Below are 94,570 nucleotides of genomic sequence, written 5' to 3'. Positions count from 1 at the left end.
CCTCGCGGATCAGAAACGCCCTGGTGCGCCACCAGCTCAGCGCCGTCCGTGCCTCCTCGACGCGGGGGCCGTCGGTCTCGCCGCGGCTGGCCATTGCGCCGAGCCGGGAGCGCCAGAACTCCACCGAGTGAGTGCGCGGAGGGGTGGCGGTCAGGGGCGGGCTGGTGGCTGTCATGCCCACAGACTAGGCGGCTTGCGTGCAAAGCTGCATATGAAAGTTGTTGCGGCACAATACCTCCCATGTCGGGCAAGTGCTTGCGACGGGCCTACGACGTGGGAATTTGAGGCGGACAGACGACAAACCCCGGCCCGTAGTTGGGCCGGGGGTCGTCGGTGCGCTTGGGCGTGTCGGGGCTAGGCGGGGCCGAACATGGCGCGCAGCTCGGCCCCGGCGCGTTGGTGTTCGGCGTAGGCCGCGTCGGCCTCGGTGTCGGTGGCGTAGGCGTTGCGCCACCGCGCATCCCAGGCGGCGCGGTGCTCTGCGGTGGTCATGGTGGTGCGCATCGTTCGGTTCCTTCCGTGGTGGTGGTGGTGGGTCAGGGCCGGTCGGCCACCTGGCGGTCCATCCTGGTGAAGTGCCAGGCGGTGCCGGGGTAGACGCCGGGCTCGTTGTGAGCGGCCTGGAGGTTGCGCATCCGCGCGGACACCGCCGTGGGCGTGCGCCCGAGGTCGTCGGCGAGCGTCCGCACTTCCTCGTCGTGAGCGGTGAGCTTGCCGTGCTGGCGGTACAGGTCGTCAACGGCGATCACGTCGGCCTCGGTCCAGGGCTCGGCCACCGCCCGTTCGCGGGTGTTGTAGACGGTGGCCCGACTGACGCCGTACTCCCGGGCCAGCGCCGAGGCCGATTCGCCCTCGGCCAGGCGTGTCGCCACCGCCTCGGCCTGCTCGTCGGTCAGCGAGGGCACCCGGCCCTTGTAGACGCCTTTGGACTTGGCGATGGCGATGCCCTCGCGCTGTCGTTCGAGGATCAGCGCACGCTCGAACTCAGCGACGGCACCCATCACCGACAGCATCAGCACCGCGCACGGGTCGGCGTCGTCGCCGAACGTCAGGCCCTCCTTGACGAACTGGACTCGCACGCCATCGGCAACCAGGTCATCGACGGTGCGCCGCAGATCGACCAGCGACCGGGCGAGTCGCGACATTTCATGCACCACCAGGGTGTCGCCTTTGCGGACGTAGCCCAGGCACTCGGTCAGCGCAGGGCGGTTGGTGTCCTTGCCGCTGGCCGTGTCGGTGAAAACCTTGTCCAGCTGTAGCCCGTCTAACTGACGGTCGGTGTTCTGGCCGACGGTGCTAACGCGCACGTAGCCGATGGTCTGTCCGTTGCTCATGTCCGCTCTCCGTAGGTGTTTGTTTGACCTCTTAGAGCCATCCTAGACCATTGTCTAACAATGCGCTATGGACCCTAAATAGGCGGTATTCACCGCTTTGCGGGCCGCCCGGTTAGGGCGTAGGCCAGATAGACAAATCCGCCCTTGTCGGGTTACTGCCCTGTGCCGCAGCGGGTCTCGGGTGCCGAGCGCCGCCAGCGCCGCCGTTTCGGCGGCTGGTTGGGCCGCTGGCTGGCGAACGGCGCGGCGGCGGATAAGTTGCCGGGCGCGCCTGCCAGCGAGGCGCACACCGCCACGAGGCGGGTTATCGCAGGAGACTGCCGCCCGGCGACCAGCCGCGCAATGGGTCGTACTCGTCACGCCGTCCTGGAGGGATGGGCGTCGGCTCCGGCACGGGCTGAGGCTCCGGCTCGGCATCGGCCATGCCGGCGGCCATGGGCTCGGTGGCGTCAGCCACCACGGTATCGCTGGCGGCGCTGTGTGCCTCGCTGGTGGCCGAAACGGCGTCCGGTGAGGCATTGGCCGGGCTGACCGGTTCCCCGGCACGCTGGCGCGCGACGGCCAGCCATTCGGCCAGCTCGTCGGCGGCCACGCCATCAAGGGCCAGCACCTGGCGCGCGATGTCTACCTGGAGCGGCCACAGCGGATCGTCCGGCCCGGCCACGGTGCCGAACAGCGCCCGGCACTCAGCGGCGGCCTGGACCTCCAGGTCGGCCGGGGCCAGCGTGCCGTCGGCCACGTCGCGGGCGACCGAGGCGGCAGCCTTGATCGCGTCCTCGGGGGTCAGGGTGGTCATCGGGTGATCTCCTCAATCTCGGCGTCGATGATGTTCCCGCCGTCCAGGGCGGGCGGTGGTTCGCGGTGGGCGACCAGCGCCAGCAGCTCGGTCTCCAGCCGGTCGATGACCGCAGTTGCCGTTTGGGTGACGGTCACGTCGACCTCGGTGCGCTCGGGCGCGTAGGCACCGGCCAGCTTGGCGCGCTCGGTCACGGTGGACCGCAGCTCTTTCGAGTACCGCAGTGCGGTGTCGTCATCGCCAGCCTGGAGCGCCAGCATGAACCGGGTGAACCCTTGGCGCTGGAGCAGCTGTAGCGCGGCGTCGTGCTTGGCGCGGGCCTGCTCGGTGGTCTCGGGCGGGGTGCGGTCGCGCAGCCGAGACACCGCTTGCTGTGCCGCCTGTCGCGACCGGTAGCCCAGTGCGTCGGCAATCTCCTGCCACGTCGCGCCCGTAGCGGCCAGGCGTGCGGCACGCTCCGCACGGTGCCGGGACTCCAGTCGGTTGGTCACGTCAACATCTTGTCAACGGACGGTGCAGCCGCCGCTGCGCCAGCGCGGGCTCCGACGGGTGTCTCCACCGCTCCCCGTGGCCGCCGTCGCCCTCAGTGACCGGACCGGTGGCGACCGCCCGCCCGCAGCGCCCTGGGCCAGCGCACTGCCCAGATGAGTTAGCTGGACATCGGCCCCAGCCGTAAGGTAAGGGGGTAAGGGTAAGGCGACCCGTTGGCGCACACCCGCGTGTGAAAGCAACCACTCGGACAATCCCGCCATAGTCGGGCAACTCTTCTACCAGTACATATAGAGAAATACATATATTTTCAGACCACGCGGTAAGGTGCATTAGCCCGCGCCTTAGCGCGCCTGGGGGTAAGGCACCTTACCCGCCTTACCCCCTTACCCTGCGCCTTACCTAGTTAGCTATCGCGCACCGTTAGCCAGACGCACACCGGCCCGGCCCCCATCGCGGGTGACCGGGCCGGTGGACCGTGGCGCGGGCCGGGCTACTGGTGCAGCAGCTCAACCCACACGGTCGGGCCTTCGGTGGCCCGGCTGACCTGGCCGGACTCGATCATCCGGTCCAGCTCGGCGGCAGCTTCCTTGTTGCCGTTGAACATCCGGTTGCGCAAGCCCTTCTTGCCCGACCAGCGCACCCGGCCCATGCCGGTCAGCGCGCCGATCAGCTTGGCCCTGGCGCGGCCCTGGGGCGTGGTGCGGGCCTCCACGTCGGCCACGTGCTCGGCGCGCGCCACCGCTCGCTCAGCCCGTGCGGTCTTGGCCCGCCGCGCCCGGCGGCGCGTGGCGGCGTCGGTGGCGATTGCGCACGACACCGCGAACAACTCCTCGGCCAGCTGCCACTCCAGCTCACCCACCGCCAGGTAGGCCGGGTCATCAGGGTCCAGGGAGGCGGTGGGGTCATCGCCCGCGCCCAGGAACACCGCCAGCAGCGCGGCCAGCTTGGCGACCATGGCCGTGCGCTGCGAGTCCAGGCCCGCCAGCGAGTGCTCGTCAGGGTCAGTGCCCGGCCCGGCGTCCTGCGCCAGGAACGTCTCGGTGTTGGTGCGCTTGATCTGCTCGCGCAGCGGTGCGCACAACCGCAGCGGCATGGTCGGCACCTTCACCTCCAGCGGCGCGTACTCACCGGCCACCGCCGCCAGCAGCTCCGCGGTGACGTACGGCCCCGGTTTCGACCACACCATCAGGAACCGCTGCACGGTGCCCTCGTCAATGTTGGTACGGGTCACCAGATCACCCAGGACCGACTGCTGAGTGCCGATCACCACGCCCAGTGAGTACGTGCCGCGCCTGAGCAGCCGGTCGCGGCCACGGTCAGCCAGGCTGGCCCCCACGGTCGAACCCGACCACATTTCGCGCAGGGTTGCCCCCAGACTGGCCTTCTCGTCGTTGATCTGGGTCACCACGGTGCGGCCTTCGTCGTTGGTGGTCAACAGGTTCGACCGCACCACCGAGCGCACTGTTTTCGTCTTCGGCGACCCGTTCTTGTTGGTGCCGATGGTTATCGTTCGCTCGCCGTAGTACGCCTCCACCAGGCCCTCGCCGGTCTTGAGGCTGCCCAGCGCCGGGAACGCGGCGTCGTCGTCGCCGGTTTTCACCGGGCAGGCCATCGGGTCGTCGCCCCACCCAAGCCGGAACACCACCAGCTCCTCGGCCGCATTGGCGGCGGTGGTCTTGCCCGCGCCCGTGGTCGACGTGGCGAACGCGAACATGTTCAACGGCAGACTGAACCGCACCCCGGTGCTGACCCGCACATCCGGCGGCGTGTGCGCGGCCAGCCGCACCAGCGCGAAGCCCAGTGCTGCGTCGGGCGCGGTGGTGTGGCTCAGGCACATGTCGTGGAACAGCTGGAGCCGGGGGTGACGGCTCCAAAACTCGCGGGACAGCGTGAGAGTCGGCGCTTCGTCGTCATCGTCGGCGTCGTCAGTGTCGATTTCATCCACCTCGGGCGGCACATCCTTGCGGTAGCTGTCGAGGAACACCACGTCGTCATCGGTCAGCGCCAGGCCGTCGTAGGCATCGTTCAGTGCGTCCATGGCGGCCTCCAGGTCGTTGTCGTAGTGGGTCGCCGCCACCGCGCGCAGGCGGGTCACGTAGCTGCCGTGCTTGGCCACCACCGGCCCGAACGGCTCGATGTCGTGGTCGGTCCAGATGTTCAGGCCGGGGTCGGGCGTGTCCATCCGGCCGCACCCCGGCTCGTGAGCGGTGGCGCTCTTGGCGCTGGCGTGCGCACCCGGCGCGGTCCACGTCTCGCAGCCGCAGCCGTCGACCTTGCCGGTGGGACTCCAGCCAGTCGGGGCCAGAATCTCTGCCCAGGTGGCCGACGCGCCCCACCGCTCCACCGTGTTGCCGCTGGTCACCGCCCGGCCGCGCTCAGCACGCTCGACCCGTGCCCGGCCATGATCGGTGATGGCCTCGGCCAGCCAGGGCGGCAGCTCGCGCACCTCACCAGCGGTGGCGTAGCTGCCCTCCTCGCGCACGCTCGGCGGCACCAGCACGTAGCGGCGGTCCCACAGCACCGCGAAGCCGTCGTCACCGTCGGTCAGGGCACCACATCCGGGACCGGCGGGTAGCCGCACGCCGTCCGGCACGGTGAACCACCAATGCCCGCCGTCGCTGTGCACCCGCGTCACCCCGTCAGGCCCCAGCTGGCCGGGGCTGATCACCGTGGGCAAGGTGCCGGGGGCGATGTCCTCGGTGGCGATGTCGCGCCACCGCTGCATCTGCACGGCGGTGTCGCAGTCGACCACCACCAGCTCCGACCCGCCGACCTCCACCGCCAGGCTCACCGGCACGCCTTCGGGGTACCGGTCGGCGAACGTCTTCACGTACCGGTCCAGGTAGCCGTCCAGCACGTCGGTGTCGGTGGTGGCCAGCGCCAGCCCGGCCGGTGACTTGACCGTGTCCCAGCCCCGGCGGCCCGCCACCTTGGCAGCCGCGCGGGCTGCCTTGTCGTCGGCGCTCCTGCGCTGCGGGCTGCGCATATCAGCGGGCACCTTGGAGCCCGGCCACACGAACAGCACCGCCAGTCCAGCCTCGGCCAGGCGGTGAACGTACTTACGCACCGCCTCATGGCCGGTGGCGTCGTCGGGTGCATCGGCCAGCAGCGCGGTCAGGAGGCGGGCACGGTCGGCCTCAGCGGCGTTGCCGCCCTTGGGGTTACTCTGGGTCACGTTGATCCTTTCATCGGGGTCGGCACGCCGGATCCTTCGTTGGGTTCACACGGTTGGTTGGCGGGGGTGCCGTCCGGCACATGCGAGTCGAGGCCAAAACGCTCGCGCCGGGCGGCATCGCTGTTTTCGGGGTCAGCCCCGTTGCGGCGCAACGGGCACCAGCAGCGCGTCGACATCGCCGACCTTGACCCGCAGCGCACCGTTCGGGCCGGTTCGATAGCCCGGCAGCACGCCGTCGCGGACCCGGCGGTGCATCGTCCAGTACGACAGCCCGACCCGCCGCCCAGCCGCACGCAGGCTGATGAACCGGTTGCCCTCCGTCGGGGCGGTGGTGGTTTCGGCCACAGGTGACCTCCTCTCGATATGAGCAACTAGAGCAGACGACCGTGCAAACCACCTGTAGCACAGGGTGTTTCGCTCACTTGTCGGGGAACTCAGATGCGCCGCAGGGGCGAACCGCAGTGGGGGCATCTGCCGTCAGCTGTAGGTCCGTCCACGGCCCTGTTCGCCGCCCACAACCGGCGATTGCACCGGGTGCTGGGGCAATGCGGGAACCGCGGCCACGGGGGCAGTTCGGGCTCGATGTCAGAAGCCCATGTGATCGCCAGGCTGCGGGTGCTCACCGGGGCACCTCCACGTCAAGCGTGTTGTCGACCTCGATGCGCAGGTAGATGGTCGTTAGGCCGGTGAAACCGGTGAGTTCACTGACCGGCAGCACCCGGCCCGTCTCCGTATCGGTCACCAGCGCCTCCCCGGCGTTGAGGTCCCACCCGACCACCGGGTACTTCACGGCGCTGCCGAGCCGCATGGCGGCGTAGCCGTACGGTGCCGGGATGACGGGCGCGGCGGCGGTGCCGGTGTCGAGGTAGAACGTCTCGCCGTCGGCCTCAAACAGACCGGCCCTCCCCACCGCCCACGGCTCGTACTCCGGCCCCCAGGCGGCGACCGGGTAGCGCGAGCCGTCCTCCCGGCTCACGGCCGAGACGTTGGGCACCGTGTTCGGAATGAGGCCCGCGCTCACGCGGCACCGCCTTCGGCCGCCGCGGTGGCGCTGTTGGCCAGTGCCAGCAACAGCTCCCCAGCGCGCCGTAACGCTTCGGCATCGAACTTGGCCACCTGGTCGGCCACCCACGCAGGGTCAACGGCCACAGCGCCACTGGGGGCGGTGTTTGCCGCCACCGCAGGGGCGGGCCGCGGTGCGGCGGCGGTGATCAGGCCACGTTCTGCCATCCAGGCGTGAAGGTCGGCTTCGTTGATGTAGTACCGGCGGTTGAACCGGACGGCGGGCAGACCCTCCTCGCGGATCAGCCGCCACACGGTGGAGGTCTGGGAGTAGCCGAGAACGTCGGCAACGTCGTCGGGGGTCATCCGGCGGGTGACTACCGCCGGGCTCTGGGTGATGGCGGGCATTGTGCGGAACTCCGAGTGCTCGGTGTGGTTCCGCAGGGAGAGCCCGAACCGCGATGCCCTGTGCCTCGCTCTGGGTCCACTGCGTGGTCACCGTTGCCGGTGGCCAATGTGCTGGCGTACCGCCCGCCAGGCCCGTCTGGGGCCGACGTTTTGGTGCCCCCGACTCCTACAGGGCCTACTCACTGCCGGGGGTCAAGGCCAAATATAGCCACACGGCGGCGCACGACGCTAATCTGCGGCGTGTCTACTTACCCGTCAAAGTCGGGTAAGTGCAACGCCTTTCGTGTTCAGGAGCGGCGCGGACGCGGGTCGACCACGATCCCGGTGCGCTTGTCTCCCCAGCGACCTCGCCCGATGGGCCAGACGGTGACGGTGAGCACGGCGCGGATGAAGTCGCGCTTCTCGGCCAGCGCCAGACCCCGCCAGGTGGCCACCGCGTCGCCGTCGGCGGTGACCTTGCGGACTGTCGGGTCGGTGTGCGGAGACACGGCTGCGGCCTCGGCGGCGGCGATCTGCTCGGTGAGGCGAGCGGCGACCCGCGCACCCGTCGCGGTGGGCATCGTCCCGTCGGTGATCTGGTCCTCCACCGCCTCCAGCCGCTCCCGCAGCTCGCCCAGCCGCGCCGCCGCGCCGGGGTCGGAGTCGGGGGCGGCGGTGAGCGCCGAGCGGGCCTCGGGGCTGCTCAGGATGCCCTCGATGACCTTGATAACCGCGCCGTCGACCCGATCCAGGTCGCGGCATACATGCCCGGCACGGCAGATGTAGTTGTTGCGCCCGGCGGTGCCCTTGTTGCGCCACAACCGGTCCTCGCACACCCCGCAGACCGCGATTCCCGACAGGAGATGCCGCACCGGCAGCCCACGCGGCCCGGTCTTGCGGGCGGCGAACAGCGCGGTGATGTCGTTCAGTTCATCGTCGGTCAGTATCGGCTCCCAGGTGCCCGGTCCGGTGATCTTGCCCTTGTGGGTGCGGTGCCCGGCCATCGTCGGATTCGTCAGCACGCGGCGCACCCGGTCGGGGTGCCACCCCACCGACGGGTCACGCGACGCCAGCCACCGGGCGACGGCGGTGAGCGGCTGGCCGTCGAGCACGCGCCGCGCAGCTTCCCGCACCAGCGGTGCGCGGGCCGGGTCTGGTTCGCGGCCCACCGACTTGCCAGTGGCCGGGTCGCGGACGATCCGGTACCCGTACGCGAGCTTGCCGTGGGGCCTCCCCGCCGCCAGGTTGGCGCGGTGGGCGCGCATGATGCGGTCACGTGCCTGCTCGGCTTCCTTCTCGGCCACCAGCGCGTCCAGGCCGGTGGTGAATCGGTCGTCGCCGTCGTTCAGGTCGTAGGTGCGACCGGAGTACGAGAGCAGCACCCCGCGCTCGGTGCACAGTCGCCGCAGGTCCACGTAGTGCTCCAGCGACCGCCCGGCCCGCGACGGCTCCCACACCACCAGCACGTCGCCGGGCTGGAGCACGTCGCGGAGCCGTGCATACTGCGGGCGGTCCTGGGTGGCGTAGCGGGTGGCGCTGCGGTCGTTGTCGGTAAGCACGTCAGCCACCGGCCAGCCCTCACGGTCGCAGACGGCGCGGCACTCGCGCTCTTGCTCTTTGACGCTGCGGCCCTTGGCCTTGTCGCTGCTGACGCGGGTGTAGATGATTGCGCGGACGAGGTCAGGCGCGGCGGTCATCGGTCGGCCTGTCGCTTTCGGCGATCCTCAAACAGTTCGATTGGCGCGTCATCGAGATAGAACGGGTCAAGCACGTACTCGTCCTCGTCGCGACCTTCCGCGATCTGCGCTAGAACGTGTTCGGGGTCTACGTCGCGCAGGATGTAGACCTGGCCCCCGGTTGCGCCGTTTAAATCGGAATAACGGTCGGCGAACCAACGGGCCATGTCGACGGTGCCGGTCCACGACATGCGCCTGACCGCGTGGTCGTCACGCGCACCGCGATACAGGGTGACCGGCTCGTCGGGGATAGACAGATGCTCCCGCGCATCGTGGAACATCGCCACGCACAGGTCGGCGTCGTTGGCAAGGCGGGGCTCGGGGTATTCGGCGGATGACCAGGTGTTCTCAATGGCGAACGCCAGTAGCTGAGTGTCGTAGGTTCCGTCCTCCCACGACCCGAACGCGGGCGAATCGTAGAGATCGACCAGGCAGTCGGGCAGCTCGTTACGATTCGGTGGGTAGCTCCGGCCATACCAGCGAGCAGTCATGTCGGTCCATATGCGGCAGAGGTCGCGTGCGGCGGTGTTCATAACACCTATTAAACGCTCTTTAACTACTTCATCGTGGTGTTCGTCTACGCCGACATCGCCAAGACCTTCGGCCACACCAAGACCGAGGTCGCGTTTCTGACCACCGCCACGCTGGTGATGCGCCCGCTGGGCGCGCTGCTGTTCGGCCTGTGGGCCGACCGGGTCGGCCGGCGAATACCGCTGATGGTCAACGTGATCTTCTATTCCACGGTGGGGTTCTTGTGTGCGTTCGCGCCCACCTTCACTGTGCTGGTGATTCTGCGTCTGCTCTACGGGATCGGGATGGGCGGCGAATGGGGGCTGGGCGCCGCGCTGGCCATGGAGAAGATCCCGCCGGAGCGCCGCGGGTTCTTCTCCGGGCTGCTGCAGGAGGGCTATCTGTTCGGCTACCTGGCCGCCACCCTGGCCTCGCTCCTGGTGAACGACGTGCTGGGGTTGTCCTGGCGCTGGCTGTTCGGGCTCTCGATCCTGCCGGCCATGGTCAGCCTGCTGATCCGCTACCGGGTGACGGAGTCCGAGATTTGGCAGGCTACCCAGGACCGGATGCGGTTGACCCAGACCAAGATTCGTGACGTGTTCACCGACGCCAAGGTGATCCGCCGATTCTGCTACCTGGTGTTGCTGATGACGGCGTTCAACTGGATGAGCCACGGCACGCACGACATCTATCCGACGTTTCTGACCTCCCCCGACGGCGCAGGTCTGTCCCATGTCACGGCCAAGTGGATCGCGGTGATCTACAACATCGGCGGGATCATCGGCGGACTGATCTTCGGCTCGCTGTCACAGCGGTTGGGCCGGCGCTACGCGATCATCTGGGCCGCGACGATGGGCTTACCGATCGTGCCGCTGTTCGCCTTGTCGCACACCGCGGGCATGCTGTGCCTGGGCTCGTTCCTGATCCAGATCTGCGTGCAGGGAGCCTGGGGCGTGATCCCGGCGCATCTGACCGAGATGTCGCCGGACGCGATCCGAGGCTTCTATCCGGGCGTGACCTACCAGCTGGGCAATCTCTTCGCCGCGTTCAACCTGCCGATCCAGGAGCACTTGGCGGCCTCGCACGGCTACCCGTACGCCCTGGTTGTCACGCTGGTGCCCACGCTGATCGCCGTCATCGTGCTGACCGCGATCGGCAAGGACGCCACCGGCCGGCGGTTCGGACTGACCGAGCCGGGACCAACCGCGTCAGAACGTGCAAGTCATGGCACGGATCCCGTGAATGAAGCTGCCCGCTAGATACTCCGGGTCGCCGGCCTCGATACGCGGCAGTTGATGGAGCAACTCGCCGAAGAGTGCCCGCAACTGGGCCCGCGCCACATGGGTCCCCAGGCAGTAGTGCTGCCCGCCGCCGCCGAAACCCAGATGCGGATTCGGGTCGCGGCTCAGATCCAGGCGATCGGGCTGGTCGAACACCTGCGCATCCCAGTTGCCTGACGCATAGAACATGGCCACCTTGTCGCCGGCCCGAATGGTCTGGCCGCCGAGTTCGTAATCGGTTGCGGCGGTCCGGCGGAAGGTCATCACCGGCGTCGCGTAGCGGATGAACTCCTCTACCGCGGTCCCGATACGGCGGTCGAAGTCCTCCAGCAGCCACGCGCGTTGCTCGGGGAAGTCGGTGAGCGCCCGCAGGGCATGGCTGGCGGTCTGGCGGGTGGTGTCGTTGCCCGCCACCGCCAGCAGCACGAAGTAGGCGGACACCTCGGCGTCGGTGAGCCGGTCACCGTCGACCTCGGCGTTGACCAGGCTGCTGAACAGGTCGTCACCGGGAGTCTCACGGCGTTGCGCGGCCAGCGCGCCGGCGACCTGATGCAGATACATGATGTTTTCGCCCATCACCGCCAGCGGGTCGCGCCCGGCGAGGAACACCGGGTCGTTGGTCGATACCAGGGCGTCGGCGGCATGGGCCACCTGCGCACGCTCGGAATCGGGAACGCCGACCATGTCGGCCAGCGTGCGCAGCGGCAGTTCCTTGGCGCAGTACTCGACGAAGTCGACCCCACTGCCGGCGGCCTTGAGTTCGTCGACGATGGCCGTGGCGCTGGCCGTGATCGAGTCCTCGATGCGCCTGATCTGCCGGGGAGTGAACGCAGCGGTGGCCAGTTTGCGCAGTTTCGTGTGCCGGGGCGGATCCATGGCCAGGAAGGACTGGTGGTCTCCAGCATCTCCGCGGGGATGTTCTCGAACTGCACACCCTTGCCGGACAGGAACACCTCGTGGGTGCGGCTCACCTCGACGATGTCGGCGTGGCGGGTGACCGCCCAATAGCCGGGATCGTCGGGATCGTTGAGCATGGCGTCCTGCACCGGCGGGTGCCAGCTCACCGGACGCTCGGCACGCAGCACCGCGAACGAGCGCTCCCGCTCCGCGGCGGTGCTGGACCAGAACGCGCGTGAGGACAGGTCGACCGCGTCGTAGCTGCGCAGCGCGGCGGATGGTGCGGTCACGAGACCTCCTCGGGGTATGGCCCCGGTCACACCGGGCTCGAACCGACAGTAGGTCTAGACAGTCTGTCTAGTCAAGACGTCGGCCTTGCCGTTACGCTGCTCGCTGTGGCTTCTGTGACCCGTAAGCCCGCCGCCGGCCGCCAGGAGCGGCGCGAGGAGATCGAACGGCATCTCCTCGATGCCACCGAGCGACTGATGAGCGCCGGCGCCAGCTTCACCGAACTCAGCGTGGACCGCCTCGCGACTGAGGCCGGCATCTCACGCGCCAGCTTCTACATCTACTTCGAGGACAAGGGTCACCTGTTGCGCCGGCTCGCCGGCCAGGTGTTCGGCGATCTCGCCGCGGGGGCCGAGCGCTGGTGGGGCGTGGCGCAGCGCCGCGATCCCGGCGATGTCCGCGCCGCGATGGCCGCGATCATCGCCAACTACCGGCGGCATCAACCACTGCTGATCGCGCTCAACGAGATGGCCGGCTACGACCCGCTGGTGGGCGCCACCTACCGGGACTTGCTGACCGGCATCTCCGGCCGGGTGGCCCAGGTCGTCGAAGACGGCCAGGCCGACGGCTCCATTCGCCGCGAGTTGCCCGCCACCGCAACCGCCAGCGCCCTCACCTGGATGGTGGAGCGGGTATGTCAGCAGAACCTGCCGGCCCGCGACGCCGACTACGATTCGGAACTCGCCACTGCCCTGACGGAAATCGTTTGGGGCGCACTGTATCTCAAGCCCACCGATCAGTAGCTCCAGGCCGAGCGGTCATAACTGCGCTCGATACGCCGACGCCTCTTGCGCCGGGTGGGACAAAACACGTAGGTGAGGTTGCCGCGGGTGACCCGGATGTTGTCGGGACTGTCCAGGTTGACCCGGAAATAGTTGTTGTGCACGGTCACCAGTCCCAGCAGAGCGTTTCTGACGGCCAACGCGTCGACGTGTGCGGCGGGCAGGTTGGGAAAGTCGGCCATGCCGTCGTATTGGCGGCACAAATCCGTCACCGCGAACCGGGTGTCCGCGGGCACACCGACGCCGCCGTAGTCGGGCAGCTTCATGAACGTGACCAGCTTCGGATCGGCCTGGTAGATGCCATGGAACGGCTGTTCGGGGTTGGCCAGCAGCAGAAACGACACCTTGTCGGTGGGGACCGGCGAGGTCGGCCCCTTCTCGCGCAACCACTTACAGGCGACCTGTGCCCCCATGCTCACGGCGTAGACCAGTACGTCGTCGGCATCGGGTGCGGCGCTGAAGTGAGCGGTCAGCATGTCGTCGAGGGCTTGCGCACCGCGCTGCACCGCTGCGACGGCCGGGACATAGCGCAGGCCCTCGAAGTAGGTGTTGGGGTACTTGACGTTTGTCACGGTCTTGCCCCTGGTGACCGCACCGCGGCACATGAACCGCAGAAACCCACTCCAGCCGGCCCCGTCGATGGTGAATACGGTGCTCATGCAGACGAGTTCCTAAACTGCGACCAGATCGTCGGCATGCACCACCGGCCGGCGCGCGTCCGGTGCCAACTCGGCGGTCGAATGGCCGATCATGTCGTCCAACTCGGCGGCGTCGTAGCCGACCACGCCGCGGGCCACCACGGCTCCGTCCGGGCCACACAGTTCGACCACGTCGCCGCCGTAGAACCTGCCCGCGACCGCGGTGATCCCGGCCGGCAGCAGGGAGCGCCGGCGATCCAGCACCGCCTCGACGGCCCCGGCGTCCAGCGTCAGCACCCCGGCCGCGTCGGCGGCGTGACGCACCCAGAACTTGCGTGCCGACAACCGTTGCGCCCGGGGCGCGAAGACGGTCCCCACCGATGCGTCGGACAGGGCGGCAGCGGCCTCGCCGGCCGCGGCCAGCAACACCGGAACTCCCGCGTCGGCGGCCAGCAGTGCCGACGACAGTTTCGACACCATGCCGCCGGTGCCCAGGTGGCTGCCCTCGCTGGCGACCACATCGGCGAGGTCATCCGGTCCGGCTACCTCGGGGACCAGGCGGGCCGGACCCTTACGAGGATCGGAGTCATAGAGGCCGTCGATGTCGGAGAGCAGCACCAGTGCGTCGGCGCCCACCAGATGCGCCACCAGCGCCGAGAGGCGGTCGTTGTCGCCGAAGCGGATCTCGCTGGTGGCCACGGTGTCGTTCTCATTGACGATCGCCACCGCGTGCAACGCCCGCAGCCGGTCCAGGGTGCGGGCGGCGTTGGTGTGCGACACCCGCATCGACACGTCCTGCGCGGTGAGCAGCACCTGTCCGACGGTGCGGCCGAACCGGCCGAAAGCGGCACTCCACGCATTGACCAGCGCCACCTGGCCCACGCTGGCGGCGGCTTGCTTGGTGGCCAGGTCGGTTGGCCGCTTGGTCAGTCCGAGCGGCTCCAGGCCGGCGGCGATAGCCCCCGAGGACACGATCGTCACATCCGAACCGGCCTTCATCCGGCCTTCGATGGCCTCGGCCAGTCCAGCCAGCCGGGCCGCGTCGAACATGCCCGATTCGGTGGTCAGGGCGGTGGTGCCGATCTTGACCACGACGCTGCGCGCGGTCCGAATCGCTTCGCGCGCAACACCGGTGCCGGTCACGATTCCTCCGTGTGCTCGCGGCGCTGCTTGCGAGCGACCTTTCGTTCGGCGGCACCCACTCGGTCGGTACGCTCCAGCCTGCTGTCGGTGCCCCGACCGGACAACGTGATGTCCACCCCCGCCGGAGTGGTCGGCTCCCAGTCGAAGGTCATGTCTCCGATGGTCACCGCGCAGCCCGGTGTGGCGCCTCGCTTCAGCAGTTCGTCTTCGACCCCGAGCCGGGCCAACCGGTCACCCAGGTAGCCGACCGCTTCGTCGTTGTCGAAGTTGGTCTGGTGCACCCAGCGCTCGGGTTGTGTACCGCGCACAAGGAACCCGCCCTCGCCGTCGGATTCCACGGTGAACCCGGTCTCCCCCGCGCGAACGGGCCGGATCACCGGGCGGCGCGCCACCGGCTCCGGTTGTGCGGCGCGATACGCCGACACCATCTCGGCCAGCGCAAACGTCAACGGCCGCAAGCCGGCACGGCTCACCGTCGAGACCATGAACACCGGCCAGCCGTACTGGGCCGCGATGTCATCGCGGACGAACTCCGCCATCTCCAGCGCCTCGGGCACGTCGATCTTGTTCAGTACCACCGCGCGCGGCCGGTCAACCAGGTCGCCGAGCGTCGAATCCCCTTGCATGGTGGGGGTATAGGCAGCCAGTTCGGCTTCGATCGCCTCGATGTCCGAGAGCGGGTCACGGCCCGGTTCGGCGGTCGCGCAGTCTACGACGTGCACCAGCACAGCGCAGCGTTCGATGTGCCGCAGGAAGTCCAGGCCCAGCCCGCGACCGGTCGAGGCACCGGGGATGAGTCCGGGCACATCGGCTGCGGTGAAGGTGTTCTCTCCGGCCGAGACCACGCCCAGATTGGGCGCCAACGTGGTGAAGGGATAGTCGGCGATCTTCGGCTTGGCCGCCGAGATCACCGACACCAGCGCAGATTTGCCCGCGGACGGAAACCCGATCAGCCCGACGTCGGCGACGGTCTTGAGTTCCAGCGTGAGGTCGCGGGTTTCGCCCTTCTCCCCCAGCAGTGCGAAGCCGGGCGCCTTTCGGGCGCGCGACACCAGCGCCGCATTGCCCAGCCCGCCGCGTCCTCCGGCGGCCGCCTCGAAGCGGGCACCCGTCCCGACCAGGTCGGCCAGCAGCCTCCCGTGCTCGTCGAGCACGACGGTGCCGTCGGGAACTTTGATCTCGAGGTCCGCGCCGGTGGCGCCGTCCTTGTTGTTGCCCTGGCCCTGCTTGCCGGACGCCGCGTTGATGTGCGGACGAAAGTGAAAGTCCAACAGGGTGTGCACCTGCGGGTCGACGACCAGCACGACACTGCCGCCGCGACCACCGTTGCCACCGTCGGGACCACCGAGCGGCTTGAACTTCTCTCGGTGAATCGAGGCGCAGCCGTTGCCCCCGTCGCCGGCGCGCACATGGATGACAACGCGGTCGACGAACCGGGACATGGCGTTACTACCTATCCGGCGCCGAATGGCGCCCAGTTACGCCGGCGACTAGTCGCGGGCGACAGGCACGATGTTGATCAGTTTGCGGCCGCGCTTCACACCGAATTCGACCGCACCGGGTGCCGTGGCGAACAGGGTGTCGTCGCCGCCGCGCCCGACGTTGACGCCGGGGTGGAAGTGGGTGCCGCGCTGCCGCACCAGAATCTCGCCGGCCTTGACGACCTGGCCGCCGAACCGCTTGACGCCGAGTCGCTGGGCGTTTGAGTCGCGCCCGTTACGTGAGCTGGAAGCGCCCTTTTTGTGTGCCATCTCGCTGCCTCCTGCTGCTACTTGATTCCGGTGACCTTGAGCACGGTCAGCTGCTGACGGTGACCCTGCCGCTTGTGGTAGCCGGTCTTGTTCTTGAACTTGTGGATGCGGATCTTCGGACCCTTGGTGTGCTCCAGGATCTCGCCGGTGACCGCGACCTTCGCCAGCTTGGCGGCGTCGGTGGTGACGGTGGCACCGTCCACCACCAGCGCGACCGGCAGCGAGACCGACGATCCCGGCTCGGACTCGATCTTCTCAACCTTGAGCACGTCACCAACGGCAACCTTGTACTGCTTGCCGCCGGTTTTGACGATTGCGTACGTCGCCATCGTTGGTTTCTACCTCTGCTTCTCGGGCGCGCACGCCATCGGGACTTGCGCAGGTGTCTGGGGTTCTGTCCGCCGAGCTGTGGTTATTCCCGCCTGGCGACAACTGGTCAAGGGTACGTGACCAGCGGCTAAGGGGTCAAACCGGCACGATGTCAGATCGGTGGCCCGGCCGGCCGGGCCGCCGCACGTCGACGTCGCGGACGCTCGACCACCGCAACCGCCACCTCGGGTTCGTCCGCGTCCTCGGAGTCCTCGGCATCGTCGGAGTCGTCTTCATCGGAGTCGTCTTGATCTGACTCGTCGGACTCATCGGACTCATCGATGACGTCCAGGTCGTCATCGAAGTCCTCGTCGTCATCGTCGTCGAGATCGACTTCGTCGTCATCGTCGTCGACATCCTCATCGACGTCCTCATCGACGTCCTCATCGACATCTTCGTCGTCGCTGTCCTCATCGACGTCTTCGTCGTCCTCGGCGAGGTCCTCATCGGCCACGTCGGACTCCAGGGCCTCCTGGGCCACCTCGCCGGCGCCCTCGGTCTCCTCGGCGCCTTCGGCGTCCTGGCCGGCCAGGTTCACCACCAGCTCATCGCCCTCGGGCGCAGTCCCGTGCTCGTCGTCCGACTCGTCGTGCCGGTCGCTGGCCGCAGCCATCGCCTTGAACATCGGGTGGTCACCGGGCGTGTGCACCGGAACCTTGACGACCGCCGGTTCGTCGACCTTCGGCTTCTTCGATCGCTTGCTGCGGCGGCTGCTGGTGGTGCCGCCACCGCCCGGTTCGGTCTTGCGTCCCGGCCCGGCAGAGTCCACCGGGTCGGCGTGCAACACGATGCCACGCCCGGCGCAGTGCTGACACGAGGTCGAGAACGCCTCGATCAGCCCGGTGCCCAAGCGTTTGCGGGTCAGCTGAATCAGCCCCAGCGACGTCACCTCCGAAACCTGATGGCGGGTTCGGTCACGGCCCAGCGCCTCGGTCAGCCGACGCAGCACCAGGTCCCGGTTGGACTCCAGCACCATGTCGATGAAGTCGATGACGATGATGCCGCCGATGTCACGCAGGCGAAGCTGTCGCACGATCTCTTCGGCGGCTTCCAAGTTGTTCTTGGTCACCGTCTCTTCGAGGTTGCCGCCGGAGCCGGTGAACTTGCCGGTATTGACGTCGACCACTGTCATCGCCTCAGTGCGGTCGATAACCAGCGTGCCGCCCGAAGGCAGCCAGACTTTGCGGTCCAGCGCCTTCGCCAGCTGCTCGTCAATGCGGTGCACCGCGAACACGTCCGGCCCGGCCTGGCCCTCCGGACCCGTCGGCGCGGTGTAGCGGGTCAACTTCGGCACCAGCTCGGGTGCCACCGAGCCCACGTAGTCGTTGATGGTGGCCCAGGCGTCGTCACCGGAGACCACCAACTCGGAGAAGTCCTCGTTGAACAGGTCTCGGATCACCTTGACCAGCACGTCGGGCTCTTCGTAGAGCGCCACTGCGGCTCCGGCGGCTTTCGCCTTGGTCTCGGCGGCGGTGGCCTCGATCTGGTTCCAGCGTTCCTGGAGGCGTTCGACGTCGGCGCGGATGTCGGATTCCTTGACGCCCTCCGACGCGGTGCGGATGATCACGCCGGCGTCCGCGGGCACCACCTCGCGCAGGATCTCCTTGAGCCGCTGACGTTCGGTGTCGGGCAGCTTGCGGCTGATGCCGGTCGACGATGCGCCCGGCACATAGACCAAGTAGCGACCCGCCAGCGACACCTGCGTGGTCAGCCGGGCGCCCTTGTGTCCGATGGGGTCCTTACTGACCTGCACCACGACGTAGTCGCCGGGTTTGAGCGCCTGTTCGATCTTGCGGTTGGCACCGCCGAGTCCGGCAGCTTCCCAGTTCACCTCACCGGCGTAGAGCACGCCGTTGCGGCCCCGGCCGATGTCGACGAAGGCGGCCTCCATCGACGGCAGCACGTTCTGGACGACGCCCAGGTAGACATTGCCCACCAGGGAGGTCGATGCGGCAGACGTGACGAAGTGCTCGACCATCACGCCGTCTTCCAGCACGGCGATCTGGGTGTAGCGGGCGCCCTGGTGCGGGGGCTCGGTCCGGACCCGGTCACGGACCACCATCCGGCGTTCGACGGCCTCGCGGCGGGCCAGGAACTCGGCCTCGCTCAGGATCGGCGGGCGGCGGCGCCCGGCGTCGCGACCGTCGCGACGGCGCTGCCGTTTGGCCTCCAGCCGTGTCGAGCCGGTGATGCCCTGGATCTCGTCGTCACCGGTGCCGCGGTCGCTCTTGGCGGACCGGTTGGTCTTGGCGCGCGGGGCCCGCTCATGCACGACGGTGTTGGGCGGGTCGTCCGAGGACGCGGTGTCCTCTTCCTCGCCGGTCCCGGCCTTGCGGCGACGGCGACGGCGACGGCGACGGCTGCCCGCGTCGTCGGCCGAACCGCCTTCCTCGTCGGCGGCGTCCTCGGCGTCTCCGGCCTCCTCCGATTCAGCGGCGGAGTCGTCGTCCTCGGTCTCATCGTCGGCGTCCTCGGCTGCCGCACCCTCAGACCCGCGGCCGCGGCCACGGCCGCGGCGTCCACGGCGGCGGCGCCGGTTGGCGGGCCGGTCGCCGTTCTCGTCATCGGTGTCGGCGTCGGCATCGGCGTCGGAGCCGCCGATGTCGTCGTCGCCGTAGTCGTCCGCGTCGTCTGACTCGACTTCGACGTCGCGCGGCACCGCGCGCTCGAAGGCGACCGGCTGCGGCGCCACGAACAACGGCATGTAGTCAGCCCGCACAGCGGCCGGCTCCGGTGCCGTTTCCAGCAGCAACCGGGACTCCGGCTCGTCGGGGACCTCGCCCGTCGCGTCGGCCTCCCCGGCCTCCTGAAACAGTCCGGTGACAGCGGGCGCGACTGCCGAGTCCAGCAGGTCGCGGACCCGCACCGCCTCGACCCGATCCACGCTGGAGTGGGCGCTGCGCGCCCGCCCGTCCAACTCGGTCAGCGCCTCCAGGACCCGCCGGCTGGTGGTGCCCAGAACCCGCGCCAGCGAGTGCACCCGAAGTCGATCGGGCAGCTCCTCATGCTCGCTCGGTGCTGCTGATACCTCTGAATCAGGACCATTAAAAAAAGAGGGGTCTGCCACGTACGTCTCCTCAAGCCCCCGGGCGCGTCGTTGCGACGCGGCCACGCGAGGACTTCTCGTTATAGGCCCGGCTCACTTCCCCGGGCTTGTGGTGGTCTCGCTCCGAGGGGCTCGGGTTGAACCGACTCGGTGCCTGGCTGAATGAAAACCGGCGATCGGCGCCGCATCACATATCGCGACCGTCGCACTCGCCGAAGTCTTCATTCGGGTGTCGGAAACCGGTCCGGTGACGTTCACCCGTTAGTCAGTATCCCACACAATCCACAGGAGCCGAACGAAAGGCACTAACTCCGCGGTCAGGCCAGGGTCATCGGATCCGTCGACACCGACGGCTTCAGGTCGGGGAACCACAGCGCGATCTCACGCTCGGCCGACTCCGGCGAGTCCGAGCCATGCACCAGGTTGAACTGGGTCTCCAGACCGAAATCACCGCGGATGGTGCCCGGGGTGGCCTTGGCCACCGGGTCGGTACCACCGGCGAGCTGCCGGAACGCCTCGATGGCGCGCGGTCCCTCCACCACAGCGGCGACCACGGGACCCGAGGTGATGAAGTCCAGCAACGAAGCGAAGAACGCCTTGCCGTCGTGCTCGGCGTAGTGCTGCCGGGCCACGGCCTGCTGTACCGGCCGCAGTTCCAGGGCCGCCAACGTCAGGCCCTTCTTCTCAATCCGGTTGATGATCTCGCCCACCAGCCGCCGGTTCACGCCGTCCGGCTTGATCAGCACCAAAGTCCGCTCAGTCATGCAGCGCCGCTCCTCATCCATTGCTCCGCCCTGCGTCGTCGCCAGCGGCACGGCGACAGCGTACCGGCCCCGGTCACCGGTTCCGTCACGAGCGTCGCAAGACCACCGCACGGAAATAGGCGATCAGCCCCCACACCACGGTGAACACCAGGCCCATGATGCCCACACCGGGATAGATCACGAAGCCGGCCACCAGTACCGGTTGCAGCGCCAGATTGGCCCAAATGGCCCAGCTGCGGCCCTGGATGCCGGCGAACAACAGCAGCACCAGCGCCAAGCCGAGCAGGTACGCCAACGAGAACGGTGTCAGACCGCCCCCGACGACGCCGACCACCGGCAGAGCCAGCAGCACCGTGATGGCTTCAAGTATCAGCGTCGCGGCCATCACGCCGCGAAAACCCCGCCAGGGGTCAGGAACGTCGGTCGGTTGGGTCATGCCGGGTCCTTCCCGAACAGCGAGCGGGCCGCACCGGCGGTGACCACCGATCCGGTGATCACGATGCCGGCTCCCGAAGCTTGGCCTTCGGAATCGAATTCGTCGACCAGCGCTGTGGCGGTGTCGATCGCATCTTCAAGCGTCTCGGTGGTGACCACCCGGTCGTCACCGAACCACCGCGCTGCCGCAACGGTAAGCGTCTCGACGTCCAGCGCACGCGGTGAACCGTTATGGGTCACCACGATTCGATCAAACGCGGGCTCTAGCGCCGCCAAGATTCCGTCGACGTCCTTGTCAGCGAGCACGCTGAGGACACCGACCAGATACCGGAAGTCGAAATCTTCGGCCAGGGCCTGGGCCAGCACGGCGGCGCCGGCCGGGTTGTGCGCGGCGTCGATGAACACGGTGGGCGAACTGCGCATCCGCTCCAGCCGGCCGGGGCTGCGCACCGCGGCGAAACCCGCCCGGACGGTCTCGACATCAAGCTGCCGATCGGCGCCGGCCCCGAAGAACGCCTCCACCGCCGCCAGCGCCAGCACCGCGTTGTGGGCCTGATGCTCACCGTGCAACGGCAGAAAGATCTCGGAGTACACCCCGCCCAAGCCCTGCAGTTCCAGCACCTGTCCGCCGACCGCGAGTTGACGGCTGCGCACCGCGAACTCGGAGTTCTCCCGTGCCACCGCGGCATCCGCGCGCACCGATTCGGCGAGCAGCACCTCCATCGCCTCGGGCGCCTGACGGGCGATGACCGCCACGGTGTCGGTCAGTTCGTCCGGCGAGCGGTGAATGATGCCGGCCTTCTCCGCGGCGATACCGGCGATGTCGTCGCCGAGGTAGTCGACGTGGTCGATGCCGATCGGGGTGATGACGGCGACCGGAGCGTCCACGACGTTGGTGGCGTCCCAGCGGCCGCCCATGCCGACTTCCACAATGGCGACGTCGACGGGAGCGTCGGCGAAGGCTGCGAACGCCATCCCGGTGAGCACCTCGAACTTGCTCATGGCCGGTCCCCCGTCTGCCTGCGAGGACGCATCGACCATCTGCACGAAGGGCTCGATCTCGGCGTAGGTCTCCACATAGCGCGCCGGGCTGATCGGCTGGCCGTCGATCGCGATGCGCTCGACCGCCGACTGCAGATGCGGGCTGGTGGTGCGCCCGGTCCGGCGGCTGAATGCCGTCAGCAGCGCGTCGATCATCCGCACCACCGAGGTCTTGCCGTTGGTGCCCGCGACGTGGATGGCCGGGTAACCGCGCTGCGGCGATCCGAGCAGTTCCAGCAGGGCGTTGATGCGCGTCAGGCTCGGTTCGATCTTGGTCTCGCCCCACCGCTGATCGAGCAGGTGCTCGACCTGCAGCAGCGCCGCGACCTCGTCCGGGGTGGGCTCAGTGGTGCCGACCGGTTGATCGGTCACGCCAGGCCTGCCAGACGCGCGGTGATCCGCTCCACCTCGTCGCGGGCCAGCTGTTGGCGGGCCCGGATCTTCTCGACCACAGCCTCGGGCGCCTTGCCCAGGAATTCGTCGTTGCCCAGCTTTGCCGAGGTGGCATCGAGGTCCTTGCGCGCGGTGGCCAAGTCCTTTTCCAAGCGGCGGCGTTCCGCGACGACGTCGACGGTGCCCGAGGTGTCCAGTTCGACGACGACGGTGCTCGCCTTGGCACCGGCGCCGAGCCTTACCTCGACGGTGGCCGAGGGCGCGAAGTCCTGTCCCGGCTCGGTCAGCCAGGCCTGGGACGCCACCGCGGCCACCTGGGTGGCCAGGTCGGCATCCTCGATGCCGGTCAGCCGGGCCGGGACCTTCTGCCGGTCACGCAGACCCTGGTCGCTGCGGAACCGGCGCACCTCGGTCACCAGCTTCTGCATGTCGGTGATCCGTTGCGCGGCCACCTGGTCCAAGGCGATGCCCGACGGGGCCGGCCAATCCGCGATCACCAGCGACTCTGCACCGGTGAGCTCCTGCCACAGAGTTTCGGTGACGAAGGGGATCACCGGGTGCAACAGCCGCAACAGGGTGTCGAGCACCGCCGCGAGCACGGCCGTGGTGTGGGTCAGCCCCTGCCCCAGCTGAGTCTTGGCCAATTCGACGTACCAGTCGCAGAACTCGTCCCAGGCGAAGTGATACAGCGCCTCGCACGCCCGTCCGAACTCGTAGCCCTCGAACGCCGAATCTACTTCGGCACGAACCTCTTCCAGGCGCCCCAGGATCCAGCGGTCGGCGTCGGTCAGTTCCTCCACCGGTGGCAGCGGCGCCGGCGAGGCGCCGTTCATCAGGGCGAACCGTGTCGCGTTGAACAGCTTGGTGACGAAGTTCCGCGACGCGCGGGCATGGTCCTCACCGATCGACAGGTCACTGCCGGGGCTCGCCCCGCGGGCCAGGGTGAACCGCAGGGCGTCGGCGCCGAACATCTCCACCCAGTCCAGCGGGTCGATCCCGTTACCGCGGGACTTGCTCATCTTGCGACCGTGCTCGTCACGGATCAGGCCGTGCAGGAACACATTGCGGAACGGAACCTTGCCCTCGGGCAACGCGGCGTCGCCGCCGACAAAGGTGCCGAACATCATCATCCGGGCGACCCAGAAGAACAGGATGTCGTAGCCGGTCACCAAAACGCTTGTCGGATAGAACTTCTCCAGCTCAGGCGTGGCGTCCGGCCAGCCCATCGTGGAGAACGGCCACAACGCCGAGGAGAACCAGGTGTCCAGCACGTCGGGGTCCTGCTCCCAGCCCTCCGGTGGGGTCTCATCCGGTCCGACGCAGACCTTCTCGCCGTTGGGCCCGTGCCAGATCGGGATGCGGTGCCCCCACCACAGCTGCCGGGAAATGCACCAGTCGTGCATGTCGTCAACCCAGCCGAACCAGCGCGGCTCCAGGCTCTTGGGATGGATGACCGTGTCTCCGTTGCGGACCGCGTCACCGGCGGCCTTGGCCAGCGAGGAGACGTCGACCCACCACTGCATGGACAGCCGCGGTTCGATGACCTCGCCGCTGCGCTCGGAATGCCCGACGCTGTGCACGTAGGGACGCTTCTCGGCGACGATGCGGCCTTGCGCGGCCAGCGCTTCACGCACCGCGACCCGGGCCTCGAACCGGTCCATGTTGTCGAACTGTGTTCCGGTGCCGGTGATCCGGGCGCGTTCGTCGAGGATCGTCGGCATCTCCAGCTGGTGACGCAGGCCGATCTCGAAGTCGTTGGGATCGTGGGCGGGGGTGACTTTGACCGCGCCGGTGCCGAATTCGGGGTCGACGTGCGCATCGGCGACCACAGCGATCTGTCGTTCCAGGAACGGGTGCGGCAGGAAGCTGCCCACCAGGTCGCGGTACCGGTCGTCGTCGGGATGCACCGCGATCGCGGTGTCACCGAGCATGGTTTCCAGCCGGGTGGTGGCCACCACGATATGGGGCTCGGCGTCATCGAGTGAGCCGTAGCGGAACGACACCAGCTCGCCCTCGATGTCTTCGTATTTGACCTCGAGATCGCTGATTGCGGTCTGAAGCACGGGCGACCAGTTGACCAGTCGCTCGGCCTGATAGATCAGCCCGGCGTCGTAGAGCCGCTTGAAGATGGTGCGGACCGCCCGCGACAGGCCGTCGTCCATGGTGAAGCGTTCACGGCTCCAGTCCACACCGTCGCCGAGCCGGCGCATCTGGCCGCCGATGGTGCCACCGGACTCCCGCTTCCAGTCCCACACCTTCTCGATGAACAGTTCGCGGCCGAAGTCTTGCTTGCTCTTGCCGTCGGCGGCGAGCTGGCGTTCCACCACGCTCTGGGTGGCGATGCCGGCGTGGTCCATGCCCGGCAGCCACAACACTTCGTAGCCCTGCATCCGCTTACGACGGGTCAGCACGTCCATCAGGGTGTGGTCGAGCGCATGGCCCATGTGCAGGCTGCCGGTGACGTTCGGCGGGGGCAGCACGATCGAATAGCCGGGCTTATCGCTGGTCGGATTCGCGGTGAAGTAGCCGGCATCCACCCAACGCTGGTAGATCGCGTCCTCTACCGCACCCGGCTCCCATGACTTGGGTAGGTGATCGGTGTCGGCGGCGTTGGGAGTGTCAGTCACCGGTCAATTCTAGGAATGCCTGCCGAGCAGTCGCGAAAGCCCCCGAATCCGGCACGATTCGGGGCTTTCACGACTGCTCACGCAGGTGGGCTACTTCTTGCCGCCGAGCAGACCCCCGAGGATGTCGCCGATGGCGCCGCCGGTCTTGCCGCCGATCATGTTGCCCAGGATGCTGCCCATCGACTGGTTCTTGGCGGCACCGCCACCGGCCATACCGCCCAGGATGCTGCCCAGGACGTCACCGAGGCCGCCACCGGAGGCTTGTTCCTGGGCCGGCTCGGCCTTCTGGCCGCTGAGCTGCTTGCCGATGTAGGCGAGCACGATCGGCGCGATGATCGGCAGCAGCTTCTGCAGTAGGTCGTTGTTGCCCGCGCCGGCACCCGAGAGCGCCGACGCGACCTGGCTGGTGTCGTTGCCGCCGAAGATGGTGGAGATCACCTGCTGGCCTTCGGACTGACTGGCGCCCAGCGCGTTGTCCAGCAGTCCCTGCGCCGCGAAGGTCGAGGCGGTGTTGACGATGCTGTTGGCCTGACCCGGGTCTTGGGCGTTCTGACTCAGCCCGCCGACCAGCACCGGCACCAGGGTTCGGATGGTGCTGTCCACTTCACCCGCGTCAGCGCCGAGCTGGTTGGCGATGTCCTGGATGGGGATCTGAGCGAAAAGATCGTCGAGACCGGCCATGAGATTCCACCTTCGTTGCTGGGTGCCGCCAGGGCAGCGGTCGAAAATGACATTAGCGGAAAGATCAGTGGCCGGCACCGAACAATTGAGCGCCGATCAACGCAGCCGGGAGACCTCCAGGGTCACTCCCGCCGCAGGCAGTCTGGCCAGCAGCACATCGCCCATCGCGGCCGCCGGGGTGAGCACACCGTAGTGGTCCGACAGGGCGTCACGGTCCAGCGCCAGCGCCAGCGCGCTCTCGCCCAGCAGCACCGAAGTGGCCTGGTAGCCGGGGTCGCCCTGCTGCGCCATATCCGCGCGGTAGCGGGCTCCGCTGCTGGTGGTCGTATACGTCTCGATGCGGTAGTAACCGTTCTCGCGGCGGCTGCGGCTGGGCCCAGTGCCCGGCTTGGGCAACACCCGCTCCAGCAGTCCGGCCGGAACGAGCCCCAAGAGCTGGCCGCCGGCCCCGAAGGTCACCTTGCCCATCCCGGTCGCCAACCCAGACAGCACCGGTGCCGCGGCCGACGACCCGGCGCTCATGTGCTCGGCGTAGCGGAACCGGCGCCCGTAGGCCCAGTCGAGCAGTCCGTTGCTGCGTCGCACGATCCGGGTGTTGACGGGCGCCATGGCGAAGCCGGCGGTCCAGATTCCGTCCAGTTCCGGTGCGATGTCGCGACCCCGCCGCCACGACAGGTCCGGCTCGGGGCCCAGTCGGGGTTCGGCGGACCGATCGGAGCTGAGCGTGTGGGGATCGTTCAGCAGCCGTCGGGCTTCCGGGTCCTTGGCGGCAGCGCTCAGGACCTCGACCATCGAGGCCAGCGTGCCGCCGGACACCCCGGCGGAGAAACCTCGCACCACGTAGTCGGTGTCGAGCAGGTCGCCCGTGCCGTCGTCGCGGACGGCCCGATACAGGGCATACACGCTCATGTCCGACGGAAGGGAGTCGAAGCCGCAGGCGTGCACGATACGGGCGCCGTTATCGGCGGCCTGCTGGTGGTGCCGATCGATACTCTCCCGCACGAACAGCGCCTCGCCGGTGAGGTCCACGTAGTCGGTGCCCGCCGCGGCGCAGGCCGCGACCAGGGGCATGCCGTAGCGGGTGTAGGGGCCGACGGTGGTGATCACCACCCGGGTGCGGGCCGCCATCGCCTCCAGGGTTGCCGGTTTGCCGGCGTCGGCCACCACGATCGGCCAGTCTTGGGCCGGCGATCCGAGGCCGTCGCGGACTTCACGCAGCCGTTCCGCGGAACGGCCGGCCAGCCCGATCCGGGCGGCGCCGCCGGCGCGGGCCAGGTATTGGGCGGTCAGCTTCCCTGCGAAACCGGTGGCTCCATAGAGGATGATGTCGAGCTCACGAGGCGTTTCAGGCACGTCACCGACGCTACTCGGTCAGGAATGCGGTCCGACGGCGACGGCGCCGGGCTGCTCGCCCGGCGCCGTCGTCGATAGCGCGACAGGGATGGTCAGCCGCGACGGCCGCACACCGGCCAGGCACCGATGCCCTGGCTGCGCAGCACGTTCTCGGCAACCCGGATCTGCTCGGCACGGCTGGCGTTGTGCGGCATGCCGCTGCCACCGTTGGCACGCCAGGTGCCGGCATTGAACTGCAGCCCGCCGTAATAACCGTTGCCGGTGTTGATCGACCAGTTGCCGCCCGACTCGCAGGCCGCGATGGCGTCCCAGTTGACGCTGTCCGCCTTAGCGGTGGCGTCGGACAGGGCGACCGCGCCGGTGATCAGGGCGCCGGCGATCGCGGCCAGCGTGAGGGGCTTGCGGACGTTCTTCAACATCGTTCCTTTCGCAACGCGCGCACCGATGTGCGCCCACTGGGTGGGTTGGCACGCCTGGGTTCCAGGCCGGAGTGGTCTTCGGGACGTGCCGTCTAGGTCAGGCACGACAGCGGGGGCAGTGCGCCCGCCGGGATGACACCCGGCACCGCGGGGGCGTTCGAGGGGCCGCCCGCGGCCCCGCTCACACGCGGTTCCGTCGATTGAATTTGTTTGCCTTGCATTAGGCGAGAGGAAACTTACGAAACGTTCATGCGACAAGTCCAACCGCGTCCCGCGCATATTTCGGACAGATAACGAAACCATCACACTGTGATCGGGAATGGTTATAGCAGGTCAGCGCCGCCTTGAGCAGTTCCGCCGATGCGGCGGCACGCATCCGCGAGCGTGAGTCAGATCACGAGGTTTTTGTGGGCTGGACCACTGGAAATGAGGAGATTTGCGGGCGTCTACATCGACCGCCGCAGGGAGGATCGAATGCTACAGGAGCCTCAGCAACACCAGCTGCCCCACTTGTAGCAGGTCAGCTGACCGGAGCCGGCCGACGCACCCCGAGCAGGCGAAAGGTTCCCGGATACCGCGCTGACATGCGATTGACCAGGCGGCATTCACGCTGCAACTCAGCCCGGCCCGGCATTACTCACCCGCCGAGGCGCCAAGCCAATTGCCTTGCGCTACAAGCGGTTCCGGACCACCAGAACAGAGCGGTCACCTTTCAATGCCGCACTGTGCCAATAATTTTTCCATCTCAATACAGATAATATGACGGCTTATTTCGCTATCCGTCAGTACCGAATCGTGCCGTATTTATGGTTCGAAATCATATTTGCTGATGCGCGACTCAGTGCAGCCCGCTGAGGTCGTCCGGAGAGTTGAGATTGGCCAGCGGAGACGCGTCGGACACGATGATCCGCCGGACCTCGACCACCTCGATCAACGCGCCCACTCGGCGTTCTCCGGCAGCCACCAAGTCGGCGACTGTGTCGGCCAGGGCGGTGCGATACACCGCGGCCAGATAGTGGTCTCGCTCAGCGTGCGGCAATACGACGTCGGCCGCGGAAGAAGTCAGTGCGTCGATCAAATCTGTTGTCAGAAAAGGCATGTCGACCGCGCAGACGAAGGCGCGCTGGGCGCCGGCGCGTGCCGCGGCCCGCAACCCCAGCCCGATTGCGGGCAACGGACCCAGCCCTGGCACTTCGTCGCGCAGTACCTGCGCAGCAAGCTCGGGCAGCAGCTGGCCCTCCGCGGCCACCACGAAGACGGGATCGCAACGCTGCGCCAGCACCGAGACCTGGTGTTGCACCAATGTCAGACCGACGAACCTGCCCGGCACGGTCAGCGTGGCCTTATCGCGGCCCATCCGGCGCGATGCCCCGCCGGCCAGCACGACACCGGCCAACCGACCGGCATTCATGGCGTCAGTCGACAGTCCAGGTGTCGCGACCACGCAGCAGCGCCTGGAGTGCGGCGGTGTCGTGAGCGGTCGACTGCCGGGCCTCGGCGACCTGCGCGCGAGCCAGGTCGTCGTAGGTGGGCTTGCTGACCTTGCGGAAAATGCCCATCGGGAAGTGCGACAGGTCCTGCTCCGAGAGCCGCGACAGCGCGAAGGCGTACGAGGAGTCGGCCTGCGTGGCGTCGTGCACCACGATCTGCTCGGCCGAGACATCGGCGGTCTTGGCGACCTCCAGCCCGAAACCGGACTTGATGACGCAGTACTCCCCCTCGGCGCCGAACACGATGCGCTCGCCGTGCCGGACATTGATGATGCGGCTGTCCGCACCTTCCTTGCGCAGCAGGTCGAAGGAGCCGTCGTTGAACACCGGGCAGTCCTGCAGGATCTCCACCAGCGCCGAGCCGCGGTGCTCCATCGCACCTTGCAGGACCTCGGTGAGGCCCTTGCGGTCGGAGTCCAGGGCACGCCCGACGAAGGTCGCCTCGGCGCCGATGGCCAGCGAGATGGGGTTGAACGGGTTGTCCAGCGACCCGTACGGCGTCGACTTGGTGACCTTGCCGGTCTCCGAGGTCGGCGAGTACTGGCCTTTGGTCAGGCCGTAGATCCGGTTGTTGAACAGCAGGATGGTGATGTTGACGTTGCGTCGCAGCGTGTGGATCAGGTGGTTGCCGCCGATCGACAGCGCGTCACCGTCACCGGTGATCAGGAACACCTTCAGGTCTTCGCGGGCGGTCGCCAGCCCGGTGGCGAACGTCGGGCCACGGCCGTGGATCGAGTGCACGCCGTAGGTGTTCATGTAGTACGGGAAGCGGCTCGAGCAGCCGATCCCGCTGACGAACACCACGTTCTCCCGCCGCACCCCCAGTTCAGGCAGGAAGTTGCGGACGGAGTTGAGGATGGCGTAGTCGCCACAGCCCGGGCACCAGCGCACCTCCTGGTCGGAGGTGAAGTCCTTGGACTTCTGCGGCTCGTCGGTGGTGGGGACCCCGCTCAGCGCGGTCAGTCCCAGATCGGTTCCGACAAGCGAGCCGACAGCTTCGGTGGTGGTCATGAGTTCGCTCCTGCTGTACCCGCAATGGTGACCGCCGCGGCCCTGGCCAGCGACGCCTTCTCGTTCTCCCGGTCGGCCAGCGTGCCGGCCAGCGCGTCGTCGATGATCCCCTCGACCTCATCGGCCAGGAATGCCTGGCCGGTCACCTTGGTCACCGACTGGATATCGACCAGGTAGCGGCCGCGCAGCAGCAGCGCCAACTGCCCCAGGTTCATCTCCGGCAGCACCACCTTGGGGTAGCGCCGCAGCACCTCACCCAGGTTGGCCGGCAGCGGGTTGAGGTTGCGCAGGYGCGCCTGCGCAACCTTGACGCCGCCCCGCCGGACCCGCCGGCAGGCCTCGGCGATCGGGCCGTAGGAACTGCCCCAGCCCAGCATCAGCAGCTCGGCGTCCCCGGACGGGTCGTCGACGACCAAGTCGGGAACCTTGATGCCGTCGATCTTGGCCTGACGCAGCCGAACCATCAGATCGTGGTTGGCCGGCTCGTAGGAGATCGCCCCGGAGCCGTTGGCCTTTTCCAGGCCACCGATCCGGTGCTCCAGGCCCGGGGTGCCGGGGATGGCGAACTGCCGGGCCAGGGTCTCCGGGTCGCGCACGTACGGCGCGAAGTCCTCGCCGGCCTTGGCCAGGTTCTGGTCGATGGGCTCCATCGCGGCAATGTCCGGGATACGCCACGGCTCGGAACCGTTGGCGATCGCGCCGTCGGACAGCAGCACCACCGGGGTGCGGTAGGTCACCGCGATCCGGACCGCCTCGATGGCCGCGTCGAAGCAGTCCGACGGCGTGCACGGCGCCACAACCGCCACCGGCGACTCACCGTTGCGTCCGTAGAGCGCCTGCATCAGGTCGGCCTGCTCGGTCTTGGTGGGCAGGCCGGTGGACGGGCCGCCGCGCTGGACGTTGATCAGCAGCAGCGGCAGCTCGGTCATCACCGCCAGGCCCAGCGCCTCGGCCTTGAGCGCCAAGCCGGGACCGGACGTGCTGGTGACGCCCAGTGCGCCGCCGTACGAGGCGCCGATCGCCGCACCGATGCCGGCGATCTCGTCCTCGGCCTGGAAGGTCAGCACGTTGAAGTTCTTGTACTTCGACAGCTCGTGCAGGATGTCCGAGGCCGGGGTGATCGGGTAGGTCCCCAGCACCACCTGGGTGTCGGCCAGCTGACCGGCGACGATCACGCCGTAGGCCATCGCGGTGTTGCCCGAGATCTGGCGGTACTCGCCTGCCGGCAGCTTGGCCGGGGCGATTTCGTAGGTGGTGCCGAACGCCTCGGTGGTCTCGCCGTAGTTCCAGCCCGCCTTCAGCGCCAGGACGTTGGCGTCGGCCACGTCGGGCTTCTTGGCGAACTTCTCGCGGATGAAGCGCTCGCTGCTCTCCAGCTCCCGGCCGTACATCCAGGACAGCAGGCCCAGGGCGAACATGTTCTTGGCCCGGGCGCCGTCTTTCTTGGTCGCGCCGATGGCCTCGACCGCGCCGAGCGTCAGGGAGGTCATCGCGACCGGGACCACGACGTAGTCGGAGAGTTCTTCGGTCTCCAGCGGGTTGGTCTCGTAGCCGATCTTGGCCAGGTTGCGCTTGGTGAACTCGTCGGAGTTGACGATCACCATGCCGCCGCGCGGCAGGTCCCCGATGTTGGCTTTCAGCGCCGCCGGGTTCATCGCCACCAAGACGTCGGGGCGGTCACCGGCGGTGAGGATGTCGAAGTCGGCAATCTGAATCTGAAACGACGACACACCCGGCAGGGTGCCCTGAGGTGCGCGGATCTCGGCCGGGTAGTTCGGCTGGGTGGCCAGGTCGTTTCCGAACAGAGCCGCCTCAGAGGTGAAGCGATCGCCGGTGAGCTGCATACCGTCGCCGGAGTCACCGGCGAAACGGATGACGACCTTCTCGAGTTTTTGGCGACCGGGTGCCGACCCGACTCCATTACCACTCGGCCCCACGGCCCCGCCTTCCATCACTGTCCACCCGGGCCGTCCAGCACGGCTGGCGCACCCACAAGTTTTTCTGTCACTGGCAGTACCGATTATTGCACCGCTCTTATAGACCATACGACGCCACACCGTGTCGAAATTCGGGTTACTCAGTGTTAAATGTCGATGTCACACCACGGTTCGCGGTCAACTTGAGCCAGAAATGTGGTTTTCATCACGTTCACTCGCACGCCAACTCTAAGAGAAGTCGGGTACTGGCGAGTAACTTTGTGCGGCGACGAGCGCCGCCCCCGGATCAGGCGGTCTTGTCGCGACGCTCGCCGCGGGACGCCTTACGCGGCACGATGGTCGGCAACACGTTGTCCTGCACCGTTTCCTTGGTCACGACGACCTTGGCGACGTCGTTGCGGCTCGGGATGTCGTACATCACCGGTAGCAAGACTTCTTCCATGATCGCCCGCAGTCCGCGCGCGCCGGTGCCGCGGTGAATGGCCTGGTCCGCGATGGCCTCCAGCGCGTCCTGGCTGAACTCCAACTCCACCCCGTCCATCTCGAACAGTCGGGTGTACTGCTTGACGAGCGCGTTCTTGGGCTCGGACAGGATCTTGACCAGCGACTCCATGTCGAGGTTGGTCACCGAGGCCACCACCGGCAACCGGCCGATGAACTCGGGGATCAGACCGAACTTGATCAGGTCCTCGGGCATGACCTCGGCGAAGTGGTCGGTGGTGTCGATCTCGGCTTTGGACCGAACCTCCGCACCAAAGCCCAAGCCTCGCTTACCAACCCGGTCCGAGACGATCTTCTCCAAACCGGCGAACGCACCGGCGACGATGAACAGCACGTTGGTGGTGTCGATCTGGATGAATTCCTGGTGCGGGTGCTTGCGACCGCCCTGCGGCGGAACCGAGGCCTGCGTGCCCTCCAGGATCTTCAGCAGCGCCTGCTGCACGCCCTCGCCGGAGACGTCGCGGGTGATCGACGGGTTTTCGCTCTTGCGGGCGATCTTGTCGACCTCGTCGATGTAGACGATGCCGGTCTCGGCGCGCTTGACGTCATAGTCGGCCGCTTGAATCAGCTTGAGCAGAATGTTCTCGACGTCCTCACCCACGTAACCCGCTTCGGTCAGCGCGGTGGCGTCGGCGATCGCGAACGGCACGTTGAGCATCTTGGCCAAGGTCTGGGCCAGGTAGGTCTTGCCGCAGCCGGTGGGCCCGAGCATCAAGATGTTGGACTTGGTCAGCTCAACCGGCTCACCGGAGCGCGAGTCGCGGCTCTTCTCGCCGGCCTGGATGCGCTTGTAGTGGTTGTAGACGGCCACCGCCAGCGTCCGCTTAGCCGTGTCCTGGCCGATGACGTAGCCCTCCAGGAACTCCCGGATCTCAGCAGGCTTGGGCAGTTCATCGAGCTTCACGTCGTCGGCGTCGGCCAACTCCTCTTCGATGATCTCGTTGCACAGGTCGATGCACTCATCGCAGATGTATACGCCTGGACCTGCGATGAGCTTCTTGACCTGCTTCTGGCTCTTGCCGCAGAACGAACACTTCAGCAGGTCCCCGCCGTCTCCGATGCGCGCCATAGTGCGTTAGGACCTACTTCCTGTTCGCCGTCTGTCGTCGGGGTGCCGGTGTCTGCTCCGACGCTACCCGTTCATTCCGGTGCGAGGCGACCGATAAGGCCGAATCGCGTCGTTGGTATTCATCACGGGCTCCGTCTGCCTGCCCCACGAAGATATAGCCCGAGCGCCAGAGCCGGCGTGTGACGCGCTGGCGTGGCGTGAGCGTTTCGGGGGCGTTACCCGGCTGTGAGACGGGCGGAGCCTTTCCAGCTCTAGAGTGGCAAACGTGGGGTTCGCCGTGCCCGACGATACCGTGCTGGTCGCCGATGGGGGGCTGGCGACGGAACTGGAAGCCCGCGGGGCCGACCTGTCCGACCCACTGTGGTCTGCCCGGTTGCTCGTTGAGGCACCCCGCGACATCGCGTCCGTGCATGCGGCCTTCCTGACCGCCGGCGCACAGATCGCGACGACCGCCAGCTACCAGGCAAGCTTCGAGGGGTTTGCCGCCCGCGGGATCGATCGCCGGGCAGCCGCTGGGCTGTTGCGCCGCAGCGTGGACCTGGCCCGCCAGGCCGGCGGCGAGCGTGCGCACTGGGTTGCGGCGTCGGTCGGCCCGTACGGCGCCGCTCGCGCCGACGGCTCGGAATACCGCGGCCGGTACGGACTTTCGGTCGGCCAACTGTCTGTGTGGCACCGGCCCCGGTTCGAGATCCTGGCCGACGCCGGCGCCGATCTGCTCGCGCTGGAGACCGTGCCGGACCTCGATGAGGCAGCGGCACTGGTGGGTCTGGTCCGGGAGACGGATGTGCCGGCCTGGCTCAGTTACACGATCGATGGCGCGCAAACCCGTGGCGGACAGCCCCTTGCCGAGGCCTTCGCGGTGGCCGCCGGTGTGCCGCAGATCGTCGCGGTGGGGGTCAACTGCTGCGCCCCCGAAGACGTCCTGCCGGCGATCGATATCGCCCACCAGGTCACCGGCAAGCCGGTGATCGTGTACCCCAACAGCGGTGAGCGCTGGGACTCCGGGGAGTGGGTCGGACCGAAGCGGCTCTCGCCGGCGCTGGTGCCGCAATGGGTGGCCGCCGGAGCACGCATCGTGGGCGGTTGCTGCCGGGTCAGTCCGGCCGATATCACCGCGCTGGCGGCCGAAATACGCCGAACGTGCACTCAGCGCGAAAATCCCAACGGAAATTCGCGCTGAATGCACGCTCGGTGTTGAAGAAATAGCTAGGCGGTCTGCGCCGACAGCTTCCGGTACTCCAGCACGGTGTCGATGATCCCGTACTCCTTGGCCTCGACCGCGGTGAGGATCTTGTCGCGGTCGGTGTCCTTGCGGACCTGCTCGGCGTCCTTGCCGGTATGGCGGGCCAGGGTGGACTCCATCAGGGTCCGCATCCGCTCGATCTCGGCGGCCTGGATCTCCAGATCCGAGAACTGGCCCTGGATCACTCCGGACAGCGACGGCTGGTGGATCAGCACCCGGGCGTTGGGCAGCGCCATCCGCTTGCCGGGTGTGCCCGCCGCCAGCAGCACCGCCGCAGCCGACGCGGCCTGACCCAGGCACACGGTCTGGATGTCGGCCCGCACGTACTGCATGGTGTCGTAGATCGCCATCAGCGAGGTGAAGGAACCACCCGGGGAGTTGATGTACATGGTGATGTCGCGGTCGGGGTCCAGCGACTCGAGGACCAGCAACTGGGCCATGATGTCGTTGGCCGAGGCGTCGTCGACCTGGACACCCAGGAAGATGATCCGCTCCTCGAACAGCTTGTTGTACGGGTTCGACTCCTTGACACCCCAGCTGGAGTGCTCCACGAACGACGGCAGGATGTAGCGCGCCTGCGGTGCGATGGCTCGCAAGGTTTCGGGGTTCATGATGCGGCTCCGTTGACGTGGGCGCTGGTGATGATGTGATCGACGAAGCCGTATTCCAGGGCTTCCTGGGCGGTGAACCAGCGGTCGCGGTCGGAGTCGGCCTCGATGCGCTCGATGGACTGCCCGGTGAACTCGGCGTTGAGCCGGAACATCTCCTTCTTGATGACCGCGAACTGCTCGGCCTGGATGGCGATGTCGGCGGCGCTGCCGGTCACCCCGCCCAACGGCTGGTGCATCAGGATCCGGGCGTGCGGCAGGGCGTAACGCTTGCCCTTGGTGCCCGCCGCGAGCAGGAACTCGCCCATCGAGGCGGCCATGCCCATGGCGTAGGTGGCGACGTCACAGGGCGCCAGGACCATGGTGTCGTAGATCGCCATGCCCGCGCTGATCGAACCGCCCGGGGAGTTGATGTAGAGCGAGATGTCCTTGGTCGGATCCTCGGCGGCCAACAGCAGGATCTGGGCGCACAGCCGGTTGGCGATGTCGTCGTCCACCTGCGACCCCAGGAAGATGATGCGTTCTCGCAGTAGCCGCTCGTATACCGAGTCGACGAGATTCAGTCCGGGCTGGCTCACAGTGGGATACCTGCTTTCTCGAGATTCATATGCACCGACCCTAACCAACCGGGACGGCTCAGGGCGGTCCGAACCGGCTTAGTTCGCTTACAGCGTCACTCGTCGGATGCTGCCTCGGCCTCAACGGCCTCAACCGCGTCGTCGCCTTCCTCGGCTTCCTCGGCGGCGGCCAACGCTTCGGCGGCCGCGTCGGCGGCTTCGCCGCCCTCATCCGAGTCGGTTCCGAAGAACTCAGCGGTGTCGATCGCGTTGCCCGCGGTGTCGCTGACCTCAGCCGCACGCACCGCCGCGGCCAGCGCCATGCCGCGGCGCACGTCGGCGAAGACCGCCGGCAGCTGGTTGTTCTGCTGCAGGAACTGCACCAGCTGCTGCGGCGGGATGCCGTACTGACGTGCCATCAGCACCAGGTGCTGGGTGAGGTCGTTCTGGCCTACCTGGATCTCGAGCTTGTCGCCGAGCGCGTCGAGCAGCAGCTGGGTCTTCACCGACTTCTCGGCCTCGCTGCGTGTCTCGGCGTCGAACTCGGCGCGCGAGGAGCCCTTCTCGGCTAGCGACTCGGCGAACTTGTTCTCGTCGTGGTCAAGACCATGCAGGGCGTTGTGCAGGGCGTTGTCAATGTGCGCCTGCACCACAGCCTCGGGCAGCGGCATCTCTACCTGCTCGACCAGAGTCTCCAGCGTCACCTCGCGGACCTTCTCGGCCTGCTGGATGCGCTTGGTCCGGCTCACCTGCTCGATGAGGTTCTCGCGGAGTTCGCCGATGGTGTCGTATTCGCTGGCCAGCTGCGCGAATTCGTCGTCGGCCTCCGGCAGCTCACGCTCCTTGACCGACTGAACCGTGACGGTGACCTCAGCGTCTTTACCGGCCTGCGGGCCGGCCGCGAGCTTGGTGGTGAAGGACTTGCTCTCACCGGCCGACAGCCCCACGATGGCGTCGTCGAGGCCCTCGATGAGCTGGCCCGATCCGACCTCGTGCGACAGCCCCTCGGTGGCAGCGCCTTCAACCGTCTCGCCGTCGACGGTGGCGTCCAGGTCGATCGAGACGAAGTCGCCCTTGGCGGCCGGGCGATCGACACCGGTCAGGGTGCCGAACCGGGCGCGCAGCGAGTCGAGCTCGGCGTCGACCTCGTCATCGTTGACCTCGATGGGGTCCACGGTGATCTTGAGCTGCTCCAGGTCAGGCAGCGTGATCTCCGGACGCACGTCGACCTCGGCGGTGAAGGTGATGTTCTCACCGTCGTCGAGCTTGGTGACCTCGATGTCGGGCTGACCCAGCGGCTTGAGGTCCGAGCTCGTGACCGCCTCGGTGTAGCGACTCGGCAACGCCTCGTTGACCACCTGCTGCAACACGGCGGCACGACCGAAGCGGGCCTCGATGAGCTTGGCCGGAGCCTTGCCCGGCCGGAAGCCCGGCACCCGCACCTGCTGCGCCAACTGCTTGTAGGTCCGCTCGAAGTCCGGCTTAAGCTCGGTGAACGGCACCTCAACGTTGATGCGAACCCGGGTCGGGGTCAGCTGCTCGACGGTGCTCTTCACGGGTGTACTCCTCGATATCGTTGACATGGTCGGTCGTGCCGGTGCGGCGCGCGCTGCTGGTCGGGGTGACAGGATTTGAACCTGCGGCCTTCCGCTCCCAAAGCGGATGCGCTACCAAGCTGCGCTACACCCCGCACTGACCAGGCGATCCTACGGCCCGGCATAACGGTAATCACAATGACCTGCTGCCAACGCCCCACGAAGCCACCGCGACGGGGCAATTGGATTTCGGGTCCGCCACGCCGGTACAGTCTCGCTCTAGCTGTTCATGCGGGCGTAGCTCAATGGTAGAGCCCTAGTCTTCCAAACTAGCTACGCGGGTTCGATTCCCGTCGCCCGCTCTGCGAGAACCAGCGTGGAGTCCGTCGACCTGCGATTCGACGGACTCCCGCGGGGGTTCCCCCTCGTGACCAGCAACAGGTCAGAGGCGTATGCGAACCGGGGTCGGGGGCTGCTGTACTCCCCCGTCACGGCGGACTTATCCTTCGAAGCGAGCTACGCGGGTCCGAGCGCCCCGTCGCCCCCGCGGAAGGGGATTCTCCCTAGCAGGAAGGCACGCCATGGGCGGCACACGGCACGTCCAAATCCATGGGACGTGCTCCCCGCGCTTTGCGCAGGTGCGGTCCGAGTTCGAGCGCAACTTCACCGAGCGCGACGAACTCGGCGCGGCCGTAGCGGCCTACGTCGACGGCGAACTCGTGGTCAATCTGTGGGCCGGCTCCGCCGACGTCGAGGGCCAGCAGCCCTGGCAGGAAGACACGCTGAGCACCGTGCTGTCGGGCAGCAAGGGCCTGACCAGCACCTGCGTGCACCGGCTCGCCGATGCCGGGGAACTGGACCTGCGGGTCCCGGTGGCCCATTACTGGCCGCAGTTCGGCCAGGCCGGCAAGGGCGACATCTCCCTGGCGATGGTGCTGGCGCACCGCTCCGGGGCGATCGGGCCGCGGGAACCGATGCACTGGCGCGACGTCACCGACTGGGATCTGGTCTGCGAGCGCCTTGCCGCCGCCGAACCGTGGTGGCGTCCCGGGACCGCGCAGGGCTACCACATGACCAGCTACGGCTTCATCATCGGCGAGGTCGTCCGGCGGGTGACCGGATTGACGGTGAGCCAGTACCTGCGCACCGAGGTCGCCGGACCGCTGGGCGCCGAGGTGCACATCGGCGTGCCTGCCGAGCAGCAGGCCTACCGATGTGCCGACCCGGTGGGCAAGCCGACGATCCGGGAGATGCTGTCTTCGGCCGGCGCGCCGAAACGGCCGACGTCATTGGACGACCACCCCAAGGCCGGACTGGCGGTCGCGATGGGCTTCGCCCCCGACGACGAGATCGCCACCAACGACCTGACGCTGTGGCGCCAGTTGGAGTTCCCCGGCACCAACGCCCAGGTCTCCGCCCTGGGCATGGCCACGTTCTACAACGGCCTGGTGCAGGAGAAGGTGCTCAGCCGGGCCGCCATGGACCGCCTGCGGGTACTGCAGGGCGGCACCGAAACCGACCTGGTGCTCGGGCCCCGAGTGGCCGAGCACGGCTGGGGCATGGGCTACATGCTCAACGCCCAGGGGGTCAACGGGCCCAACCGGCGGATCTTCGGTCACGGTGGCCTCGGCGGGTCGTTCGCGTTCGCCGATCTGGAGCACCGGATCGGCTACGGCTACGTGATGAACCGGTTCGACCACACCCAGGCCAATGCCGACCCTCGCAGCGTGGTGTTGTCCAACGAGATCTACCGGGCACTCGGGGTGGCGCTTCGGCCCCGGCGCGAGACGGTGTACGACGACTGAGCTACCGCCCGCGGCCGCAGCTCAGCGGGGGCCGGATCCCGGCTGACCGGGGTTACCCGGGTGGTCGTAGCCGCCGGGTTGTTGGGGTCCGCCCGGCCCCTGTGGTCCCTGGGAACCTTGCCGGTTCTGGGGTGCTTGGGGATGCGGCTCTTGCGGCCCGTCTTGATCGATACCACCGGGCCCACCCTGATCGTCGCGGAAGTCGCGACTGTGGTCATTGCCGTCGCGATCACGGTGGTGATCGTCGTGGCATTCGTTCTTCTCCCAGTTCATGCCCCACGCTGGATCCCAGGCCTGGCCGGGACACCAGTGGTAGACCGGCGCCGGCGCCGGCAGCGCGCGAGCGTGGGCAGCGACGCCGAGTCCGATCAGCCCCGTGCCTGCAGCGATGGCAAACGTGGCAGCGGAGATTCTGCTGAGCCATTCCATACGATCGGTTATAGCCACGCCACCTACCGCCAAAACACCCAAAACGCCTGCAAATCATGGGCTTTCGCGGGCAGTTAGCTGGCCGACCCGGAGATCAGGACTGGCACGATGGACACCAGAACACATTGCGGCCCTCAAGTTCAGCGGTCCGCACGGCAGTCCCGCACACCCGGCACGGGTCGCCGGCGCGGCGGTAGACGTAGGTGCGAGGCTTGCCGGCCGCGTACGCCGGTGCGCCGTGGTCATCCTCGGGCCGGACGACGACGATGCTGCCGCGACGCAGCCCGACCTTCATCAGCGCCACCAAGTCGGCCCAGATCTCGGCGTAGTCCGCTTCGCCGATCTGCACACCGGGCCGGTAGGGGTCGATCCGGTGCCGGAACAGCACCTCGCTGCGGTAGACGTTGCCGACCCCGGCCAGCACCGACTGGTCCATCAGCAACGCAGCAATAGTCTTGCGGGACTTGGTAATTCGCTTGAAAGCAAGCGACGGATCGGCGTCACCGCGCAGCGGGTCGGGTCCCAGCCGCGCGATCACGTCGGCGACTTGGGCCTCGTCGACCACCTCGCATGCGGCCGGACCACGCAGATCGGTGCCGTAATCGGCGCCCACCATCCGCATCCGCACCTGGCCGACCGGTTCGGGCAGGCCGCCTTCAGAAAGGTCGAACTCGGTGAAGTGGCCGTAGATCCCCAGGTGCACATGCACGATCGGCCCGCGCCCGTAGTGGTGGAACAGGTGCTTGCCCCACGCCTCGGCACGCAGCAGGGGCTGCCCGTCGACTACGGCGGCGCCGGATTCGAAGCGACCCTGCGGGCTGGACACCGCGACCGGCGCCCCGGCGAAGCGGCGCTGATGGAGCCGGGCCAGCCGGTGCAGGATGTGCCCCTCCGGCATGTCAGACCAGTCTGTGCCGACGTCAGGCGGGCGCGCCGGGCACCGGTGGTGCCTCGTGGGTGCGCTCGTAGGCAGCCAGGATGTCGATGCGCCGCTGGTGGCGTTCGGCCTCCGACCACGGGGTGCTCAAGAACGCGTCGACGATGGCGAGCGCTTCAGCGGTGGTGTGCATCCGGCCGCCGATGCCGATCAGCTGGGCGTTGTTGTGTTCCCGGGCCAGCTGCGCGGTTTCGGTGCTCCAGGCCAGGGCACACCGCGCCCCCGGCACCTTGTTGGCGGCGATCTGTTCGCCGTTGCCAGACCCGCCGATCACGATGCCGAGGCTCTCGGGGTCGGCCACCGTGCGGGCCGCCGCCGCGATGCAGAACGCTGGGTAGTCGTCCTCGGCGTCGTAGCTGAAGGCCCCGCAGTCGACCGGCTCATGACCGGCCTTCTTCAGGTGCTCGACGATCGTTTCTTTGAGTTCGTAGCCGGCGTGGTCGCAGCCGAGGTAGACGCGCATGGCGTCATTGTCTCAGACCCGGTCTGCTCCCCCGCCAGCCGTCAGTCGAACTCCGGTGCCTCGCCGCGGGTGCGCTTGAGCTCCCAGAAGTGCGGGTAGGACGCGAAGGTCACCGACGCGTCCCACAGCTCGCCCGCCTGCTCGCCGCGGGGAATGCGGGACAGCACCGGCCCGAAGAACGCCACTCCGTTGACGTGGATGGTCGGAGTCCCGACGTCCTTGCCGACGGCGTCCATCCCGGCGTGATGGCTCGCGCGCAGCGCCTCGTCGTAGGCGTCGCTGGTGGCGGCGTCGGCCAGCTCGGCCGGCAGGCCCACCTCGGCCAGCGCACCGGCGATGACGTCCGGGAAGTCCTTGTTGTTCTGATTGTGGATCCGGGTTCCCAGCGCGGTGTACAGCGGCCGCAGGATCTCGTTACCGCGCAACTGCTCCGCGGCGATCGCCACCCGCACCGGGCCCCACGCGTGCTTGAGGCCCTCACGGTACTGCTCGGGAAGGTCGTCGCGCCCCTCGTTGAGGACGGCCAAACTCATCACGTGGAAGCTGACGTCGATGTCGCGGACCTTCTCGACCTCCAGGATCCACCGGGAGGTGATCCAGCACCACGGGCACAACGGGTCGAACCAGAGCTCGGCGTGCGATCTTTGAGCGGGCATGGCAGGGTCCTCTCGATTACGGACGGTCACTGTCGAAACACAACCATGCCGGGCGGACTGATGTTCCCATTCGGCGGACCGCGCCTGGCCGCGAATCCCTGGTGGCGCGGGTCGAAATACCAGGGAAATCCCTTATAGCGCCCCTTGTAGCCGGCGGCTTAGCGTCACAGGTGACCAGCTCAGCGACGGAGGCAAGCGATGAAAATCACTCGAACCCTGCCGATAGTGTGCGCCGCATTCGGTGCAGCCGGACTGTTCCTGACCGCGAGCGCTCAGGCCGATCCGGGACCCGACGGCACCTATCGTGTCGCATGGCCCACCGAAAACCGTTTCGACACCTGGACGTTCACCTCCACCTGCGCCACGGAGGGCTGCACTGCGACCCGCAACGACGGCGCCGTGTTCACCTTGACCAACGGCAGGTGGGTTCATCCCAGCAGCGGTCACGGAGCCTGCGGCGACGCGGTTCGCAGCGAGTACTCCATTGACGCAGGATTCAACCTGGGCACGATGAAGGTGTTCTGGGAAGGCCAATGCGGCAACCACGACGTGGACACCTACCCGTTCGCTCTGACCCGCGCCTGACCGCTGCTCGATGCCGCAGAGCGCCACGGGGACAACTATGCCCACCGCGCGTTTACAGGCTCAGGGCCAGCAGCACGACCGCAACCGCCGGGAACGCACCCTGAATGACGGCGGCGCGGGCCTTGTCGGGCGACGACGCCACCAGAACCAGCGCCGCGGCCAGCATGGACCCCACGCCGGCGAAGATCAGCGCATGCCCAACGGTGATGTGGTCCAACGAGAACGCGGCGATGCCGACCACCGTGACGATGGCCAGGAACAGGTTGTAGAAACCTTGGTTGAAGGCCAGCGTCTTGGTGGTTTCGGCTTCGGCGACGGTGGTGCCGAAGAGGGCCCGAGTGCGCGGTGAGGTCCAACTCAGCGACTCGAGCGCGAAGATGTAGACGTGCAACACCGCGGCCAGCGCGGCGAAGGTCAGACTGGCCATGTGCATGGCCTCATTAAACTCGGTCCGGAGCCCGCCCGCACGGTCCTGCGGCTACTGTTGGCGGGCGTGGCACTTCCTAACCTCACCCGCGACCAAGCCGCCGAACGGGCCGCTTCGGTCACCGTCGTCAACTACCGGATCGCCCTGGACCTGACCGATGGCAGCGGCAACCCGGGCGAGCGCACATTCCGCTCCACCACCGTCGTCACCTTCGACGCGCTGGCCGGCAGCGACACCGTCATCGACATCGCCGCCGAGACGATCCACAGCGCCACCCTCAACGGCCACCCGCTCGATGTCTCGGCCTACGACGAGTCGGTCGGCATCGCGCTGAGCGGCCTGGCCAAGCACAACACCGTCGAGATCGACGCGCAGTGCTACTACTCCAACACCGGGGAGGGCCTGCATCGCTTCGTCGACCCGGTCGACGACGAGGTGTACCTGTACTCGCAGTTCGAAACCGCCGACGCCAAGCGGATGTTCGCCTGCTTCGACCAGCCCGACCTCAAGGCCAGCTTCGACATCACCGTCACCGCGCCGTCGCACTGGCAGGTGATCTCCAACGGCGCCACGAGTTCCGTGCGCGACGGCGTGCACACCTTCAAGACCACACCCAAGATGAGTACCTATCTGGTTGCGCTGATCGCCGGGCCCTATGCGCGTTGGGACGACGTCTATCGCGACGAGCACGGCGAGATTCCGCTGGGCCTATTCTGCCGGGCATCGCTGGCCCAGCACATGGACGCCGAGCGGCTCTTCACCGAGACCAAGCAAGGATTCGGCTTCTACCACAACAACTTCGGCGTGCCCTATGCCTTCGGCAAGTACGACCAGCTGTTCGTGCCGGAGTTCAACGCCGGCGCCATGGAGAACGCCGGAGCGGTGACGTTCCTGGAGGACTACGTCTTTCGCAGCAAGGTGACCCGGGCGTCTTATGAGCGGCGCGCCGAGACCGTGCTGCACGAGATGGCACACATGTGGTTCGGCGACCTGGTCACCATGCGCTGGTGGGACGACCTGTGGCTTAACGAGTCATTCGCGACGTTCGCCTCGGTGCTGTGCCAAAGCGAGGCAACCGAATACACCAGCGCCTGGACCACCTTCGCGAACGCGGAGAAGTCCTGGGCTTATCGCCAAGACCAGCTGCCGTCGACGCACCCGATAGCCGCCGACATCCCTGACCTGGCCGCCGTGGAGGTCAACTTCGACGGGATCACCTACGCCAAAGGCGCTTCGGTGCTCAAGCAGTTGGTGGCCTATGTCGGTCTGGAGCACTTCCTGGCGGGCCTGCGCGACTACTTCGCCGCGCACGCCTTCGACAACGCCACCTTTGACGACCTGCTCGCGGCGCTGGAGAAGGCATCCGGCCGGGATCTGTCCGACTGGGGCCGGCAGTGGCTGAAGACCACCGGACTGAACACCCTGCGGGCGGACTTCGATACTGAAGACAATGGCGGCGGAACCGTTTTCACCCGATTCGCGGTGACGCAGGGCGGCGCTGCCCCGGGTGCCGGTGAGACGCGGGTGCACCGGTTGGCCATCGGCATCTACGACGACGACCCGGCCGGTTCCGGCCGGTTGGTGCGGGTGCACCGCGAGGAGCTGGACATCGAGGGGCCCAGCACGGAAGTGCCCGGCTTGGTCGGAGTTTCGCGCGGCAAGCTGATCCTGGTCAATGACGACGACCTGACCTACTGCGCGCTGCGGCTGGACCCGGAGTCACTGGCCGCCGCGACGGAGCGCATCGCCGATATCGCCGAGCCGTTGCCGCGGACCCTGGTGTGGTCGGCGGCCTGGGAGATGACGCGCGAGGCTGAGATGCGCGCCCGGGACTTCGTGGCACTGGTGCAGCGCGGCATCGGCGCCGAGACCGAGGTCGGCGTCGCTTCGCGGCTGCTGCTGCAGGCGCAGACCGCGCTGGGGTTCTACGCCGAGCCGGGCTGGGCCGCAGAGCAGGGTTGGCCGGCTTTCGCCGACCGGCTGCTGGAGCTGGCCCGCGAGGCCGATCCCGGCTCCGATCACCAGCTGGCGTATCTCAACGCGCTGTGCACCTCGGTGCTCGCCGAACGGCACATCACGGTGCTGGCCGCGCTGCTGGACGCCGACCCGGCCGTCCAGGGGCTGGCCGGGTTGGCCGTCGACACCGACCTGCGCTGGCGGATCGTGGTGGCGCTGGCCCGCGGCGGTGCGCTGGACGCTGCGGCGATCGACGCGGAGATCCGGCGCGACCCCACCGCGGCCGGCCAACGCCAAGGCGCTCAGGCGTCGGCGGCCCGACCGCAGCCCGCCGTCAAGGAAGCGGCCTGGCAGCAGGTGATCGAGGACGACACGTTGGCCAACATCACCGGTCGCGCGATCATCGGCGGGATCGTGCAGCCCGGCCAGGGTGAGCTGTTGGCGCCGTTCACCGCGCGCTACTTTCAGGCGATCTCCGGGGTGTGGGAGCGGCGTTCCAGCGAGGTGGCGCAGACCGTGGTGATCGGCCTGTACCCCGGGTGGGATGTCAGCCAGGCCGGGTTGGACGCCGCCGACGCGTTCCTGGCCGACCCTTCGGTCCCGCCGGCGCTGCGGCGGTTGGTCACCGAGGGCCGGGCCGGGGTGGAGCGGTCGCTGCGGGCGCGCACCTTTGATACCGCTTGATCAGCGGTATCCTCCGTCGCTGAGTCCGGCGTCCTTCTCGAAACTGTTGACACCGCCGAAGATTCGCGCCCTCGCCTCCTCGGCGAGGTAACGCGCGGGCAACCGCACCGGTCCCAGCGCAGCCCACTGCTGGGCGTGGATCTCCTCGTGGTGGAGCAGCGCGTCCAGGCTCGGTCCACCAGGGCCGAGCCGCCCTGATTCGACGATCTCGCGCAGCCGCCCGGCGGGATCGAAGACTTGCTCGGTGTTGACCAGGAACAGATCACCCCACATGGTGCCACCGCGGTGGCTGAACGAACCGTGAATGCGGTTGCCGCCCACCACCATCAGCACGCCGTTGGGGGTGGCGGCCACGCAGCCGCCGGTGTTGCAGATGCCTCGGACCACCGCATAGCTCCAGCGGTTCGCCCGCTGACGGTCAATGATCCGCCGCAGCTCGGCGGCACCGTACGGCGTCTCGGAAAAGTCACTGCGCGCACCGCCCCGGCCGTAACCGGTGCCCGCATTGAGCAGGTAGGTCAGCAGCACCGCGCGCCGCACGGCATCGCCGCCGGCTGTCCGGGGAATGATAAAGAAGCTCTTACCATCCGGGTCGGTGATCTGCTCCATCACGTCCAGAGCCCGGAAGCTGTCCCGCGTAAGGCCCTGCTCGCGCACGATTTCGGTCACCGCCCGCGGTCCGACAGCGCGCCGGTCGAGGTTCGCCAGCCACGCCCGGTGCGCTGGAGAGGGTGCAGCCAGAGCCTGGGCGGAAACGACCTCCGGTCCTGCGTGTGGACCGGGGAGGTTCACGCTTGCGACCAAGGGATCGTCCGGTGGTACAGCCAGCGACTAGGCCGGCGAGACGCCGGCGCTGATCACCTGCACCGCGCTGACCAGACCGTCGATCAGGTTGCCGTCGCGGAACGCCGCAGCCGCCGCGGCCACACCCTGCGGTGCGGCAACCGGGGCGATCCGGCCGGCCACGCCCGCGCCGTAGACCACCTCGATGGCCTTCTGGTCCGGCGAGACCGCGATCAAGACGGCGTCGTTGGGGGTGGGCACCTTCGCCAAGATCTCGCGGGCCCGCGCGGCGGTGTCAGCACCCAGGTCGCCGATGTAGGTGGCGAACCGGGACTGGGTGGCGCGCGACGCGTAGGTCAGGGCGTCATCGAGAGCCACCAGTTCCTTGACCGGGAACGGGTAGTGCAACGACGCCTCGCCGGGTTCGGTAACCCCGGAAACCCGGCCGCTGTTGGTGACCACAAAGCCGTACGGCAGGTCAGCCGGATCGATCGTTACGACTTCACCAGTTGCCACTGGCTCCACCCCCCACGCTGAACTCGGAATTGCCGTGGCCGTGTCCACCAACGGCCTCGTCGGTCGCCGCCCAGAGGATCGGCGGGTGTGTCCACCGCTCCGACATCTGATAGATGGCCGCGCGCGGCCCCTTCTGCGTCAGGGTCCGGGCGGCCAGCAGCGCGAACATTGCCGCCGGGATGCCAATGAAGATGCCGAGGGTTTCCAACATGCTCACGCCGTAGACGGTATCCCACCGCTCATCCAGCGGTGCGGGAACCCGGCCCGACGGTGCGCCGCGCCGGGGCGGACACCCGAACGTCGGCCCGCCGGGACTGGCTAGCACCTGCTGAACGGGCACCGATTATGGTGGCGCCATACCCTGCCGCAGACGTTGCTCGAGGTCCAGGGGCTGCGCCGTCGTTCCGGAAAGGCGATAGTCATGGTTCTTGCTGCCGCGGTCCAATTGGAGGCGGTACTCGGCGACGTTCCGGCCAACCTCGCCGCCTGTGAACGGCTGGCCGACGAGGCGGGCCGCGCCGGCGCCAGAATCATCGCCCTGCCGGAGTTCTTCACCACCGGTATCGGATTCGAGCCGGCGCTGGCTTCGGCGGCCTTACCGCCCGGCGGCGCGGCCACCGAACTGCTCACCGCGCTGGCTCGCCGGCACCGCGCGCTGGTCGGTGGGTCCTTCCTGTGTCGCGATACCGACGGCCACGTCCGCAACGCCTATCTGCTCGCAGGTCCCGACGGCGGTTCAGCGCGGCCCGACGAAGGAGAGCCGAAGCTGGGACCGCCGCATGGACCCGGCGGTTCAGCGCGGCCCGACGAAGGAGAGCCGAAGCTGGGACCGCCGCTTGGACCCGGCGTGGTGGGCCGCCACGACAAGGACCTGCCCACCATGTGGGAGAACGCGTTCTACACCACCGGCGACGACGACGGGGTGATCGCGGCAGGCGAATACACGGTCGGGGCGGCGGTGTGCTGGGAGTTGATGCGCACTCAGACGGTGCGCCGGCTGCGCGGCCGGGTGGACCTGGTGATGACCGGCTCGGGCTGGTGGTCGATTCCGCGCTGGTCGCCCCACGCCCTGTTCGACCGTCTCGAACGCACCAACGCCGGCACCGCGCGCCAGGCTGCGGCGTCGTTCGCCCAGTACGTCGGCGCACCGGTGGTGCATGCCGCCCACGCCGGGGCATTGACCTGCGCGATGCCGTGGCTGCCGCTTCGCTACCACGGCCATTTCGAAGGCGCCACGCTGATCGCCGACGCCGACGGCACTGTCATCGCCGAACGGCGCGCCGATCAAGGCGAAGGGATCGTCCTCGCAGAGATCACGCCCGGTCGGCGGCCGGCTCGACTCGCGCCGCCCGCCGGCTTCTGGCTGCACCGCCGCGGGACGCTGCCCACCGCGGTGTGGCACTACCAACGCTGGCACGGGCGACGCTGGTACCGGCACAACGTCGCACAGAACGTCTGAGGAGGCACCGTCATGGATTGGACCGGCGCGGCACTGCGCACCGACACGCTGATCACCCTGCTGGCGGCAGGCCTGATCTTCCTGCTCGCCCTGGGACTGGGCGTCTGGAAATACCAGCAGATGGCCACCCGGCCGGAGCGCCACGCCCATCCCTACGTCGACATCGCCCACCGTGCCGCATTGCTGTATTCCTTCGCCACGCTGCTGTTGGCGGTGTTCGTCGAGCTCAGCGCCTGGCCGACGTGGGTGAATCTGACTGCCGCCATGGTGGTCGTGTTCTACTTCCTGGCCGCCATCGTCAGCTACATCGTGCACGGCGCCCTGCAGGACACCACCAACCAGTTCGAGCACCCCTCTGCGGGACTGCACGTGTCGATGGTGCTGCTCATCGTCGGTGAGATGGGCGGGTTTGGCGTGCTGTTCGCCGGGTTCCTCGCCGGTTGGCTCGGTCACGGCTAGCGCTCAGGCGGCGCCTTCACCGAGGTAGCGCATCCACACCGGATCGAGATCGTGAATCACCGCCAGCAGCCGCCAATGCTGGCCCTTGGGCGAGGTGGGCACCAACCGCAGCGTCCAGCCGATCTCGGCCAGTAATCGGTCCGCCTTGCGGTGATTGCAGGTCGAGCAGGCGGCTACGCAGTTCTCCCAGGAGTGGTCGCCGCCACGACTGCGCGGCACCACGTGGTCCACGGTGTCGGCCTTGCCGCCGCAGTAGGCGCAGCTGTGCTGGTCGCGGTGCATCAGCGCGGCCCGGGTCAACGGGATCCGGGCGCGGTAGGGCACTCGAACGTAATTCCGCAGCCGGATCACCGACGGCACCGGCACCGACCGGGTCGCCGAGTGGATTACCGGGCCGGCCGGATCGTCGTGCACGATGTCGGCTTTACCGCAGATCAGCATGACCACGGCACGCCGCAGCGAAAGCGCCGTCAACGGCTCGAAGGTGGAGTTCAGCAGCAATACCCGCCGACGGGTCCAGATGGATGCGGCTTCGTTGCTGGTCCCAGAACCGGTGACACCGCCGGCTGTGGCGACCGAATGCAGGCATGGGGCGGTGGCAAGCCCGCTCAGGCTCGCCGGTGGGGCACCGGGGGTGCGGTGGCCCCGACGTTTCATATCCGGTCTTGCAGCCGGTTTATGTGTCGCACCATTGACCTCCGCCGAACAGTTCACCATGATTCGGTGCTGGTCGCACGCCTATTTGCTGTGTGTTCACCGGCAGTCACCGGCGATGCCCCACAATGGGGGGCGATGCAGCCGATAGAAGAACCCTCGTTTTATGACGCCGTCGGCGGCGCGGAGACGTTTAACGCCATCGTGTCGCGGTTTTATCAACTGGTCGCCCAGGATCCGATCCTGCGCCCGATGTATCCTGCCGACGACATGGCCGGCGCCGAGGACCGGTTGCGAATGTTCCTCGAGCAGTACTGGGGCGGGCCGCGCACCTACACCGAGCGTCGTGGGCACCCGCGACTGCGGATGCGCCACATCCCCTACCGGATCGGCCCGATGCAGCGCGATGCGTGGCTGCGCTGCATGACGACGGCCATCAGCGAGATCGACAGCGACACCCTCGACGATGCACACCGCGGCGAACTGCTGCAGTATCTGCATTCGGCGGCGGACTTCCTGGTCAACGCGCCGATCTGATGAGTCCGGCCACACGCCCTGCGGGGCAGCCATGGTGGACGAACAGCACCTTCTACCAGGTGTATCCCCGCTCGTTCGCCGACAGCAACTCCGACGGAGTCGGCGATCTCGACGGGGTGACCGCACACCTGGACTACTTGCACTGGCTGGGGGTCGAGGCGCTGTGGCTCAACCCGGTGACGGTGTCGCCGATGGCCGACCACGGCTACGACGTGGCGAATCCGCGTGACATCGATCCACTGTTCGGCGACCTCGCAGCACTGGATCGGCTGGTGGCCGCCGCGCACGGGCGGGGAATCAAGCTGACGATGGACCTGGTGCCCAACCACACCAGCTCGGCGCACCCCTGGTTCGTCGAGGCATTGGCCGCCAAGCCGGGCAGTCCCGCGCGTGACCGCTACTTCTTCCGTGACGGGCGCGGAATCGACGGCCAGTTGCCGCCCAACAACTGGGTGTCGGTGTTCGGCGGCCCGGCCTGGACGCGGGTCACCGAACCCGACGGCCCCGGCCAGTGGTACCTGCATCTGTTCGATGTGTCACAGCCGGATCTGAACTGGGACAACCCGGAGGTCTTCGCCGATTTCGAGCGCACCCTGCGGTTCTGGCTGGACCGCGGCGTGGACGGCTTCCGCATCGATGTCTCCCACGGCATGGCCAAGCCGGCCGGTCTACCGGACATGCCGGTCACCGATGTGAAGCTGCTGGCCCATCAGGACGACGACCCGCGATTCAATCGGCCCGGCGTCCACGCGATTCACCGGGCGATTCGGCGGGTCTTCGACGACTACCCGGACGCGGTGAGCGTCGGTGAGGTCTGGGTTCACGACAACGATCAGTTCGCCGAGTACCTACGGCCCGACGAATTGCACCTGGCCTTCAACTTCCGGCTGTTGCAAGCCGACTTCGATGCGACTCAGATCCGCGGTGCGATCGACAATTCGCTGGCCGCGGTGGCGTTGGTGGGCGCCAGCGCCACCTGGGCGCTGGAGAATCACGACGTCGAGCGGGCGGTCACCCGCTACGGTGGCGGGGCCTTGGGCCTGGACCGGGCGCGGGCCATGGCCCTGGTCTTGTTGGCGTTGCCGGGCGCGGTGTTCGTCTATAACGGCCAGGAGCTGGGCCTGCCCAACGTCGAACTGCCCGATTCGGCCCTGCAGGACCCGGTGTGGGAGCGCTCCGGGCACACTGAACGCGGCCGCGACGGCTGCCGGGTGCCGCTGCCCTGGTCCGGCGAGACACCGGCTTTCGGATTCTCCGACAACCCCGACACCTGGCTGCCGATGCCGCCGGATTGGGCGGCGCTGACCGTCGAGCGTCAGCGTAGCGATCGCGCCTCGACGCTGTCGCTGTACCGGCAGGCCCTCGCCACCCGCAGGCGCAGGCCCGAACTCACCGGATCGCAGATCGATTGGCTGGACGCACCACCAGGAATGCTGGTCTTCCGACGCGGCGGACTGGTATGCGCGCTGAATGCCGGCGACCGCCCGGTGGATCTTCCCGAAGGACAGCTGATCCTGGCCAGCGCGCCGGCGACCGGCGGTGTCTTGCCGCCCGACAGCGCCGCGTGGCTGACCTAAGCGGAAAGTCTGGTCAGCTGAGATCGCTTGTGGCGCCGACGAATTCGACGACCACGTCCGCGAACCGGTCCGGCTGGTCGATCATGCTTCGCGCACGCATGCACAGTGATGCCTGCTGCCGCTCAGCGGATGAACTTCTCCAGGTAGGCGCGGTGGTCCGCCGACAGCCGCACCAGCTTCTGCTCGTCGATGCTGAAGGTGGCCAACTGCGTCTCGGCGATCACGGCCGGCCGGGAATCCGGGGCCGCGTGCACCGAGCGCACCTCGTAGCCGATGGTGAAGTCCACCGTGCGCAGCCGCGACACCCACATGGTCACCTGCAGCGGTGAGTCCGTCAGCCGCAGCTGCCCCTTGTAGGCAACCTTGACCTCGGCGATCAGCAGCCCGACGCTGGTGATGTCGACCGCGAACGCCGGCGACAGGAACGGCACCCGCGCCTCTTCAAGCATGGTCACCATGGTCGCGTGGTTCACGTGCTGATACATGTCGATGTCCGACCAGCGCACCGGAACCGCTGCCACAAAGCCCACCGGCGCCCCGGTGGATTCGCCTGCCGGACTCACGAAGCCGCGCCGCGTGTCATGCTGCGGATCTGGCGTGCCGCCACCGACAGGGTTGCCAGATCCCGCTGGCCGGATTCGTAGATCTGGGCCAGCGTGCGCCGCGCCCGCTCCACGCGTGAGGCGTTGGTCGATTCCCATTCGGTGATTTTCTGCATCCCGTCCTCGTCCGGTTCCCCGACCGCCAGCACGTCCAGGCACAGCGACCGCACCGAATTGTAGATGTCGTCGCGGATAGCCAACCGCGCCAAGGCGTGCCAGCGGTCATCGCGCGGCAATTGGGCGACCGCCGTCAGCAGGCCGTCGGCGCCCAACCGATCCATCAGCGCGAAATAGGTGTCGGCGACCTCATCGGCGTCACGTTCGGTGATGTCGGCGACGTCGATGACGTCGAGCAGGCTGTAGCGGTACAAGCCCAGTGCGACATCGGTAGCCAGGCCACGAGGCACGCCCTGAGTCTCGAACTCGCTGATGTGTTTGGCGACGATGTCGGCATCGTCGCCGCGCAGCCATTCCGACATCCGCGGTGACAGCGCGGCGACCTGCTCGGCGAACCGATTGATCTCGGCGCCCACCGCCAGTGGCTGCGGGCGGTAGTTGAGCAGCCAACGGCCGGCCCGGTCGATGAGCCGCCGCAGATCCAGGGTCATCCGGTCGGTCACCGCAACCGGCAGACCGTCGCGCTCACCGGCGGCGCGGATGCGCCGCCACAATTCGCCCACCCCGAAGATGGCGTCGGTCGCGACGTAGGCGCGCACCGCGTCGATCAGTTCCACCCCGGCGTCCTCGGTGATCCGGAAGGCATAGGTGATGCCCGCGGTGTCCACCACGTCGTTGATCAGCATGGTGGTGACGATCTCGCGGCGCAGTTGGTGCTGGCGGATCTCGGGGCCGAAGCGCTGTTGCAGTACCTGCGGAAAATACTGCGGCAGCCGGGCGGCGAACACGTCCTGCTCGGGTAGGTCGGTGGACAGTACCGCCGCTTTCAGCGTCAGCTTGACGTGCGCCATCAGAGTGGCCAACTCCGGTGAGGCCAGGCCCAGCCCGGCCTCGGCGCGTCGGGCGATCTCCTTCTCCGATGGCAGCGCCTCCAGGGCGCGGTTGAGCCCGCGGTCTGCCACCAGGTGGCGGATCTGCTCGGCGTGCACCGGCAGCAGGCTCGCGGCGTTGGCCCGGCTGGTGCCCATCAGATCGTTCTGGGCGGTGTTGTCCGCCAGGACCAGCGCACTGACCTCGTCGGTCATCGATGCCAGCAACGCGGGCCGGTCGACGGCGTCGACCTTGCCGACGGTGACCAGGGCGTCGATCAGGATCTTGATGTTGACCTCGTGGTCGGAGCAGTCGACGCCGGCCGAGTTGTCCAGGGCGTCGGTGTTGATGCGGCCGCCGGCCAGGTCGAACTCGACGCGGCCCAGCGGCGTGACGCCGAGGTTTCCGCCTTCGCCGATCACCTTGGCGCGCACCTGGTTTCCGTTGACCCGGACCTGGTCGTTGGCACGGTCTCCGACGTCGGATTCGGACTCGGCTTTGACGTAGGTGCCGATGCCGCCGTTGAACAACAGGTCCACGGGCGCCCGCAGGATCGCCCGGATCAGCACCGGCGGGGTGAGTTCGGTGATGTCCGCGTCGAGACCCAGCACGGCGGCGACCTGCGGGCTGACCGGCACGGATTTCAGGTCGCGCGCGTAGACACCGCCTCCGGCGCTGATCAGCGACTTGTCGTAGTCGTCCCAACTGGATCGGGGCAGGTCGAACATCCGCTGACGCTCGGCGAAAGACCGGGCGGGATCTGGGTCGGGATCGAGGAAGATGTGCCGATGATCGAAGGCGGCCACCAGTCGGATGTGTTCACTGCGCAGCATGCCGTTGCCGAACACGTCGCCGCTCATATCTCCGACGCCGACAACGGTGAAATCCTGGGTCTGGGTGTCGATTCCCATCTCCCGGAAATGCCGCTTGACCGACTCCCAGGCACCTTTCGCGGTGATGCCCATCTCCTTGTGGTCGTAGCCGACCGACCCACCGGACGCGAACGCGTCGCCCAGCCAGTAGCCGTAGGACTTGGCCACCCCGTTGGCGATGTCGGAGAAGCTGGCGGTGCCCTTGTCGGCGGCCACCACCAGATACGCGTCGTCGCCGTCGCGGCGCACGACCTGCGACGGCGCGCTGACCGCGCCGGTGGCGTGATCGACGTTGTCGGTGAGGTCGAGCAGTCCGGAGATGAACAGCGTGTAGCAGGCGATCCCTTCGTCGCGGGCCGCCTCGCGATCCGCTACCGGATTGCCGGTGGGCGTCGGTGGGCGCTTGACCACGAAGCCGCCTTTGGCTCCGGTCGGGACGATGACGGCGTTCTTGACCTCTTGGGCCTTGACCAGTCCGAGGATCTCGGTGCGATAGTCCTCGCGGCGGTCCGACCAGCGCAGCCCGCCACGCGAGACGAAGCCGAACCGCAGGTGCACCCCCTCGACCCGGGGTGAGTAGACGAAGATCTCGAACTTCGGCCGGGGCAGTGGCAACTCGTCGATCAAGCCGGCATCCAGCTTGAGCGCCAGTACGTTACGCGCGCGGGCCGAATCGGCGCGGGTGACAAAGTAATTGGTGCGTAGGGTGGCTTGAATCAGCGAGGCGAACGCGCGCAGGACCCGGTCGGTGTCCAGGCTCACCACCGCGTCGATGCCCGCCGCGACCTCCGCGGCGGCCGCCTGTGCGTCACGGTTGCGATGCGTGCGCGACGGGTCGAACAGCGCCTCAAACAGTGCCACCAGGCCGCGCGCGATGCCCGGATACTCGTTAAGCACCGAGGCGATATGGTTCTCGCTGTAGGGGAAGCGGGCCTGGCGCAGGTATTTGGCGTAGCCGCGCAGCACCACGACCTGTTGCCAGTTCAAACCGGCGCGCAGCACCAGCTCGTTGAATCGGTCGGGCTCGACACGGCCCTCCCAGATCGCGGTGACCCCGTCGGCGAATCGCTGTTCGGCATCGTCGCGCTCGACTCCGGTCTCCGGGATGTCGATGGTGGGGTGCGCTGACACCCTGAACTTGTAGATCCACACCTGCAGGCCGTCGCCGCGGGTGACGGTGAACGGCCGCTCTTCGAGCACCGCCACCCCCATGCATTGCAGCATCGGCAGCAGTTGGCTCAGCGACGCACCGTGTCCACCGAGAAACCAGGCCAACTGACTTCCGTCGGCCTCGCCGTAGTGGGTGAACACCAACTTGACCGAGTCGGCGGTCAGCCGCTCGATGATCGCGATGTCTTCGACGGCCTCGGCTGGAGTGACAGCCTGCTTGTAGATCTCGTCGAAGGCAGCGGCATAGTGTTCGGCCACCTCGACGGCGATGGAGTCCTGCGTCGCCGTCTCGAGCAGCCGGTCTCCCCAGGTGCGGGTGGCCTCGAACAGCATCGCCTGGATCCGGGCTCGGTTGTCCTCGCCGGTGTCGACCGCACGGGCGTCGGGGTCGTCGGAGATCCGGACCATGAAATGCAGCAGCGCCCAAGGGGCTTCGCTGACGCGCGCGCTGTATTCCAGGCCCACTCCGCCGAACTCGCGAACCAGGATGTCCTCCATGTGCAGCCGCACCGGGGTGGTGTAGCGGTCGCGTGGCAGATACACCAAACACGATACGAAGCGCCCGGTGCGGTCGCCGCGCAGGAACAGCAGGGTCCCGCGCCGCGAACCGAGGTCGGACACCGCCATCGCCATGTTCAGCAGCTGTTCCGGGGTGATCGCGAAAAGCTCTGAACGCGGAACGGTTTGGATGATGTCGAGCAGAAGTTGTCCGGGGTGCCCGGGTTCCTTCTCCGCGAGCGCGAGCGCATGGCGGACGGTGTGGGAGATGACCGGGATCTCGAAGACGTCAGCGTTGATCGCGCCGGCGGTGAACAATCCGACGAACCGGTGCGCGACGATGCTGTCGCCGGTGTCCTCCCGGATCACCACCACGTAGGTGTGCGAGCTGAATCGCATATAGCTGGGCACGGTAGCCTGCGCCAGAGTCAACAGACTGTCACCGATGAGCCTGGGCCGCAAAGACTTACGCAGCTGCAAAACGCCCAGCCGGGCGGCGTCATCGACCAGCACCTGTTCGTCGCGCACCACCCCCCGCTGATAGCCCAGCAGAACGAAATGCCCGTCGGCCAGCCAGTGCAGGAGGGCCGCGACATCGTGGCGGTCCGGGGCGGCGTAGTGGCCGTGCGCGTCCGACTCGACCTCGGCGGCAAGCTCGGTGAGCGCGTTGTGCATCGCCTCGGAATCGATCGCCACCTGGCGGACGTCGGCCATCACATCGGGCAGCAGGCGTTCGGTTTCGGCGAGGGTGTGCCGGTTGACGGTCGGTGAGAGCTGGACATGAATCCAGGCCTCGGCCCCCACCGTGCCATCCACGGATCTCGGCTCAACGTCTGAGCCTCTCGGCTCCACCGAACGCAGTTCCCCGGCCTCATCTCGCTGCACGGCGAACACCGGCGACATGATCCCCACGTAGGCCACCCCGAGCCGGTGCAGGAGCACCGCCACCGAGTCCATCAGCATGCCGCCGTGTTCGGTGACCACCTGCAGCGCCGGCCCGCAACCAGCCGGATCGTCGGCGGTCAACACCGCAACCCGGGTCTCACCGGCGAGCCGATGCCGCGCCAGCCGGGCGTGCGCGGCCAGCAGCGCCGGGGTCACCAGGTCGATGGCGGCTGCCCGGCTGGCGGGATCGGCGTCGGTGGGTTCGTCGCTGATCAGCGAGTCGCTGTGCGAACCGCGGTAGGTCTCGACGTAAGCCGTCGAGACCCAAGCAGGAATGCCTTGCGGCTCAGGGGGATCGGGAAATGTTGTCCACGCGGTCGATTCTTTGGTGGACTTTGTCATCCCACCCCTCCTGACTATGTGTCAGCTCCGGCAGCACGGCTACCGGAACAACATTAGTCGCGGGTGAGCCTGCGGTGGGTCACTCGATGCGGACGCGCCGCTTCGGCACCGAGACGTTCCACCTTGTTCTCCTCGTAGGCGCCGAAGTTGCCCTCGAACCAGAACCACTTGGCCTCGTTGTCGTCGTCGCCCTCCCACGCCAGGATGTGCGTGCAGGTCCGGTCGAGGAACCAGCGGTCGTGGCTGATGACGACGGCGCAACCGGGGAACTGTTCGAGGGCGTTCTCCAGTGAACCGAGCGTTTCGACATCGAGGTCGTTGGTCGGCTCGTCCAGCAGGATCAGGTTGCCGCCCTGCTTGAGAGTCAGGGCCAGGTTCAGCCGGTTGCGCTCACCGCCGGAGAGCACGCCGGCAGGCTTCTGCTGGTCTGGGCCCTTAAAGCCGAACGCCGAGACGTAGGCCCGGGACGGGATCTCGTTCTGCCCGACCTCGATGTAGTCCAGGCCGTCGGAGACCACTTCCCAGACCGTCTTCTTCGGGTCGATGCCGGCACGGTTCTGGTCGACATAGCTCAGCTTGACCGTTTCGCCGACCTTGACCGTGCCGCTGTCCGGCTCTTCCAGGCCGACGATGGTCTTGAACAGGGTCGTCTTGCCGACGCCGTTGGGGCCGATCACGCCGACGATGCCGTTGCGCGGCAGCGTGAACGACAGGTCCTTGATCAGCTGGCGCGACTCGAAACCCTTGTCCAGGTGCTCCACCTCGACGACGGTGTTGCCCAGGCGCGGGCCGACCGGGATCTGGATCTCCTCGAAGTCAAGCTTGCGGGTCTTCTCCGCCTCGACAACCATCTCCTCGTAGCGCTGCAGGCGGGCCTTGTTCTTGGCTTGGCGGGCCTTGGCACCCGAACGCACCCAGGCGAGTTCGTCCTTGAGCCGCTTCTGCAGCTTCTGGTCCTTCTTGCCCTGCACCTCGAGACGCTCGGCCTTCTTCTCCAGATAGGTCGAGTAGTTGCCCTCGTAGGGGTAGGCCCGGCCGCGGTCGAGCTCCAGGATCCACTCGGCCACGTTGTCGAGGAAGTAACGGTCGTGGGTAACCGCGAGGATGGCGCCCGGGTAGGAGGCCAGGTGCTGCTCGAGCCACAGCACGCTCTCGGCGTCGAGGTGGTTGGTGGGCTCGTCCAGAAGCAGCAGATCGGGCTTGCTCAGCAGCAGCTTGCACAGCGCCACCCGCCGACGCTCGCCACCGGAGAGATGGGTGACGGGCTCGTCGGGCGGCGGGCAGCGCAGTGCGTCCATGGCCTGTTCGAGCTGCGAGTCGATGTCCCAGGCGTCGGCGGCGTCAAGCTCCTCCTGGAGCTTGCCCATCTCTTCCATCAGCTCGTCGGTGTAGTCGGTGGCCATCAGCTCGGCGACCTCGTTGTACCGATTGAGCTTGGCCTTGATCGGCACGCCCTCTTCGACGTTCTCCCGGACCGTCTTGGTCTCGTCCAGCGGCGGCTCCTGCAACAGGATGCCGACGGTGGCTCCGGGCGCCAGGAAAGCGTCGCCGTTGTTCGCCTTGTCCAGCCCGGCCATGATCCGCAGGACGCTGGACTTACCCGCACCGTTGGGGCCGACGACACCGATCTTGGCGCCGGGCAGGAAGTTCAGCGTGACGTCGTCGAGGATGACTTTGTCGCCGTGTGCTTTGCGCACCTTCTTCATCGTGTAGATGAACTCAGCCATGCCGGGGTGTCGCCTCCTGGTCTCGCGAATTTGCTCGCCAACCATCCTAGGGGGTCGCCCGGCAGGGCCGTCGGCTGCTGTCAGGGCGTCAGAGCTATCCCGGCCATCTCGGCCATCTCGTCGCCGGCGCCGGATTCGCCGTCGGCGCAGTCCGGGCCGTCGGCCTCGGCGCTCGGAGAAGTCGCCGTCGGACACTCCGGTCCGGCGGCAATGATCTTCTCCACCCGGGCCGCACATCGCGCCAGGTTCGGGCCGACCGCCGTCGCGCGTAGCTCCACCGACGATCGACGATTGCCGTCTTTGTCCTCGTATTCACTGGTGAATACGTCTCCGACCACGATCACCGGCAATCCCTTGCTCAGTGACGCACCGACGCCGGTGACCAACCGGTCCCAGCAGGTGACGGTCAGATACAGCGAGTTGCCGGGCTCCCAGTTCCCGTCGGCGCCGCGCTTGCGCGAGTTGCTGGCGACCCGGAATTTGATCAGTTCGTGCTCCCCCACCCGGCGCCGGATCGGGTCGGTCACGACGTTGCCGATGATGGTCAACGGGGTTTCATACATGGCACGTTTTCCTTCCTGGTTGCGGCGGACGTGATCAGCCCGCTCATGCTGCACCCATTGAGCCCGCCGGCCCCGACAACGCGACGGCTCGGGCGGTTGCGTGCAGCGGCAACTGTGGAAGAAGTGTGATTTGGGGATAGCCGAGGCAGGTGTCCTACACCCGCGGCTTGCCGACGTTAACCGGCGCGTTCCAATTCGAGAATGTGATCACCACCGACTCGTCGTCTCCGGACCCCAGTTTGAGCGCAACCAGGTGATGATCACCGGTCTCCTCGATCCAGACCGTGCACGACGTCCGTTTGGTGGCCGTCAAATGCGGCACGATCTTCTTGGCCGCGCGCGCAGACACCTGGCCGCTGATCCGGACGGTGTGCACTTCGTCTGTGCCGAGCGCGATCGTCTCGCGGCCCTCGACCTCCGGGTCGAAGAAATCGGTCAGCATGTCGGCGAGCCCGGTATCCGGGCTCAGGATCGAGGCCACGTCGAAGAAGTTCGTGGCCGGCCCGTAGTCGATCCACCGGCCATCATCTTGCGACACGTAGAGGTCTCCCCCGAACACCACGAACTCCACGTAGGCCGGAGCCCCCCGGTACTTGATCTTGGCGTAGCCCTTGGCGGCCTCGGCAGGCTGCCTGGTCACGTCGCCGTCGAGCGCGGTGATCGCCATGTTCTCGATGCCGCTGCTCGCCGACAGACTCAGGTGCGCGCTGTCGACTCCTGCGGTGGTGGCGCTGGACTCCTTGAGAATCGCCGCGGCGCTCGGCAGTGGCTCACTGGCCTTCTTCGAAGACGGGGGCGACGGCTTCGAGGACGGGGCCGGTTCGGTAGCCGACGATGGTTCGGGCGACGACGTCGCCGGCACGGAGGTCGATTCGGTGGCCGATTGGACTGTCGGCGTGACGGCAGACGACGAAACCGACGGCGCGGTTGGAGCGGTGGACGAGCAACCGGCGACCAGGGCAGCAGCGGCACTCGCGATCGACAGTACGGCGGGGAGCCTGCGCATGCCCGCCATGCTAGGTGCCCTCGGACCGGCGGACCCGGCAAGGGGGAACCGCGCGGCGATGGAACCGTTGGTATACGTTGCTTGCGGTGGATACCAAAGGCCAGTCCGGCAGCGGTGCACACACCGACCGCAGCACATGGGCACGCGACGAAATCCGGGTTTCGAACCCGAAAGCCATGCGACGCTCGATTGCCGGCACTGCTGTCGGCAACTTCATGGAGTGGTACGACTTCGGCATCTACGGCTTCCTCGCCACCACTCTCGCGCAGGTCTTCTACCCCGGCGACAGCTCCAGTGCGGTGGGCCTGATCGCCACGTTCGGCACCCTGGCCGCGGCCTTCGCGGTGCGGCCGTTCGGCGGGATATTCTTCGGCGCACTCGGTGACCGCATCGGCCGCAAAAAAGTCCTGATCATGACCGTCTCGCTGATGGCGATAGGCACCACGATCACGGGACTGCTGCCGTCCTACGAGGCGATCGGGATCTGGGCTCCGGTCCTGCTGATCATCACCAAGCTGATGCAGGGCTTCTCCACCGGCGGCGAGTACGTCGGCGCGATGACCTATGTCAGCGAACACGCCCCGGACCGCACCCGCGGCGCGCTGACCGGATTTCTGCCGTTAGGCACCTTGGGCGGCTACATCACCGGCGCCGGCGTGGTCACCCTGATCCAATCCCAACTGCCGGTGTCCGACATGTTGCACTGGGGCTGGCGAGTCCCCTTCCTGCTGGGTGTGCCGCTGGCCATCATCACGCTGTACATGCGGTTGCGCATCGATGAATCACCGGCCTTCGAAGAGCTGGAACAGGCCGGTGCTGACAACTCGGTGGCCAGCGAAACCGGGTGGCAGCAGTTCCGGCAAACCGTCGTGGGACACCGCAGCGGTCTGCTGATCTGCATGGGCCTGGTGCTGGCGGAGAACGTCACCAACTACATGCTCACCGGATACCTACCGACGTACTTCAAGCAGGTCGGCAGTATCAGCGGCAGCCGCGGGCTGACGATGATCGTGGTGGCGCTGGTGATGATGTTGGTCGTCGTGATGCCACTGGCCAGATTGTCCGACCGAATCGGCCGCAAGCCGCTGCTGTGGACCGGCAGCGCCCTACTGATCTTCGGCTCGGTCCCAGCGTTCCTGCTGATCCGCCACGGCGGCAGCTATCCGATCCGGTTGCTCGGTGTGCTGCTCATCGGGCTGATGCTGGTGTGCTTCAACAGCACCACACCGTCGACGCTGCCAGCGCTGTTCCCCACCGCGGTGCGCTTTTTCGCGGTGGCCATCGGATTCAACATCTCGGTCTCGTTGTTCGGAGGTACCACCCCGCTGGTCGCCGAGACGCTGGTCTCGGGAACCGGCAACGTGATGGTGCCCGCCTTCATCCTGATGGGCGCGGGCGTCATCGGCGCGATCACGGTGTGGTTCACCCCGGAGACGGCCGGCAAGCGCCTGCCCGGGTCGGGACCGTCGGTGGCCACCGAGCAGGAGGCCAGTGCCATCGCCGAAGCGGGGCTGCGCGAATAGACCAAGTCGATCGATTCGGGCACCGGCCGTGGTGATCAGTCCAGACCGACGAGATCCGCGGAGATGCGCCACAGGCCGTCGATGAGCTTGGGGTCGCGGGCCTGTCGGTTCTCGCGGCCGTTGGCGCGGTGCCGGTCGAAGTAGACGCCGTTGATCGCGGGGTCGGCGCCGCGGTTGGCCAGTTCGATCAACGGCGCGGCGCCCTGGGCCGGGGTGATGGCCGCGAGGTGGCGCAGCGGGGTGCGGTAGAGCAGGCCGACAAACCAGGAGTCCCGGCCGAAGCTCGTCGCGACCGGACCGGGATGCACTGCGGCCGAGATGATCGCGTCGTCAACCCAGCGCTGGGCGATGCCGCGGGTGAACAGGATGTTCATCAGCTTGCTGGTCCCGTAGGCCCGCGGCTCAATGGCACGCCGGCGCCGATAGTCCAGGTCATCGAGGTCGACGTGGCCGAACCGGTTGCCGATGCTGGAGGTGTTCAGCACCAGCGCGCCGCCGGCGGCGGCCAGCCGGTCGCGCAACAGGTTGGTCAGCAGGAACGGCGCGAGGTGGTTGATCCCGAAGTTGGGTTCATGTCCCTGGGCGGTACGTTGCCCCGGCGCGAACGTTCCGCCCGCGTTGTTCAGCAGAACGTCGATGGTGCCGACCTGTTCGCGGATCTGTTCGGCCAGCGCACGAACCTGGTCGAGATCGGCGAAGTCAGCGGTCAGGGCGGTGGCACCGGCGTCGGCGGCGACCGGCGCCAATTTCTGAGCCGAGCGGCCGACGACTACGAGATTGACCTCCGGTCCGGCCAAAGCACGCGCTGCGACAGCGCCGATGCCGTCGCTGGCGCCGGTGATCACGATCGTTCGGGGTGAGGTCACTGCAGGTTCTCCTTCGATTCGTCACGGTCAGATCGCGTCGGCGGGTCGCCGCACCGGGCTCACCCGTCGCGGCGGGCCATCTCCGCCAGCATCGCGTTGTAGGCGGCCAGGTCGGCGTCGTCATCGCGTTCGGCGGCGCGGTCGAGACGCTTGGCGATGCGCCGGTCACTGCGATGCCACTGCACCAGCAGTGCGATCATCACCATGAGCAGGGGCAATTCGCCTGCTGACCAGGTGATGCCGCCGCCCAGGTGCTGGTCTCCGGCCAAGTCGGTGTGCCAGGGCAGGCCCAGCGCACCGTAGAACCACTCCCCGAGCACCTTGTGCATCCCCATCAGGAAGACCCCGAAGAAGCCGTGCAGCGGCAGCGAGGCGAACACCACCGCCAGCTTGGCCAGCGGTGAGATGGGCCGGGGAGTGGGGTCCACGCCGATCACGACCCAATAGAAGAGGTAGCCGCTGAGGATGAAGTGGATGTTCATCGCAAGGTGCCCGGCGTGACTGCCGGCGATCGAGTCGAACAGGCTGCTGAAGTAGAGCCCGTAAAAGCCGACGACGAAGATCACCGCCGCGACGATCGGATTGGTGAGGACCCGCGAGACCCGGCTGTGCAGCGCGGCCAGTAGCCATTCCCGCATTCCTGGCGGTTCGCCGCGACCGGCGACCGGCAGCGCCCGCAGCGCCAGCGTGGTCGGTCCGCCCAACACCAGCAGGATCGGCACCAGCATCGACAGGAGCATGTGCACCGCCATGTGCATGCTGAACATCGCCGGCATGTAGCGACCGGTGCCCGACGAGGTGGCGAACAGCAGGGTCAGACAGCCCAGCATCCAGGCGATGGTGCGGCCCGCGGGCCAGGCGTCACCGCGGCGGCGCAGCCGCAGCACCCCGGCCAGATACACGCCGGCCAGGACTATCGCGGCGGTCCCGAAGACGACGTCGTATCGCCAGTCGAACAGGATCCGGGCCACGGTCGGCGGGCCGGCGAAGTCGTAGCCGATCTTGACCATCGGGACCGACGGGTTGAGCACCGTCGGCGGGGGCGGCGGAGTGCGGCCCAGTCCCACCGCAACGCCGAAGGTCAGCGCGAAGACGATGGCCTCGGTCAGCGCCAGCCGGATCAGCGGGGCGCGCTTGTTCGGGTCTTCCTGCAGCGCCGCCACTCCGCGGCGCCGCTGCCAAGCACCGAGGCAGCCGAGCACACACAGCGCGACGAACTTGGCCACTACCAACTGGCCGTACGGCGTGGTCAGCAGGTCGGCAGGGGCCAGCCGAACCAGCGCGTTGAGCCCACCCGACAGGCCCATCGCCACGAAGCACCACAGCGCCACGGTGGAGAACCGCCGGGCGGCGAGGTCGGCGTGTTCTCCGCCCCGAATCGCGTGTACCAGCAACGCCAGTAGACCGCCGGCCCACAGGCCCGCGGCGATCAGGTGGATGAGCAGGCTGTTGGTGGCCAGATCGTGTGACCCGCCGGCGGCCGAATGGCCGGTCAGCCCCAGCGGGATCAGGGTCAGCAGCGAACCCGCCAGCAGCACCGGTGTCCAGGACCAGCGCAGCACGGGCAGGCTCGCCAGCGTCACCACCGCGGCCAGCAGCGCGGTCCACCGCCAGGCCGACGCGGTGTCGACCAGCCCAGCAAACGACCAGGCCGTCGCCGGGTCGAGGAACTCCGACAAGGGGTGGCCAGAGACATCGGAGATGGTCAGCGGAACCAGCAGTGCGGCACACACCGCCCAGGCTCCCGACGCCGCGGTTCCCAACCGCAGCGCACGGTAGCCGGCGGCGTCGAGCACCCCGCTTTGCTGCGGCGGCACCAGGAACGCCGCGAGCAGAAACGATCCCACCGCCAGCACTGCGGCCATCTCGCCGGCTGCCCGCACGAATGGCAACCCCAGCGTGGTCACGGGTCCCGGGTCGGGCAGGCCGGTCGCGGTCAGGGCGTCGGCCAACGACAGGGCCCCGATCCCGGCGGCGATGCACCCGGCCAAGATCGCCAGCGCGGCCAGCATCGGCAGCACGATCGCCGCGCGGCCGCGGGTTGCCGAAGTAGCCGTCATGGCTCCCAGCGTATGGTGCGCGCCAGCCGCGCTGCATACCAGGCGGGCGACGTTGCGGCGCGCCTGCTACCTGCTCAATCCCCGCCAGTGGCGTCGCACCTCCATGTCCCGGGCGGCAAATGCCTCCCGGGCGATGCGGGCGATGTGGTCGGAGTCCTGCAGGATCCCTCGCAGTTCAGCGCGGAACGCCTTGCGGCGGCCGGCCAGATCCGGCGCGGGTTCCAGCAGGCCCTGGTCGGCGAGCACCTGACAGGCGGTGGCGAACAGCAAGGTCGACACCGATTCGCTGCTGCGAACGCGCCCCTGCGCCACGTACTGGCGACCGACCCCCAGGGCCAACTGCGTCAGTTCGTTCTCGCCGATGTCGTCCGGTGCGTCGCAGAGCACATCGGCGACGATCGCGTAGGACTCGAAGAACACCCGCAGCATGACGTCGGAGGTCACCGGACTCTTTTCGGACAGAATGCCGTCGATCTCGGCGCCACCGGCGCCCACCCGCTGCTGCCAGTCACCGAACCAGGACATCTCCTCGGCGATGTTGTCGCGGAAAGACGCTGAATCGGCGAAGTAGAAGTCGAACTTGAGCAGGTCGCGCAGCCGCATCGCCTGCGTCCAGAACGCGTCCAGCCGGTCGCCTTCGCCGCGGCCGGCGTGCGCCAGGGCCAGTTCGACGATCGACGTCTCCAGGAAGGCGTGGATCACCGAGTTGCGGTAGAACGACGCGGCGTGCTCGTCTTCGGGGGCGATCCGCCACACCGACTCTCGTCCGCCGTCAACACGGGTTACCGGGTGCCCGTTGGATAACGCATCCACCGCTGCGCGTACCCCGTCGCGGCTGCGCAGCCGCAACCCGCTGTTGGAGATCGGAGTCTGCTTGCGTTCCAGGTAATCCAGGCCGGCCTGCAGCGAATGGTGGATCTGGTCCAGCGTCAACGCCAGCCCGTGCGTAGTCAGCAGCAACGCTGACACCAGGCCGGTCGCGCTGATCGGGGTGACACGCTGGATCCGCCAGGCCACCTCGATGGCCATCTTCTGCATGGCCAGCCGCTTGGCATCCGGATCAGTGGCAGCCGCACTGTCGGGGGCACCCAAGTACTGGCGCATTGATACGGCCTCGGGGAAGCGCACGTATATCTTGCCGTAGTTGCGTTCGCCCTGCGCCTTGATGAAACGGTAGAGCCAGCGGATCCCCTCGGGGGTCTTCTCTCCGCCGCGGGCATAGGCGGCGTACTCGTCGGTCTCATGCAGTTGGTCAAAACTGATCGAAACACCCTGCAGCAGAACATCTTCGGTGCGGTTGTCCAGGTAGGCATCGGCGACGTAGGTCATCAGCCCGAGCTTGGGGGGCAGCATCTTGCCGGTACGCGACCGGGTGCCCTCGATAGACCAGCTCAGGTTGAACCGCTTCTCCATCACGTAGCCGACGTACTCCTTGAGCACGTATTTGTAGAGCGGGTTGTTGCCGATGCTGCGGCGGATGAAGATGACGCCGGAGCGGCGCAGCAACGGCCCCATCAATCCGAACGACAGATTGATACCCGCGAAGACGTGGACCGGAGGAAGCCGGTTCTCCTGCATCGCCACCGGCATGACCGCGCCGTCGATGTAGGACCGGTGGGAGAACAGCAGCACCGCGGGGTGATTCTCCAGCGCGGTGCGCAGGGCGGCGACCTGATATTCGTCGTAGTCGATCTCGGGATCGAAGCCGCGGCTGAGCATCCGGGTCAAGACGGCGACCAAGTCGACCGAGACCCGACTCCAGCCGGTGGACAGCTCATCGAGCATCTTGCCGGCCTCGTCGACGGTGGCGCCCGGAATGGCGTCCAGTCCCTCGCGGAATCGGGTGGACGCCAAGATCTCCGGTTTCACCAGCCGCGGGGACTTGTATTGCGGGCCCAGGATCCGGTTCTCGGCGCGCTCCAGCGCCAGCACTGCGCGGCGCGTGACGAAATGCGCGAAGTCCCGCGGGTTTTCCGCGACGGTGTTTTCACTCCACTGGCTGCGCAGGTCGGCGACGCTGGCCGGCTCACCCACCACGACGCGGGCCAACGACGACTCGGTACGCAGGATCTGGCGCTGTTGGCGTTCGCTGGGCCGATACGGATTGCGGCCGGGCAGCAAGGCGGCCACGCGCTTCAGGGCGGACGCTTCAGCACGGGGCATCCAGAACACCCGCACCGGCAGGATCGACCGCCGCTCGTCGCGCTGGAGGTGGCCGACCAGCCGAGCCATCGCACCGGACGAGCGTTGCGACGGGTCGAGTTCCAGCAGTTCGATGCGGTGGTCGGGGCGGCCGTCCCGGTACCGTTCCAGCCACTCGTGAACGAGGTCGGCCTCCACCGGCGACTTCACGTAGGCCAAGACCAGGGTTTCGAAGGGTGCGGTGGCCTCCGCGGGATCGCTGGCCGGTGATGTCGTCACTGCTCCCCCTTCGGGGCCGGCGGCTTCTTGGCCGGGGCTTTCTTGGCCGCAGCCTTCTTGGCCGGCGCCTTCTTGGCGGCAACCTTTTTAGCCGGGGTCTTCTTGGCGGCAGCCTTTTTAGCGGGCGCCTTCTTGGCCGCCGGCTTGGGTGACCAGGCCGGCAACTCGTCGACCGGCCAGTCGGCCAGGGTGTCCAGGTACAGCTGCCGGACCTCCGCGATCCGCTCGGGCAGCGTGTCGACCGTCCAATCCTCGACCGAGATCGCCGGGAACACCGCGACGTCGACGGTGCCCGGGTGAGCGCTCATCGAGTCGCGGGCCGCGACCACCTCGGCGTTGCGGATGATCACCGGCACGATCGGTATCCCGGCCGCCATTGCGAGCCGGAAGGGTCCCTTCTTGAACGGGCCCACCCCGGTGGTGTCGACCCGAGTGCCTTCCGGCGCGATCACCACCGACAAGCCGCGCTTGGCACGTTCTTCGACCTGTTGTAGCGACTCCACGGCCGCTGCCGCGTCGTCCCGGTCGATGAACACCATCTCGGTCAGCTTCCCCAGCGGACCGGCGATCGGGTCTCGCTCCAGTTCGCGCTTGCCGACGCTGATCCAGTTGTCACGCACCAGCGAGGCTGTGATCACCGGATCGACCTGATTGCGGTGGTTGAAGATGAACACCGCCGGCCGGGTTGCGGTGAGATTCTCTTTGCCGATCACGTTGAGCCGCACGCCATTCAAACCAAGCAGCACCTGCGGGAACAGCGCGGTAAAGAAGTTGACCCCGCGACGGCGGCTGCCACTCAGTAGGCCCAGCCCGATCGCGCCAGCACCCACCGGGACGATCGAGCTGAGGCCGGCCAGGTTCCGCAGTTGGCCGACGACTCCGCTGCCGCGGCTGCTGAACTGCAGGATCGGCCAGCCGCGCTTGCGGGCGACCGAGGCCATCTTGCCCTCGGGGTTCGTCGGTCGCGGATTGCCGACCAGATGCATCAGCGCAACGTCTTCGTCCCCGTCGGCGTAGAAGTAACTGTCCTGCAGGTCGATGTCGTGTTCGGCGGCGAACTTCTGCACCGCGGCGGCCTTGCCCGGCCCCCACAGGATCGGTTCGACCACCTCGCCGGTGAGCACCCCGTCCTCGTCGGTGACGAAGGCGTTGGTGAGCGTGTTGGCAATACCCAGGAAACGGGCCACCGGTTCGACCTGGATGGTCAGCGCCGAAGAACTCAGCACGACGGTGTGCCCACGAGCCTGGTGGGCTCGCACCACCGCACGCATTTCGGGGTAGATGCGCTTGGCGATCTTCTGCACGAACAGCCGCTCGCCGATCTCATCGAGGTCACTGATCGAACGGCCACGCAGTGCCGACGACGCGGTCTTGATGAGCTCCTCGAACTCGATGCGGCCGAGCTGATGGTTGAGCCCGGCCTGGATCATGCCGAATAGCTCCCCCAGCCCCATGTCGCGGCTCCGGAATCGCTCCCGGGTGAGGATCACGGCGGTGAAGCCGGCCACCAGGGTGCCGTCAAGGTCGAAGAACGCGCCGATCTTGGGCCCTGGCGGGCTCGCCGCGATCTCAGCCACCGATCCGGGCAGCCGCATGTCGCGCGGCTGCCGAGGCTTCGAGTCGTCGGTCATGACGCGTCACCGTCCGAGAAGGAGGCCGGCACGCAGCGCGGCGCGGGATCTCCGGCGAGCGCCAGCACTTCGTCGAAGCCCGCCACCAGACAGCTGGCGAACAGCCTCTCGTCGCGGACGGCTGCGCGGTCGTAGCGGACCGTGACGGTGCACTCGCCGCCGCGGGAGATCAGCACCACCATCATCGCGACCCCCGGCAACGGACCTATCCCGTAGTGCCGCAGCACCTTCGCGCCCGCGATATAGGTTTCGCCGGGATAGAACGCCACATTGCTGGCCTGCACGTCGGCGTTGACCACCGACTCGGTCATCTTCTCCAGAACCGGGGATGGGAAGACGCTCAACAGCGGCGCGATGGAGCCGAGCACGTCCATCGCCGGCTCGTCACGGCGCTGGGTCATCTGCGACCGAATCCGCTTCATCCGCTCTACCGGGTCGGCGACTCCGACCGGGGCCGCCAGATTCACCCCGGTGAACCGGTTGCCGCCGGCTGGATCGGCATCGGCGCGCAGGTTCACCGGGATCGCCATCGGCAGCGTCGCGATCGGCACCCCCAGCGCCCGGTGATAGCGCCCCAGCGCACCGGACAGGGCAGCCAGGTAGGCGTCATTGATGGATCCACCGCCGGCCTTGGCGGCCCGATGCAGATCCGACAGCCGCACGTCGATCGCCTGGGTCCGGCTGGCCAGGCTGCGCCGGCGCAGCAACGGCGAGGGTTCGGCGGCCTGACTCATCACCCGCGCACCCGACCGGGCGTAGGTGATGGCGCCGGTCACCGCCGACAACGGGTCGCGCACGGTGCGGGTCGCCATCGACAGCGCCCCCAACAGCACATCGCGGGTACCGCCGAGCATTGCGATCGGCAGGTGGTTGATGCCGTCGCGCATCAGGTCGCCTGCCGACAGCTCCTGCGGTATCGGCTGTGGCGGCATCGACCGCGCCGGCGGATCACGCTCCAGGTCATAGATCCGGCCGAACATCGCAGCACCCCCGACACCGTCGGTGACCGCGTGGCTCAGGTGCATCAAGGTGGCCGCGCGCCCGTCGGCCAGCCCTTCCACCAGCGTCGCCGACCACAAAGGGCGCTGGATGTCCATCGGTGATTGCAGGGCCACCTCGGCCAGATCGAGCACCTCGCGCAAGCCCCCGGGCTCGGGCACCCGAACCCGCCGGACGTGAAAATCAAGATTGAAGTCGGGGTCCACCACCCACCGCGGGGCAGCCGTCGGCAACGTGGGCACCACAACTTTCTGGCGTAACCGCAGCACTTTCCGCGAGACGTTCTCGAACAGACTCCGGAAGCGGTCCCAGTCAGGGGTGGTGTCGAGCAACTCCAGGCCCATGATCCCCGAGCGGGTGCGCGGATTGGCCTCCCCGCGGTGCAGCAGGTAGTCAAGAGCACCGAGCTCGGTAGGCAATCCGTCGGCGTCCACAAGGTCACCCACGCCGAGCTCCCCACACCGCAGCCCTACCCCGCCCTGCTCGGCACACCGAGGCTGTCACCACACACCACTCCTGATTCACAGAGGTCACGCCGACCATTCAACGCTAGTTGTTTGCCCCCGGCGACGGGTGTCGATTGGCCCAGATCCGGATGCCTGCCGACAAATCGAAATACTGTGTTGGCCGGTTGAATTGGTAACGGCGGTTCAGCGAGGTTCGACGAAGGAGAGCCGAAGCTGGAACCGCCACATGAGCCCAGCGGTTCAGCGAGGTTCGACGAAGGAGAGCCGAAGCTGGAACCGCGGGCCTCGACCCCGCGGGTGCGGCTTTACTCGGTCGCCGGGGATCCACCCCTACCAGCGGATAAACTGGATCCGCATTGCCTCCGTAGCTCAGGTGGATAGAGCACATGACTTCTAATCTTGTGGTCGCAGGTTCGAGTCCTGCCGGGGGCGCAACAGCCGTGTATGACTTCGGGTGATGCTTGCCAGCGGCTTCGGTTGATCCTTGACGCGCCGGCCGGGTCGACGAGCTCAACTAGCGGCGATCGGCCCGGCTACCGTTACCGGATGCCACCTCGCCGCAGGTTTCCGTCTGCCAAAACCTCGGGGCGGCTCGCGCGCGTTACGCGACGCGACGACGACGGCTCCTTCGTTGCGGGCCCTGGACCACAGTGATTAGCGCCGGGGATTCGGCAACCAGCCGGGCTAGCCACTAGGCTGGAGCATCAACGATCAACCAAGGCGATCCGTCCACGCATCGAACGCCGCCGAACAGCGGCGCGTCAGCCCCAGCGGAACGCCACAAGCCCGGTTCGCATGACATCGTGTCGCGCGGAACGACAAGGAGACCGGGCAAATCGCGAAAGGCAGATCCATGAGCCACGAACGGGCGCTCGTCTTCTTCACCATGTTCATGATCGCAATGGTGGGGGTGACCGCAGGAGTCGTCACCTGGCTCGGCTGATCGCTCCCCCGCGGTAGCGTCATCGCCCCATGACACGTCCCGATCTCGTCTTATACAGCGTCACCGACCGCGTAGCGCTGATCACCGTCAACGATCCGGACCGGCGTAATGCCGTCACCGGCGCGATGTCGGTGCAGCTGCGGGCCGCTGTGGAGCGCGCCGAAGCCGACCCCGACGTGCACGCGGTGGTGGTCACCGGCGCCGGCCGGGCGTTCTGCGCCGGAGCCGACCTGTCGGCCCTCGGTGCGGCGACCGAGGACGGCCTGTTGGCGCTGTACGACGGTTTCATGGCGATCGCGCAGTGCACGCTACCCACGATCGCCGCGGTCAACGGTGCCGCGGTAGGTGCGGGTCTGAACCTGGCGCTGGCCGCCGACGTGCGTATCGCCGGTCCGGCGGCGCTGTTCGACGCCCGGTTCCAGCAGTTGGGTCTGCATCCCGGCGGCGGCGCCACCTGGATGCTGCATCGGGCGGTCGGTCCCCAGGTGGCCCGGGCCGCGCTGTTGTTCGGGATGCGTTTCGACGCGGAGGCAGCGGTGCGGCACGGTTTGGCGCTGCAGATCGACGAGGACCCGGTCAGCGCGGCTTTGGCGTTGGCCGCCGGACCGGCGTCGGCGCCTCGGCAGGTGGTTTTTGCGACCAAGGCGACGATGCGCGCCACCGCCACTCCCGGCGCGCTCGAGGGCGACCAACACGAGTTCGCCAAGCAGACCGAGCTGGGTCCGCAGGCAGCCACCGTCGAGTCGCCCGACTTCGCCGCACGGCTGGCCGCAGCGCAGCGCAAATAGCAGCGCCCGCCTACAGATCCAGCAGCGCGAGCTCGGGTTGTTCGATCAGATCGCGAAGCGCGCACAAGAATTCGGCGATCTGCGCGCCGTCGGCGATGCGATGGTCGAATGCGCACGTCAGGGTCAGCTGCGGACGCACGACGACGCTGTCACCCACCGCCACCGGCCGTGGCCTTAGCGAGCCGATCCCCAGGATGGCCGCCTCCGGGTAATTGATCACCGGCACCCCGTCATCGAGGCCGAGCGCCCCGAAGTTGGAGACCGTGAACGTGGATCCCTGCAACTCGGCTGGCTTGAGGGTTCCGGCGCGGGCCTCGGCGATCAGCCGGGCAACGATGTCGGCGAGTTCGCGGGTGGTCTTGCAATGCGCGTCGAACACCACCGGCACCAACAGGCCGCGGGGCGCGGCCACCCCGAAGCCCAGGTGGACGCTGTGGTGGGTGCGGATCATCGGGCCCGCCGGCGCTTCGACCCAGGTGGCGTTCAGCACCGGGTGGCGGGTCAGGGCGATGACCAGCAGACGCAGGATCAGCACGAACGGAGTGATCGCTGCAGCGTCCGCCTCGACCAGCCGGTCCCGCAGCTGCAGCAGATTCGTGCCGTCGACCTGCACGCTGGCGTGCGCATCGGGGATCCTGCTACGCGACAGTGTCATCCGCTCGGCCATGGCCGCCTGCACCGGGCTGGGCGGACGAAGTTCGTCGTCGGGTGCCGCCTGGCCGGCCGCGGCCCGCACACCGTCGGGGGTGATCACGCCGCTCGGTCCGGGAGGCACCCGGCTCAAGTCGACGCCCAGCTCGGCGGCGAGCTTGCGGGCACCCGGCTTGGCCTTGGGCCGACCGGTGGTGGACGTGCAAGCGCGGCGGCTGGTGTCGAACGTATCGTCGGCGCCGTAGCCGACCAGCACCGGAGCGCGCCCGCCGGGCTCGGCTGGGCGCTCGGCCGGTGTACCGGTATCGATACGCACCAGGGGTGCCCCGACCGCGAGCACATCGCCCACCCCGCCGCCCAGCTCGACCACCCGGCCGGCATACGGGCTGGGGATCTCCACCTCAGCTTTGGCGGTCTCCACCGAGCACAGTGCCTGGTTGAGTTCGATCCGATCACCGACGGCGACGTTCCAGCTTGTCACGGTCACCTCTTCGAGTCCCTCCCCGAGATCGGGGACGGTGAAGGTCTGAACCGTCTCGGTGCTCACGGCGCCTCCAACACACGCTGAACGCAGTCCAGCAGCCGGTCGGGGCCGGGCAGCCACAGTCGTTCCAGCCGCGCCGGTGGATAGGGGGTGTCGAATCCGGTGGCGCGCAACACCGGTGCCTCCAGCTCGTAGAACAGCTCCTCGGAGATGCGCGCGGCCAGTTCGGCGCCATAGCCGAGGTTGCGGGGCCCCTCGTGCAACACCACGCATCGCCCGGTGCGCCGCACTGACGCAGCGACGGTGTCGAAGTCGAGCGGGACCAGCGAGCGCAGATCGACCACCTCCAGGCTCCACCCGTGGTGTTGCGCGCCGATCTCGGCCGCGGACAGTGCGGTGGCCACCCCGCCGCCGTAGGTGAGCACCGTGACGTCGGTACCGGCGCGGCGTACGGCAGCACACCCGATCCCCGGCGCCGGGTGTTCGGTATCGACGGCACCCCGGGCCCAGTACCGTCGCTTGGGTTCGAGGAACATCACCGGGTCGGGGGCGGCGATCGAGTGCCGCAGTAGCCAGTAAGCGTCCGAGGGGTCGGCGGGCACCACGACCTTGAGTCCGGCGGTGTGCGCCCAATAGGTTTCGGTGGATTCCGAATGATGCTCGGCCGCACCGATTCCGCCGAACGAGGGGATGCGCACGGTGACCGGCATCGACACCGCGCCGCGAGTCCGGGTGCGGTACTTGGCCAAGTGGCTGACCACCTGGTCCAATGCGGGGTAGCTGAATCCGTCGAACTGGATCTCCGGAACCGGTACGAAGCCGCGCATCGCCAGCCCTATAGCGATGCCGATCACCGCCGATTCGGCCAGTGGCGTATCGAAACAGCGTTGCTCACCGAACGTTTCAGCCAGGCCTTCGGTCACCCGGAACACCCCGCCCTGCACGCCGACGTCGGTGCCGAACACCAGGACCTTGGCATCGGCGTCCATCGCATCGCGCAACGCCCGGTTGAGCGCCGCGACCATGGTCAGCTCTTCACTTTTTCGGGCGGTGGATCCGGTGGCCGCGGTGGGAGTCGCTGCGCGGGTGGGTGGTTCGAGAATCTGGGTCATCAGCGCCCCCTGCCCAATTCGGCGTGCAGCGCGGCGCGCTGCTGCTGCAGATCCGGGGTGATCTCGGCGTAGACGGCGGTGAACACCTCGTCGATGTCGGCATCGGGGGCCGCGACCGTGGCGTCTCGCAGCTCGCTGCGTACGCGCTGGGCCCGAGCGTCGACTCGGTCTTCCAGGCGTTGCGACCACACGCCGATATTGCGCAGGTAGCTGCGGTAGCGCGGGATCGGGTCGAGTGCCGTCCACCGGTCGACTTCGGCGTTGCTGCGGTAGCGGGTCGGATCATCGGAGGTGGTGTGCGGGCCGAGCCGGTAGGTGACGGCCTCGATCAGGCTCGGGCCACCGCCGTGTCGCGCCCGCTCGGCAGCTTCGGCCATCACCGCATAGCAGGCCAGCGGGTCATTGCCGTCCACCCGGATGCCGGGCATGCCGTAGCCGATCGCCTTGTGCGCCAGCGAGACAGCGGCGGTCTGCTTGCTCAGCGGCACCGAGATGGCCCATTGATTGTTCTGCACATAGAACACGCACGGGGCGGTGTACACCGCGGCGAAGTTGAGTGCCTCGTGTACGTCGCCCTCGCTGGTGGCGCCGTCGCCGGTGAAGGCGACGGTGACGGAGTCCTCGGCCAGGCGTTGGGCGGCCATCGCCGCGCCCACCGCGTGCAGCGTCTGGGTGCCGATCGGAATCGAGATCGGCGCACAGTTCTTCTCGGTGAACTCCAGCCCGCCGTTCCACGTTCCACGCCAGGCGGATGCGAGGTGCCACGGCGGGATGCCCCGGGTGACGAAGACGCCCAGCTCGCGGTATTGCGGGAACAGCCAGTCGGTTTTGCGCAGACACGCGGCGGCGCCCACTTGGGCGGCCTCCTGGCCGCGGCATGACGCGTACAACGCCAGCTCTCCCTGGCGTTGCAGGTTGACCAGTTCGGTGTCGAGCTCGCGGGTGAGCACCATCAGCTCGTAGAGCCAACAGAGGGTCTCTTCGGGCAGGTCCCGGCTATAGCGATTCTCGGCGGTGGGCGCCCCGTCCGGCCCGATCAGCTGCACAGGCTCCAGAGCGACCTGAGGACCGGTAATGCCTGGCAGCTGGCCCATGTGAGCCTCCTTGTGACGCTGATCTCATTATGCCAGCGAACACCGAGAGCCCAGTTCATCCACACCACGGCGACGCGCCGTGTCGGGCCGTCAGCCGGAGACCTCGAAGATGCCGTGCGCACCGTTCTCGGCGTGCCGCATGTCGTGATCCATGAACGGATAGTGGCCCGGTTCGGGGAAGGTGAGCTCGACGAACCCGCCTTGGGCGGGCGCCAGGTCGAGAGCCTGCGCACCTCCTGCCGGCGCCGAAGGGTCATTGGGCCGCAACAGCCAAGCGCCCTCTTTGTAGACGGTGTCGAACTGCGACCCGACGACGTGGAATGCGATCGAGTCGCCCGGGCCGGCATTGACCACCCAGACGCGCACCCGTTCGCCGGTGCGCGCCGGAAGCGGGGCGTGCATGTACTGGGCCGCGGTCCCGTTGAACATCCAGCCGTCGGGCTGGCCGGCGCGGATGGCCGTGGTTTGGGCGTCGGAATCCGGTGCGCTCGCATAGAGCTGCGCACCGACCAGGGCGTATTCCCGATCGACCGCCGCCAACCCGGGCGGGTCGATGATCACCGCCCCGTACATGCCGTTGGCGATGTGCAGCGCCATCGGCGGGGTACTGCAGTGATAAAGCCAGGCGCCGGCCCGCTGCGCCGTGAACCGGTAGACCAGCCGCTCCCCCGGCGCCAAGGTGCGCATCGGTTGGTCCGGGGCGAGCGCGCCGGCGTGAAAGTCGATTCCGTGGCCCATGCTCGCGTCGTTGATCAGGGTGATCTCGAAGGTGTCTCCGACCCGGCCGTGCAGGGTCGGTGCCGGTTCGACACCGCCGAAGGTCCAGCGGATCTCCCGGCGACCGGGAGCGATCTCCAATTCCCGGTCGACAGCGTGCAGTTCCACCCGATGCACACCCGGGGTCGCCGCCGCGAGCATCGCATCGCGCGGCCGCCAGCCGGGGGACGGATCGGCGGCCAGGTCCAAAACCGTCGGTGCGGACAGGCCACCATGCTCCCCGCCGCTGTGCTCATGCCGCGGGACACCACCGAGGGCGTGGATCGTCATCGTCATGCCGGCCGCCCGGTGACCGGGTACGTCGCACCATGCCTCCCGGTCCTGGCGCACCGCACCGAGATCCAGCACCGCGGTCTGGCCGCGACTCAACCGTGGGGTGCGCTCGCCGGTGTCGACGTGCAAGTCGTGCGGCAGTCCGTCGATGTTGGTGACTCGCAGCACCAATCGGGTTCCCGCCGGCACGTTGATCACATCCGGGGAGAACCGCATGTTCTTCAGGGTGACGTCGACGGTGCGGGCTTCACCGGAGACACCGGCGGCCCCCGAGGACGCGGGGCCGCCGACCCCCAGCCCCAGCGCGGCGGCGACGGCGACCGCCGCGGCGACGGCGACCGCGCCGGTGACCGCCCGGGGATGCGGTGCGATCGCCTCGGTGTCGAGCGGGCCGCGCAGCGCCACGGGTAGCGCGAGCCGCAGCGCCAGCAGTACGAAGCTGGCGACCGCGACCGCGGCCAGCACCCAGCCGATCAACGGCACGGGTGGTCGCCACGGCCCGGCCACCAGCGGGACGGCGAGGTTGATCGCGCAGACCCGGGCCTGCCAGCCCTGGTCCAAGTAGCTGATGACGGCTTTGCGAACGGGTGGGCCGTTGGCCACCAGGATCGGCAGCAGTTGGCTCAGGGCGCCCAGCAGGATCTGGGCGACGAATCCGACCGCCAGCAGCGGCAGCAGGGTGTTCTCCACGAATGCGGGCAGCACGTCGACGGAGCGGGCGGCGATCAGACGGATCGTCTCGATCAGGACGGCGACCCCGAGCCAGGCTGTCGCGCCGACCAGCATCCAGGCCGCGGGTCCGGTGAAGCTACGCCCTGGCCATAACCCGACGATGGACAGACCGACCCCGACCGCATACCCCAGCAGTCCGGTGGCGGTCAGCCACCAGCTGTCGGTGAGCAGGCCGGCGGCCGCAACGGTTAGGCCCACCGTCAGCGTCGGCAGCGCGCGCTGGGCCATCGCAAAGCTGCGCGGGGTGATCTTCTCGCGGATTGTGGTGGGCCACAGGGTGAACAAGGTGCCCACCACTGTCAGGCCGATCCAGCCGTAGAGCATCACGTGCACATGGGTGGTCCACAGCCGCGCATACCAGCGGGCTACCCCGAAGGCCATGGCAGCACCGGTCGCCGATCCGGCCAGCAGCGCGGCGATGGCTGCCAGGTAGAAGCCGACCAGGTAGTCGAAGCGCGCCGACAGGGCGCGCTTTTTCATCGCGATCAACTCGGCACCGTGGGCGACGGCCACCGCGGCCACGGCCGTGCCACCCATCCCGGTCAACGCCTCGGTGTTGAAGGCCACTCCGGCCAGGGTCGCGATTACCGCGAGGTTGAGCAGGGACAGCTTGGCCACCAGGTGCCATTGCGGTGGGTCGGGAACCCGGCACAGCGTGGTGGTGAAGTGTCCCGACCAGATGACGATCGCGTTGGTGGCCGCACCGAGGAGTAGCGCGTGCACCGGCAGCCAGATCGGGTGCGCAACGACGTTGTGGGCGGCCAGCAGCGCCACCGCGACGGCCAGCCAACCCAGCACCACGATGTTGGCGCCGAGGAACACCGGCCCGCGCGGTCCGCCCCGGCGGCGGGGTTTGACGACCGGCGCGGGGGGCGGCGGTCCCAACTGGATCATGTTCGCCAGGCTACGGTGGCGGCGCGCTCAGCCGGAAGTGACCTTAGACATCGAAAGCCCTCAGTCGGCGACGAACCGGTTTCGGTAGTCGCGCAGTCGGTTCGCCACCTCGTCGGCATCCAGACCCAGATCGGCCGGTCGGTAGTCCACCGCACCGTAGCGCCCGCGGGGGTGCTCGGCACAGAACTGCGTCATGGCTTCTTTAGCCCGGGTGTCGAGAGGCTGACCCGCGAGCTCGTAGATGGCAGCGACGGTCCCGTCCTCATCAGCCATGAAGTCCTCGAACCGCACGTCGACGGACTGCGCGGCCGGCAGCACCTCGCGATCGCGCAGGCAGCCGGTGAGCAGGTCGTCGGCCCGGTCCAGCCAATACTTCGAGATCTTGACCGGATCGGGATGGTCGCAGGCCATCCGTGCCGCATAGCTGATCATGGTCGCCATCGATCGCGTCACCTCGACCGGATCCCGATGGGTGACAACGAAGGTGGCGTCGGGGAAAGTGGCATACAGCGCGGGGAACTGCTCCAGATGCTGGGGCGACTTGAGCACCCAGCGGGTCCCACCGCGCAGCCATTGCAGTGCCTGCAACGTGCGCTTCATGTAGGCGTACGACGCGCTCTGATCGTGTTCCTTGTAGTGCTGCGCGAATGTCGGCACGTAGTAACTACATTCGAAGAGCATTCCGGAGATGTCGTTGCCCAGCAGCTGGATCTCTTCGTGCGCGTGGTCGACGGTCATGTCATGCATGCGTTTGAACTCGGGCATCGAGGTATTGATCAGATCCAGGCCGACGGCGCAGCGGTCACGCCTGGCCTGCGGATCGGGTTCGCCCGGAGTGGCGACCGGCTCCATGCTCTCCCAGTACGGCAGGTAGCGCAGGGCCGGGTCGGCGGCGATCAAGTTGTGCAGGTGGGTGGTGCCGGTCCGTGGCAGCCCGCAGATGATGATCGGGCGTTCGATCTCGACGCTCTCGATCTCGGGGTTCGCCTCGATCAGGTCTTCCAGCCGAAGCCGGTTGACCAGGTGGCCCACCAGTTGTTCGAACGCCATCGCCCGCCCAACACCGGACAGGTCGGCCTCGGCGACCAGCGAGCCACAGAGCACGTCGAGGCGTTCGGCGAATCCATTGTCGCCCCAGTTGTCCAGGCCTGTTCGTTCGGTTGCCGCCTGCAGCAGGGCTTCCGGGGTGAGTTGCAGGATCGCGCCGTAGCCGGCCAGGCCTTCGCGCATCGGGCCGGCGGCCTCGGGAAAGACCGGATTGGCCAGGTCTGTAAGCCGAATGGCGCCGGGCCGCGTGGCGGCGCTCACGAGGCCAGCTCTGCGACGTCGACGACCCGGCAGACCAGTGGGTCGGGGGTGGCCTCGGGCAGGAACCAGCGCAGCCAGATCAGACCTTTCGACCGGCCCGCGGTGGACACCCAGTTCGGATGTCCGGGATCGGTTTCGCTTATCACGATCTGCCAGGACCCGTCGGGTGCGTAGGTGACGTGCGCACCGTTGATGGTGACTCGCTCGCGGGTGTAGTCGTAGGTGTGCAGGAACGGATTCCACAGGCACAGATTCCAGAACACACACTCCGGTGAGGTTCCTTCGATGGCCAGGGCCTGGCCGGGTTGCAGTTCGTAGGCGCCCATCGCATAGGCGGCATCGCCGGCAGCCCAGCCCACGGTGCGGCTGGGAACCGGGTACGGATCCTGCAGCGCGTTGGCCGGCAGTCGCACGGGCGCCATGGCGGCCTGTTCGCGAATCCAGGTGCGCGCCGCGCGCATCCGCCGGCTCAGGTCGGCCGGGCTGTCGGGGCGCCGCGGCGTGTCATCAAGTGCCTCGATCTTCCACTGCACGCGTCGATCGGTGCCGGGGTCGGTGAGGTAGTCGCGGGTCAGGATGAACACGGCGTCGGGCTCCAGTTTGAGCCAGTTGCCCTGCTGCTCTTGCGCACTGATGATGAACTCGAAGTTGCCGTCGGCGTCGCAACCGAGGTCGCGATCGTTGATGGTGTCGATGATGCGGTCGCTGTAGCGGCCGTCATCGGGGCCGCCGTAGACGGTCATGGACAGGTAGACCCCGTCGCCACGGTTGCCGGTGACCCGATAGCTGCGGCTCGGGTCGACGGGCGCCAACTGATAGAAGGCATCCGAATTGTCGCCGCCCCACTTGAGATAGGGTCCGATCACGTCGACCAGGATCGGTTTGTCCGCATCGCCCCAGATGTAGGCCTCGGAGGCGACGCGCAGCAGGCTCAACGCCCATCGATAGCCGTCGAGGACATCGGCCTCCTCCAGTGGCGGATCGGCGTTCAGTAGACGCTGCTCGACGACGCGCACCTCGTCAAGCAAGTCCGCAAAGGCCTGAGACAGCTCGTCACTCATCCCGGTTCTCCCTTTTTCTCATTCCCTGCAGCAGCAGGGCGCACAGTCTGTCGGCGGCGGCGTCGACGGTCTCGGTGGCCAAGACTTGGGCGATGTAGAAGCTGGTGCCCACCAAGGCGTCATAGGCGATCTCGATATCGACGTCGGCTTCGAGCACGCCTTGGTCGATACCGGCGCGGACCAGCACAGCGAAGGCGGTGCGGGTCGTCTCGTCGAGTAGCTGTTGGGTGCGGATGAACAGCTCCGGGTCGCGGTGGCGATCGGCCAGGATGCCCAGTGCCGCAGCGGCCACGTCCGGTGCGCGCCAGAACTCGAACACCCGGGCAACGAATTGGCGCAGATCGGCTTCAAAATCGCCCGAGCTGGTCAGCACGTCACTGCCCTCGGCGGCACCGAAAACCGCGTCGAACACCAGGTGCGTCTTCGACGGCCAGCGTCGGTAGACGGTGGGGCGGCTGACGTCTGCCTCGCGGGCGATCGCCTCGATCGACACCTGGTCGTAGCCGTCGCGAGCCAGTAGCCGGCGGGCGGCCTCGGTGATGGCCCGCACGGTGCGCGGATCGCGCGGGCGTCCTCGACCGACCGGGGCCTGGTCCGGGCCCGTCGTCACTGTGACGTCCGCTGTCGGCGACTCACGCCCTAAACAGTTACATTACGTAACGTAATTAGTCAATGGTGTGGCGGGCGGCCGACCTGCGCAGGTCAGAATGCGTAACGGTGGTATTGCGACATGTTCGCTACCGCCGGAACCAGCGACATCGCCTTGCCCAGCGCCCGGTAGGCGCGCGGCAGTTGGGCGAAGGTATCCGACTCGAACCAGCGCTCCCATTGCAGGAGCCGGGTGCCCGGTACCGCGGCAAGAATGTCGTCGGGGCCGTTGATCGCCCAGTGCAGCGTCGCCCCGGATTTGCGCACCACCGCGTTGGACCATTGCGACTTGATAGCCAGCCAGTTGAAGGCATCGAACTGCAGCTCCCCGCTCGGGGCGTGCTCGACGACACGGCGCAGCAACGCCACCCCGTCAGATTCGGTGAGGTACATGGTCAGGCCCTCGCCCAGCATCAATGTCGGGCGGCCGCTGGGGATTTCGGCAAGCCATGCCGGGTCGGTGACCGACGCGGCCACCACGTGGTTGTGCGGTCGTTCGGGCAGCAGGCGCCGACGCAGGGCGGCGACATCGGGATAGTCGATCTCATGCCAGTCGATTCCATCGCCCGGTTGCAGTCGGAAGTATCGGGCGTCGAGCCCACAGCCGAGGTGCAGGACCACGGCGTCGGGTTCGGCCGTCAGGAATCGGCGGGCCCAGCTGTCGAAGTGCGCCGCACGGGTGGTCACCGACGGTGATCGGGCCGCGGTGATGGTGGTCTTGCGCCAGTCGTAGTCGATGCGTGCGACCACGTCCTTGGCGTAGCGATCTCCCAAGATGGGTGCGGGCAGATCGGCATCCAGCGCCTTGGCGTACAGCGTCGCGAGCATGGTCTGCGGGGACCCGCTCAGGTCCACCCGTGCCTTGTCATCGGTCATGCCAGTCCACGCTAGCGCCGCCGGCGGCAACCGCGCGGAGCTGAACGCATCTCAGCGTGGTGTTCAGCCCTCGGGCGCGATCCACTGACGTTCAACCGCTTTGACCAGCGCGGTCAGCGTGGCGTTCACCGGTACCTGCTCCCCCACCTGTGCGGCCGTGCGCACCACGGCGCCGTTGATGACGTCGATCTCGCTGACTCGGCGGGCCAGATGATCCAGTAGCGCAGACGGTTTGGCGTTCGGCATCTGCGCACCGAAGGCCCGGACATGCTCGACCGGGTCTGCCACATCGATGCCGATTCCGGCGGCGCGTGCCACCGTCCAGGCCTCGGTCGCGGTGGCACGGCTGACCGGTCCCATGTCTGCGTCGTCCATGACCTGCCCCACCGTCATGCCGGTCAGCGCGCACGGCGCGCTGTAGGCGGCGTTGCAGATCAGCTTCTCCCACTGCATGGCGGCGATGTCGGCGACCGCGGCCGCGTCGAATCCCGCCTCCGACCACACCCGGGCGATCTGATCGACAGTCGAAAAGGGCAGCGCCGCATAGGCGCCGAACCGGACGGCGCGCATCGCGTTGTGGTGTACATGCCCCGGGGCGGGACGCGACGCCCCGAATCCACTGGCGATGCCCACCGCAACGCGATGCGCGCCGACGATGTCGGCGACGGTGTCGGCCGACCCGAGACCGTTCTGGATGGTCAACACCGGCGTGGTGTCGCCGAGCAGTGGCAGTGCCTGGTTGGCCCCGGTGGCGACGTCGGCGGCCTTGACCGCCAGCACCACCAGATCCATCGGCTCGGCCGGGGCGGTGGTGGCCGCGCGCATTGGCACCACCTGGTCAGGCTGCGGCCCGCTGATCCGTAGGCCATTGGCGGCGATGGCGTCGACGTGTGCGCTCGACCGGTCCACGGCCAGCACGTCGTTGCCGGCCGCCGCCAATCTGGCGGCGTAGATCGAACCCATGGCGCCGCATCCGATGACCGCGATCTTCATCGGCTCATTCCCACCAGATCGGCGATCACGGCAGCCAGGTCGGGTTTCTCCTCCAGCCCGAAGCCTGGCGCGTCGGTCGGGGCGATGGTGCCCTCGGTCAATACACAACCCGGTGCGTAGCCGCCGAACGGTGCGAACACCCCGGGATAGGACTCGCAGCCGCCCAGACCCAGCGCGACCACGATGTGCAGATTGATCAGGTGCCCGCCGTGCGGGAAGGCGAAGCGACGATCAAACCCCTGCTGTTCGAGCGTCTCGATCATCCGGACGTATTCGGTGAGGCCGTAGCTGAGCCCGGCATCCATCTGGAAGATGTCGATGCCCGGCCGCATGCCGGCGTAGCGAACGAGGTTGGTCGCATCGCGCTGTGAGAAAAGGTTCTCTCCGGTGGCGATGGCGCCGTCGTAGGCCTCAATGACCGCGGCATTCAATGCGAAATCGAGTGGGTCACCGGGCTCTTCGTACCAGCGCAGGTCATAGGGGTTCAGAGCCTGTGCCCACTGCACTGCGCCGGCCTCGTCGAACCGGCCGTTGGCGTCGACGGCGACCCGGGATCCGCTGCCGACGATGTCGATCACGGCCTCGATGCGTGCCAGGTCTTCGCTGGTCGACGTGCCGCCGATCTTCATCTTGACCGCGTCGTAGCCCAGATCGAGATAGCCGCGGATCTCGCTGCGCAGCCGGTCCAGGGCGGCAGTCGAGTCCGCGCGATCGGAGCCCGGGTAGTAGTAGCCGCCGGCGGCATACACCGGGACGGCGGTGTTGACGGGGTCCCCGCCCAACTCCCTGCCGAAGTACTCGGCGATGGTGCGGTAGGCGGGCTCGTCGGCCAGTTTGGCGTTCAGGTCCCAGCACGCCAATTCCAGTGCGGCTGCGGCACCGGCCCGGTCGCCATGCCCGCCGGGCTTCTCATCTGCCAGCGCACAACACAGCACCCGCGCAGGATCGATGCGGCCGGCGTCGTCAAGCAAGGACTCGGGGCTCGCGCGCAACACTCGCGGGATCATCCGGTCGGCCAGGATGCCGCTCTGAGCGAATCGGCCGATCGAGTTGAACGCGACCCCGGTCACCGGCTTCCCGTCGCGGATCTGGTCGCTGACCACCGCGACCAGCGACACCGTGTGCCGGGAGAAATCGACCAAGGCGTTGGCGACCTCGCCGCGCAATCGGACCGGTGTCTCGATGATCTGGGTGATGCGCATGCGCGGTCAGTCCTCCTGGTGCGTCAATCCGCTCGCCGCAGGATGGCTTCCGCGTGCCGCAGCACCGGGGAGTCGACCATCTGTCCTTCGAACGCGAACACCCCGCGCTCGGTCTGCGCCGCGGCGAGCACCCTGCGCGCCCAGTCAACCCGTTCCGGGGCGGGCCGATAGGCGTCACGGACCACCGCGATCTGGCTCGGGTGGATGCACACCGTAGCAGCGAATCCGACCGCGGCACCATCGAGTGCTTCGGCTTTGAGCCCGTCGAGGTCGCGGATGTTGAGGTAGACGGCGTCCAGTGCGGCCCGGCCGAACGTCGAGGCCGCCAACAACACACTCGAGCGCACGTGGCGGGCCACATCGCGGTACCGGCCGTCGGAGTGCCTGCTGGAACCGCCGCCCATGGCCGCGACCAGATCTTCGGCGCCCCACATCATCGCGACGCATTGCTGTGCGGCGGCGATCTCGGCGCAGAACACCGCGCCGCGTGGGGTCTCGATCAAGGCCACCACCTGCCGGGGCGCCAGCGCGGCGACCTGGGCGGCGGATTCGGTCTTGGCCAGCATCACCGTCGTGTAGGCAGTGTCTGCCAGGGCCTCCAAGTCGCGGGCCTGGTCTTCGGTTCCAGCCGGGTTCACCCGCACCACGGTCCGCTCCGGGTCAAGCGGCGTGCTCCGCAACGCTTCGCGAGCGGCGGGCCGATCCGCAGCGGCCACACCGTCTTCCAGGTCCAGGATCACCACGTCGGCGACCGCAGCCGCTTTGCCGTATCGCTCCGGGCGATCCGCCGGGCAGAACAGCCACGCCGGGCCGACGCCACTCATCGTCCGTCCTCTGGCCGCTTGCGCACCAGCGTGGTGCGTACCGCGCGGGCAACGATGTCGCCGTTCTGGTTACGTCCGACGTGCTCCAACGTCACGATGCCCTCGCCGGGACGGCTCTGGGACTCCCGCTTGTCGGTACAGACCGTCTCGGCGTAGAGCGTGTCGCCGTGAAACACCGGCTTGGGGAACGACACCTCCGAGAAGCCCAGGTTGGCCACGATGGTGCCCAGCGTCAGCTGCGCCACCGAGAGGCCGACCAGGGTGGAGAGGGTGAACATCGAATTCACCAGGCGCTCACCGCGAAATCCCGGCTGCTGGGCCGCCCATGCCGCATCCAGGTGCAGCGATTGGGTGTTCATGGTCAGCGTGGTGAACAGCACGTTGTCGGCTTCGGTGATGGTGCGCCCGGGCCGGTGCAGGTAGGTGGTGCCGATCTCGTATTCCTCGAACCACAGGCCGCGCTGCTCGACGATCTTGCTCACGTTGTCGGCCATCGTCACAGCCCCAGCGATCGTGCGATCAGCATCAGTTGCACCTCGGTGGTGCCCTCACCGATCTCGAGGATCTTGCTGTCGCGGTAGTGCCGGGCCACCGGATACTCGTTGATGAAGCCGTAGCCGCCGTGGATCTGGGTGGCGTCGCGGGCGTTGTCCATCGCCGCTTCCGAGGAGATCATCTTGGCGATCGCAGCTTCCTTCTTGAACGGCTTGCCCGCCAGCATCTTCGCCGCGGCGTCGTAGTAGGCGGTACGGGCGACGTGGGCACGGGCCTCCATCCGGGCGATCTTGAAGCTGATCGCCTGGTAGGAGCCGATCGTCTGGCCGAACGCCTCACGCTCGCCGGCGTACTTGACGCTTTCGTCGACACAGCCCTGCGCCACCCCGGTGGCGACCGCGGCGATCGCGATGCGGCCCTCGTCGAGGATGGACAGGAAGTTGGCGTAGCCACGGCCCTCGTCACCGAGCAGGTTGGCGTGGGGAACGCGGGCGTCGGCGAAGGTGAGCGGGTGGGTGTCCGAGGCGTTCCAGCCGACCTTGTTGTAGGCCGGTTCGACGGTGAATCCGGGTGTGCCGGAGGGCACGATGATGGTGGAGATCTGCTTCTTGCCGTCAGGCCGCGTTCCGGTGACGGCGGTGACGGTCACCAGTGAGGTGATGTCAGTGCCGGAGTTGGTGATGAACTGCTTGGTGCCGTTGATGACCCACTCGTCGCCGTCGCGGCGGGCGGTGGTCCGGGTGCCGCCGGCATCGGAGCCGGCGCCCGGCTCGGTCAGCCCGAAGCCGGCCAGGGTGCGACCGGCAACCAGATCCGGCAGCCAGGTCTGCTTTTGTTCCTCGGAGCCGAACCGGTAGATCGGCATCGCCCCCAGGCCGACGCCGGCCTCCAGGGTCATCGCCACCGACTGGTCGACCTTGCCGAGTTCCTCCAGGGCGAGCGCCAGGGCGAAGTAGTCGCCGCCCATCCCGCCGTACTCCTCGGGGAACGGCAGGCCGAACAGCCCCATCTCCCCCATCTTGGCGATGACTTCGTAGGGAAAGCTGTGCTCTTCGTCGTGCTTGGCCGCCACCGGAGCGACGACGGTGCGGGCGAACTCGGCGACGGTGTCGCGCAAGTCCTGATAGTGGCTCGGCAGGGTTCCTGCCTCGATCGTCGTCATGATTTCGCTTCCTCGGTCTCTTCCTCCGGGACCAGCCGCGCCAGCACCTGATCCACCTTCACCTGATCGCCCACCGCCACCAACACCTGCACCCGGCCGGAAATCGGGGCGGTCAGGGTGTGCTCCATCTTCATCGCCTCGACCACGACCACCGGAGCACCTTCGCCGACAGTGGATTCCGATTCCACAGCGACGGCGATCACGGTGCCCGGCATCGGACTGGCGATCTCTGCGGTACGCGGGCCGGCGGCGGACCGCACCACAGTGCTTTCCTGGGCCTCCCGCAGCTGCCAACTCCCGCGTTCGTCGCAGATCCACAGTTGGCCGTCGTCCTCGGCGAACAGGTAGCGACGTTGCCGCCCGGCCACGGTCGCGATCAGCTGATCGCCTTCGACATGGGCGCTGGCGCCCTGGATCTCGCCCTCGCCGATCTGCACCTGCGCGGCGTCGGGCAGGCCCCACACCGACACCGTCTCGGTGCGCAGCGGGGTGTGCATCTGCGTGCGCACCGGCGCCGCCGCGCCGATCCGCCATCCGCTCGGGGATGCCCACAGGTCCGTGCGGCCGCGCTGGGCCAGCTCCCACTGGCGGTAGAGGCCACCGGCGGCCAACACATCGTCGGGAGCGGGCAGCGGTGTGAAGTGGCCCGACCGGGCGTCGAGCAGTTCGGTGTCGAGGTCACCGGCGATCACCCGCGCATCGGCCAGCAGGAACCGCAGGAACTCGATGTTGGTCTGCACCCCGAACACCGCCGTGCCGGCCAGCGCCGCATCGAGTCGCGCCAGTGCCTGCGCCCGGTCGGCCCCGTGCGCGATTACCTTGGACAGCATCGGGTCGTAGTCACTGCCTACGACGGTGCCGTCCAGCAACGACGAGTCCACCCGCACCCCCGGACCGGTGGGTTCGTGCACCGCAAGCACCCGCCCGCCGGTGGGCAGGAAGCCCCGAGCCGGGTCTTCGGCATACACCCGGGCTTCGACGGCGTGCCCGGTGAAGGTGATGTCGTCCTGGGTGAAGGTCAGCTTCTCCCCGGCGGCCACCCGCAGCTGCCACTCGACGAGGTCCAGGCCGGTGATCGCCTCGGTGACCGGGTGTTCCACCTGCAACCGGGTGTTCATCTCCATGAAGAAGAACTCATCGGGGCGATCCGCCGAGACGATGAACTCCACGGTGCCGGCGCCGACGTAGTCCACGCTGCGGGCGGTGTTGCAGGCCGCCGTACCGATCCGGTCGCGGGTGGCGGCGTCCAGCAACGGGGACGGTGCCTCTTCGATCACCTTCTGGTGGCGTCGCTGCAGGCTGCATTCACGTTCGCCGAGGTGCACCACGTTGCCCTGGGTGTCGGCGAGCACCTGTACCTCGATGTGGCGCGGCCGCAGCACGAATCGCTCCAAGAACAAGGTGTCGTCACCGAACGCCGAGGCCGCCTCGCGCCGGGCAGTGGCCAGCGCCGGGCGCAGCTGCGCCGGGTCGTCCACCAGGTGCATGCCTTTGCCACCGCCGCCGGCCGACGGCTTGATCAGCACCGGGTAACCGATCTCGGCTGCCGCGGCCACCAGCTCGTCGTCGGACAGACCGGGTTTGGCGATCCCCGGAACCACCGGCACCTCGAAGGCGGTGACGGTGTTCTTCGCTGAGATCTTGTCGCCCATCACCTCGATGGCCCGAGCCGGCGGCCCGATGAAGACCACTCCAGCCCGTTCGCAGGCGGCCGCGAATCCGGCGTTCTCGGAAAGGAATCCGTAGCCGGGGTGAATGGCCTGGGCGCCGGTGGCCGCGGCGGCCTCGAGCACTTTGGGTATCGACAGGTAGCTCTCCAGTACCGGTGCGGGCCCCAGGCGCACCGCGGTGTCGGCTTCACACACGTGGCGCGCCCCGGCGTCAGCGTCGCTGTAGACGGCTACTGACCGGATGCCCATCCGGCGCAGGGTGCGGATCACCCGTACCGCGATCTCACCGCGATTGGCTATCAAGACGGTTTCAAACATGTGCGCTCACATCCGGAATACGCCGTAGGAGACCGGGTCCAAAGGCGCGTTCGAGCAGACCGAAAGCGCAAGGCCCAATACTGTTCTGGTGTCAGCCGGGTCGATAATCCCGTCGTCCCACAGCCGCGCGGTCGAGTAGTACGGGTTGCCCTGCACCTCATATTGCTCACGGATCGGGGCCTTGAAGGCCTCCTCGTCGGCGGCCGACCACGGCTTGCCGGCGGCGTCGAGTTGATCGCTGCGCACGGTGGCCAGCACCGACGCGGCCTGCTCGCCACCCATCACCGAGATCCGGGCGTTGGGCCACATCCACAGGAATCGCGGCGAGTACGCCCGGCCGCACATGGAGTAGTTGCCCGCCCCGTAGGACCCGCCGATCACGACCGTCAGCTTGGGCACCCGCGCACACGCCACGGCGGTGACCATCTTCGCGCCGTGTTTGGCGATGCCCCCGGCCTCATAGTCCCGGCCGACCATGAACCCGGCGATGTTCTGCAGGAACACCAGTGGTATCGAGCGTTTGTCGCACAGCTCGATGAAGTGCGCCCCTTTGACCGCGGATTCACCGAACAGCACCCCGTTGTTGGCGATGATCCCGACCGGGTGGCCGTGGATGCGCGCGAACGCGGTGACCAGCGTCTTGCCGTACTCGGCCTTGAACTCGCTGAACTCGCTGCCGTCGACCAGCCGCACGATCACCTGGCGCACGTCGTAGGGCACCCGCGGGTCCGGGGGAACCACGTCGTAGAGCTCGGCCGGGTCATGGCGGGGCTCGACAGAGTCGCTTATCTCCCATGGGCTTTCGGGGCGAGGGCCGAAGGTGGCCGCGATCTGGCGCACTATGCGCAGCGCGTGTTCGTCGTCGTCGGCCAGGTAGTCGGTGACCCCGGAGACCTTGGAGTGCAGGTCACCGCCGCCGAGTTCTTCGGCGGTCACCACTTCACCGGTGGCGGCCTTCACCAGCGGCGGCCCGCCCAGGAAGATGGTGCCCTGTTCCCGGACGATGACGGCTTCGTCGCTCATGGCCGGGACGTAGGCGCCGCCGGCGGTGCACGAACCGAGCACCGCCGCGATCTGCGGAATGCCCGCAGCGCTCATGGTGGCCTGGTTGAAGAAGATCCGCCCGAAGTGCTCACGGTCGGGGAAGACTTCGTCCTGGCGGGGCAGGAACGCTCCACCCGAGTCCACCAGGTACAGGCAGGGCAGCCGGTTGCCCAATGCCACCTCTTGGGCACGCAGGTGCTTTTTGACCGTCACCGGGTAGTAGGTGCCGCCCTTGACGGTGGCGTCATTGGCGACGATCACGCATTCCCGGCCTGACACCCGACCGATGCCGGTGATGATCCCCGCCCCGGGGCACTCGTCGTCGTACATCCCGTCGGCGGCCAGTGGCGCCAGTTCCAGGAACGGGCTACCGGGGTCCAGCAGCCGGTCAACCCGGTCGCGGGGCAATAGCTTTCCGCGAGCCACGTGGCGCTGGCGGGACTGCTCGTTGCCGCCCAGCGCCGCGGTCGCCAGCTTGTTCTTGAGTTCGGCGACCAGGCGGCGGTGCTCGTCAGCGAATGCCGATGTTGTCATGACAGTGCCGACAAGTCCAGCGGAGCATCGGTTTTCGCGACCACGTCGTCGACGGTGATGCCCGGCGCGGTCTCGATCAGCGCCAACCCGTTCTCGGTGACGTCGATGACGGCCAGGTCGGTGATGATCCGGTTGACGCAGCGGGCGCCGGTGAGCGGCAGCGTGCACTGCTCGACGATCTTGGCGCTGCCGTCTTTGGCGGCGTGTTCCATCATCACGATCACCCGGCGCGCTCCGTGCACCAGGTCCATGGCTCCACCCATACCTTTGATCATCTTGCCGGGGATCATCCAGTTGGCCAGGTCGCCGGCGGCCGAAACCTGCATGGCGCCAAGGACCGCCACGTCCAGGTGGCCGCCGCGGATGACGCCGAACGAGGCCGACGACGAGAAGAACGAGGCGCCGGGCAGGGTGGTCACTGTTTCTTTGCCGGCGTTGATCAGGTCGGCGTCGAGGTCTTCGCGCAGCGGGTAGGGGCCGACCCCGAGGATTCCGTTCTCCGAGTGCAGCACCACATTGACGCCGTCGGGGATGTGGTTGGGAATCAAGGTGGGCAGGCCGATGCCGAGGTTGACGTACTGACCGTCGCGCAACTCGGCGGCGACCCGTGCGGCCAGTTCATCTCTTGTCAGGGTCATGCGCGCACCGTCTCCCGCTCGATTCGCTTGATCGGATCGGGCACGTGCACCACCCGGTGCACGAAGACTCCCTGGGTGTGCACCTCGGCGGGGCAGATCTCACCGGGCTCGACCAGGTGCTCGACCTCGGCGATGGTGATCCGGCCTGCCGCAGCGCAGTCCGGGTTGAAGTTGGCGGCGGCCTCGCGGTAGACGAGGTTGCCGTGCCGGTCGCCCTTCCAGGCGTGCACCAGCGCGAAGTCGGTGCGAATCGCCCGCTCCAAGACATAGGTTCGGCCGTCGAACTCCCGGGTCTCCTTCGGTGGCGAGGCCACCGCCACCCCACCGGCCCCGTCGTAGCGCCACGGCAAACCTCCGTCGGCGACCTGGGTGCCCACGCCGGTGGGCGTGTAAAAGGCCGGGATGCCGGCGCCGCCGGCGCGCAGCCGCTCGGCGAGGGTGCCCTGCGGGGTCAGCTCCACCTCGAGCTCGCCGGAGAGAAACTGCCGGGCGAACTCCTTGTTCTCGCCGACATAGGAGCTCACGGTGCGGCGGATGCGCTTGTGCTCCAACAGCACTCCCAGCCCGATGCCGTCGACGCCGCAGTTGTTCGACACCGTTTCCAGATCGGTGACCCCGAGCTGAAGGAGGGCCTCGATCAACGCCTCCGGGATGCCACAGAGCCCGAATCCGCCGACTGCCAGTGACGCGCCGTCGGTCACGTCGGCCACGGCCTCTGCCGCCGTCGCCACGACCTTGTCTATCGCCACCGCGCCTCCTCATTTCAGTTAATATTCATTAACTGATGCCAGAGAATACCATTCTCTAGCAGCCCTGTCAGCCGCCGCCCAAATGCTCGATTGCCTGCTGGCGCATCTCGTCCTTGCGGACCTTGCCGGTGACCGTCATGGGGAACTCGGTCACAACCCGCACATAGCGCGGCACTTTGAAGTGCGCGAGCCGGCCGGTGCAGAACTCCCGCAGCCGCTCGACGGTCAGCGGCGGTGCTCCGTCGCGCATCATCACTACCGCCATCAGCTCCTCGCCATAGGTGTCGTCGGGCACACCGATGACCTGGGCGTCGCGGATGTCGGGATGGGTGTAGAGGAATTCCTCGATCTCGCGCGGGTAGATGTTCTCCCCGCCACGGATCACCATGTCCTTGATCCGCCCGGTGATACGCAGATAGCCGTCGCCGTCCATCACGGCCAGGTCGCCGGTGTGCATCCAGCCTTCGGTGTCGATGGCCTCCGCAGTCTTGTCCGGGTCGTTCCAGTAGCCGGTCATCACCGAGTAACCGCGGGTGCACAGCTCGCCGACCTGCCCGCGCGGCACCGTCACACCGGTGGCCGGGTCGGTCAGCTTGATCTCCAGGTGCGGGCCGACCCGGCCGACGGTCTCGACTCGCTGCACCAGCGAGTCCTCGCCGCGGGTTTGGGTCGACACCGGAGAGGTCTCGGTCATGCCGTAGCAGATCGCGACCCCGGTCATCTGCATGTCGTCGATGACCCGTCGCATCACCTCGGCCGGGCACGGCGATCCCGCCATGATTCCGCTGCGCAGGCTGGTCAGGTCGTACTCGGCGAAGTCAGCCAGGCCGAGTTCGGCGATGAACATGGTGGGCACCCCATAGAGGCTGGTGCAGGCTTCATCCTGCACGGCCCGCAGCGTGGCCGCTGGTTCAAATCCAGGGCCCGGCAAGACGATGGTCGCCCCGTGACTGGTCGCCGCCAGGCTCCCCATCACTGAACCGAAGCAGTGATAGAGCGGCACGGGCAGGCAGATCCGATCTGCTGGGGTGTAGCCGAGCAGCTCACCGACCAGGTAGCCGTTGTTAAGGATGTTGCGATGGCTCAGCGTCGCGCCCTTGGGATAACCCGTTGTGCCCGAGGTGTATTGGATATTGATCGGATCATCAGCACGCAGTGTCGCGGCCACCTGCGACAGTGCTGTCGCATCGATCGGCGTGCCGGTTAGCTCCTGCCACCGGGAGCCGCCGATGAACACCACCTCGCGCAGCTCCGGGCATTCGGGAGCCACCTCCTGCAGCATGACGACGTAGTCAGATGTCTTGAAACGCTTCGCCGAGATGACCAACGCGACCCCGGACTGCTTGAGCGCATAGGCCAATTCGTGGGAGCGATACGCGGGGTTGACGTTGACCAGAACCGCGCCGATCTCGGCGCTGGCGTACTGGGTCAATACCCATTCGGCAGAGTTGGGCGCCCAGATGCCCACCCGGTCCCCCGGCCTGATGCCGGCATGCAGCAGCCCGGTTGCCAGTCGGCGCACCTCGGCTACCAGCTCGGTGTAGCTGAAGCGCCGACCCGCCGGAACGTCAACCAACGCATCATGATCGGGGTACCTGCTGGCGATCGCCGCGAGATTGGCGCCGATCGTCGTCTCCAGCAAGGCGGGCTGAGCCCCGCCGCGGGCATAGGACAAGTCGTTCTGCGCCGCGGGTACCGCAGTTGACATCGGCTCCTCCACCGGTGCCGCCCGAAGCCCGATGTGCTCGCAGGCGACGGGTGTTACGTTAGTGGCCATTAACTCCAGTTGTCCACGACGGAGCGGAGGCGTGATGGCTTCTTCCATTCCGAAGTCCATCTCAGCCGACTCGGCGGGCAATGACGAGCCGGGCAACCGGCGCAGCCGGCTGAAGTCCGACCGGCGTAGCCAGCTGCTCGCAGCAGCCGAACGCCTCTTCGCGCAGGGCGGCTACCCGGCGGTGCGGCTGGAGGACATCGGCGCGGCCGCAGGAGTCAGCGGCCCGGCCATCTACCGCCACTTCGCAGGCAAGGAGGCGCTGCTGGTCGAGTTGCTCGTCGGTATCAGCACCCGGTTGCTCGCCGGGGCGCGCGCCGTCGAAGCGGGTGGACACAGTCCGCAGCAAGTGCTGGACGGCCTGGTCGAGTTTCATCTCGATTTCGCCCTCGGCGAGCCGGATCTGATCCGGATCCAGGACCGCGATCTGGCTCACCTGCCGGCCGCCGCGCAGCGTCAGGTGCGCAGCGCCCAGCGGCAGTACGTCGAAGTGTGGGTGAGCGTGTTGCGCGCGCTGCATCCGGGGCTGGCCGAAGCCGATGCACGGCTGATGGCGCACGCCGCGTTCGGTCTGCTGAACTCGACCCCGCACAGCATGAAGCCCATTGGCGCCAAGTCGGCCGGCCCGGAACGCTCGCGAGCGGTGTTGCGGGCGATGACGATCAGCGCGCTGGGCGCGACCGGAATTTAGGACCGCGCGCCGACGTCCCGGCCGCAGACGCCCGGCGCAGGTACCCTGCAAGCCATGAGGTGGGCATGACCGATCCGTATCGACCGGAGGGCTCTAATCAGTCCTGGCAGCGCGGTGGAGCGTCTGAGCCGCCGACGTCCGGCTATCCGCCCTACGTCGACCCGGCCTACGCCGGGCAGCTGCCGTCGTACCCGTCCGGTTATCCGCCGCAGGCTCCCCACCCGACCGAGCAGTTGCCGCGGCAGCACTGGGAGGCATCCCAGCCCCCGGAGGGTGGACCTGTAGGCGGCGGCGAAGGTGGACCGCCGGAGCCTCCGCGGTTCCCGGCCTGGCTGTTCCTGGTAGCCGGCGCCGCGGTACTGCTGGTGGTCGGCATGGTGATCGCCCTGGTGATTGCTAATGGCTCACAGCGCAATTCAGCCACCGTCACGCCGGTGACCCCGTTGCCGACCGCCCCGAGCACCCCGGTGCCCAAGCGTGTCCCCACCACCACTCCCTCGACGCCAACGACGCCGGCGCCGAGCACAACGACCACACCTCCACCGACGACATCGACCACTGCCGGAGTGCCCGAGACGATCCTCTACAGCGTCAGCGGGACCGGTCGGGCGCTGAGCATCGCCTACATCGATACCGGCGGCATCTTGAAGACTGAGTTCAATGTGGCGCTGCCGTGGAGCAAGCAGGTGACGCTGACGCCGCCGGCCACGACGGCGGCGGCGGTCACGGTGGTCAATTTCGGCGAACAGATCACCTGCTCGGTATCGGTGGACGGTGCACAAGTCCGCCAGCGCACCGGTTCGATTCTCACGGTGTGCGCTGCTGCCGGCTGACGCGGCGATCGCTAGCGCGGCGAAGCCGGGCGAAGCGGGGTCGGCGCCATCGGCACCCGCACCGGCAGCAGCGCCAGCAGGCCCAGCAGCAGGACGGTACACAACC

Annotated in this window: 76 protein-coding genes, 3 tRNA genes and 7 pseudogenes; 16 read left to right on the top strand and 70 right to left on the bottom strand. The window is 67.8% G+C overall.

Annotation, left to right across the window (positions count from 1 at the left end):
* Window positions 1-354: 354 nt before the first annotated feature.
* The 10 genes and pseudogenes from EJK91_RS22910 to EJK91_RS05615 all read right to left on the bottom strand — a co-directional run bounded on the left by EJK91_RS22910 (window position 355) and on the right by EJK91_RS05615 (window position 9,455).
* Window positions 355-504, bottom strand: coding sequence for a hypothetical protein (locus tag EJK91_RS22910; RefSeq protein ID WP_164517889.1), 150 nt, complete (start codon window positions 502-504; stop codon window positions 355-357).
* Window positions 505-767: 263 nt separating this feature from the next.
* A pseudogene (locus EJK91_RS05655) lies at window positions 768-1,334 on the bottom strand (recombinase family protein); the annotation flags it as partial.
* A 304-nt stretch (window positions 1,335-1,638) separates the two neighbouring features.
* Entirely contained in the window at window positions 1,639-2,130 is a 492-nt protein-coding gene (locus EJK91_RS05650; RefSeq protein ID WP_125078452.1) for a flagellar hook-length control protein, read from the bottom strand.
* A complete protein-coding gene (locus tag EJK91_RS05645) occupies window positions 2,127-2,621 on the bottom strand; it encodes a hypothetical protein (RefSeq protein WP_125078451.1) in 495 nt (164 codons plus the stop codon). Before EJK91_RS05645 ends, EJK91_RS05650 begins: the two co-directional genes overlap by 4 nt.
* 491 nt (window positions 2,622-3,112) lie before the next feature.
* The gene (locus EJK91_RS05640; protein ID WP_164517888.1) at window positions 3,113-5,797 is read right to left on the bottom strand and encodes a bifunctional DNA primase/polymerase; all 2,685 of its coding nucleotides are present in this window, start codon (window positions 5,795-5,797) and stop codon (window positions 3,113-3,115) included.
* Between the two features lie 132 nt (window positions 5,798-5,929).
* Window positions 5,930-6,142, bottom strand: a complete 213-nt coding sequence (locus EJK91_RS05635) for a DNA-binding protein (RefSeq protein ID WP_125078449.1) — start codon at window positions 6,140-6,142, stop codon at window positions 5,930-5,932.
* A 274-nt stretch (window positions 6,143-6,416) separates the two neighbouring features.
* Window positions 6,417-6,818 (bottom strand): hypothetical protein, encoded by a 402-nt coding sequence (locus tag EJK91_RS05630; protein WP_125078448.1) that lies wholly within the window; start codon window positions 6,816-6,818, stop codon window positions 6,417-6,419.
* Window positions 6,815-7,207 (bottom strand): helix-turn-helix domain-containing protein, encoded by a 393-nt coding sequence (locus EJK91_RS05625; RefSeq protein WP_125078447.1) that lies wholly within the window; start codon window positions 7,205-7,207, stop codon window positions 6,815-6,817. Before EJK91_RS05625 ends, EJK91_RS05630 begins: the two co-directional genes overlap by 4 nt.
* A gap of 287 nt (window positions 7,208-7,494) precedes the next feature.
* Complete coding sequence (locus EJK91_RS05620; protein ID WP_125078446.1) at window positions 7,495-8,883, bottom strand: recombinase family protein; 1,389 nt, start codon at window positions 8,881-8,883, stop codon at window positions 7,495-7,497.
* Entirely contained in the window at window positions 8,880-9,455 is a 576-nt protein-coding gene (locus EJK91_RS05615; RefSeq protein ID WP_125078445.1) for a hypothetical protein, read from the bottom strand. The genes EJK91_RS05620 and EJK91_RS05615 overlap by 4 nt, the downstream gene beginning before the upstream one ends.
* A gap of 18 nt (window positions 9,456-9,473) precedes the next feature.
* Between EJK91_RS05615 and EJK91_RS05610 the strand changes: the two are divergent.
* Window positions 9,474-10,691, top strand: a pseudogene (locus EJK91_RS05610) (MFS transporter); the annotation flags it as partial.
* Here EJK91_RS05610 and EJK91_RS05605 read toward each other — a convergent pair.
* Window positions 10,641-11,899 (bottom strand): annotated as a pseudogene (locus EJK91_RS05605) (cytochrome P450). The pseudogenes EJK91_RS05610 and EJK91_RS05605 sit on opposite strands and share 51 nt — an antisense overlap.
* Window positions 11,900-12,004: 105 nt before the next feature.
* Between EJK91_RS05605 and EJK91_RS05600 the strand changes: the two are divergent.
* Window positions 12,005-12,640: a TetR/AcrR family transcriptional regulator gene (locus tag EJK91_RS05600; protein ID WP_125078444.1), complete on the top strand. Its 636-nt coding sequence runs from the start codon at window positions 12,005-12,007 to the stop codon at window positions 12,638-12,640.
* Here EJK91_RS05600 and EJK91_RS05595 read toward each other — a convergent pair.
* The 17 genes and pseudogenes from EJK91_RS05595 to clpX form a co-directional block, all read right to left on the bottom strand.
* Complete coding sequence (locus EJK91_RS05595) at window positions 12,634-13,338, bottom strand: PE-PPE domain-containing protein (RefSeq protein WP_024440769.1); 705 nt, start codon at window positions 13,336-13,338, stop codon at window positions 12,634-12,636. The genes EJK91_RS05600 and EJK91_RS05595 overlap by 7 nt on opposite strands.
* A 12-nt stretch (window positions 13,339-13,350) precedes the next feature.
* Window positions 13,351-14,460: a glutamate 5-kinase gene (gene proB, locus EJK91_RS05590; RefSeq protein WP_024440770.1), complete on the bottom strand. Its 1,110-nt coding sequence runs from the start codon at window positions 14,458-14,460 to the stop codon at window positions 13,351-13,353.
* Complete coding sequence (obgE, locus tag EJK91_RS05585) at window positions 14,457-15,902, bottom strand: GTPase ObgE (protein ID WP_024440771.1); 1,446 nt, start codon at window positions 15,900-15,902, stop codon at window positions 14,457-14,459. The genes proB and obgE overlap by 4 nt, the downstream gene beginning before the upstream one ends.
* 48 nt (window positions 15,903-15,950) lie before the next feature.
* Window positions 15,951-16,211 carry a 50S ribosomal protein L27 gene (gene rpmA / locus EJK91_RS05580; protein WP_024440772.1) on the bottom strand — a complete coding sequence of 87 codons (261 nt, stop codon included), beginning with the start codon at window positions 16,209-16,211 and terminating at the stop codon, window positions 15,951-15,953.
* A 17-nt stretch (window positions 16,212-16,228) separates the two neighbouring features.
* Complete coding sequence (gene rplU / locus EJK91_RS05575; protein WP_024440773.1) at window positions 16,229-16,540, bottom strand: 50S ribosomal protein L21; 312 nt, start codon at window positions 16,538-16,540, stop codon at window positions 16,229-16,231.
* A gap of 152 nt (window positions 16,541-16,692) precedes the next feature.
* Window positions 16,693-19,647 carry an Rne/Rng family ribonuclease gene (locus EJK91_RS05570; RefSeq protein ID WP_125078443.1) on the bottom strand — a complete coding sequence of 985 codons (2,955 nt, stop codon included), beginning with the start codon at window positions 19,645-19,647 and terminating at the stop codon, window positions 16,693-16,695.
* A 296-nt stretch (window positions 19,648-19,943) separates the two neighbouring features.
* Window positions 19,944-20,390 (bottom strand): nucleoside-diphosphate kinase, encoded by a 447-nt coding sequence (gene ndk / locus EJK91_RS05565; protein ID WP_024440775.1) that lies wholly within the window; start codon window positions 20,388-20,390, stop codon window positions 19,944-19,946.
* 85 nt (window positions 20,391-20,475) lie between these two features.
* A complete protein-coding gene (locus tag EJK91_RS05560; protein WP_024440776.1) occupies window positions 20,476-20,826 on the bottom strand; it encodes a DUF4233 domain-containing protein in 351 nt (116 codons plus the stop codon).
* On the bottom strand, window positions 20,823-22,238 hold the full coding sequence (gene folC, locus EJK91_RS05555; RefSeq protein ID WP_024440777.1) for a bifunctional tetrahydrofolate synthase/dihydrofolate synthase: 1,416 nt from the start codon (window positions 22,236-22,238) through the stop codon (window positions 20,823-20,825). The genes EJK91_RS05560 and folC overlap by 4 nt, the downstream gene beginning before the upstream one ends.
* On the bottom strand, window positions 22,235-24,886 hold the full coding sequence (locus tag EJK91_RS05550; RefSeq protein WP_125078442.1) for a valine--tRNA ligase: 2,652 nt from the start codon (window positions 24,884-24,886) through the stop codon (window positions 22,235-22,237). The genes folC and EJK91_RS05550 overlap by 4 nt, the downstream gene beginning before the upstream one ends.
* A gap of 90 nt (window positions 24,887-24,976) precedes the next feature.
* Window positions 24,977-25,567, bottom strand: a complete 591-nt coding sequence (locus tag EJK91_RS05545; protein WP_024440779.1) for a DUF937 domain-containing protein — start codon at window positions 25,565-25,567, stop codon at window positions 24,977-24,979.
* A 96-nt stretch (window positions 25,568-25,663) separates the two neighbouring features.
* Window positions 25,664-26,920 carry a saccharopine dehydrogenase family protein gene (locus EJK91_RS05540; RefSeq protein ID WP_125078441.1) on the bottom strand — a complete coding sequence of 419 codons (1,257 nt, stop codon included), beginning with the start codon at window positions 26,918-26,920 and terminating at the stop codon, window positions 25,664-25,666.
* Between the two features lie 92 nt (window positions 26,921-27,012).
* Window positions 27,013-27,246 (bottom strand): annotated as a pseudogene (locus EJK91_RS05535) (transglycosylase family protein); the annotation flags it as partial.
* Between the two features lie 931 nt (window positions 27,247-28,177).
* Window positions 28,178-28,750, bottom strand: coding sequence for a molybdenum cofactor guanylyltransferase (mobA, locus tag EJK91_RS05530; protein ID WP_081654439.1), 573 nt, complete (start codon window positions 28,748-28,750; stop codon window positions 28,178-28,180).
* 4 nt (window positions 28,751-28,754) lie between these two features.
* Window positions 28,755-29,840, bottom strand: a complete 1,086-nt coding sequence (locus tag EJK91_RS05525) for a 2-oxoacid:ferredoxin oxidoreductase subunit beta (RefSeq protein WP_024440783.1) — start codon at window positions 29,838-29,840, stop codon at window positions 28,755-28,757.
* A complete protein-coding gene (locus tag EJK91_RS05520; RefSeq protein ID WP_125078457.1) occupies window positions 29,837-31,777 on the bottom strand; it encodes a 2-oxoacid:acceptor oxidoreductase subunit alpha in 1,941 nt (646 codons plus the stop codon). Before EJK91_RS05520 ends, EJK91_RS05525 begins: the two co-directional genes overlap by 4 nt.
* Before the next feature lie 286 nt (window positions 31,778-32,063).
* Window positions 32,064-33,347: an ATP-dependent Clp protease ATP-binding subunit ClpX gene (gene clpX, locus EJK91_RS05515; RefSeq protein ID WP_024440785.1), complete on the bottom strand. Its 1,284-nt coding sequence runs from the start codon at window positions 33,345-33,347 to the stop codon at window positions 32,064-32,066.
* Between the two features lie 256 nt (window positions 33,348-33,603).
* Between clpX and mmuM the strand changes: the two genes are divergently transcribed.
* On the top strand, window positions 33,604-34,527 hold the full coding sequence (gene mmuM, locus EJK91_RS05510) for a homocysteine S-methyltransferase (RefSeq protein WP_125078440.1): 924 nt from the start codon (window positions 33,604-33,606) through the stop codon (window positions 34,525-34,527).
* A 26-nt stretch (window positions 34,528-34,553) separates the two neighbouring features.
* Here mmuM and clpP2 read toward each other — a convergent pair whose 3' ends face one another.
* The 4 genes from clpP2 to EJK91_RS05490 all read right to left on the bottom strand — a co-directional run bounded on the left by clpP2 (window position 34,554) and on the right by EJK91_RS05490 (window position 37,445).
* Window positions 34,554-35,201: an ATP-dependent CLP protease proteolytic subunit ClpP2 gene (clpP2, locus tag EJK91_RS05505; protein WP_024440787.1), complete on the bottom strand. Its 648-nt coding sequence runs from the start codon at window positions 35,199-35,201 to the stop codon at window positions 34,554-34,556.
* Window positions 35,198-35,776 carry an ATP-dependent Clp protease proteolytic subunit gene (locus EJK91_RS05500; RefSeq protein WP_024440788.1) on the bottom strand — a complete coding sequence of 193 codons (579 nt, stop codon included), beginning with the start codon at window positions 35,774-35,776 and terminating at the stop codon, window positions 35,198-35,200. Before EJK91_RS05500 ends, clpP2 begins: the two co-directional genes overlap by 4 nt.
* Window positions 35,777-35,871: 95 nt before the next feature.
* A complete protein-coding gene (gene tig, locus EJK91_RS05495) occupies window positions 35,872-37,311 on the bottom strand; it encodes a trigger factor (RefSeq protein WP_024440789.1) in 1,440 nt (479 codons plus the stop codon).
* 57 nt (window positions 37,312-37,368) lie between these two features.
* Window positions 37,369-37,445 (bottom strand) — tRNA-Pro (locus EJK91_RS05490).
* Window positions 37,446-37,581: 136 nt separating this feature from the next.
* Here EJK91_RS05490 and EJK91_RS05485 point away from each other — a divergent pair.
* Window positions 37,582-37,652, top strand: a tRNA-Gly gene (locus EJK91_RS05485).
* A gap of 219 nt (window positions 37,653-37,871) precedes the next feature.
* Window positions 37,872-39,095, top strand: a complete 1,224-nt coding sequence (locus EJK91_RS05480; protein WP_125078439.1) for a serine hydrolase domain-containing protein — start codon at window positions 37,872-37,874, stop codon at window positions 39,093-39,095.
* Between the two features lie 141 nt (window positions 39,096-39,236).
* Here EJK91_RS05480 and EJK91_RS22290 read toward each other — a convergent pair.
* From EJK91_RS22290 to EJK91_RS05460, 4 genes and pseudogenes are all read right to left on the bottom strand, one after another.
* Window positions 39,237-39,524, bottom strand: a pseudogene (locus EJK91_RS22290) (hypothetical protein); the annotation flags it as partial.
* Window positions 39,525-39,618: 94 nt separating this feature from the next.
* Complete coding sequence (locus tag EJK91_RS05470; protein WP_125078437.1) at window positions 39,619-40,422, bottom strand: Fpg/Nei family DNA glycosylase; 804 nt, start codon at window positions 40,420-40,422, stop codon at window positions 39,619-39,621.
* Between the two features lie 22 nt (window positions 40,423-40,444).
* Window positions 40,445-40,924 carry a ribose-5-phosphate isomerase gene (locus EJK91_RS05465; protein WP_024440792.1) on the bottom strand — a complete coding sequence of 160 codons (480 nt, stop codon included), beginning with the start codon at window positions 40,922-40,924 and terminating at the stop codon, window positions 40,445-40,447.
* Between the two features lie 41 nt (window positions 40,925-40,965).
* Window positions 40,966-41,580: a DsbA family oxidoreductase gene (locus EJK91_RS05460; RefSeq protein WP_125078436.1), complete on the bottom strand. Its 615-nt coding sequence runs from the start codon at window positions 41,578-41,580 to the stop codon at window positions 40,966-40,968.
* A 198-nt stretch (window positions 41,581-41,778) separates the two neighbouring features.
* Between EJK91_RS05460 and EJK91_RS05455 the strand changes: the two genes are divergently transcribed.
* The gene (locus tag EJK91_RS05455) at window positions 41,779-42,165 is read left to right on the top strand and encodes a hypothetical protein (RefSeq protein ID WP_125078435.1); all 387 of its coding nucleotides are present in this window, start codon (window positions 41,779-41,781) and stop codon (window positions 42,163-42,165) included.
* 52 nt (window positions 42,166-42,217) lie between these two features.
* Here EJK91_RS05455 and EJK91_RS05450 read toward each other — a convergent pair whose 3' ends face one another.
* Window positions 42,218-42,598 carry a DUF1304 domain-containing protein gene (locus tag EJK91_RS05450; RefSeq protein ID WP_125078434.1) on the bottom strand — a complete coding sequence of 127 codons (381 nt, stop codon included), beginning with the start codon at window positions 42,596-42,598 and terminating at the stop codon, window positions 42,218-42,220.
* Between the two features lie 60 nt (window positions 42,599-42,658).
* Here EJK91_RS05450 and pepN point away from each other — a divergent pair, with 60 nt between their 5' ends.
* Window positions 42,659-45,232, top strand: a complete 2,574-nt coding sequence (gene pepN, locus EJK91_RS05445) for an aminopeptidase N (RefSeq protein WP_024440795.1) — start codon at window positions 42,659-42,661, stop codon at window positions 45,230-45,232.
* On the opposite strand, the gene EJK91_RS05440 is transcribed toward pepN, so the two are convergent.
* The 3 genes from EJK91_RS05440 to ctaJ form a co-directional block, all read right to left on the bottom strand.
* Window positions 45,233-45,901, bottom strand: coding sequence for a hypothetical protein (locus tag EJK91_RS05440; RefSeq protein WP_241178629.1), 669 nt, complete (start codon window positions 45,899-45,901; stop codon window positions 45,233-45,235).
* A gap of 162 nt (window positions 45,902-46,063) precedes the next feature.
* Window positions 46,064-46,531, bottom strand: coding sequence for a DUF5130 domain-containing protein (locus EJK91_RS05435; protein WP_024440797.1), 468 nt, complete (start codon window positions 46,529-46,531; stop codon window positions 46,064-46,066).
* Window positions 46,518-46,742 (bottom strand): aa3-type cytochrome oxidase subunit CtaJ, encoded by a 225-nt coding sequence (ctaJ, locus tag EJK91_RS05430; RefSeq protein ID WP_192830915.1) that lies wholly within the window; start codon window positions 46,740-46,742, stop codon window positions 46,518-46,520. The genes EJK91_RS05435 and ctaJ overlap by 14 nt, the downstream gene beginning before the upstream one ends.
* 210 nt (window positions 46,743-46,952) lie before the next feature.
* Here ctaJ and EJK91_RS05425 point away from each other — a divergent pair, with 210 nt between their 5' ends.
* A complete protein-coding gene (locus tag EJK91_RS05425; RefSeq protein WP_125078433.1) occupies window positions 46,953-47,990 on the top strand; it encodes a carbon-nitrogen hydrolase family protein in 1,038 nt (345 codons plus the stop codon).
* Window positions 47,991-48,002: 12 nt separating this feature from the next.
* Entirely contained in the window at window positions 48,003-48,449 is a 447-nt protein-coding gene (locus tag EJK91_RS05420) for a hypothetical protein (RefSeq protein ID WP_164517886.1), read from the top strand.
* A 3-nt stretch (window positions 48,450-48,452) separates the two neighbouring features.
* Here the strand turns inward: EJK91_RS05420 and EJK91_RS05415 are convergent, their stop codons facing one another.
* Window positions 48,453-49,106 carry an HNH endonuclease gene (locus EJK91_RS05415; RefSeq protein ID WP_046300576.1) on the bottom strand — a complete coding sequence of 218 codons (654 nt, stop codon included), beginning with the start codon at window positions 49,104-49,106 and terminating at the stop codon, window positions 48,453-48,455.
* 135 nt (window positions 49,107-49,241) lie between these two features.
* Between EJK91_RS05415 and EJK91_RS05410 the strand changes: the two genes are divergently transcribed.
* Together EJK91_RS05410 and EJK91_RS05405 are read left to right on the top strand one after the other, a co-directional pair.
* Window positions 49,242-49,640 carry a globin gene (locus tag EJK91_RS05410; protein ID WP_046300575.1) on the top strand — a complete coding sequence of 133 codons (399 nt, stop codon included), beginning with the start codon at window positions 49,242-49,244 and terminating at the stop codon, window positions 49,638-49,640.
* Window positions 49,640-51,217, top strand: coding sequence for a glycoside hydrolase family 13 protein (locus EJK91_RS05405; RefSeq protein ID WP_125078432.1), 1,578 nt, complete (start codon window positions 49,640-49,642; stop codon window positions 51,215-51,217). Before EJK91_RS05410 ends, EJK91_RS05405 begins: the two co-directional genes overlap by 1 nt.
* A 122-nt stretch (window positions 51,218-51,339) precedes the next feature.
* Here EJK91_RS05405 and EJK91_RS05400 read toward each other — a convergent pair whose 3' ends face one another.
* The 5 genes from EJK91_RS05400 to EJK91_RS05380 all read right to left on the bottom strand — a co-directional run bounded on the left by EJK91_RS05400 (window position 51,340) and on the right by EJK91_RS05380 (window position 59,929).
* Window positions 51,340-51,747, bottom strand: a complete 408-nt coding sequence (locus tag EJK91_RS05400; RefSeq protein WP_024440804.1) for an acyl-CoA thioesterase — start codon at window positions 51,745-51,747, stop codon at window positions 51,340-51,342.
* A gap of 29 nt (window positions 51,748-51,776) precedes the next feature.
* Window positions 51,777-56,633: an NAD-glutamate dehydrogenase gene (locus EJK91_RS05395; protein ID WP_125078431.1), complete on the bottom strand. Its 4,857-nt coding sequence runs from the start codon at window positions 56,631-56,633 to the stop codon at window positions 51,777-51,779.
* A gap of 53 nt (window positions 56,634-56,686) precedes the next feature.
* Entirely contained in the window at window positions 56,687-58,360 is a 1,674-nt protein-coding gene (gene ettA / locus EJK91_RS05390; protein WP_024440806.1) for an energy-dependent translational throttle protein EttA, read from the bottom strand.
* Between the two features lie 80 nt (window positions 58,361-58,440).
* On the bottom strand, window positions 58,441-58,923 hold the full coding sequence (locus tag EJK91_RS05385; RefSeq protein ID WP_046301259.1) for a single-stranded DNA-binding protein: 483 nt from the start codon (window positions 58,921-58,923) through the stop codon (window positions 58,441-58,443).
* 154 nt (window positions 58,924-59,077) lie between these two features.
* Window positions 59,078-59,929 (bottom strand): LppX_LprAFG lipoprotein, encoded by an 852-nt coding sequence (locus EJK91_RS05380; RefSeq protein ID WP_206430386.1) that lies wholly within the window; start codon window positions 59,927-59,929, stop codon window positions 59,078-59,080.
* Between the two features lie 176 nt (window positions 59,930-60,105).
* Between EJK91_RS05380 and EJK91_RS05375 the strand changes: the two genes are divergently transcribed.
* Window positions 60,106-61,452, top strand: a complete 1,347-nt coding sequence (locus EJK91_RS05375; RefSeq protein ID WP_024440809.1) for an MFS transporter — start codon at window positions 60,106-60,108, stop codon at window positions 61,450-61,452.
* A 35-nt stretch (window positions 61,453-61,487) separates the two neighbouring features.
* Here the strand turns inward: EJK91_RS05375 and EJK91_RS05370 are convergent, their stop codons facing one another.
* From EJK91_RS05370 to EJK91_RS05350, 6 genes and pseudogenes are all read right to left on the bottom strand, one after another.
* Window positions 61,488-62,318 carry an SDR family NAD(P)-dependent oxidoreductase gene (locus tag EJK91_RS05370; protein ID WP_024440810.1) on the bottom strand — a complete coding sequence of 277 codons (831 nt, stop codon included), beginning with the start codon at window positions 62,316-62,318 and terminating at the stop codon, window positions 61,488-61,490.
* A gap of 59 nt (window positions 62,319-62,377) precedes the next feature.
* Complete coding sequence (locus EJK91_RS05365; RefSeq protein WP_024440811.1) at window positions 62,378-64,378, bottom strand: cytochrome c oxidase assembly protein; 2,001 nt, start codon at window positions 64,376-64,378, stop codon at window positions 62,378-62,380.
* A gap of 66 nt (window positions 64,379-64,444) precedes the next feature.
* Complete coding sequence (locus EJK91_RS05360) at window positions 64,445-66,799, bottom strand: glycerol-3-phosphate 1-O-acyltransferase (RefSeq protein ID WP_125078430.1); 2,355 nt, start codon at window positions 66,797-66,799, stop codon at window positions 64,445-64,447.
* Window positions 66,800-66,813: 14 nt separating this feature from the next.
* Window positions 66,814-66,963 (bottom strand): annotated as a pseudogene (locus EJK91_RS23160) (hypothetical protein); the annotation flags it as partial.
* Window positions 66,964-67,200: 237 nt separating this feature from the next.
* Window positions 67,201-68,394: pseudogene (locus EJK91_RS05355) on the bottom strand (HAD-IB family hydrolase); the annotation flags it as partial.
* Window positions 68,395-68,426: 32 nt separating this feature from the next.
* A complete protein-coding gene (locus EJK91_RS05350) occupies window positions 68,427-69,875 on the bottom strand; it encodes a wax ester/triacylglycerol synthase family O-acyltransferase (protein WP_024440814.1) in 1,449 nt (482 codons plus the stop codon).
* A 379-nt stretch (window positions 69,876-70,254) separates the two neighbouring features.
* Here EJK91_RS05350 and EJK91_RS05340 point away from each other — a divergent pair.
* Window positions 70,255-70,328 (top strand) — tRNA-Arg (locus tag EJK91_RS05340).
* Between the two features lie 540 nt (window positions 70,329-70,868).
* Window positions 70,869-71,627: an enoyl-CoA hydratase gene (locus tag EJK91_RS05335; protein WP_046301254.1), complete on the top strand. Its 759-nt coding sequence runs from the start codon at window positions 70,869-70,871 to the stop codon at window positions 71,625-71,627.
* 10 nt (window positions 71,628-71,637) lie between these two features.
* Here the strand turns inward: EJK91_RS05335 and EJK91_RS05330 are convergent, their stop codons facing one another.
* From EJK91_RS05330 to EJK91_RS05245, 18 genes are all read right to left on the bottom strand, one after another.
* A complete protein-coding gene (locus EJK91_RS05330) occupies window positions 71,638-72,825 on the bottom strand; it encodes a dihydrolipoamide acetyltransferase family protein (protein WP_046301253.1) in 1,188 nt (395 codons plus the stop codon).
* The gene (locus tag EJK91_RS05325) at window positions 72,822-73,874 is read right to left on the bottom strand and encodes an alpha-ketoacid dehydrogenase subunit beta (protein ID WP_125078429.1); all 1,053 of its coding nucleotides are present in this window, start codon (window positions 73,872-73,874) and stop codon (window positions 72,822-72,824) included. Before EJK91_RS05325 ends, EJK91_RS05330 begins: the two co-directional genes overlap by 4 nt.
* Window positions 73,874-74,968 (bottom strand): pyruvate dehydrogenase (acetyl-transferring) E1 component subunit alpha, encoded by a 1,095-nt coding sequence (gene pdhA, locus EJK91_RS05320; protein WP_024440818.1) that lies wholly within the window; start codon window positions 74,966-74,968, stop codon window positions 73,874-73,876. Before pdhA ends, EJK91_RS05325 begins: the two co-directional genes overlap by 1 nt.
* Window positions 74,969-75,058: 90 nt before the next feature.
* Window positions 75,059-77,644, bottom strand: a complete 2,586-nt coding sequence (locus EJK91_RS05315) for a multicopper oxidase domain-containing protein (RefSeq protein WP_125078428.1) — start codon at window positions 77,642-77,644, stop codon at window positions 75,059-75,061.
* Window positions 77,645-77,704: 60 nt separating this feature from the next.
* Window positions 77,705-78,952 carry a sulfotransferase family protein gene (locus tag EJK91_RS05310; protein WP_024440820.1) on the bottom strand — a complete coding sequence of 416 codons (1,248 nt, stop codon included), beginning with the start codon at window positions 78,950-78,952 and terminating at the stop codon, window positions 77,705-77,707.
* On the bottom strand, window positions 78,949-80,013 hold the full coding sequence (locus tag EJK91_RS05305) for a DUF1214 domain-containing protein (protein WP_024440821.1): 1,065 nt from the start codon (window positions 80,011-80,013) through the stop codon (window positions 78,949-78,951). Before EJK91_RS05305 ends, EJK91_RS05310 begins: the two co-directional genes overlap by 4 nt.
* The gene (locus EJK91_RS05300; protein ID WP_125078427.1) at window positions 80,006-80,623 is read right to left on the bottom strand and encodes a TetR/AcrR family transcriptional regulator; all 618 of its coding nucleotides are present in this window, start codon (window positions 80,621-80,623) and stop codon (window positions 80,006-80,008) included. Before EJK91_RS05300 ends, EJK91_RS05305 begins: the two co-directional genes overlap by 8 nt.
* Before the next feature lie 92 nt (window positions 80,624-80,715).
* On the bottom strand, window positions 80,716-81,537 hold the full coding sequence (locus EJK91_RS05295; RefSeq protein ID WP_125078426.1) for a class I SAM-dependent methyltransferase: 822 nt from the start codon (window positions 81,535-81,537) through the stop codon (window positions 80,716-80,718).
* A 63-nt stretch (window positions 81,538-81,600) separates the two neighbouring features.
* Window positions 81,601-82,530 (bottom strand): ketopantoate reductase family protein, encoded by a 930-nt coding sequence (locus EJK91_RS05290; protein WP_024440824.1) that lies wholly within the window; start codon window positions 82,528-82,530, stop codon window positions 81,601-81,603.
* Window positions 82,527-83,732 carry an enolase C-terminal domain-like protein gene (locus tag EJK91_RS05285; RefSeq protein ID WP_125078425.1) on the bottom strand — a complete coding sequence of 402 codons (1,206 nt, stop codon included), beginning with the start codon at window positions 83,730-83,732 and terminating at the stop codon, window positions 82,527-82,529. The genes EJK91_RS05290 and EJK91_RS05285 overlap by 4 nt, the downstream gene beginning before the upstream one ends.
* A gap of 23 nt (window positions 83,733-83,755) precedes the next feature.
* On the bottom strand, window positions 83,756-84,556 hold the full coding sequence (locus EJK91_RS05280) for an HpcH/HpaI aldolase/citrate lyase family protein (RefSeq protein WP_024440826.1): 801 nt from the start codon (window positions 84,554-84,556) through the stop codon (window positions 83,756-83,758).
* Complete coding sequence (locus EJK91_RS05275) at window positions 84,553-85,050, bottom strand: MaoC family dehydratase (protein ID WP_125078424.1); 498 nt, start codon at window positions 85,048-85,050, stop codon at window positions 84,553-84,555. The genes EJK91_RS05280 and EJK91_RS05275 overlap by 4 nt, the downstream gene beginning before the upstream one ends.
* Window positions 85,051-85,052: 2 nt before the next feature.
* The gene (locus EJK91_RS05270; RefSeq protein WP_125078423.1) at window positions 85,053-86,213 is read right to left on the bottom strand and encodes an acyl-CoA dehydrogenase family protein; all 1,161 of its coding nucleotides are present in this window, start codon (window positions 86,211-86,213) and stop codon (window positions 85,053-85,055) included.
* Window positions 86,210-88,201: an acetyl/propionyl/methylcrotonyl-CoA carboxylase subunit alpha gene (locus EJK91_RS05265; protein ID WP_125078422.1), complete on the bottom strand. Its 1,992-nt coding sequence runs from the start codon at window positions 88,199-88,201 to the stop codon at window positions 86,210-86,212. The genes EJK91_RS05270 and EJK91_RS05265 overlap by 4 nt, the downstream gene beginning before the upstream one ends.
* Before the next feature lie 6 nt (window positions 88,202-88,207).
* The gene (locus EJK91_RS05260) at window positions 88,208-89,779 is read right to left on the bottom strand and encodes a carboxyl transferase domain-containing protein (RefSeq protein WP_024440830.1); all 1,572 of its coding nucleotides are present in this window, start codon (window positions 89,777-89,779) and stop codon (window positions 88,208-88,210) included.
* Window positions 89,776-90,417: a 3-oxoacid CoA-transferase subunit B gene (locus tag EJK91_RS05255; RefSeq protein WP_024440831.1), complete on the bottom strand. Its 642-nt coding sequence runs from the start codon at window positions 90,415-90,417 to the stop codon at window positions 89,776-89,778. The genes EJK91_RS05260 and EJK91_RS05255 overlap by 4 nt, the downstream gene beginning before the upstream one ends.
* Window positions 90,414-91,160 carry a CoA transferase subunit A gene (locus EJK91_RS05250; protein WP_125078454.1) on the bottom strand — a complete coding sequence of 249 codons (747 nt, stop codon included), beginning with the start codon at window positions 91,158-91,160 and terminating at the stop codon, window positions 90,414-90,416. The genes EJK91_RS05255 and EJK91_RS05250 overlap by 4 nt, the downstream gene beginning before the upstream one ends.
* A gap of 73 nt (window positions 91,161-91,233) precedes the next feature.
* Entirely contained in the window at window positions 91,234-92,874 is a 1,641-nt protein-coding gene (locus tag EJK91_RS05245) for an AMP-binding protein (RefSeq protein ID WP_125078421.1), read from the bottom strand.
* 103 nt (window positions 92,875-92,977) lie between these two features.
* On the opposite strand from EJK91_RS05245, the gene EJK91_RS05240 reads away from it, so the two are divergent.
* Together EJK91_RS05240 and EJK91_RS05235 are read left to right on the top strand one after the other, a co-directional pair.
* Window positions 92,978-93,631, top strand: a complete 654-nt coding sequence (locus EJK91_RS05240; protein WP_036457083.1) for an SACE_7040 family transcriptional regulator — start codon at window positions 92,978-92,980, stop codon at window positions 93,629-93,631.
* A gap of 65 nt (window positions 93,632-93,696) precedes the next feature.
* Window positions 93,697-94,464 carry an MmpS family transport accessory protein gene (locus EJK91_RS05235; RefSeq protein ID WP_036457193.1) on the top strand — a complete coding sequence of 256 codons (768 nt, stop codon included), beginning with the start codon at window positions 93,697-93,699 and terminating at the stop codon, window positions 94,462-94,464.
* Window positions 94,465-94,570 lie beyond the last annotated feature (106 nt).

The sequence above is a fragment of the Mycobacterium sp. P7213 genome, assembly GCF_900604305.1.
GTDB lineage: Bacteria > Actinomycetota > Actinomycetes > Mycobacteriales > Mycobacteriaceae > Mycobacterium.
This window is presented reverse-complemented; position numbering and strand designations above follow the sequence as displayed.

What these genes read in the sequence shown, in the direction of transcription:
- EJK91_RS22910 (WP_164517889.1), bottom strand. Translation starts at nt 504, where the DNA reads ATGCGCACCACCATGACCACCGCAGAGCACCGCGCCGCCTGGGATGCG.
- EJK91_RS05650 (WP_125078452.1), bottom strand. Translation starts at nt 2,130, where the DNA reads ATGACCACCCTGACCCCCGAGGACGCGATCAAGGCTGCCGCCTCGGTC.
- EJK91_RS05625 (WP_125078447.1), bottom strand. Translation starts at nt 7,207, where the DNA reads ATGCCCGCCATCACCCAGAGCCCGGCGGTAGTCACCCGCCGGATGACC.
- EJK91_RS05620 (WP_125078446.1), bottom strand. Translation starts at nt 8,883, where the DNA reads ATGACCGCCGCGCCTGACCTCGTCCGCGCAATCATCTACACCCGCGTC.
- EJK91_RS05615 (WP_125078445.1), bottom strand. Translation starts at nt 9,455, where the DNA reads ATGAACACCGCCGCACGCGACCTCTGCCGCATATGGACCGACATGACT.
- EJK91_RS05595 (WP_024440769.1), bottom strand. Translation starts at nt 13,338, where the DNA reads ATGAGCACCGTATTCACCATCGACGGGGCCGGCTGGAGTGGGTTTCTG.
- obgE (WP_024440771.1), bottom strand. Translation starts at nt 15,902, where the DNA reads ATGTCCCGGTTCGTCGACCGCGTTGTCATCCATGTGCGCGCCGGCGAC.
- rpmA (WP_024440772.1), bottom strand. Translation starts at nt 16,211, where the DNA reads ATGGCACACAAAAAGGGCGCTTCCAGCTCACGTAACGGGCGCGACTCA.
- rplU (WP_024440773.1), bottom strand. Translation starts at nt 16,540, where the DNA reads ATGGCGACGTACGCAATCGTCAAAACCGGCGGCAAGCAGTACAAGGTT.
- ndk (WP_024440775.1), bottom strand. Translation starts at nt 20,390, where the DNA reads ATGACTGAGCGGACTTTGGTGCTGATCAAGCCGGACGGCGTGAACCGG.
- EJK91_RS05560 (WP_024440776.1), bottom strand. Translation starts at nt 20,826, where the DNA reads ATGACCCAACCGACCGACGTTCCTGACCCCTGGCGGGGTTTTCGCGGC.
- EJK91_RS05545 (WP_024440779.1), bottom strand. Translation starts at nt 25,567, where the DNA reads ATGGCCGGTCTCGACGATCTTTTCGCTCAGATCCCCATCCAGGACATC.
- mobA (WP_081654439.1), bottom strand. Translation starts at nt 28,750, where the DNA reads ATGAATGCCGGTCGGTTGGCCGGTGTCGTGCTGGCCGGCGGGGCATCG.
- EJK91_RS05525 (WP_024440783.1), bottom strand. Translation starts at nt 29,840, where the DNA reads ATGACCACCACCGAAGCTGTCGGCTCGCTTGTCGGAACCGATCTGGGA.
- clpX (WP_024440785.1), bottom strand. Translation starts at nt 33,347, where the DNA reads ATGGCGCGCATCGGAGACGGCGGGGACCTGCTGAAGTGTTCGTTCTGC.
- clpP2 (WP_024440787.1), bottom strand. Translation starts at nt 35,201, where the DNA reads ATGAACCCCGAAACCTTGCGAGCCATCGCACCGCAGGCGCGCTACATC.
- EJK91_RS05480 (WP_125078439.1), top strand. Translation starts at nt 37,872, where the DNA reads ATGGGCGGCACACGGCACGTCCAAATCCATGGGACGTGCTCCCCGCGC.
- EJK91_RS05470 (WP_125078437.1), bottom strand. Translation starts at nt 40,422, where the DNA reads ATGCCGGAGGGGCACATCCTGCACCGGCTGGCCCGGCTCCATCAGCGC.
- EJK91_RS05465 (WP_024440792.1), bottom strand. Translation starts at nt 40,924, where the DNA reads ATGCGCGTCTACCTCGGCTGCGACCACGCCGGCTACGAACTCAAAGAA.
- EJK91_RS05460 (WP_125078436.1), bottom strand. Translation starts at nt 41,580, where the DNA reads ATGCCCGCTCAAAGATCGCACGCCGAGCTCTGGTTCGACCCGTTGTGC.
- EJK91_RS05455 (WP_125078435.1), top strand. Translation starts at nt 41,779, where the DNA reads ATGAAAATCACTCGAACCCTGCCGATAGTGTGCGCCGCATTCGGTGCA.
- EJK91_RS05450 (WP_125078434.1), bottom strand. Translation starts at nt 42,598, where the DNA reads ATGCACATGGCCAGTCTGACCTTCGCCGCGCTGGCCGCGGTGTTGCAC.
- ctaJ (WP_192830915.1), bottom strand. Translation starts at nt 46,742, where the DNA reads ATGTTGGAAACCCTCGGCATCTTCATTGGCATCCCGGCGGCAATGTTC.
- EJK91_RS05425 (WP_125078433.1), top strand. Translation starts at nt 46,953, where the DNA reads ATGGTTCTTGCTGCCGCGGTCCAATTGGAGGCGGTACTCGGCGACGTT.
- EJK91_RS05420 (WP_164517886.1), top strand. Translation starts at nt 48,003, where the DNA reads ATGGATTGGACCGGCGCGGCACTGCGCACCGACACGCTGATCACCCTG.
- EJK91_RS05415 (WP_046300576.1), bottom strand. Translation starts at nt 49,106, where the DNA reads ATGAAACGTCGGGGCCACCGCACCCCCGGTGCCCCACCGGCGAGCCTG.
- EJK91_RS05410 (WP_046300575.1), top strand. Translation starts at nt 49,242, where the DNA reads ATGCAGCCGATAGAAGAACCCTCGTTTTATGACGCCGTCGGCGGCGCG.
- EJK91_RS05405 (WP_125078432.1), top strand. Translation starts at nt 49,640, where the DNA reads ATGAGTCCGGCCACACGCCCTGCGGGGCAGCCATGGTGGACGAACAGC.
- EJK91_RS05395 (WP_125078431.1), bottom strand. Translation starts at nt 56,633, where the DNA reads ATGACAAAGTCCACCAAAGAATCGACCGCGTGGACAACATTTCCCGAT.
- ettA (WP_024440806.1), bottom strand. Translation starts at nt 58,360, where the DNA reads ATGGCTGAGTTCATCTACACGATGAAGAAGGTGCGCAAAGCACACGGC.
- EJK91_RS05385 (WP_046301259.1), bottom strand. Translation starts at nt 58,923, where the DNA reads ATGTATGAAACCCCGTTGACCATCATCGGCAACGTCGTGACCGACCCG.
- EJK91_RS05380 (WP_206430386.1), bottom strand. Translation starts at nt 59,929, where the DNA reads ATGCGCAGGCTCCCCGCCGTACTGTCGATCGCGAGTGCCGCTGCTGCC.
- EJK91_RS05375 (WP_024440809.1), top strand. Translation starts at nt 60,106, where the DNA reads ATGCGACGCTCGATTGCCGGCACTGCTGTCGGCAACTTCATGGAGTGG.
- EJK91_RS05365 (WP_024440811.1), bottom strand. Translation starts at nt 64,378, where the DNA reads ATGACGGCTACTTCGGCAACCCGCGGCCGCGCGGCGATCGTGCTGCCG.
- EJK91_RS05335 (WP_046301254.1), top strand. Translation starts at nt 70,869, where the DNA reads ATGACACGTCCCGATCTCGTCTTATACAGCGTCACCGACCGCGTAGCG.
- EJK91_RS05325 (WP_125078429.1), bottom strand. Translation starts at nt 73,874, where the DNA reads ATGACCCAGATTCTCGAACCACCCACCCGCGCAGCGACTCCCACCGCG.
- pdhA (WP_024440818.1), bottom strand. Translation starts at nt 74,968, where the DNA reads ATGGGCCAGCTGCCAGGCATTACCGGTCCTCAGGTCGCTCTGGAGCCT.
- EJK91_RS05315 (WP_125078428.1), bottom strand. Translation starts at nt 77,644, where the DNA reads ATGATCCAGTTGGGACCGCCGCCCCCCGCGCCGGTCGTCAAACCCCGC.
- EJK91_RS05305 (WP_024440821.1), bottom strand. Translation starts at nt 80,013, where the DNA reads ATGAGTGACGAGCTGTCTCAGGCCTTTGCGGACTTGCTTGACGAGGTG.
- EJK91_RS05295 (WP_125078426.1), bottom strand. Translation starts at nt 81,537, where the DNA reads ATGACCGATGACAAGGCACGGGTGGACCTGAGCGGGTCCCCGCAGACC.
- EJK91_RS05290 (WP_024440824.1), bottom strand. Translation starts at nt 82,530, where the DNA reads ATGAAGATCGCGGTCATCGGATGCGGCGCCATGGGTTCGATCTACGCC.
- EJK91_RS05285 (WP_125078425.1), bottom strand. Translation starts at nt 83,732, where the DNA reads ATGCGCATCACCCAGATCATCGAGACACCGGTCCGATTGCGCGGCGAG.
- EJK91_RS05280 (WP_024440826.1), bottom strand. Translation starts at nt 84,556, where the DNA reads ATGAGTGGCGTCGGCCCGGCGTGGCTGTTCTGCCCGGCGGATCGCCCG.
- EJK91_RS05275 (WP_125078424.1), bottom strand. Translation starts at nt 85,050, where the DNA reads ATGGCCGACAACGTGAGCAAGATCGTCGAGCAGCGCGGCCTGTGGTTC.
- EJK91_RS05270 (WP_125078423.1), bottom strand. Translation starts at nt 86,213, where the DNA reads ATGACGACGATCGAGGCAGGAACCCTGCCGAGCCACTATCAGGACTTG.
- EJK91_RS05265 (WP_125078422.1), bottom strand. Translation starts at nt 88,201, where the DNA reads ATGTTTGAAACCGTCTTGATAGCCAATCGCGGTGAGATCGCGGTACGG.
- EJK91_RS05260 (WP_024440830.1), bottom strand. Translation starts at nt 89,779, where the DNA reads ATGACAACATCGGCATTCGCTGACGAGCACCGCCGCCTGGTCGCCGAA.
- EJK91_RS05255 (WP_024440831.1), bottom strand. Translation starts at nt 90,417, where the DNA reads ATGACCCTGACAAGAGATGAACTGGCCGCACGGGTCGCCGCCGAGTTG.
- EJK91_RS05245 (WP_125078421.1), bottom strand. Translation starts at nt 92,874, where the DNA reads ATGTCAACTGCGGTACCCGCGGCGCAGAACGACTTGTCCTATGCCCGC.
- EJK91_RS05240 (WP_036457083.1), top strand. Translation starts at nt 92,978, where the DNA reads ATGGCTTCTTCCATTCCGAAGTCCATCTCAGCCGACTCGGCGGGCAAT.
- EJK91_RS05235 (WP_036457193.1), top strand. Translation starts at nt 93,697, where the DNA reads ATGACCGATCCGTATCGACCGGAGGGCTCTAATCAGTCCTGGCAGCGC.